Here is a 91,811-nt window from a genome sequence, read left to right on the forward strand (position 1 = left end):
CAAGTCCAGCTTATGGACCATCCCGCCGGCCTGGTGGGTGGGCTTTGCACTGGTGGTCGGCGTGATGGGTGCGGCGCTGATCAGCCCGCTATATGCCTTATACCGGGAGGCTTGGCAGCTGCGGGCCAGTGATGTCTCGGCCATTTATGTGCTGTATATGACGGGCGGCCTGTGCAGCCTGCTGTTTCTGGGGCACTTATCCGATCGCGTGGGCTTCAAGCGCGTGCTGCTGGTGTTTTTGGCGCTGAGCTTGCTGGGCACGCTGGTGTCCATGCTGGCCTGGGACAAAAGCAGCCTGATTGTCGGGCGTTTCATGGTGGGTGTGTCCTCCAGCCTTATCACCATCAGCGGCACGCTGGGGCTTACCGCCTTGCTCAGCCGTGACGGGCTGTCCTCGCCGCAGCGCGTGGCCATGTTGGCCAGTTTTCTCAATGTGTTCGGTTTTGGCCTGGGGCCGCTGATTGGCGGGGTGCTGGGCCAGTGGAGCCCTCAGCCCTTGCTGACAGCCTATATTCCCACGCTGATTCTGGGCCTGGTGGGCATGGCGGCCATCTACAGGTTGGAGTTGCCCGGGCATGCGCACCGCGCCGCCCACGGTCAGGGTGTATTGCGCTGGCAGGACTGCATGCCGCGCCTGACCTGGCCGGCGCGTGCAGAGTCCGTCGCTTTCATGTTGACCTGCGGCTTTCCGTTTCTGGCCTTTGGCGTTTTCGGCTTGTATGCCTCCATGGCGCCGCTGTTCCTCAAGCAGATGGTGAGCTGGCACGGCCCGTTTGTCAGCGGCACGGCGATTGCCGTGATCTTGCTGGCCTCGGCGGCCATCCAGATGCTGGTGTCGCGCATGCGCGTGCACCGCTGTGGACGGCTGGGCATGCTGGCGCTGGTGGTCAGCAATGCCTTGCTGATCGCCAATCTGCATGCGTCCTCCACCCTGATTTTCGTGGCCGGCGTGGCCTTGACGGCCATAGGTCATGGCATGTCCATGCTGGCGGGCATGTCCATGGTCAGCCGCATCGCCGGGCCGGACAACCGCGCAGGCCTTTTGTCCACCTATCAGCTGATTGGATTGATAGGTTCGATGCTGCCCATGATGGCCGTGGGCTGGATTGCCGATCATTGGGGCATCGACTGGGCGGTGACCCTGTTTGCCCTGATGGTCATGGTGTTGGGAACGGTGCTGGGATGGGCGTTTGCGCGGCATCCGCGCATGCGGGCCATGGCACAGGAGTAAGTGATGAATGAGGATGGAAAAGACAGGGCCGCACGCTCTTCGTTGGAAGCGCTGCCGCAGTCTGTAGTCGGCGCGGCCCCGTTTGCAGACCGGGTGCGCGCGCCCTTGTGGCTGCTGGTGCTGGTGACCCTGAGTGGCACCATGGCCATGCATATTTTCGTGCCGGCCTTGCCGGTGGCTGGTTCCGCCCTGCATGCCTCGCCCGCCAGCATGCAGCAGACCATCACGCTGTATGTGGTGGGTCTGGCGGTGGGCCAGCTGATCTACGGCCCGATTTCGGATGCCTGGGGGCGCCGACCTGCCTTGCTGATGGGGTTGGGCCTGTATCTGGGTGCCGGTTTGCTGGCCTTGTTCGCTCCCAGCCTTGAGTGGCTGCTGGCTGCGCGCCTGTTGCAGGCCCTGGGTGGTGCGGCCGGCATCACGCTGGGGCGGGCGATTGTGCGCGATACTTCCACGCCGGCCCGCATGACCAAGGATCTGGCCTTGCTCAATCTGCTGACCCTGGTGGGGCCGGGCTTGTCGCCCATCATCGGCTCCTATCTGGCAGAGCATTTTGGCTGGCGCGCCATCTATGTGTTTCTGGTCTGCATGGGCTGCGCCATGGTGATCTGCAGCTACAAGCTGCTGCCCGAGACCAGCAAACAGCGCAGCCCGCTGGCGGTCGCCGGTATCGCCAGTGATTACCGCCGCCTGCTGGGCAATCCCGTTTTTGTCGGCTTCATGCTGGGCGGCTCCTGCTCGACCACGGCGCTCTACCCTTATCTGGCCACCGTGCCCTATATCGTGCATGAGCAACTGGGCTACCCCATCAGCCAGGTGGGCTGGTTTGCTGCGGTGACGATTGTGGGGGCCAGCGTGGGAACCCTGATCACGCGGCGGCTGACCGGCAGCGTCAAACCCGAGATTTTTCTGTATGCGGGTGCTGCCCTGAGCTGCTCCATGGCCGTGCTGTTGCTGCTGGTCTATCAATGGGGCGCGCTCAACGCCACGGCTTTGGTGCTCATCAGCTTCACCATGACCATGGGGGCCGGGCTGGCCAGCCCGGCGGCCCTGTCGCGCTCGCTGAGCTCGGCGCCGGGGCTGGTGGGCTCGGCCGCCGGCTTTTATGGCTTTGGCCAGATGGCCATGGGCGCCATAGGCACCAAGCTGGTGGGCTATGGGGACGATCCCACGGTGGCCTGCGCCGTAACCCAGATCGCCATCACGGCGCTGGCGCTGGCGAGCTACCGTTTTGCCCAGCGGCGCTCTCCAGTCTGATGCCCGCTCAGCGCAGTGCCCGGCGCAGCCAGGCACTGCTCCAGTCCACGGCCATGCTGAGTGCCAGCATGGCAATGATGACGGTGCTGGCCTGGGCATAGTGAAACAGCGACAGCTCAAAGTACAGCAGCTGGCCCAGTCCACCGGCCCCCACAAAGCCCAGAATGGCGGCCATGCGGATGTTCATCTCCCAGCGATACAGCGTATAGGCCAGCAGTTGCGGCGCAGCCCCGGGAAAAGTGCCGTAGCAAAACGCCAGCAAGCGGTTGCTGCCAGCCAGTTGTAGCGCGCGGGCCGGGGCGGCGGGCGTGTTCTGCAAGGCCTCGGCATACAGCCGCCCCAGCACGCCCGAGGTATGCAAAGCCAGGGCCAGGGCCCCGGCAAACGGCCCCAGACCCACGGCCAGCGCCGTGATAGTGGCCCAGACCAGCTCGGGCACGGAGCACAGCACATTGAGCACCAGATTCCATGGCGCCCGCCAGCGCGGCAAGGCCAGCAGCAGGCCGGCCATGGCCGCCAGCAAGGTGCCGACGATGGAAATGGCCAGCGTCTCCCAAACGCCTTGCAGCACCTTGAGCAGCCAGGGCTGGCTCAGATCCGGCGGGAAAAAGCCCTGCACGAACTCGCCCATGCTGCTAGCCGCTTCCTGGGTGAACAGGGCCGGTAAATCCATGTCCAGCAGGCGCAGACTGCCCCACAGTCCTGCGATAGCTGCTATCAAAAATAGTGTGCTGCGCCAGCCAAAAGGCAGGGCGTGCGCGGCGGGCACCGCATCGAGTGCGCTGCGCAGCCAGGTCGAGAGCAGATCGGCGGCCGCTACCAGCAGCATGAAGGCCAGCAGAATGCTGGCGGCTTCGCCGCCGTTGAGCATCTTCATGGCCTGATCCATGAGCTGGCCCAGACCGCCGGCGCCGACAAAACCCATGACCACCGAAGCGCGGATGGCGCATTCCCAGCGGTAGACGGTGTAGGAGGTCAGTTCCTTGGCTGCCTGCGGCAGCAGCCCGTAGAGCAGGGCCTGCAGGCGGCCCGCGCCGCTGGCGCGCAAGGCCTTGGCGGGGGTGGGGTCGGTGGATTCCAGAATTTCGGCATAGACTTTTGCCAGCATGCCGCCATAGGTCAGGCCCAGGGCCAGCACGCCGGCGGCAGGGCCCAGGCCGAAGACACGCACGAATACCAGTGCCCAGACCAGCTCGGGAATGCCGCGCAAGATGGTGAGCACGCCACGTGCCACCGGGTTGAGGGTGACCCGTTCGCGTGCCGCACCGCTAGCCAGATAGGCCATGGGCACGGCAATCACCAAGGCCAGCGCCATGCCGGCCGTGGCAATGGCCAGGGTCTCCAGCGTTGCCAGGCCTAGATAAGCCAGGAACTCGGCACCGGTTTCCGGCGGCAGAAAGCTGGCCAGAAAGTTGCCTATCACCTTGAGGTTGTTGGCGTCGAAAAATGGCTGCAGCGAAAAACCCGAGGTCTGCAGCATGGGCCACAGCAAGACCAAGGCCAGCACCAGCCAGGTCAGCCGTGCGCGTGCGGCGGGGTCCCGCTTCGCGAATCGGGCGCTTGAACCCGACACTGTGTTTACCGGCATATCATCGCCGAGGCAGCAGAGTCCGCCAGGGCTTGAGCGGCTGCCGGGATGGCTGCATGGGCCGCGCCGCCTGTGCTGTTGTGCATGGTGGGCAGAGGCTGGGTCTGGCCGTCAGCCGTGGCATACAGCGCTTGCAGCTGTGCCTGCGTCACCTGGGCTGCAGGCAGGTCGAAGGCAATGCGGCCGTCGCGTATGCCGACAATGCGCTCAAAGCAGCTCAGCGCCAGATCCACGGCATGCAGACTGGCCACCAGCGTGGCCTGGCGTGCAGCGGCTTCCTGCACCAGCAATTGCACGATAGCCAGAGACAGGGCCGGGTCAAGTGCGGACACCGGCTCGTCGGCCAGGATCAGGCCGGGTTGTTGGTAGAGCACGCGGGCAATGCCCACACGCTGCAGCTGCCCGCCCGAGAGCTGATCGCAGCGGGCAAACAATTTGTCTTCCAACTGCAAGCGGGCCAGGGCCTCGCGCGCGCCGGGAATGTCTTGCGGATAGGCCAGCGAGGCCAGGGCTTTCCACAGCGGCCACTGGCCCAGCTTGCCCGCCAGCACGGCGGTGACCACGCGCTGGCGCAATGGTATGGGCGCAGCCTGGTGCACCGTGCCAATGCGGCTGCGCAGAGCTTTGAGCTGCGCTGCCGAAGTGTGGGCGGATACGGTTTGCTGCAGCACCGTCATGCGGCCGGCCGTGGGCAGGTAGCTGCTGCCTAGGGTGTTGAGCAGCGAGGTCTTGCCTGCGCCCGAAGGGCCGATCAACGCCATGTTTTCGCCTTGCGCGGCAGACAGGGAGATGCCCGAGAGGGCCACAAAGCCGTTGGCGTGGGTCAGACCTGCGTCCTCAAGAAGAAAGCTCATGAGACGGTTCTTTGAAAAAGATAGCGGCTGGCGCATATCAGGTAAGCGCTAGCGGGCTAAAAGGCATGAAGATGCCTTGTGAGAGAAATTAGAGCCGCATCACGGCATCGCGCGCCGTGATGCTCTGGAGTGCTTACTTCAGCAAGCCGGCCGACTTGGCCGCCGCTTCGATGCCCACATAGTTCTCGGGCTTGGTGGCGATGAACTTGCTGGCGCGTTGCAAGTCCATGATGGCCTTGTGTTCGGGCTTGGCTGGGTCCAGCGCCAGGAAGGCGTCGGTCAGCTTCTTGATGATGGCCGGGTCCAGATCGCCGCGCACCGTCCAGTTGTAGTCAAAGTAGGTAGGGGTGGTGGCGAACACGCGCACCTTGGAGGTGTCAACCTTCTTGGATTCCACCAGCTTGTCCCACACCGAGGTGTTGAGCACGCCGGCATCGGCCTTGCCGGCTGCCACAAAGGCCACGGTGGCGTCATGCGCGCCCGAGTAAGCCACGGTCTTGAAGTCTTTTTCGGGGTTCAGGCTGGCTTGCTGCAGGAAAAAGCGCGGCATCAGGCTGCCCGAGGTGGACGAGGGTGCGCCAAAGGCAAAAGTCTTGCCCTTGAGGTCGGCCAGGGTCTTGATGTTGGGATCGGCCGTTACGAACTTGCTGGTGAAAACCGCATCTTCGGCGCGCTGCACGATAGGGATGGCCGTGCCGTTGGTGCGGATCTTGGCTTGCACAAAGGTAAAGCCGCCCAGCCAGGCCATATCCAGCTTCTTGGTGGCCAGCGACTCGACCACGGCGGCGTAGTCGGAGACGGGGGTGAACACCACTTTCATGCCGGTGGCTTGCGACAGGTACTCGCCCAGAGGCTTGAACTTGCGCTGCAGCTCGGTGGGCGCTTCGTCGGGGATGGCCGATACGCGCAACACGGCCGGGGTATCGGCATGGGCGCTGATGGTCACCAGAGAAGATGCGGCAAAGGCTGCAACAGCCAGACCGCGCAGCGCCGTGCGGCGAGCGGCCATGCGGCAAGCGAAAGTGTGCTTCATTAAGTGCTCCGTTCAAAAAGCCACCGCCGTCCGGATACACGGCGGTTTAACAGGTCGCAAGCGGGTGGCTTGCGGCGAATGAGAACCCATAGGCGGTACACCGACCGCTGGCGGCGATTGTTACGTATTTGCGAAGACCCCGACCCGAGGCTCGGTTACAGCCGGCCGAAAAGAAGCCCCGTAGCAACGGGGCGTAATGACGAGCTGCCTGGGGTGCGTCAGTACTGCAGGTCGAGCTGATAGATGGCCGTGGTGCCGCTGACCTCGTTGCCCACCATCAGCAAAGGCTTGCCATTGGGTGATTTGGCGGCGGCTATGAAGTGCAGACCTTCGGGACCTAGGTCGCCCAGAGCCTCCAGCGCTGCACCGCTGGGCGCGGTCTTGCTGTCAAAGCTGGTCGCCCAGTTCTCGCGGGTGTTCAGATAGTCGATCTGCTTGGGGGCCTTGGGGTTGGTGATGTCAAACACCAGAATGCCGCCCATGCGCTCCAGGCCCACGAACACAAAGGTTTTGTCACCGATGCTGCCCACGGTCAGGCCTTCGGGTTCGGGGCCTTTGGCGCTGCTGCGAGCGTCCAGTTGGGCGGTTGCATCATGGCCGGTGTTGAAGTAGGTCGCACAGGCAATATCGCGCTTGGCACCCAGCTTGCACTCGGGGCTGGCGATGAATTTTTCAATCGCCGCGCCAGAGTCCCAGACCTGTTTGCCCTTGGCATCCCAGATGGAAATGGAGCGTCCGCCATAGGCGTAAAGCTTGTCGTAGGTCAGATAGCCCTTACCGTCCTTGACAGGGCTGCCGTCGGGGTTGGTCTGGTAGCCCATGGTCCAGCTGACCTTGAGGCGGCCGAGCTTGTCGTCATCGCGGCAGGTCTTGGGGTCGCCGCTGACGGCACCGCACCAGCTGAAGTTGGCGGCATTCAGATAGGCCCCATTGCCTAGTTGGGCCAGGTGGGCCGGCAGATCGTCGCCTGCCCGGCGCAAGAAGCCATCTTTGTGCACCAGATGCTTGATGCGCCACTCTTCCACAAAGCCCTTGGTCACATCGCCAGCGGTCTGAGGCGACTTGGTGCCAAAGTAGGCGGCATTTCCTTCGCCCCAGGCGCGCGCATCGCCTTCGTTGGCGGTGACCAGATAGGTATTGCCGTCAGCAGCCTTGTAGGCCGCAATCGAGTCCGGCTGGTACATGCCGTAGACATTGGGCGCAGCGCTGATGTTGATCACGGGGTTCTTGCCATCGCTGTCCGCAAAGTCCAGCTCGTTGCCCGTAGCGCCATGGTCCTTGTAGCCCAGCGCCACCACATCGGTGACGGTGGCGGTGGCAATGTCCACGATGGCCAGCGCATTGTTTTCCTGAAGCGTCACCCAGGCGGTCTTGCCGTCGGGGGCCACGGCAATGTATTCGGGCTCCAGGTCATTGGCCACATTGGCCGTGCCCTGGCCGTCGGCCGTGGGGCCGAAGATGCGCACGCCCTTGGCCAGCAGCGCGGCCTTCTGGCTGTTGAAAGCTTTGAAATCTGCCACGCGCGCCACAGGCTTGGCAGGCGTGTTCAGGTCAATCACGCTGATCGAGCCTTCGGGATCGATCTGGTAGTCGTCGCTGGGCTCGCCTTCATTGGCCACCAGCAGAGTCTTGCCATCGGGAGTGAAGGTCAGCATATCGGGCAGTGCGCCCACGCCTACCTCGGCGATCAGCGAGAGCGTGTCGGCACTGAACAGTGCCACCATGCCCTTGTCGGTCTTGTTCGCGGCCTGCACGGCGGCGGCTACCAGCCCGCCCTGGACGGCCACGCTGTTGATGGAGGCACCTGCGCCCAGCGAGAGCTTGGTGGCATCCAGGCTGGCCACTAGCCGCGGCGCGGCGGGGTTGCTCATGTCCAGCACATCGAGCGCACCCTTTTGGGCGTTGACGACAAAGCCGCGCTTGGTGGCGGGATCGAAGGCCGTAATCTCGGCCGCGCTTTGCAAAAAGATGCCGGACTGGTAGCTGCCAATTTTGACCAGCGACAGAGATAGCGGGGTCTTCTCTGGCTCGGGTGTTGGCTCTGGCGCAGGGACCACCGGGACTTCGGGCTCGGGTGCCGTCGCTTGGATGTCATCGCCACCGCAGGCCGTCAACGCGGCGGCGGCAATCACGGAGATCAGAAGGTGCTGGCTCAGGGCTTTTGCAGATGTCATTGGGGGTGTGGCAGGTGCATGAAAACCCGCATTTGTATCGACTCCATGTTTCAGTACCGTGAAACCAGCACCGTGTAGGGAAAAGGCCAGCGTGCGGTTCGCGCCACAGTGCGTGCATCGAGGCTTGGCAAATGCCGACAGAAGCCTCTACACTCGCCAGCCTTTACTCCACCTGCGTTACTCGCTCTCTTTTTCGAGGTGCACCATGTCCCGCCGCATTCGTTTCTGCTAAACGACGACGTCACACGCTGATTTCCCAGGCGTGTGCGCTGCGGTGCGCGTGGATTCCTTTTCTTCCCCCTGAGGCGCTTTGCGCCTTCCTCCACCCAGGAGGGCGACGTCGTCGCTGTGGGCGGCCCTTGCTTGGCGTTCTCTATCCGGGTTGCACCCGGATTCCAAGCGACTCCACTTCCTGAGGCTCTGACCCGCTCTTTGCCAGCCGCTCAGAGGCCATTGCTCTCGCCCCACCGCGGCGCTGCCGTTGTCGTTGCTTTGTCTGCCATGTCTTTCGCGCATGGCTTATTCCCTCTTTGGAAAGCACAACATGACTTCACAACATCTATTCAATCTGGACATTCTCAAATACCCGCGCACACCGCATCTGCGTGGTTCGCGCCTGCAAGTCGGTGACCAGGCCGATGCCGTGGCGTACGAGGCCTTGGCCGGTCGGCATATCGTGGTCGAGGAAAAGCTAGACGGCGCCAATGCCGCGCTGAGCTTCGGCGGCGATGGCAGCTTGCTGTTGCAGTCGCGTGGCCACTATCTGCAGGCCGATCAAATGGGCGGGCGCGAGCGCCAGTTCAATGCCTACAAACAGTGGGCCAGGGCGCACGAGGCCGCGCTGATGGCGCTGCTGGATGACCGCTATGTGATGTACGGCGAGTGGTTGCATGCCAAACATTCGCTGTACTACGACGCGTTGCCGCACTGGTTCTGCGAGTTCGATATCTGGGATCGTTCAACCGGGCAGTTTCTGGACACGTCACGCCGTCATGCGTTGCTGGTCGCTGTGCCCGTGGTCTCGGTGCCCGTGCTCTATAGCGGCATCGCTCCTAGGCGCGTGCAGGACTTGCTGGCGCTGCTGGCCCCATCGCTGGCACGCAGTCAAGGCTGGAAGGCAGTGTTCGAGGCGCAGCTGCAGCGCCAGCAGCTGGATTTGCCACTGGCCTGGCAGCAGACCGATGCCTCGGATCTGGCCGAAGGTCTGTACATCAAGGTCGAGGAAAACGGCCAGACGGTGGAGCGCTACAAGTTTGTGCGCGCGGACTTTGTGCAGGTGATTCTCGAATCTGGTTCACACCACAGCGAGCGGCCCATCGTCGCCAACGGTCTGCGCACCGGCGTCGATATTTTCGCCAATACGATTCAAAAAAGCTGGTAGAGCTTGTCTATAAAGCGCTAACAGCTATCAAAAAGATATCAAAACCATGGTCAATGAACTGTGGAAGGAGTTTTATATGTGGAGCTGGAAACAGATCGCGGACCTTGTGCCGCATTGCTTGCCGCATTCCGCTCATGCCGATGTGGACTGGGCAGCCTGTCTGCAGGCCTTCCCGCAACTGGAGCGGGCCAAGACCACGCCGCAAGACCCGGTCTTTCACGCCGAAGGCGATGTCTGGACGCACACGCAAATGGTGGTGGCTGAGCTGCTGGCTGACGCCGACTATGCCTTGCTCACCCATGAGGAACGCGAGACCGTTTTCCTGGCAGCGCTGCTGCACGATGTGGCCAAGTGCTCGACCACGCAGGTCAGTGAGGACGGCCGCATCTCGCAGCCCGGCCATTCGCGCCGAGGCGCGATGGATGCGCGACTCATGCTGTGGGAGGCCGGCGCGCCGGTTGCGCAGCGTGAGGCCATCTGTCGTCTGATTGCCGTGCACCAGGTGCCGTTTTTTGCGTTCGCTGACTCGCGCCGGGGTGTCTCGCCCGAGTTCATCGTTCGCGAGCTGTCTTGGCAGGTCGATCTGCAACTGTTGGTGCTGTTGGCGCGTGCCGATATACGCGGGCGCATCTGCCCGGATGTAGGCAATGTGCTGCTCAATATCGAGCTGTTCAGAGAGCTGGCGCTGGAGGAGGACTGCCTGCGCAAGCCGCGTGCGTTTGCGTCGGCAGAGACGGCGGTGCGCTATTTCCGTGGGGCCGAGTTGCATCCCGACTATGCGCTGCATGAGGAGCCTGGCTCGCGCGTCATCATCATGTGCGGCCTGCCTGCAGCGGGCAAGAACCGCTGGGTGGCCCAGCACCATGGGGCTTTGCCCGTGGTGTCGTTTGACGACGCGCGCACTGAGCTGGGTCTGCGCCATGGCGACAACGAGGGCGCAGCCGCCCACCGTGCCGTGGACAAGGCCAAAAGCCTGCTACGGGCCAAGGCAGCGTTTGTCTGGAACGCCACGCATCTGTCCAAACAGATGCGCGGCAAGTCGCTGGACCTGTGCCTGGCCTATGGCGCGCAGGTGGAGTTGGTGCATGTGGAAGCCGCCAAAGCCACCTTGCTGGCCCGCAACAGCCAGCGCAACACCAGCTTGAGCAACGCCGCCTTGCTGGGCATGTTGTACAAATGGGAGGTGCCGCTGCCCACCGAGGCGCATGGCCTGCAATTGCTGGTCAATGAATGATGGACAGCTGACCGAAAACCGAAAGGGCCTGGATATTTCCAGGCCCTTTTTTTGCGAATGCTGGCGGCCGTCAGGGTTGGCGCATCTCCCGCGCATAGTGTTTCGGGTTGAACTGCGCGACCATCAGGCACACCAGTGCGGCCACGCCAGCCTGGTAAAGCCATCCCACCGTCCAGCTGCCACTGAGCTGCTGCAACTGGGCCACGATCCAGGGCGCGAGAGCCGCCAGAATAAAGCCGCCGCCTTGCATCAGCGAATTGAGTGCGCCGGCCTGTGTGGGCGAGGGTAAGTGGTCTAGCGCTACCAGCATATAGAGCGAGAAGCAGCCGCCCAGACCGATGCCCAGAATCACGATGCTGAGCGTGGGAGCGGCCGTGGGCCACAGCGCCATCAGCGCAAAGCCGACCGCTTGCAGCAGCAAGGCCAGAATCAGCCAGAGGCGGCGATCCGCACTGCGTGCGGCCAGGGCGGGCATGGCCAGTGCCGATGCAGCCTGGGCGATAGAGAGGATGGCGACCAGCGAGCCGCTTTGTGTGGCCGTCCAGCCATGGGTTTGATAAAAGGGCGCCAGCCAGGCCACGGTGGAGGCATAGCCGCCATTCATCAGGCCGAAGCTCAGCACCAGCAGCCAGGTGCGGCGGCGGCGCATCAACCAGGCGGTGTCGCTGGAGGCCGGCGGGGTGTTTTTCGCCGAGGCTATGGTTGAGGGTATGGAGGAGGGCGTAGGCAGGCCGATGCGGCTCAGCGCATACCAGGCCAGCGGCAGGGCAATGGCCACGGGGACAGCCCACATGGCCAAAGAGGCTTGCCAGCTCAACCCCCATTGAATGGCCAGCGGCGAGAGCTGGGCGCCAAAGGCTCCGCCGCCCATCAGCGCTGCGGAGTACAGGCCCATCATGAATGGCACGTTGTGCGGCGACTGGCGCTTGATCAGGCCCGGCAAGATGCTTTGCACCAGGGCCACGCCTGCGCCGCACAGCCCGGCAGTCGCGATTAGCACCGCGCTGTTGGCTCCTGCAATGCGCAGTGCGCAGCCCAGAGCAACCAGAATCAGCGAACCGACGATGGCCTGGCGTGCGCCGAGGCGCTGCAGGGCCGAAGGCGCAAGCCAGCCGCCCAGCCCCATGAGCACCATGGGCAGCAGCGTGAGCCAGGAGAAAGCGCGCAAATCCATGCCCGTGGCGGCCTGTATGACCGGACCTAGTGGGCCTGGAGCCGAGAGAAACGGGCGCAAATTGATGGTGATGAGCACCACCACGGTCAGCCACAGCAGTGGCGAGACGCGTTGAGGATGTGAAGACGATGCGGTCATGAAAATTCTGGCCCAGGGCTGCGGTTTGGGTGATCACGGCTTGTGATCACGAGGCTGCACTTCAAGGGCTGGGTGGCTTGTTGTATTCGCTTGTATGCCGGGGGACTGCTTTGCACAGTACGACGCAGTGCGGTGCTTTGTTTGCCGCACCGCGTCGGTATTTTGGCCCGTCAGGGGGCTTCAGCTTTTTCAGGCGGCAGGCCAGGCGGCATCGCCGTACAGCTGTTCTGCGCGGATGCCGGTGTCGATGCGGGTGATGGGCAGCGGCGGAGGTGTCAGCGACAGGCGCAGCCGCTGGTACGTGCTTTCGCTGGACAGGCCGTAGGGCTCGGCATCCTGGCTGTCGAAGGCAAAGAAGACCTGCTGGGCGCCACCCATGACCAGGGCCGCCAGGCACATGGGGCAGGGGTGGCCGCTGGCGTAAATCGTCAAGCCGGCCAGGCTGGGGTTGGCGCGCTGGCGGGTGCCGGCGCGAATGGCTTCCATCTCGGCATGGGTGGAGGGATCGTGGCTGGCAATGATGTTGTTCACGCCGGTGGCAATCACTTCGCCATCCTGGGCCAGCACGGCCGCGAAAGGGCGACCGCCTTGCTGGCGGTTGGCATGGGCCAGATCCACGGCCTGGCGCATCAGTTGCAGGTGGGTGTTTGGGGATGGGGTCATAACTATGAAATCAATAGCTTTCAGCGCTTATATATAAAAGGCTGGCAGCCTAAAACAGCTGAATTTCGCGTGGTGAGTGCAAACTTTGCTCAGGGTACACCCATGTGACATAGCTTGTGCATGCGCAGGGCGCAAAGCTTATTTGCCCGCAGTGTTGTGTTGGCCAAGTGCCTGCAGCAAGGCGCAGCAGGCCAGTTCCACCTGCTGACGCGCGACGGGGCTGGCGGCCAGCATGCGGGCAAAGCCGTGAATCATGGCCGGCGCGCGCAGCAGGCGCAGGGGGGCACCGGCTGCAATGGCTTGCCGGGCAAAGGCCTCGGCTTCGTCACGCAGAATGTCGTGGCTGGCCGTCATCAACACCGTGGGCGGCAACTGGGCGATCTGGGCCGTGCAGAGGCTGGGCGTGCGCCACTGCGCAGCAGCGCCCTGAGGCTGGCCCAGGGCCTGCCAGTAGTAGCGCATGGCTTCGGGCGTGAGGCCAAAACCGCTGGCAAAGGCGCGCATGCTGGGCGTGTCCTGATCGGGCAGCAGCGGCGGGTAGAGCAGCAGCAGGCCGGCAATACGGGCTGTCGTTTCATCTTGCGCCGTGTCCTGCTCGGCCGCTTGCAGCTGGCGCACGGCTGCGGCCAGGGCCAGATGGGCGCCGGCGCTGTCGCCGCCCAGCAGTACCTGGCTTTGCACCAATGGCAACCGATTGGGCATGCGCTGCAGCCGGTGCAGCACGGCCATCACATCATCTAGCGCGGCGGGAAAAGGATTCTCCGGTGTGCGCCGGTAATGCACCGAGAGTACGCTGCAGCCGCTGAACTGTGCCAGGTGCTCGCACAAATCGTCATGGGTGTTGAGATCGCCCACCATCCAGCCGCCGCCATGCAGCCAGACCAGGGTCTTGTCGCCGGCCTGGCCCGGCTTGGCATAGCTGCGCACGCAGATTTCGCGCCCGCTGGCGGCCAGAAAATGATCCTGGCGGTCTATGCAGGGCAAGGGGCGGCGAATCTGACTGGCCTGCAGTTCGCTGAGCAGGCGTCGGCGCTGCACATAGCCCAGCTGCGGTGTGGCGGTTTCGGCGTCCAGGCGGGCAAAGCCTTGCAGGGCGCGGGCCAGGTCCGGGTCTATGCTGCTGTCTTCAAATTGCATATGGAATTATCAAAATCAATAGCTGAATGTGTATATCCAATATGGGTTTGGAGCTGGTTTGATATCAGCCAGCCTGATTCAGCAAGGGCTCGCGGTAGACCAGCACCTTGAGGCTGCGCTCCTCATCCACGTCGGCAAACTGGGGCGGGTTGGCGACACGCTCCACAAACTGCAGCGCGGGCGCGGATTCGGCCATTTGCGCTTTCAGAAAATCCGTGCCCAGCTCCGGCGCATTCAGGCACAACAGCGCATGGCCGCCGGGCAGCAGCAAGTCCGACAGGCGGCGCACCAGGCGCGCATAGTCCTTGGTGGCGACAAAGCTGCCCTTCTGGTAGCTGGGAGGATCGACCACGATCAGGTCATACGGCCCGCCGCGACCAATCTTGCCCCAGCTGCTGAAGATGTCGTGGGCCGCAAAGCTGGCCCCGGCTTTCACGCCGTTGAGCTGGTGGTTTTGCTGGCCCACGGTGAGCGCGCCCTTGCTCATGTCCATATTGAGCACCTGGCCCGCGCCCGCGCGCTTGGCCACCACCGAAAACGCGCAGGTATAGGCAAAGAGGTTGAGCACCCGCATGCGCTGGGGCTGAGGGTGGGCCTCCACCAGGCGGCGCACCCATTCGCGGCCGGCCGCCATGTCCAGAAACAGGCCGTGGTTTTGTCCGCGCGCAATATGCACCTGGTAGCGGGCGCCGTTTTCGGTCACCACATGCTGCTCGGGTATGGCGCCGGCCATGATGCGGGGCTCGACATTGGCGCCCACATTGCGGCTTTGAAACACCCAGTTCAGGCTTTCGCCGGCCGGTGCCACCTGCTGCCAGCGTGCCTCAAGGGCGGCGCCGATGGCAGCCAGTTGCGGCTCGTCCATGGGGGCAAAGCTGGTGAGCACGATGACGGGCGGGTAGGCATCGAGCGAGATCTGCTCGCAGCCCGGAAAACGTCCGCCCCGACCATGAAAGATGCGCGTGGCATCCGTGGGGTAGGGCATGGCGGCAATGGCGTCGAGCAGGGCTTGCATGGGCAAAGTGCCCGGGACATGCCGTCTAGCGTGACAGCACGCGGCACGACCCGGTAGAGAGTCAGAGGAAAGGGCGACAGTGTATGCAGTTCGCAAGGCCTGCGTGTGCTGCGGTGCGCTTTCCTGCTATCTGCAAGCCGGGTTCAGGCCCGGCGCACATCGAAAAAACAGCTTTCCGTGCCGCCTATTCCTTGCAAGGCGGCTTCGCCTGCGGCGCGGGCGGCTTTCATCCAGCGCTGAAACATCTGCTTGGCGTCTTCGGTGATTTCCTCGGGTGGCGTGTCCTCCAGCCCTTGCACCAGGCTGAGGGCTTCGGAGACCTGCTCTTCGCCGCCCAGTTGTTTGGCCAGCACGCGGGCGTAGCGGGCCTCGGCCTGAAGGCGCTTGTCTTCGGGCAGTTCGGGGTAGTCGCAGAGGGAAACGGTGAAAGTGGCTTCTTGCATGTCCGTAAGTTCACAGTGGTGACTGGGTAAATATACAGTAATAACCTGATTTTGTATCCAGTGGTTTGGAGAATTTTTGCTATGGCATATGCGGCTCTAAACTGCACCTCATGACTGATGCCCTCGCCCCCATGTCCCAGGCCCACGCCTTGTTTGCCACCCGCATCGGTGTCTGCGGCCTGGCCTGGAATCAAGCTGCCCTGGTGGCCGTGCAACTGCCCGAGCTGGAGCTGGCACAAACCCGCGAGCGCATGCTGCGCGGGCTGGAAAAGCGCCATGGCCAGCAACCCTCCCATGCGCATGCTGCTTACCCCATGGCCGCTGCTGTGGCTGAGCTACCCGGCTGGGTGTGCGAGGCGATTGGCGGCATGCAGCAATTGCTGGCCGGTGTCTTGCCCAGCGCTGACTGGGATGACTCAGTGCAGGCCGCGGCCCGATTGCAGGGCGTGATCGGCGATTTGCGCGCGATCTGGTTGAAGAGCCAGACACCGCACCAGACGCTGCCCGATCTGCGCAATCTGCCGCTGGACGAGTTTGGCGTTTCCGACTTTCACCGCCGTGTCTATGCTTTTACGCGTGCACTGGCGCCGGGTCAGACCTGCACCTATGGCGATGTGGCGCGTGCCCTGGGCGACATGGGCCTGGCGCGCGCCGTGGGTCAGGCGCTGGGGGCCAATCCGTTTGCGCCGGTCGTGCCCTGCCACCGCGTACTGGCTGCAGGGCGCCAGCCCGGAGGTTTTTCGGGCGGGCAGGGAGCCATCACCAAGCTGCGCATGTTGGAGCTGGAAGGCGGCGCCTGGGGCGGCACGCGTTCGCTGTTCGAGTAAGCGTCGGTTGCCGACACGCAGGTGACAAGCGGCGCTGCGCCGCACTTGCACAATGAATACAGCGATGAGGGGCAGTCAGCCTCTCGCCGACTGACTCTTCAAATTCATCACCAATCCAGGAGACATGCGGATGACACGCACGGTGCAGCAACTTTTTGACCTCTCGGGCAAGACCGCCCTGGTGACTGGCGGCTCGCGCGGCCTGGGCTTGCAGATGGCGCATGCGCTGGGCGAGGCCGGAGCCCGCGTGCTGCTGACTTCGCGCAAGGCCGCCGATCTGCAGGAGGCTGCAGCCGAACTCAAGGCTGCCGGTATCGAAGCGGACTGGATTGCGGCGGATTGTGCCGATGAAGCCGACATCGACCGACTGGCCAAGGAGGCGGTGCAGCGCCTGGGCCATGTGGACATTCTGATTAACAACGCCGGCGCCAGCTGGGGCGCACCCGCCGAAGACCATCCCACCGAAGCCTGGGACAAGGTGATGAACCTCAATGTGCGCGGCTACTTTTTGCTCAGCCAGCGCATTGCCCGTCTGTCCATGATCGAGCGCAAGGGCGGCCGCATCATCAATCTGGCCTCGATTGCCGGCCTCGGCGGCAACCCCACGGGTATGAAGACAGTGGCTTACAACACGTCCAAGGGCGCGGTGATCAATTTCACGCGGGCTCTTGCCGGTGAGTGGGGCGTGCACGGCATCACCGTCAACGCGATCTGCCCCGGGTTTTTCAAAACCAAGATGGCTGCCATCTTGATCGAGACGCTGGGCGAGGACGAAATGAAATCTCATGCGCCGCTGCGCCGTCTGGGTGACGACGAAGACCTGAAAGGCCTGACCCTGCTGTTCGCCAGCAATGCCGGCAAGCACATCACGGGGCAGTGGATGGCTGTCGATGGTGGCGTCAGCGCACTGGTGGGCGGCTGAAGCGGGGCGAAATAGCTCTACAGTCATAGGTTTCGCGGGCCAATGGCCCGCTTCCTAGTCCACAGAAAGATCCCTACCGTGTTGTCCTTTGGTCCCGAAATTCCCTTTGTGCATGAACTGGGCTTTGCTCTCCAGAAAATGGAGGGCGGCGAGTCGGAGCTGCACTACACGCCGCGACCCGAGCATCTGAATTCCTTTGGCGTCACGCATGGCGGTGCCTCCATGACGCTGCTGGATGTGACCATGGCCGTGGCGGCCCGCAGCGTGGATTTTCAGTCGGGTGTCGTCACCATCGAGATGAAGACCTCCTTCATGCAGGCCGCCAAAGGACCGCTGGTTGGCAAGGGCGCGCTGCTGCACCGCACGGGCACCATGGCGTTTACCGAAGGCCGCATCTACGACGCGGAAGGCCGTTTGTGCGCGCATGCCACGGGCACTTTCAAATACATGAAGCGCAAGCCCACGGACACAGCGCTGGCCACCGACTAGTTTTTTTAAACTAATTGATAGCTGCTTTCGCACAATACATATAGGTTTCAAGGCGATTTCTTTTTGAATATCCGTTTGGCTGTCCATACCCATCAGGAGACACATCATGACCGTGAACCAACAGATTCTTCTCGATAACCGCCCCACGGGAGAAGCCGTGGAGAGCAACTTCAAGCTGGTGCAGTCGCCGCTGCCCACGCTGGAAGATGGCCAGGTGCTGGTGCGCCACCATTTTCTGAGCCTGGACCCGTATATGCGCGGTCGCATGAATGAATCCAAGAGCTATGCGGTGCCCCAGCCCCTGGGCGAAGTCATGCTGGGCGGTACCGTGGGCGAGGTGGTGGAAAGCCGCCACCCCAAGTACCAGGCCGGTGACAAGGTGGTGGGCATGGGCGGCTGGCAGGAATATTCGGCGGTCGATGCCAATGTGCCCGGCGCGCTGCGCAAGGTCGATACCACCCATGTGCCGCTGTCGTATTACCTGGGCGCCGTGGGCATGCCCGGCGTGACGGCCTGGTATGGCCTGGTCAAGATCATCAACCCCAAGGCGGGCGAGACCGTGGTCATCAGCGCCGCGACCGGTGCGGTGGGCAGTGCCTTCGTGGCGCTGGCCAAGGCGCGTGGCTGCCGCGTGGTGGGCATTGCGGGCGGGCCGGAAAAATGCAGCTATGCGGTGAGCGAGCTGGGCTTTGATGCCTGCATTGACTACCGCGAGCACACCGACGTCAAGACCATGGCCAAGGCGCTCAAGGATGCCTGCCCTGATGGTATTGACGGCTATTTCGAGAACGTGGGCGGCTACATCTTTGATGCCGTGCTGCTGCGCACCAATGCGTTTGCCCGCATTGCCCTGTGCGGCATGATTGCCGGCTACGACGGTCAGCCGATGCCGCTGGCCAATCCGGCGCTGATTCTGGTCAACCGTTTGAAGCTGGAAGGTTTTATCGTCAGCGAGCACATGGAAGTCTGGGCCGATGCCCTGACCGAGCTGGGCACGCTGGTGGCCACCGGCAAGCTGCGCCCGCGCGAGTCCATCTCGCAAGGCATTGCTTCGGCGCCTGCGGCTTTCCTGGGCCTGCTCAAAGGCAAGAATTTCGGCAAGCAGTTGGTGAAACTGATTTAACCCCCTGAGGCACTGCGTGCCTTCCCCCTTTCTCTACGCGCTGCGCGCTAGGGAAGGGGGACGACAGCCTCGCTGCGGGGCGGCGCGGCCGGCATAGGCCCTTGCTTGCCGTCTCTTGGTTGTGCCGCGCCGGTTTCGGGCGAGGCGACGCATTTGAGCTGCGTCCAAATAAATACGGAGACAAGAATGATCACGAATTTCGCGGGAAAGACGGCGGTTCTGACGGGTGCGGGCTCGGGCTTTGGCCTGGAGTGCGCACGCATTGCCGCCCAGCGCGGCATGAACCTGGTGCTGGTGGATGTGCAGCAAGAGGCGCTGGACAAGGCCGAAGCCGAAATGAAGGCCGCCGGTGCCCAGGTGCTGGCCCGCAAGGTGGACGTGTCGGATGCCGCGCAGATGGAAGCGCTGGCGGCCGCGGTGAAGACCCGGTTTGGCGCGCCGCACTTTGTGTTCAACAACGCCGGCGTGGGTGCGGGCGGTCTGGTGTGGGAAAACACCGTGGCCGACTGGCAGTGGGTGCTGGGCGTCAACGTCTGGGGCGTGATTCATGGTGTGCGCCTGTTCACCCCCATGATGCTGGAGGCCGCCAAGGCCGACCCCAGCTTCGAGGGCCATATCGTCAACACCGCCAGCATGGCCGGTTTGCTGGCGCCGCCCAATATGGGCATTTACAACGTCAGCAAGCATGCAGTGGTGAGCCTGACCGAGACGCTGTACCAGGATCTGGCCCTGGTCAGCGATCAGGTCAGTGCCAGCCTGCTATGCCCGTTTTTTGTGGCCACGGGCATCAGCCACAGCGAACGCAACCGGCCTGCGGGCATGGCCGATCAGCCGCTGACGGCCAGCCAGAAGATTGGCCAGGCCATGACGGACAAGGCGGTCAGCTCCGGCAAGGTCACGGCGGCCGAGGTGGCGCAGAAAGTGTTTGATGCGGTTGCCAGCGGTCAGTTCTATATCTACAGCCACCCGCAAGCCCTGGGCTCGGTGCAGACACGGCTGGAAGATGTGGTGCAGGCGCGCAACCCCACCGACCCGTTTGCCCACAAACCCGAGCTGGGTGTGAGCCTGAAAGCGGCACTGCGCGCTGGTTGAGTAACTGGTGCCAGTGGTCAAGGCCTTGCTGTAGCGGCAAGGCCTTTTTTATTGCTGGAGTGGTTGGGCTGCTGTGGCCAGTTCCTCTGCCGTGGCCGGGCGCACCAGGCGCAGCAGCAAGGCATTGCCCTTGCCCATGTCGGGCACGGCTTGCAGGGTCTCGGTGTTCACCGCCCAGGCCTGCTGGGCCGACAGGCTGGAGAGACTTTCCGATCGATTGATCTGGCTGTAGTTGTACTGATTGAGGCGCTGGGTGTTGACGGCGGCTGTCGCCGTCCAGTGCCAGTCGCGCGGCGCATCGGGAAAGAGGGTGGGGTTCAGGCCTTGGGGCTGGCTGCTCCGGTCCAGCAATCGCTTGAACTCATTGACGCGCGGCAGCCGCCAACGCAGGCCCTCGGCCTGGCTGCGCTGTGCGGCGTGGGCCTGCGCCTGTTTGTAGGTGAACAGCCGGGCCGTGCCGCCGCAGCTCTTGCCATCCCAGACCATGCCCTCGGCGCAGCGCGGCCAGGCCAGACGGGCACGGGTATCAATCATCCAGGGACCTTGTGCCAGCTGCCCGTTCGCCAATGAAGGACCGACTGCCTGCTCTTTGGCTGGAGGTTGGGCCGACGTGCTGTTCTGGCTTGCCTGCGCCTGTACCAGACAGGGGGCCAGCGCCGCCGCGGCACAGCACAGCGTGGTGGTGAAGGGGAAACGAAAGCTGGGCAAGGGCAAGGCGTTCATCAGGGGTGGGGCGGATCAAGGTGAAGGGCAGAGCAAACCTAGACCAACGCAGGCTAAGCCAAACGCAGGCTAAGGCGCTGGCGCTTAGCAGCTCTGCCAGGGTATGTGAAATCAGTCGCTTTAAAAAGCATAGCTGTACACGCAGGTTGTGTAAAGGCTGGAGGGCTGTTTGATATCAAGCCAGCAGATAAATCCACTTCACATGACAATTGAGTATCTATGCAAGCTACTGTTTCCCTGCGCCTGGTTTTGATACTGGGCTTGTTATCGGCCATAGGCCCTTTCGCCATCGATATGTATTTGCCCGCGCTGCCGCAGATTGGCAGCCATCTGGGCGCGGACGTGGGTGCGGTGCAAGCCAGCCTCACGGCGTTTTTCCTGTCCATAGGCGTGGGGCAACTGCTCTACGGCCCGGTGTCGGACATGGTGGGCCGCAAGCCGCCGCTGTACTTCGGCCTGATCCTGTTTGCTGCGGCCAGTGTGGGCTGCGCTCTGGCCACCAATATCGAGACGTTGGTGGTGTTTCGCTTCATTCAAGGTCTGGGCGCAGCCGCCGGCATGGCTGTGCCGCGCGCTGTGGTGCGTGATCTGCATACCGGCCACGCGGCGGCGCGAATGATGTCGCTGCTGATGCTGGTGTTCAGCGTCTCGCCGATTCTGGCGCCGCTGGCAGGCAGTGCCGTGATTGGTCTGACCAGCTGGCGCGGCGTGTTCTGGGTGGTGGCCGTGGCCGCAGTCCTGGGGCTGGTTGCCACCTGGCGCGGCGTGCAGGAAACCCGCACGCCCGAGGCGCGGTTGGACAGCAGCTTGCGCGGTGCGCTGCAGGCCTATGGCGTGCTGCTGCGCGACTGGCATTACCTGGGTCTGGTCTTTATCGGCGGCAGCGCCATGGCGGGCTTTTTCGTCTATCTGGCCGGCTCGCCCTTTGTGCTGATCAACCACTACGGCCTGAGCTCCACGCAGTACAGCCTGGCGTTTGCGCTCAATGCCATTGCCTTTATCGGCTCGGCCCAGTTCACGGCCAGACTGGGCCAGCGCTTTGGGCTGGTGCCGGTGGTCAAGGCGGCGGCCACGGGCTCGGGCGTGGTCATGGTGTCCCTGCTCAGTTACTACCTGCTCGGTGGTGAGGAGCTGGCCGTGCTCATCGTGCTGTATTTCATTGCCAGTGCCTTGATGGGCCTGGTGATCCCCACCACATCGGTGCTGGCGCTGGAAGAGCACGGCGCGATTGCCGGCACGGCTTCGGCCCTGCTGGGTACTTTGCAAATGTTGTCGGGCGCGGCCGCCATGCAGATCGTGGGCCATTTCTCCAACGGCAAGCCCCTGCCCATGGTGGTGGGCATGGCTGCTGGCGCGCTGGTCGGCGTGGCCCTGACCTGGATCACCCTGGGCGGCGCCCGCGGCCACCGTGTGGCGGCAGCACAGGACGCCCAGCCGTGAGCGCAGTGCCGCAGCACGCTGCCATTGCAGATGGTCTGCCCGAAGGGCGGCGTGGCCTGGCCATGCTGGTCATCATCGTGGGGCTGGCGCTGTCGGTGCTGGACAGCAGCATCGTCAATCTGGCCCTGCCGGCGATTGCCCGCGAGTTGCAGGCCGGCTCGGCCCAGACTTTGTGGGTGGTCAGCGCCTACCAGCTGGCCAGTCTGGTGCTGCTGCTGCCGCTGGCGGCCCTGGGCGAACGCCTGGGCTACCGCCGCGTGTATCTGGTGGGAACAGCTGTTTTTGTAGCAGCTTCCGCAGCCGCCATGATGGCTGACTCGCTATCGAGCCTGATTGCTGCGCGTGTGCTGCAAGGCATGGGCGCGGCGGGGGTGATGAGCGTGAATGCCGCGCTGGTACGGCTGATCTACCCCAGCAACCGGCTGGGCCGGGGCATGGCCATCAACTCCTTGGTGGTGGCAACGGCTTCCATGGCCGGGCCTTCGGTGGCCGCGGCCATTTTGTCGGTGGCCCATTGGTCCTGGCTGTTTGCCATGAATGTGCCGCTGGGCATTGCCACCCTCTGGCTGGGCCGCCAGGCCTTGCCCATGAATCCGGTGGCCAGCAGCGCGAAGGAAAAGATCTCGCCGCTGGATGTGCTGCTCAATATTCTGATGTTCACGCTGCTGTTTCTGGGCGGCGAGCAGCTGGGCGCGCGCATTGGCGGACATGATGCGGCGGCTGGGCCGCCATGGCTGCCTTCGGGCTGGTGGTTGCTGGCGGCAGGCGTGCTGGTGGGCGCTGTCTATCTGCGCCGCCAGTGGTACAAGAGCGCGCCGCTGTTTCCCGTGGATTTGCTGCGCATACCGGTGTTTGCGCTGTCCATGTGTGGCTCGGTCAGCGCCTTCTGTGCGCAGATGCTCTCCTACCTGGCGCTGCCATTTCTGCTGCTGGATGCCAAAGGCCTTACGCCCATAGAAGCGGGCATGCTGATCACGGCCTGGCCGTTGGCCACCATGGCCACGGCTCCGGTGGCAGGCCGCCTGATAGGCAAGGTGTCCGACGGACTGCTGGGCGGTATTGGCATGAGCATGTTTGCCTGCGGCCTGTGGCTGCTGGCCGTGATGCCTGACGATGTGGCCCATTGGGACATGGTCTGGCGCATGGTGCTGGCGGGCAGCGGTTTTGCGCTCTACCAGTCGCCCAACAATCACACCATCGTCAGCTCGGCCCCGCTGGCCCGCAGCGGTGCCGCCGGCGGCATGCTCAGCTCGGCCCGTTTGACGGGGCAGACCCTGGGCGTTGTGGTGCTGGCCACCATCTTTACCTTCTCGGGCGGACATGGCGGTCATGCCGAGGCACTGGCCCTGGCGGTGGCCGGCGGCTTTGCGGCGCTGGCCGGTGTGTTCAGCATCTTGCGCGTGCGCCCAGCCGTGCCTAGTGCCTCTCATTGAGGCGGCTGAAGTGGACGATCTGGAGCAAGTACAAGGTGTGAATTGCCCTTAGTCCTTGTGAACCATGCGCAGCAAGCTATTGAATTGATAGTATTTCAGGACGGCTGGGGCGCAGCAAGCGCTCCAGCGCGCCAGGCGTGGCTCCACGGTCTGGCTTGAAACAGGCCGGCCAACGCAAAAAATGCAGCGCTCATGCTGCAGTTCGTGCGTTGGCTTGTTTCAGATGGACACATGTCGCTGGCATGATGGAGAGCTGGCCGTCATGCCGGCTTGGCCGACGGCAATGTCAGAAAAATTGCACTTTACAAATAAGAAATATTGGCAAAGCACAATGTGCAGGCCTCAGATTTCCACACTGTTTCACACTATGAAGTTCGCACTGCCCCCTTCGCTGCCCCCGCGCCAGACGGCCCATTTTTCTCATGCCGGCAGCGTTGGAGAGCAGTCACGTGCAGCACGCTGGAGCCTGACGCTGGGCTCCGTGCTGGTGGCCTGTGCACTGGCGGCCTGCTCCAAGCAGGATGCCGGCAAGACCGAGGCGCCCAAGTCCCTGCCCCAGGTCGGCGTGGTGACGCTGCAAAAGCAGAGCCAACAACTCGATGTCAGCCTGCCAGGGCGCACGCGCGCCTTTCTGACGGCCGAGGTACGACCCCAGGTCTCGGGCATTATTCAAAAGCGCCTGTTCACCGAAGGGGCGGCGGTCAAGCAGGGCCAGCAGCTCTATCAGATCGATGCTGCGTCGCTGCAGGCCTTGGAGAGCAGCGCCGCGGCCGCCGTGGCCAAGGCCGAAGCCAGCCAGCGCACTTTGGCGGCCACTGCGCGCCGCAATGCGGAGCTGGTGAAGATCGACGCCATCAGCAAGCAGGCCTATGACGAAAGCCAGGCGGCCGCCGTCCAGGCCCAATCCGATGTGGCCGTGGCCAAGGCCAATCTGGAGACGGCACGCATCAACCTCAAATACAGCCGCATCGAAGCGCCTATCGGCGGGCGCATTGCCCTTTCTGCCGTGACGCCTGGCGCGCTGGTGACGGCCAATCAGGCCACGGCGCTGACCACCATCGTGCAACTGGACCCCATGTATGTGGATTTCACCCAGTCCAGCACCGACATGCTGACCTTGAAGCGTGAGCTGGAGTCAGGTCGCTTTCAGAAGGTGGAGGGCGACAAGATTCCCGTGAGCATCCGTTTCGATGACGGTAGTGCCTACCCACACCAGGGCAAGCTGGCTTTTGCCGGTGTGATCGTCAACGACACCACGGGCACGCTGACACTGCGCGCCGTGGTGCCCAATCCCGACGGGCTGCTGATGCCCGGCATGTATGTGCAGGCCCTGCTGCCCACGGCGCTGGCGCCCGATGCTTTGATGGTGCCGCAGCAGTCCATCACACGTGATCTGACGGGACGCGCCAATGTGCTGGTGGTCAAGGCCGACGATGTGCTGGAAAAACGAGAGGTGGAACTGGATCGTGCCATGGGCGCCTCCTGGCTGTTGCAGTCGGGCCTTGCGGCCGGCGAGCGCGTGGTGGTCGATGGCTTTCAACGCGCCAAGCCCGGTGACAAGGTCAAGGCCGTGGAGGTCGATCTGAAAGCCCAGGCCGAACGCAAGAGCAAGCCCGGCCTGCCGCCGGTGCAAAGCGGTGCCGCCGCTTCGGCACCCGCAGCCACTGCTCCCGCCAAGTAAGCAGGGGCAGCACATATGGCTCAGTTCTTTATCAATCGGCCCATTTTTGCTTGGGTCATCGCCATCATCATCATGCTTGCCGGGGCTTTGTCGATCTCGACCTTGCCGCTGGAGCAGTATCCGGACATTGCCCCACCACGGGTGACGATTTCCTCGCAATACACGGGTGCATCGGCTGAGACCGTGGAAAACTCGGTCACGCAGATCATCGAGCAGCAAATCAAGGGCATAGACAACATGCTCTATATGAACTCGACCAGCGATGCCTCGGGTCGCTCGCGCACCACGCTCACTTTTGCCCCGGGCACCAATATCGACGTAGCCCAGGTACAGGTGCAAAACAAGCTGCAGTCGGCGTTGAACCGCCTGCCCGATGCCGTCAAAAGCCGCGGTGTGTTCGTGAATAAGGGCGGCCAGGATTTTCTGGTCACCTACAGCTTTTACTCGCTAGACCCGGAAATCACCGACGTCGATATTGGCGACTACATCAACAGCAATCTGATCGATGTGATCGGCCGTCTGGAAGGGGTGGGCGACATCAACGTCTTCGGCACGCCGTATGCCATGCGTATCTGGATGGACCCGGCCAAGATGGAGAAGTACGCGCTGATTCCGTCCGATCTGGCCAACGCGCTCAATTCGCAAAATGCCCAGGTTTCTGCGGGTCAGCTCGGTGCCTTGCCGGCGGCCAGGAACCAGCAACTCAACGCCACCATCACGGCGCGCACCAAGCTCAAGACCCCGGAAGAGTTTGAAGCCATCGTGCTCAAGTCCTCCACGGACGGCTCCGTGGTCACCATCAAGGATGTGGCCAGAGTAGAGCTGGGTGCAGACAACCTGTCCATACAGACCAAGCTCAACGGCATGCTGGGCGCGGGCATGGGGATCATCCTGGCCGACGGTGCCAACGCCATGGCCGTGGCCGATGCGGTGGCCGCCAAGCTGGCCGAGTTGAAGCCGTATTTCCCCAACCAGATCGAATACTTCGTGAGCTCGGACTCCACGCCTTTTGTGCGTGCCTCGATTCACGAAGTGGTCAGTGCCCTGGCCGAGGCCATGGTGCTGGTGGTGATCGTGATGTTCATCTTCCTGCAGAACTTCCGGGCCACGCTGATTCCGGCGATTGCCGTGCCCGTGGTGCTGCTGGGCACCTTCGGCGTGCTGTCGGTGGCCGGCTACTCCATCAACACGCTGACCATGTTTGCCATGGTGCTGGCTATTGGCCTGCTGGTGGACGATGCCATCGTGGTGGTGGAGAACGTCGAGCGGGTGATGCACGAGACGGGAAAATCGCCCAAGGAGGCGACTCGCCAGTCCATGCGCGAGATCACGCCGGCGCTGGTGGGTATCGGGGTGACGCTGTCTGCCGTGTTCGTGCCCATGGCGTTTTTTGGCGGCTCCACCGGCGTGATCTATCGCCAGTTCTCCATCACCATCGTGGCTGCCATGGCACTGTCGGTGTTTGTGGCGCTGACGCTCACCCCCGCGCTGTGCGCCACGATTCTCAAAGCGCCTCAGACAGCTGGGCATGACGGCCACGACAGGCCGGTGCGCAGCAGCCTGCTGGGCTTGAATGACCGATTCTTCAACTGGTTCAACCGCAACTTCGATCTGACGGCCAACCGCTATCAGGGCTCGGTGGCTTATCTGCTGCGCCGCTCCAAGCGCATGATGCTGGTGTTTCTGGCGATCTGCGCGGCGGTTGCCGTGCTGATGCATCGCCTGCCTACCTCGTTTTTGCCGGATGAAGACCAGGGCTTTGTCTATGTCAACGTGAACCTGCCTTCTGGCGCGGCCGATGCCAGACTGCAGCAGGTGCTGGACGAGGTGCGTGAATATTTGCTCAAGCAGCCTGAGGTCATCAGCTTCAACCAGGTGTCCGGCCTCAATGGCGACCAAAGCTCGGCGCGCGGTTTTGTGCGCTTGAAGCCCTGGGCCGAGCGCAAGCTGGCTTCGCAGGGCTCGGCGGCCGTGGCGCACCGTGCAACCAAGGATTTGTCTTCCATTCGCGACGCCCGCGTCTTTGTGATGAATCCGCCCGCCGTGCGCGGCCTGGGGGCGAACGCCGGCTTCAACTTCATGCTCAAGGACATCAACGGCATGGGCCACCAGGCTTTGCTGGCAGCCAGCAAGCAGGTGGAAGAGGCGGCGCGCAAGAACCCGGCGCTGACGGCTGTGCGCTCCACCAATCTGGAAGATGCGACCGAGCTGCGCCTGGATATCGACGATCGCAAGGCCGCTGCGCTCAATTTGTCCTATACCGATATCAACAGCGTGCTCTCCAGCGCCATGGGCGGCACTTATGTGAACGACTTTCTGAACAACGGTCGCGTCAAGCGGGTCTACATCCAGGGCGATGCGCCGTATCGCATGCTGCCCCAGGACATCGCCAAATGGACGGTACGCAACAAGAGCGGCGAGATGGTGCCTTTCGGCGCTTTCTCGCGTACCTACTGGGCTTATGGCTCGCCCCAGCTCATGCGCTATAACGGCGCGCCGGCTTATGAGTTCATAGGCAGCGCCTCGCCGGGCGTCAGCTCCGGCGTGGCCATGGCTGCGGTGGAAGACATTTTGAAGACCTTGCCCGCCGGCATTGGCTATGAGTGGACCGGCGCCTCGCTGCAAGAGCGCCAATCGGGTGCGCAGGCGCCCATGCTGTATGCCATCTCCATTCTGTTCGTGTTCCTGTGTCTGGCTGCACTCTATGAGAGCTGGACCGTGCCTTTGTCGGTGATGCTGGCCGTGCCCCTGGGCGTGGTGGGCGCGCTGCTGGCCACCTATACGCGCGGGCTGACGAACGATGTGTATTTTCAAGTCGGTCTGCTCACCACGGTGGGTCTGGCCTCCAAGAACGCCATCTTGATTGTGGAATTTGCCGTGCAGCTGCAAGAGCAGGGCAAGAGCGTGTTTGATGCCACGGTGCAAGCGGTACGCCTGCGTCTGCGCCCGATCTTGATGACTTCGCTGGCCTTCGGTTTTGGAGTGATTCCTCTGGCCATAGGCACGGGTGCCGGCGCCGGTGGCCGCAATGCCATCGGTACGGCCGTGCTGGGCGGCATGATGGCGTCGACCATGTTGGGCATCTTCCTGGTGCCGGTGTTCTTTCTGTTGATTCGCAGCTGGTTCAAGAGCCATGGACGCCATGACGATGAACCCCAGGCCAGCTCGCCAGCCACTGCCCACAAGGAGAGCGCAGCATGAGGCGCCTGACATTCAAGATGCGTGCCGTAGCCGTGGCGGCCACCATGACCGTGCTGCTGACGGGTTGCAATCTGGCGCCTGCTTACAAGACGCCGGACTTGCCAGTGCCCGAGACGATCTCGGCCCAGGCCCATCCTGTGCTGGCCAGCGATGCCGCCTTGCAGCAGGCGCAAGCCCTGCAGTGGCTGCAGGCGCCCCAGCTGCGCGAGGTGGTGGCCCTGGCGCTGACGCACAACCGCGATTTGCGCATCGCCATTGAAAACATTGAAAAAGCCAGAGCCCAGTACGGCATTACCCGTGCGGATCTGCTGCCGGGCATCAATGCCCAGGCCCAGGGCAACCGAACGCGCACGGCGGGCGATCTGACCACGGCCGGCCGCTCCAGCGTGACGGAGCAGTATTCGGTGCAGCTGGGTTTTGCCAGCTATGAGCTGGATTTGTGGGGACGGGTGCGCAATCTGGGTGAAGCGTCGCTGCAGCAGTTTCTGCAAAGCCAGGACAACCAGCGCAATGTGCAGATCAGCCTGGTGGCCGATGTGGCCAATGCCTGGCTGACATTGGCCGCCGATCTGGCGCGGCTGCAGCTGGCGCAGGACACGCTGGCCAGCCGCGAGAAAGCATTCGAGCTGACCCGGCGCATGCATGAGCTGGGTTCCACATCGGGTCTGGTGCTAGCCCAGAACCAGACCACGGTGGACACCGCGCGCGGCGATGTGGCCAGCTATACGGCGACGGTGGACAGGGATCGCAATGCGTTGCAACTGCTGGTGGGTGGCGCGATCACCCCGAACTTGTTGCCCACGGCTGCAAGTTTGAGCGCCATGAATGATGTGGCTGCGCTCATGCCCGTGCCTGCCGTTCTGCCTTCTGCGGTCTTGCTGCAGCGACCCGATATCCGGGCCGCCGAGCACAATCTGCAGAGCATGAACGCCAATATCGGCGCGGCACGGGCGGCCATGTTCCCGTCCATCAGTCTCACGGCCAGTGTGGGCACGGGCAGCAGCGAGCTCGACCGCCTGTTTGGTGGCAATAACGGCACCTGGAGCTTTATTCCGCTGGTCAAGCTGCCCATCTTCGATGGCGGCCGCAATCGGGCTGGCGTGCGGGTGGCCGAGAGCAATCAGCGCCTGGCGGTGAGCCAGTACGAAAAGTCCGTGCAAACGGCTTTCAAGGAAGTTTCGGATGTGCTGGCAGATCGTGCGCAGTGGAGCAATCGTCTGTCGGCCCAGACCAGCATGGTGGCCAATACCCAAAAGGCGTTTGATCTGTCCAATGCCCGCTTCAAGGCCGGGGTGGACAACTATCTGACGGTGCTGGATGCGCAGCGCAGCCTCTATACCGCGCAGCAGACCTTGATAGGGCTTCGTCTGTCGGAGCAACAAAACCGCGTCACGCTCTGGAAAGCCTTAGGTGGTGCGGAAGTGGTGCAGGAGCAAGCTGCAGCCAGTTAGGCGAAAGAGTTGCCGCTAGAGCAAGCGCGCTGAGAGCTGAGAAGTTCCAGCGCGCTCTTGCTTTAGGAGCGGCATCCGCATGATGCGATAAGAAATTCGAGAGGTTTAATGTCGAAATCTAGAGATGGAAATCGCTAGATGCTATGGTTTTTGCGCACTATGCGGTGCCGCCAGCCTGTCGCGGCTTGAAGGTGTGGGATCTCAAATGGGCGGCACTTGCGGGCCATACAGCAATCTGCTGCAGCTAGGCAGCGGGGTGCGAGGCATGAAGCTATTGAGGCTCGAAATGACGCGAGGGCTGCGTTCTCGAAAGAAGCGCAGCCCTCGCGGGTGAATGGCGGTGAGTCGAAGCGGGTCCCTACATGAGAAGACTCCGACACACCTCCTCGTTCACCAACCTACTTGGGGTCCTCGGTAGGAATAAAGAACAGGTATTCCCCGGGTCCCATTTCTGGAGTGATCAAATAACCGTCGCAGCGCTGGCTTTTGCAGCGTACATAAACCGCTCGGGGCCAGATGGTGGCTGCGGTGGGGTATCCAGGCAGATACTGCGGCACATGAAAAGCGCCGGTATCTCCAACCTGTGTTGCTTCTTCCTGGCCTGAAGCTCCCGGTGTGCCGCTGCCGAAGACTTGGCGCTCAATGGTGATGGGCGCATTGGCCAAGCCGCCAGGGGGTGGCTCCGCTGCCCACCCACCGAGGGGTGCGGCAGCCATCAAAATAATCAAAGTCCTGAACATAGTGACCTCCATGAACAGTGCCAGTCCAAGAACTTAGTTGCTATAGAGGTTCGCTGTTTGTGGCGCTTCGGTGACGGGTGTGATCTGCTGTCCTTCGGACGCTACCGGGCTGCTTACAGCCAGACTGGCAGGTGCGGCTACTGCGGTAGCACCTTCGGAGGAGGCCAGGGGGCCATAGTTGTTGCGACGCTCGTCAGCCGTCATGGTCTGAGGGCATCTGGTGCCTGTGATCTCCAGTGCCAGGCGGGCGGCCGGGTCCATGCAGTCCACAGCAAGAGAGGCGGCTTTCATGCCCTTGTTCCAGAGTTCACGACTCATTTTCAGGCGCTTGCAGTGATCGTCAGACCATGTGGTGCCAAAGCTCACACCAAAGCCTGGGCCGTTGGCACTGCCGCTGCTGCTACCCATACAAGTGTCGTTACTGGTGGTCAGGGGAGGTCCGCTCACACTGGGCACGTTCTTCATGGTGTAGGAGCCGGTGTACTCCACAATGTTCTTGGTCGTTCCGCTGCTGACGATGTTCTGGTCGGAACGGCTGTCTATGGTTTGCGCCGAACGGCTATCCACGGATTGTGTCGAACGGCTGTCGACCGACTGGGCGGATCGGCTTTCGGGCGGGGTCTGCGTGACGAAGGTAATGGATTGCTGATTTCCCACTGCAGACGTGCTGGCAGAACTTTGCGAATTGCTGTCAGAGGCAGATGTCTGCGCAAAGCTGCTCAAAGTAACGCAAAGGCCTAATAAAGCGAATGAGGCTTTCATGTGTTTCTCCTATGTCCCTGGGTCTTGCCTAGAGGACCAGACTCAGGGACAAGCACGACTACGATGGAGGACTTGATATCAATGATTGGCGACGGAGCCACTCCAGGCACCAGCGCCACCGGAAGTGCCGCCACCGTTGGAGAAGCCGCCAGCATTGCCAAAGGCGCCGCCAGTGGTATGAACATTACCGACCGAGGAAGCACCGGAGGTATTGTTGGTAGCAGTTCCGAGAGGGCCGGCGACGGCTCCCGAGGTGGCACCGTAGTTGGATTGGGTACCTGCCGTGCTGTGGATTGCTGCGATACCGCCGCCAGGGCCTGCATAGGTGCCGGCTGCGTTGGCGGTGTGCGAATTTGCCGTACCGGCTGCGCCGCCAGCCACGGATGCGCCGCCAGGGGCCGTAGCGCCGTAACCGGCAACTGCGCCTGAGTTCGCATTGGCATTGGTGGCACCGCCGCCTGCAGCCACGCCGTTGCCGGAGGTGGCGGCCAGGCTGTTCACCGTACCAGTGGTGGTGGCGCTACCGCCAACAGCCGCAGCACCGCCAGCGGTATGGCCGATGTTGCCTGATCCAGCACCTGCAGCTGCGGTTGCATTGGCACCCGAAGAAGCACTGTTGAGGCTAAAAGCACTTCCAGTGCCGGCACTCGCAGCTGTTGATGCCGTGCCCGAAGCTGCATTGGACGAGGTATTCGTTGCAGCACCGCTATTGCTGTTGACGGCGGCAGATGCAACACCAGCCAAGGCCACGACAGCGATTGCGACCAGAGTTTTTTTCATGATGAAACCTTTGGAAAGCCAGTTTTAGATTTTTTCTGTCCCTGAGTCTTGCCTCAAAGGCCAGACTCGGGGACAGACACAACTACGAAGGCAGACTTGACATCAATGAGCGACGGAGCCGCTCCAGGCACCAGCACCACCCGAGGTGCCGCCACCGTTGGAGAAGCCGCCAGCATTGCCAAAGGCGCCGCCAGTGGTGTGAACATTACCGACCGAGGAAGCGCCGGAGGTATTGTTGGTTGCAGTACCGCCAGGGCCGGAGATGGCTCCCGAGGTGGCACCGTAGTTGGATTGGGTACCGGCGGTGCTATGGATTGCGGCGATACCGCCGCCAGGGCCTGCATAGGTGCCGGCTGCATTGGCGGTGTGCGAATTTGCTGCACCTGCTGCGCCGCCAGCCACGGATGCGCCGCCAGGGGCGGTAGCGCCGTAACCGGCAGCTGCGCCTGAGTTCGCATTGGCATTGGTGGCACCGCCGCCGGCAGCGACGCCGTTGCCGGAGGTTGCGGCCAGGCTGTTCACCGTACCTGTAGTGGTTGCGCTGCCACCCACAGCTGCGCCGCCGATAGCGGTATGGCCGATGTGACCTGCTCCACCACCTGCAGCTGCGGTTGCATTGGCACCCGAAGAAGCACTGTTGAGGCTCAAAGCACTTCCGTTACCAGCACTCGCAGCAGTAGAAACAGTGCCTGAAGAGGCATTGGACGACGTGTTCGTTGCAGCAGATGCGACACCAGCCAGGGCCACGATGGCCAGTGCAATCAGAGATTTTTTCATGATGGAACCTTTGGAAAGCCAGTTTTCAGATTTTTTCTGTCCCTGAGTCTTGCCTCAAAGGCCAGACTCGGGGACAGACACAACTACGAAGGCAGACTTGACATCAATGAGCGACGGAGCCGCTCCAGGCACCAGCACCACCCGAGGTGCCGCCGCCGTTAGAGAAGCCGCCAGCATTGCCAAAGGCGCCGCCAGTGGTGTGAACATTACCGACCGAGGAAGCGCCGGAGGTATTGTTGGTTGCAGTACCGCCAGGGCCGGAGATGGCTCCCGAGGTGGCACCGTAGTTGGATTGGGTACCGGCGGTGCTATGGATTGCGGCGATACCGCCGCCAGGGCCTGCATAGGTGCCGGCTGCATTGGCGGTGTGCGAATTTGCTGCACCTGCTGCGCCGCCAGCCACGGATGCGCCGCCAGGGGCAGTAGCGCCGTAACCGGCAGCTGCGCCTGAGTTCGCATTGGCATTGGTGGCACCGCCGCCGGCAGCGACGCCGTTGCCGGAGGTTGCGGCCAGGCTGTTCACCGTACCTGTGGTGGTTGCGCTGCCACCCACAGCTGCGCCGCCGATAGCGGTATGGCCGATGTGACCTGCTCCACCACCTGCAGCTGCGGTTGCATTGGCACCCGAAGAAGCACTGTTGAGGCTCAAAGCACTTCCGTTACCAGCACTCGCAGCCGTAGAAACAGTGCCTGAAGAGGCATTGGACGACGTGTTCGTTGCAGCAGATGCGACACCAGCCAAGGCCATGATGGCCAGTGCAATCAGAGATTTTTTCATGATGGACCCTTTGAAAAGCCAGTTCCCAGAACACTGAGAGGTTGAGGCAGAAGGCTGTTTGCACTTGCCGTGCAAAGCGAGCCCGACATAAACCGGATGCAGTGCTGAAACATTTCCAGAGAAAGTTTCAAATTTGCTTTCGGTCGGAGCTAGTTTCAGCAGCAGCCATGAAAATCGAAATACCGAGATTGTTTTTGCGTCGTCCGCAGTTTGTTGGCTGCAGCAGATGGCGTTGAAGTCCTTTGTTTTTGCGCTTGTTGTGCTATCGATTTTTCAATGTTTGACAATTGAAAACCTCGGGAAACGAAACGTAATCTGAGTTTATTATTGTGTTATGTTGCAGTTTTCTTATTATTTCTGCTCTGAGTTTGATGAGTTAATCTACGTATCGACTATTGATTTATTTGTTTTAATAAATAATAGCTATTTTATTTCTATTTAGACCATTATTTTTTAAAAAGCACTTAAAGCTATTGATCACCTCATGGTAGTAATTACATAGAAATGGCGAAACTAATTGTAAATATAGTAATTCGAAAGATGTATTTCACAATTTTTATAGATTTTTTATGGTTTTCCTTTTAGCTTGAGCCCCAGAGAAGTAAGAACTTTTTGTAACGCTGTGTTTTTTTTGGGGGAGACGATATGTCTGCTGTCCAAGGGTTCACCGAAGTCCTCGCTGCTTCAGAGCACCACAAATCTGCAGCGCAAAGCTATATGTGGCCGCAAAGCATGGTTGGTCAGGAAGGCAAGCCCGTGCGGGTGTATGTCGTCGATGACGACAATCACATCCGGCGTGTGATTGCCCAGGAGTTGATGTCTGACCCGCGTACCTTGCTGGTGGGGCAGGCTGCCTCTTTGAGGGAGGCACGCAAGCATTTGAACCAACAGCCATTTGACGTATTGCTGGTGGACCTGAACCTTGGCGATGGTGAAGGTTTAGAGCTCATAGGCCTTGCGCAAACTCTCAATCCTGACGCCCTGATCGTGGTGGTTTCAGTCACGGAGCGTGATGACAAAGTGCTTCAGGCATTCGAGCTGGGAGCCATGGGCTACCTGCTCAAAAACTCCTTGTTTGGCGACTATGTACAGGCCGTGCTCCAGGTTGCCAACGGAGGGGCTTCAATTACGCCCAGCTTGGCAAGAAAATTGCTCTCGCATCTTGATAAGTCCCATGCCAGACCTTTTGCTTCCGTCGGAACTTTACAGGAAGAGCGCCTGTCTGCGCGTGAGTCTGAAGTCCTCAAACTGGTGGCTGGCGGCTATACCAGTTCCGAGATTGGTACCCAACTAGGTATCAGTACCTTAACGGTGAATACGCATATCAAAAGCATCTACCGTAAGTTACAGGCGCGTACAAGAGCGCAGGCGGTGCGTGCAGCCTCTTTGCGAGGCTTGTTTAGTTGATGCATTCTGGTAATGAGAAATATTTATATTTAAAAATATGAAAGTCGCACGACATATATGCCGTTTTATGTCTAGAGGTTATTATGGAATCGCTGCGCAGCTTGAGCTGGAGAATCACTGCTCATATTTTCCAGGTGCTGGTTCTTTTGGCGTGGAGCGTTGGGGGTTCATGGCACGATAAAACCTGGCTTTGGATTGCAACATTAATCGCCGTGGTGGCTGGTCTGGCAATGGCAGTGCGTTATGTCCCACGTATATATCGGCGATTAATGTGCAAATGGCGACAAAATGCCCATCCCTCCAAGGAAATACTGGAGGAAAGAAAGCGTATTGCGTCGGACTTGCATGACACCCTGGGTAGTCAATTGGTGCAGGCCTTGGTTTTAATGGAAGAAACGGGGGGGGCTGGCTCCAGTGCCGCAAAAGAGGTGCTGGAGCAGTCTTTGCTGGATTTGAGACTGATTGTCGACTCCATGGATGCTCAGAACGATGGCCTGGGAATGCGTATGGCGCGCTTGCGCCATCGACTGGAGCCCGTCATGCGTCGCAAAGGCATCGTTTTGCATTGGACGCTTTGTGACCCTGAGCTGGACATAGGGCGCCCCACCGACGCTGTTCTGCCTGTAGGCAAGGTGGCACACCAGATACTGGCGGTAGTGCAGGAAAGCATCAGCAATGCAATTGAGCACGCATATGCCTCTGAAGTCTGGGTGGCGCTGGAGCCCTTTGAGAAGGACGATCCCGAGCGTTTCGGCTGGAGCTGGCATCTGTGCGTGGAAGACAACGGCGTGGGTTTCAATCCCAGGGCGATGCTGAGCGACGGCTCGAAATCGGGTCATGGTGTTTCCAACATGTATAGGCGCATGAACGAAATTGCTGGAGATCTGCACATCCAGCCGAGGCAGGGCGGAGGAACCCAGGTTTCATTGAGGTGGCGAGCGGAAAGTATCTGAGGGGCGCCAAGCCCCCTAAGAGCTCGACATTCTGATTTCCTAGTGGCAGAACATGATCACCAGCTCCGCCATGCGCCAGGCCTTGCCGCCAGCCATGGGTGCAGATCGGGGCCAGCCGGGGTTCTATGGCGCGGGCCTGAGCAGAGCCCAAGCATGGGTGGCGCACTTTGCCAAACCTTGAACGCGATAGGGCAAATGATTTGTCCCGGATCTGTCTACATTGAATTGGTTTTCGATTTCGACGGGCTGGAGTCCGGTCGCTGACAAGGCTTTGCCTGCAATGATTGCCTGGTGGCTTTGCATGCTGCATCCACGCCTGACCTGCCCGCCGAAGTCTGCATTCAACTGGAGACATGTTATGAATTTCCTCGACGGCCATCTGTTCCCCGAAAACCAGCAACCTCTGATCATTACCGCCGCGCCTTACGCGCCCGGTTGGTTGCCTTCCGACTTTCCGGAAGATATTCCCGTGACCATGGAAGCACAGATCCAGAAGGCCGTGGACTGCTATAACGCCGGAGCCACCGTGTTGCACCTGCATGTGCGCGAACTCGATGGCAAGGGTAGCAAGCGCCTGTCTAAGTTCAATGAGCTGGTTGCCGGTGTGCGCAAGGCTGTGCCCGAAATGATCATTCAGGTGGGCGGCTCGATCAGCTTTGCCCCCGAGGATGAAGGCCAGGCTGCCAAGTGGTTGTCCGATGACACCCGCCACATGCTGGCAGATCTGGACCCCGTGCCCGATCAGGTGACGGTGACGGTCAACACATCGCAGATGAACGTGACCGATCAGGCCGAAGATGCAGACTTTGCCGGTACCTCGCGCCAGAACCCTGTCCTGTTCAACGCTTACAAGGAAATGACCGTTCCGGCTCAGCCGGGCTGGGTCGAAGAGCATGTACGTCGTCTGACCAAGGCTGGTATTCAGAGCGCTTTCCAGTGCTACAACCTCAATAGCTTTGAATCGGTCGAGCGCCTGATGCGCCGTGGCTTCTACATGGGCCCGCTGGTGATGAACTGGGTGGCGATTGCGGGCGGCATGGACACCCCCAGCCTGTACAGCCTGGCCAACTTTGTGCGCTCCGTGCCCGATGGCGCCGTGCTGACGGTGGAGAGCAATGTGCGCAACGTATTGCCCGTGAATATGTGGGGCATTGCCGCCGGTCTGCATGTGCGCTGCGGCACCGAAGACTGCCTGTGGAATCAGACACGTACCGAAAAAGCCAGCACCGTCTCGCAGATCGAGCAACTGGTGCGCATCTCGCGCGAATTCGGTCGTCCGATCGCCACGGCCAAGGAAGCACGCGAAATCAGCAAGATCGGCGTGTTCTACGACACGGTGGAGGAAAGCCTGGCCGCCAACGGCTTTGCACCGAATCGCAATGGCGGCAACCAAGGGTTTCTGCGCAAGACGGCCTGATAAGGCGAGTGCGCAATGTGGGCAGCCAGGCATTGCGCGTCTCCGGGAAATTACTGGTATGACATGCGCAAAAAAGGTCTCCCGAAAGGGAGACCTTTTTTATTGGGTTGACGACTGTTTTATCGCGCAGCCCGATAGGGGGCTGGATGAAAAGGAGGAGCCAAGGCACAACCACCTTGGCTCCTTCACATGCCCACTATTGCGAGTCGGGTCCTTGGTGCTTGATCACAGAATGGCTTCAATCAGGCTGGGGCCGGCGGTGTTGTAAGAGCGGGAGAGCGCCAGGGCCAGGGATTCCAGATTGTCTACCTTGACGGCGCTTACACCCATGCCCTTGGCAAGGTCCGACCAGTCAATGATGGGCCTGTCCAGCGAGAGCATGTCTGTGGCGCGTTTGCCGGGGGTGCCTGCACCTACGGCCGCCAGTTCGCCGCGCAGGATGCTGTAGGCGCGGTTCACAAAGATCACCACGGTGACGTTGAGATTTTCCCGCGCCATGGTCCACAGCGATTGCAGGGTGTACATGCCGCTGCCGTCGCCTTCCAGGGCCAGAACCCGGCGCTCGGGCGCGGCCATGGCGGCGCCCACGGCTGCAGGCAGGGCAAAGCCGATGGAGCCGCCGCAGCTGGTCAGCCAGTCGTGCGGAGCGGCATGTGCCGTCAATGCATCAAAGCCCCGGCCGGTGGTCATGGCTTCTTCCACCACGATGGCGTGGGCAGGCAGGGTCGAAGCCAGGGTTTTGCCAATGCCTTCGGGCGTCAAGGGGCCGGACAGGGCGACGGGCTCCTCCTGCTCAACCAGATTGGCGGGAGCCAGGCGCTGGGCGTTCAGGGCTTCACACAGGGCGGACAGTGCTTGCTCCGGGCAGTCCTCCGGTGTGGACAGGGTGAGGAATTCGCAACCTGGCGCCGTCAGGCGGCCAGGCTTGCCGGGGTAGGCGAAAAATGCCACGGGTGGCTTGGCGCCCACCAAAATGATGCGCTTGAACGGGGCCAGGGCGGCCAGGCCCAGATCCACTGCATAGGGCAGGCGGGGCACGCGCACCCGTCCGGCGCCGCGTTCCATGCGGGCGGTATAGAACTCGGCGCGCACCGCGCATTGCGTGGCAGCGGCAATCTTGCCGGCCAGGGTGGTGCATTTTTCGCGCAGGGCGCGGTCGCCCAGCAAAATCAGCGTGGATTGCGGCTCTTGGCGCAGAGCTTCAATGATCCTGGCCCAATCTTGCGGCTCGGTCATTCTGGCGGGGGCCGGCTTATGGCTCATCGCATGGACGTTGATCTGGTTTTGTGCGTCGGCTACTTCGGACCAGGCCACATTGGCCGGCAACACCAGGGTGGCGATGCCGCCGGGGCGGGCGTTGGCGCGGCGCACGGCCTGGGTACCGTCGGCGGCAATGGCGTCCGCGCTGGCGGTGGTGTGCACCCAGTCGCTCATGGGGGCAGCGACACCGTGAATGTCCGAAGTCAGCGGCGCATCCAGCTCCAGATGACTGATGGCGTGATCCCCGACAATGTTGACAATGCCGGAGCGGGCTTTTTTTGCGTTGTGCAGATTGGCCAGGCCATTGGCAAGACCGGGGCCCAGGTGCAGCAGCGTGGCTGCGGGGCGGTCGGCCATGCGGTAGTAACCGTCGGCCGCACCGGTGACCACGGTCTCATGCAGGCCCAGCACGCAGCGCATGCCCTCGATCTTGTCGAGCGCTGCCACGAAGTGCATCTCGGAGGTGCCGGGGTTGGTAAAACACACATCCAGCTGGTTGGCGATGAGTGTGTGGACTAGTGTTTCTGCACCATTCATGGGAGAGCTTTCCTGGGGTTGGGGTCGTATGCATGAGCGCAAGGGCCGTGTCGCTGCATTGAATAAAGACCATAGCGGCTTGCGCTTGTATTGCAAGAATTTGCGACGGCCTCTATATGTTTTCTAGCGCAGCAATTGCGTTGCGTGCTCTGGTTTTTTAAGCGGGGAAGGCCCGAATCAAAGCCGGCAGCCAGACCGTAGCCCAGGGCTTGGCGATCTTTGACGCGATGCGTTGAGTCAGCTTGCTGCCGCTGACCGAAAACGCCAAGAGGCCGCCGCAAAGCACAAACGGCGCCAGGCAGTGGGTACTGAACCTGGCGCCGCCGTGAGTCCAGAGGCTGGATTGGCGTTTGGCGCGGCTTATTCCGGTTTGTAATTGATGGACTTGAGCAGCGCGGCCTGTTGCTGGCTGGCCTGTTTGAGGTCGGCCATCAGCTCTTCGCTGGTCGCTGCTGTGGGTTCATCCATGCCCATTTCACGCACGCGCTTTTGCACGGCGGCCTTGCGGAAATGCGCCAAGGTGATTTCGCGCACTTTTTGCTGAATCGCAGGCGGGACATCGGGGCGAGACCAGACGCCGAACCAGCCGGCCTGTGCCAGTTGTGGGTAACCCAGCTCCTTGAAGGTCGGGGTGTCCGGCAGTTCGGCAATGCGCGTGGGGTAGTTCACGGCAATCGGCTTGATCTTGCCGGTCTTGATCAGGGGCAGGGAGGTAGTCAGGCCGTCAAACATCAAAGGAACATGGCCGCCCATCAAGTCGGTCAAGGCAGGAGGAGAGCCTTTGTAGCCCACATGCTTGAGCTGAATATTCGTCAGCTGCCCCAGCAACATGCCTGAGGTGTGACCCTTCATGCCGGTGGCATAGGACGCAAAGTCCAGGCCACCCTTTTGGGTCTTGGTATAGCTGATGAGCTGCTGCAGGTTGGAGACGGGAAGCTCCTTGTTGGCTACCAGAATCAGGCCGGTACGGCTGATCTGGGCCAGGGGCTTCAAGTCCTTGAACGGCTGGTAGTTGACTTTGTAGGCCAGAGGCGTCTCGGCAACGATACCGCCCTGGATCACCAACAAGGTGTGGCCGTCCTTGCCGTTGGCCATCAAGTCATTCACCGCCAGCACACCACCCGCACCTGGCTTGGATTCGACGATGACGGACTTGCCCAGCTCCTGCTGCAGACCCTCGGCCAGCAAGCGGGCCAGGGAGTCGGCACTGCCGCCGGCCGGCGCACCAACCACCAGGCGCAAGGGCTTGCTGGGCCAGTCGGTCTGGGCCTGAACCTGGGCGCTCAAGGCCGTGCCCAGCACGACCATACCCAGTACCAATGTGTTGCGGCGTAGCTTGAAGTTCTGCATGTCTTGTCTCCTTGATGGGTTTTTTTGTGACTTAGAACGGCTTGTCGCCGATGATGGCGGCGCGCTCCATCTTGCGAGGGGCGGGCCAGTAGTCCTGCACGGCGTAGTGCTGGGTGCAACGGTTGTCCCACATGGCAACGCTGCCGGGTTTCCAGCGGAAGCGCACCTGGTACTCAGGGATGGCGGCCTGGCTGATCAGGTAGTTCAGCAGCATGCTGGAGCCGGGCGTCTTGTCCTGACCGTAGCGCACGTTCTCGGGCGTGTGATAGTTGGCAAAGTGGGTGGTGAAGCTGCAAACGTACAGAATCTTCTCGCCGGTTTCGGGGTGAGTGCGCACCACGGGATGCTCGACCGGAGGATTCATGCGACCTAGTTCCAGACGCTTTTCTTCGGGCATGACAGCGCCGAAGCCGTGCTCGATGCTGGACTTGGCCTTCAGACCGTCAATCTTCTTCTTGATGTCGTCAGGCAGGTTTTTATAGGCCTCCACCATATTCACCCAGATGGTGTCGCCACCCACGGCAGGGCCGTCAACGCAGCGCAGCACACAGCCCATGGTGGGCGTCTCGCGCCACTGACCATCGGTGTGGTAGGTGTTTTCGTAGTTTTCGCGCTTTTCGCTGCGATAGATCTGGACCAGGCCGGGGTGATCCGGATCGCTGCCGGCCACGGGGTGGTCTTCCAGATCGCCGAAGTGGCGGGCAAAAGCCACGTGCTCGCCGCGCGTGATGTCCTGGTCACGGAAGAACAGCACCTTGTGTTGCAGCAGCAAGGCCTTGATTTCGTTGGCCAGGCCCGTGTCGCGGGATGCATCTCCCAGGCTCACGCCAGAAACTTCAGCACCAATGCTGCAGGTCAGTTGTTCGACTTTCATAGCCTTCTCCTAGATTGTGAAAACGGATGCGCCCAGGATTTGCCGGGACTTCAGGTCGCTGTGCGCCCGGGCTGCATCAGTCAGCGTGTAGCGTTTGTGAATGTCGATGCGGATGCTGCTGGCCGCCTCATGGTCAAACAGATCGGTCAGCAGGGCCTGCTTCAAACACTCTGTGGCAGCAAGGCTTTAATGAACCTGATTGCCACTCAGGGAAAATTTTCGGATTAGCAGGCGCCGGAAGGCTTGACCGATTGCGACAGCTTGTTGCCCTCTTTGACAGAACTGGGAAAACCCTAGCGATCTTTGGCCCGGAAAGCGCGCCCTGGACTGCAGATCACCCTCTGTCCTTGCTCTGTTTGTTCGATGCGGAGGGAGATTAGGGAACTACTCGATTGACCGGCATCGTGGCTATTGATATAAATCAAAAACGCACGCTTATAAAAAAGCTTGCGTTTCATAATTTTTATGGAGCCCAAACGCAGGGCTCAGAGCAATGGATTTGCATTGGTCACGATGACGCCCCGTATTCGCAGTGTCAGCCTCGGCAAATATGCCAAGGTGGCAAATGAGCTTGGTATCGACCCGCTGCGCATGTTTCGCCAGGTGGGACTGGATCACAGCTGCCTGAATTCTCCCGATCTTCTGGTTCCCGAAGCGGCGTTTGCCCGCTTGCTGGAGACTTCGTCGGCTCAGGCTGGGCAGGCCTCGCTAGGCCTGCTCATGGGATCGTATTGGCGTTTGTCGGATTTTGGCCCCCTTAGCCTGCTGCTGCAGCACCAGGCCAGTCTGTCTTCCATGTTGCAGACGCTCAAGGACTACAACCACCTGATCAGCAGCACGGTAGCCACCGAGATCGTGACGCAGGGGCGCTACTCCATCATTCAGCTGCATCTGGATACCGAACGCGACAGCCCAGGCCGTCACCCCATGGAATTGGGCATTACCGCCTTGCTGAGTCTTTGCCGCCACCAGTTGGGCAGAGGCTGGAATCCGGCAAGCATTCATTTCTCCCATAACTCGCCTGGCAGCACCATGAACCACCGCCGGGTGCTGGGCAGCGATATTGTGTTTGCCTCGGACTTTGACGGCATTGTGGTGAGCAACGAGGACATGAAGCTGCTCAATGCCGAGCACGACAGCCTGATGGAAAGCCACGCTCGCAGCCTGATGGACATGCATGCGCCACGACCGGCCTCCAAATCGTTGGAGCAGCAGGTGCGCAGCACCTTGCAGTCCTTGCTGCCGCATGGTCGCCACAGCATCGCCCATGTGGCCAGCGCGCTCGGCTACACGGCCCGCTCATTGCAGCGCCATCTGGAAACTCATGACACCAGCTTTCAGGAAGCCCTGGATACGGTGCGCAGACAGGCGGCCTTGCGGGCGCTGAAAAACCCTCAGCTATCGATCAGCGAGGCTGCATCCCTGGCTGGTTTTGCCGAGAACAGCTCCTTCACACGCTGGTTCAGCAAGCATTTCCAGCAAAGCCCTAGCAACTGGCGCCAGCAAAATTCAAGCAGCACTCTCTCCTGACGAAGTCTGTTGACGCCCCAGAACGCCAGCCCTCTAAGCTGGCGTTTTTCATCCGGGCTAGCTGGGCTTATGGCGGCGGTAGCTTCGCGGCCTGGCTTGCCTCCTCGGGCTGGGCCTTGGCCAGCAAAAAATCGATGCAGGTGCGCACGGACTTGGTCTGATGGCGGTTGGGCAGGTAGAGCAGATACATATGGGTGCCGAAAATGCTCAGCCGATATTCATCCAGCGTAGTCAGCACCTCGCCGGTGGCCAGCTTGTCCTGCACCACATAGTCGGGCACCAGACCCACGCCCAGGCCGGCCAGAATGCCGTCCCTGAGGAAGGGGAAATGCTCGGAGATCATGGTGGGCTCCAGCATCACCTCATGGCGCTCGGCACCCAGATAGGCGGCCAGGCGCAGCTGTCGCCCGGTCACGCCGGCGGTAATCAGCGGGCTGGCACGCAAGGCATGCAGGGTTTGGGGCAGGCCATGGGTCTGGGCGTATTCACGTGAGGCACAGGCCAGGTAGCGCACCGTACCCAGGCTGCGCGCCACCAGAGACAGGGGCGGCTCCTGGATCACGCGGATCATGATGTCCATATCGTCACGCAGATTGTCGGCCCGGTTCTCGAACAGCACGTCCAGCACGATGCCAGGGTACAGACGCTTGAACTCGATCAACCACTCGCTCATCACGATCTGGCCGTAGCCGCTGGGCACGCTGATGCCCACGCGGCCTTGCAGACTTTGGCCCAGGGCGGTAATGGCCTCTCGCGCGGCCAGCATTTCGTTGTGGATATTGCGCCCGTGCTCGTACAGGCGCAGGCCGATTTCTGTGGGCTCCACGCGGCGCGTGGTGCGCTTGACCAGTTGCACCCCTGCGGATTTCTCCAGCTGGGTCAGGTGGTAGCTCACGTTGGCGCGTGTCATCTTGAGCTTGCGCGCAGCCTGGCTGAGGTTGCCGCTATCGATGATTTCAACCAGCAGAGTCAGTGATTGGGAGTCCATGGCTTGATTGTCTTAATTTATTTGACAGTCTGTCAATGATTCATGGGATTGTTAGAAAACATTGTCGCCGTAAGAATGTGGGCAGTTAATCCAAGCCATAACGGAGACATGTATGACCTCTGAAGCATCCACTTCTGTCGTTGAACTCAAGCTGGACGGTGATGTCCTGCTGGTCAGCATCAACAATCCACCCGTCAACGCCTTGGGTGCAGCCGTGCGCCAGGGCCTGGTGGCTGCTATGGAGCAGGCCGATGCCAACGACGCGGTCAAGGCTGTGCTGATCGTGGGCCAGGGCAAGGCCTTTATCGCCGGTGCCGACATCCGCGAATTCGGCAAGCCTCCGGTGGCACCTTTTCTGCCCGATGTCTGCAACCGCATCGAAGCCTGCAGCAAGCCTGTGGTGGCTGTGATTCATGGCGCGGCCCTGGGGGGCGGCCTGGAGATCGCCATGGCTGCCCATTACCGTCTGGCATTGCCTGCGGCGAAGCTGGGCCTGCCCGAAGTCTCGCTGGGTCTGATTCCCGGTGCCGGCGGTACACAGCGTGCACCGCGCCTGATGGGCGTGAAGGCTGCCACCGAACTGATGCTCAGCGGCAAGCCCATGAGCGCCAAGGCCGCTCTGGCTGCTGGTCTGGTGGACAAGCTGGAAGAGGGCAACGACCCCGTGGCCGCCGGTCTGGCCTACGCCCGTGAACTGCTGGCCCAAGGTGCACCGCTGCGCCCCACCAGCGCAGATCAAAGCCTGCTGGCCGACAAGGCTGCGGCCCATGCAGATCTCGAGGCCCTGCGCGCCGAGACCGCCAAGAAATCGCGCGGCCTGTTCTCGCCACTGAAGATCATCGACTGCGTGCAAGCCGCCGTGGACCTGCCTTTTGACCAAGGCCTGAAGTTCGAGCGTGCCCAGTTTCTGGCCTGTATCGACAGCCCGCAGCGTCAAGGCTTGATTCACGCCTTCTTTGCGGAAAAGGAAACCGCCAAGATTCCCGAAGCCAAGGCGGCGGCCCCGCGCCACTTTGCCAAGATTGCCATCATCGGCGGCGGCACCATGGGCGCGGGCATTACTGTCTCGGCTCTGGACGCGGGTCTGGCTGTGACCATGATCGAGCGCGATGCCGAATCCATCGCTCGTGGTCGGGCCAATGTGGAAAAGGTCTACAACGGCCTGATCGCCAAGGGACGCATGAGCGAAGAAGCCAAGGCGGCCGTGATGGCGCGTTACACGCCATCGACGAGCTACGACGACATTGCCGACGTGGATCTGGTCATTGAAGCCGTGTTCGAAGACCTGGAAGTCAAGAAGGCCGTGTTCAAGGAGCTGGACCGCGTCTGCAAGAGCGGCGCCGTGCTGGCCACCAACACCTCGTATCTGGACATTGACGCCATTGCCGCCGTCACCAGCCGCCCCCAGGATGTGATTGGCCTGCATTTCTTCAGCCCCGCCAACATCATGAAGCTGCTGGAAATCGTAGTGCCCTCCAAGGTCGCACCCGATGTGGTGACCACGGCTTTCGAGCTGGCCAAGAAAATGAAGAAGGTGCCGGTGCGCGCCGGCGTCTGCGACGGCTTTATCGGCAACCGCATTCTGGCTACCTACAAGCAGGCCGCTGACTATTTGATGGAAGACGGTGCTTCGCCCTACGAGATCGACGAAGCCGTGCGCGGCTTTGGCTTTGCCATGGGCCCGTTCCAGGTCACCGATCTGGCAGGTGGCGACATTGGCTGGGCCACGCGCAAGCGCCGCGCCGCCACGCGTGACCCCAAGGCACGTTACGTGGAGATCGCCGACCGCATCTGCGAAAACGGCTGGTTTGGCCAGAAGACGCAGCGCGGCTTCTACCTCTATCCGCAAGGCGCTCGCGTCGGTCAGCATGATCCTGAAGTGCTGGCCATCGTGGATGCCGAGCGCGCCAAAAAAGGCGTGACGGCACGCCCGTTCAGCGCTGAGGAAATCATGCGCCGCTACATGGCCGCCATGGTCAACGAAGGCGCCAAGGTGGTGGAAGAGGGCATTGCCCTGCGCCCGCTGGATGTGGATGTGACCTTTATCTCGGGCTACGGCTTCCCCCGCCATCGCGGCGGCCCCATGAAGTGGGCCGATATGCAGGGCCTGGACAAGGTGCTGGCCGATATCGAAGCCTTTGCCAAGGAAGACGCAATGTTCTGGCAGCCCGCGCCCCTGCTGCAAAAGCTGGTGGCCGAGGGACGGACTTTCGAGAGCCTGAATCAGGCCGCCTGAAGCCCGTCGGCTCCAACAGCACTATTCAAAAAAGTGAGCTGCTAGCGATTGATTGATAAAAATCTCAATTAGAAAACCTATTGAGATCCATCAGAAACAAGCGCTGGAAGCTATCAAAAAATTCAAGTATCAAGAGACTCATCATCATGCGTGAAGCCGTTATCGTTTCCACCGCTCGTACTCCGCTGACCAAGTCGCACCGCGGCGAATTCAATGTGACGCCTGCCGCCCAGTTGGCAGCCTTCTCCGTCAAGGCGGCCGTAGAGAGCTCGGGCATCGACCCGGCCATGATCGAAGACTTGGTCCTGGGCTGCGGCAACCCCGATGGCTTTCAGGGGCGCAACCTGGGCCGTCAGGCCGTGCTGCGCGCCGAGCTGCCGCTGAGCATTGCTGGCACGACGATTGCGCGCTACTGCGCCTCGGGTCTGCAGTCGATTGCCATGGCCAGCAGCCGCATCGTGGCCGAGGGCGTGGACGCCATGATTGCCGGCGGCGTGGAAACCATCTCCGGCATCCGCGCCGGCAACAATCTGCCCACCGACATGGACCCCTGGCTGGTTGAGCACAAGCCCGAGTTGTACATGGCCATGATCGACACCGCCGATGTGGTGGCCAAGCGCTACGGCATCAGCCGCGAGGATCAGGATGCCTTCTCGCTGCAAAGCCAGCAGCGCACGGCCGCAGCCCAGGCTGCCGATTTGTTCAAGGGCGAAATCATTGCCTGCGCCACGCGCATGGCCGAGAAGAACAAGGAAACCGGCGAAGTCACCTACCGCGACGTGGTTGCCACCAAGGACAACTGCAACCGTCCTTCGACCACGCTGGAAGGTCTGCTCAAGCTCGAACCCGTCAAGGGCGCAGGCAACTTCATTACGGCCGGCAATGCATCCCAGCTGTCCGACGGCTCCAGCGCCTGCGTGCTGATGGAAGCCAAGCAGGCCGAGCGCCTGGGTCTTGAGCCGCTGGGCGCCTTGCGCGGTTTTGCCGTGGCCGGCTGCGAGCCCGATGAAATGGGCATCGGCCCGGTGTTTGCCGTGCCCAAGCTGCTCAAGCGCCACGGACTCACCGTTCAGGATATCGACCTGTGGGAGCTCAACGAAGCCTTTGCCTCGCAAGCCCTGTACTGCCAGCGTCAGCTGGGCATTCCCGGCGAGCGTCTGAACGTCAACGGCGGTGCGATCTCCATCGGCCACCCCTTCGGCATGACGGGAGCGCGTCTGGCCGGCCACATTTTGCTGGAAGGCCGCCGCCGCAAGGCCCTGAACCCTTCGGTGAAGTGGGGCGTGGTGAGCATGTGCATCGCCGGTGGCATGGGCGCTGCCGGTCTCTTCGAAATTTTTTGATAACCCCCTGAGGCGCTTTGCGCCTTCCCCCAAGGGGGACGACACCAGCGCGGCGGGGCGGCCCTTGCGCGGTGTCTCCAGCTTGGGGCGTGCTCGTGCCCGCGACGCACAGCGATTGAATTACTGAGGACCCCGCAATGGATTTGCAATTCACCCCACAAGAAGAGGCGTTCCGCGCCGAAGTACAGAGCTTCCTCAAGGAAAAGCTGCCCAAGCATATTGCGCAAAAGGTCAAAGCCGGTCAGCGTCTGAGCAAGGCCGATCAGGACGAATGGCATGCCATCCTCAACGAGCGCGGCTGGTACGCCAACCACTGGCCCATGGAAAACGGCGGTCCCGGCTGGGGTGCGGTGGAAAAGTTCATTTTCGACACCGAGTGCGCGCTGGCAGGCGGCCCCCGTGTCGTGCCTTTTGGCGTGAACATGCTGGGCCCGGTGCTGATCAAGTACGGCAACGAGCAGCAAAAGAATTACTGGCTGCCGCGCATGCTGAAAGGCGAAGACTGGTGGTGCCAGGGCTATTCGGAACCCGGTGCGGGCTCCGATCTGGCCTCGGTCAAGACCACGGCCGTGCGAGAAGGCGATTTCTACATCGTCAACGGCCAGAAGACCTGGACCACGCAGGGCCAGCACGCCAACATGATCTTCTGCCTGGTGCGCACCAATCGCGAAGTCAAGGCCCAGGCCGGCATCAGCTTTCTGCTGGTGGATATGAACACGCCCGGCGTGGAAGTGCGCCCCATCCGCACGCTGGATGGCGACAAGGATGTCAACGAAGTCTTCTTCACCGATGTGAAGGTGCCCGTGGAAAACCTGGTGGGCGAAGAGAACAAGGGCTGGACTTACGCCAAGTACCTGCTGACCTATGAGCGCACCGGTATTGCAGGCGTGGGCTTTTGCATTTCGGCCCTGGCCAAGCTCAAGGTCGTGGCTGCCAAGGCGCACAGGAACGGCAAGCCTTTGAATCAGGATCCGCTGTTTGCGGCCCGCATGGCCAAGGTCGAGATCGACCTGGAAAACATGAAGACCACCAATCTGCGCGTGATTGCTGCCGTGGCCGGTGGCGGCGTGCCCGGTGCGGAAAGCTCCATGCTCAAGATTCGCGGCACGGAAATTCGCCAGGAAATCCTGTCGCTGATCCGCCGCGCCATGGGCGTCTATGCCGTGCCTTATATCGACGAAGCACAGTACGAAGGCTATGAGGATGCGCCCGTCGGTCTGATTGACGAAGCCGCCACCGCAGCTGCCAACTACTTCAACTACCGCAAGCTGTCGATCTTCGGTGGCTCCAACGAAATCCAGAAAAACATCATCTCCAAGATGATCCTGGGGCTGTAAAGAACACCCCCTGAGTCGCTCCCGCGCCTTCCCCCTCAAGGGGGACGACACCCTCGCGTCGGGGCGGCCCTAGCTCGGTGTCTCCCGCGAAAGGGGGCTCCAAGCGAAATGGATGTACTTGAATAGGTCGAAAGAATTTGTCATGAACTTCACACACACCGAAGACCGCCGCATGCTGGTGGACAGCCTGAACCGCTTTGTTGCCGAGCAGTACGGTATCGAGCATCGCAACCAGCTGGCTTATGGCGCGCAAGGACATAGCCCCGAGCTGTATGCGCAATTTGCCGAGCTGGGCACGATTGGTGCATTGTTTCCCGAAGAAGCGGGCGGCTTTGGCGGCTCTGGCTTTGATATCAGCGTGGTGTTTGAAGCCCTGGGCCGCGGCCTGGTGGCCGAACCCCTGCTGGGCGCACTGGTCGTGGGCCAGGCCCTGATTGCTGCAGGTACGGAATCGCAAAAGCAAAAGCTTGATGACATCATTGCCGGCGGCGTGATGGCCGCGCTGGCGCACGATGAGCCGGGCAGCCACTATGAGCTGAACAATGTCAAAGCCACTGCGGCCAAGACGGCCGCTGGCTGGGTGCTCAACGGTGCCAAGAGCGTGGTGGCCTTTGGCGAAAAGGCCGATCTGCTGCTGGTTTCGGCCCGCACCGCAGGCGCTCAGTTTGACGAAGCCGGTATCAGCCTGTTCCTGGTGGACGGCAATGCCGCCGGTCTGGCCAAGCGCGGCTACAGCCGCATGGAAGGCGGCCGTGCCGCCGAACTGACTTTTGATAACGTGCAGCTGAGCGGCGATGCCTTGCTGGGCGCCGAAGGCCATGGCTACGCCGTGCTGGAGCAGGTGCAAGGCTTTGCGCTGCTGGCGTTGGCTGCCGAGGCACTGGGTGCCATGGATGTGGCCAAACAGCACACGCTGGAGTATCTGCAGACCCGCAAGCAGTTTGGCGTAGCCATCGGCACCTTCCAGGCGCTGCAGCATCGCATGGCCGACCTGTTGCTGGAAGTGGAGCAGGTGCGTTCCACCGTGGTCAACGCTGCGGACGCCATCGACAACGCCGAAGGCGTGGAGCGCGCCAAGATGCTGTCTGCCGCCAAGTACACCGTGGGCTATGTGGGCGCGATGGTGGCCGAGGAGTGCATTCAGATGCATGGCGGTATCGGCATGACCTGGGAGCTGCCACTGGCGCATTACGCCAAGCGTCTGGTCATGATCGATCACCAGTTTGGTGACGAGGACCATCATCTGGCCCGCTTCATCGCCCTGGGTCAGAGCGCCTGATCGACCCGGAACCCGCCTTGTATTGGGCGTAGGCTTGAGGATGACCGGAGCCTTGCCTGTTGCCAGGCTCCGGTGTTCCAGAGACAGAGATTGGAGAACAGCAAAATGAGCAGCCAACAAGAATCGCCGGACGACATGGACTTCCCGCTGGAAGGCGTGCGTGTACTGGATTTGTCGCGCGTGTTTGCCGGCCCTTTGTGCGGCCAGGTGTTGGCCGACTTTGGTGCCGAAGTGATCAAGGTGGAGCACCCCAAGCGCGGCGATGACACCCGCGACTGGGGCAACCGCGTCGGCAAGACCGAAACCACGTACTACAACAGCATGAACCGCAACAAGCGGTCCATCACGCTGGATCTGCAAAGCGCAGAGGCTATCCAGATCATCTATGACCTGCTGCCCCAGTTTGATGTGGTGATTCACAACTTCAAGCACGGCGGCGCGGACAAGCTGGGCCTGGGCTATGACAAGCTCCAATCCATCAAGCCCGATCTGATTTATTGCAGCGTGGCCGGCTACAGCAGCGAGACCCCCGAAGCCAAGCGTCCCGGTTACGACCTGGTGATTCAGGCCGAAGCCGGCCTGATGGCCATCAACGGCGAAGAAGGTGCTCCGCCGCTGAAGTTCGGTATGGCCGTGGTGGACATGATGACCGGCATGTATGCTGCACAAGCCGTGCTGGCTGCGCTCTATCGCAAAAGTCGCACCGGTCGCGGCCGCAAGATCGAGATGGCGCTGTATGACTGCGGTCTGACCATCAACGGCTACCATGCGCTCGATGCCATGCTGCTGGGCCGTGATACCCGTCGCTATGGCAACGGCCATCCTTCCATCGTGCCTTACGGTCTGTTTGATGCTGCCGACGGTGCGCTGATCATTGCCGTGGGCAATAACAGCCAGTTCGATGCCTTCTGTCGTACCGTCATCGAGCGTCCCGATATTGTGGAAGACCCCCGTTTCGCCACCAATGTCGAACGTGCCAAGCACCGCGATCTGATCTTGCCGATCTTGACGCAAATCATTGGCTCCAAGCCACGAAAGCAATTGCTGGAGCGCATGCACGCTGCCGGCATTCCCTGCGGCGAAGCGGCCGGCCTGCATGAGGCCTTGACCAGCGAACGCACCCGCCAGTCCGGTATGTTGCACCCCATGCCTCACCCCGTGGCCGGGCAGACCTGGGTGTTCTCGCCGCCTTACCGTCTGGACGGTCAGTTGCTGCCCATTCGCCACACACCGCCCGTCCTGGGTGAAGCCACGCGTGAAGTGTTGCAGCAGTTGCTGGCCATGAGTGACGAGCAACTGCAGGATTTGCAGCAGCGCGGCGTGCTGAGCATGCCCGAGATTTCTGCTGCAACCGCCTGATTCGGCTTTCTTTCGTCAGGCAACAGGTACCCGAGAGTGTCTGCTGCCTGCCTCTCGCCCCTTTCAAATAAACAGAGCTTGTTATGAAAATTCTGGTTCCAGTCAAGCGCGTGGTGGACTACAACGTCAAGGTCCGCGTCAAATCGGACGGCACGGGTGTAGACATCGCCAACGTCAAGATGAGCATGAACCCCTTTGACGAAATCGCCGTCGAAGAAGCCGTGCGCCTCAAAGAAAAAGGCGTGGTGACGGAAGTCATCGCCGTCTCCTGTGGTGTGACCCAGTGCCAGGAAACCCTGCGCACGGCCCTGGCCATCGGTGCCGACCGTGCCATCCTGGTGGAAACCGATGTCGAACTGCAGCCCCTGGCCGTGGCCAAGCTGCTCAAGGCGCTGGTGGACAAGGAGCAGCCCGGTCTGGTGATCCTGGGCAAGCAAGCCATTGATGGCGACAACAACCAGACCGGCCAGATGCTGGCAGCACTGGCTGACCTGCCCCAGGCCACTTTCGCCTCCAAGGTGGAAGTTGCTGGCGACAAGGTCAGCGTCAGCCGTGAAGTCGACGGTGGTCTGGAGACTCTGTCTCTGTCCACTCCCGCCGTCATCACCACCGACCTGCGCCTGAACGAGCCCCGCTACGTCACCTTGCCCAACATCATGAAGGCCAAGAAAAAGCAGCTCGACACCTTCAAGCCTGAAGACCTGGGTGTGGACGTGGCTCCTCGCCTCAAGACCCTGAAGGTGGCCGAGCCCGCCAAGCGCGGTGCCGGTGTCAAGGTGGCCGATGTGGCCGCTCTGGTCGACAAGTTGAAGAACGAAGCGAAGGTCATTTGAACCCCCTGAGCCGCTTCGCGTCTTCCCCCGAGGGGGACGACACCTTCGGGTCGGGGCGGCCCTTCCTCGGTGTCCCGCACCTTGCCCGCGCCAGACGCATCGGTCACAGCTGATGTGGGCACCCTGAAACATTCAAGAGAAAGACGACTGAAATGACTGCTCTCGTTATTGCAGAACACGACAACGCTTCGATCAAGCCAGCGACCCTGAACACCGTGACTGCCGCCGCAGCCTGCGGCGGTGATGTGCACGTGTTGGTCGCCGGTGACAACGCCGCCGCGGCAGCAGCTGCTGCTGCCCAGATCGCCGGTGTCTCCAAGGTCATCCACGCCGATGGCGCCAGCCTCAAGGACGGCCTGGCAGAGAACGTGGCCGCCCAGGTGCTGGCCATCGCATCGAGCTACAGCCACATCCTGTTCCCCTCGACAGCTGCCGGCAAGAACGTGGCCCCCCGCGTGGCCGCCAAGCTGGACGTAGCCCAGATCAGCGACATCACCAAGGTCGATGCGCCCGACACCTTCGAGCGTCCCATCTACGCCGGCAACGCCATTGCCACCGTGCAGTCCAGCGATGCCGTCAAGGTCATCACCGTGCGCACCACCGGCTTTGACGCTGCTGCGGCCACCGGTGGTTCTGCTGCTGTGGAAACCGTGGCTGCTGCAGCTGACTCCGGCAAGAGCGCTTTTGTGGGCCGCGAAGTCACCAAGAGCGAACGTCCAGAACTGACGGCTGCCAAGATCATCGTCTCCGGCGGTCGCGCTCTGGGCTCGGCCGAGAAGTTCACCGAAGTCATGTCGCCCCTGGCCGACAAGCTCGGCGCCGCCATCGGTGCCAGCCGTGCTGCCGTCGATGCGGGCTATGCCCCCAATGACCTGCAAGTGGGCCAGACCGGCAAGATCGTCGCGCCTCAGCTGTATATCGCCTGCGGCATCTCGGGCGCCATCCAGCACTTGGCCGGCATGAAGGACTCCAAGGTGATCGTGGCGATCAACAAGGACCCCGAAGCCCCGATCTTCTCGGTGGCCGACTACGGCCTGGAGGCCGATCTGTTCACGGCAGTGCCGGAACTGGTCAACGCCAAGTAAGGTATTTTTGCGGGCAAGAGCCAGTGTCTTGAAAAAAGATGGGGCGGACCAGATCGGTCGCACCCGTGCCATTGCCCCGATCTCTGCAAGTTTCTGGCGCAGCCTACCCACGGCATGCTCCGGGAGCTTGTTACACACCCAAGGAGACATATGTCCAACGCATTTTCAAGACGCGCGTTTCTGCAGGCCACCACGGCCGGCACGGCAGCTGCAGCGCTTGCCAGCCCGACCTGGGCTGGCGGCGCCTGGCCGAACAAGCCGATTCGCATCATCGTGCCCTATACCGCCGGCGGCTTTACCGACCAGATGGCGCGCCTGCTGCAAGTGGGCCTGCAAAAGGCTCTGGGTCAGCCCATCATTGTGGAAAATAAGCCAGGTGCCAACAGCATCATCGGTGTTGACCAGCTGGCCAAGGCTGCGCCCGATGGCTATACCTTCGGCGTCGTCATTGCCGCCTATTCGGCCAATCCATCGCTTTATGCCAAGCTGCCTTACAGCCCCAAAGATTTGACGGGCGTGTCGCTGATGGGCATATCGCCGCTGGTGGCGGCTGTGGCTGCCAATGCGCCATTCAAGACGACGGCCGAGTTGATTTCCTATGCCAAGACTCATCCCGGTAAGGTCAGTTTTGGTTCGTCGGGTGCGGGCTCTGCCGCACACCTGACTTCGGAGTTGATGCGCCTATTGACCAAGACCGACATGGTGCATGTGCCTTACAAGGGCGCATCGCCAGCGCTGGCCGATCTCATGGGCGGACAGATTCCGCTGTTTCTCGATCCGCCTCCCAATCTGATCCAGCCAGCCAAGGCCGGTCGCATCCGGCTGATTGGCGTGGCCAGCGAAAAACGCTTGCCGATATTGCCGGATGTGCCCACGTTTGCCGAGCAGGGCATTCCCGGTCTGGTGGGCAGTACCTGGGCCGCCATGCTGGCACCTGCTGGCGTGCCCAAGGACATCATTCAGCGTATGTCCAAGGAAGTGGCGCGTATCGTGCGCAGCGAGGAAATCCGCACCCGTATGGAAGCCAGTATGGGGACCTTTGCCGAAGGCGGAACGCCAGAAGAGTGCAATGCCTTTATTGCGGCGGAAACCAGCAAATGGGGCAAGGTCGTGCGCGAGGCCAAGGTCAGCCTGGACTGATTGAGTTTGGCGGTAGCGCCAAGCGGTTTCTTGTGCGCTACCAAGGGCCTGCTTGCCGCCGCTAGGCCGGGCGCATCGTTTCAGACGCGTCTGGCTGGCGGCCGGTCGGGCCATATTCGGCGATTGAAGAAATGAACTCGAAACACATCGAGGACACTTCTATAATTGATAACTTGCGATCAGGAGACTTGGCCTTGCTTGAGGCCAGTTGAAACGGGAAGTCCGGTGCGTTGAAGTTGCCTTCGACCATTCCGGCGCAGCCCCCGCTGCTGTAAACCTGACAGCCACACGTTGATACCACTGGGTCTTGGAACCCGGGAAGGTGTGTGTGCTGGATGACGGTGAGCCAGAATACCGACCTGTTCGTTCTCGGTCTTGTTCCACGGGGTGTGGTTGTTAGCGGGTCATGGTGTGTCTGCAGCATTGCTGCGCGGCATCGCTTTTCCCGGCTGTCGTTCTCCCTTGGGAATGGGTTTTATCGCCATTTCGCTCGGGGAGAGCATGGACGAACAGTTCATTCACGCACATGCGCAAAGCATGCTGCAGAAAAAAGCCAGCGTGCACGCTGCCATTGCCCGCTCGTCTGATGAGCGCGGCATTGTGCTGCTTGTGACTGGGCCTGGCAAAGGCAAGTCAACCTCCGCTTTCGGCATGTTGTACCGCGCCCTGGGTCACGGCATGCGTACCGGCCTGGTGCAGTTCATCACCGGCACCCATACCTCGGGCGAGATCACTTTTTTGCATCAGCTAGGCTGGATGGGACAGGGCGCACCGGCGCCTGTGGACTATCACGCCATGGCAACGGGCTGCACCTGGAACAGCACGGACTGGAGCCGTGACAAACAGGCTGCAGACCTGGCCTGGCAGCAAGCTCTGCGCATGCTTGGAGATGACCAGTTGAGCCTGGTGGTACTCGATGAGCTGAGCTTCATGCTCAAGTACCGTTACCTGAAGGTCGAGCAGGTGGTCGCGGCCATTGCCGCGCGCCCTGCAGGCATGAGCGTGGTGATCACCGGACGCGATGCGCCGCAGGAGCTTTATGCGCTGGCCGACACGGTCAGCGAGATCGCCGATGTCAAACATGCGTTCCGCCAAGGTGTCAAGGCACAGCCCGGGGTGGATTACTGATGCGCAGTCTGCTGCTTGCTGCGCTGATGGCTGCGACCTGCATGGCGCCCGCCTGGGCTCAATTGGCCCGGGCTCAGTTGGCCGGGCCGCGTCTGATGTCCACCAATATCTGTGCCGATGTTCTGGCCCTGAGTCTGGCCGATCCTGCGCAAATCATTTCCCTGTCGCGTCAGAGCCAGGATGCGAAGCGCTTTTCCATGGTCGCCAAGGCGCGTCAGTTTGCCGCCAATGAGGCTTCTGCCGAAGATGTTCTACACCTCAAGCCTGATGTGGTGCTGGCTTCGCGGCGCTGGAATGCCAGGCACCAGCAGGAGCTGCTCAAGCAGTATGGCGTGCGCATCGTCACGGTGCCGTTTCCTACGGACTGGCAGGCGATCCTGGACAGCACGCTCAAGATGGGCAAGGCCATAGGGCGCGACGCCGCGGCCAAGGAACTGGTGCAGAACGTGCAGGCGCGCCTGGCAAAGCTGCAGGCCAGCTCACGCCCGTTGAACGCTCTGTATCTGCGCCCCAATGGCGGAAGTGCCGGCACGCAAACCCATGTCGATGCGGTGCTGACGGCAGCCGGCTTGCGCAACCACGCCACGGTCTTGGGCCTCAAAGGCTGGGGGCGCCTTGATATGGAGCGCATCTTGATGAACCCGCCCGATGTGTTCATCACGCCCTCAATGGTCAACGACACCGCATATGCCAAATCTGCCTTGAGCCGTCATCCGCAAATGAAGGCTCTGCTGTCGCGCATCCCCGTGGTCACGCTTACCGAAAACGATTGGGGCTGCAGCAACTGGCAGCTGATTGAAGCCGCTGAAGCCGTTGCAGCCCAGCTGGATGCTTTGGGCCTGAGCGCCGCAGCCGCCAAAGGTGCTCCGGTATGAGCGCCAAGCAGCAAGATTTTCGCCAGCAGGCCTGGGCGCTGAATCTGGTCTTGCTTTTGGCTTTGACGGCTTTGGCTGCCGTGTCGCTGGGCATAGGTTCGGTCTCCGTCGGTGTTGCAGATTGGTGGAGTGCCGTGTCGCAGCCGCAAGAAGCCACGGAGCTGGCGCTGCGTCACCGCGCCATTCTGGAGCAGGTGCGGCTGCCGCGTGTGTTGCTGGCCATCGTGGTCGGCATGTCGCTGGGCACGGCGGGCGCGGCACTGCAAGGTCTGTTGCGCAACCCTTTGGCCGAGCCCGGTTTGCTGGGGGTCAGCTCCAGCGCCGGCCTGGGCGCTGTTTTGTGCATTTATTTCGGTCTATGGCACTGGAATGCTTGGTTGCTGCCCGTGGTCGCCATGGGAGCTGCCGGTCTGTCTACCCTGGTGCTCTACCGTATTGCCAGCCAGGGGGCCAGCAATCTGACCTTGATTCTGGCCGGCGTTGCGCTCTCTTCGCTGACGGCTGCGCTGACATCGCTGGCCATCAATCTGGCGCCTACGCCCACCGACATGCAGGACATCGTGCTGTGGTTGATGGGCTCGCTGGCCGATCGCAGCTTTGACGAGTTGCGCCTGTGCCTGCCTTTCATCGCGCTGGGCCTGGCTTTGTTGGCCTTCAGTGCCCGCCAGCTGGATGCCTTGACGCTGGGCGAGGACGAAGCGCGCAGCGTGGGAGTGAATCTGCCCCGGCTGCGGGCCCAGATCATCGTGGGTACGGCGCTTTGCGTGGGGGCCAGCGTGGCCGTCACGGGCACGATTGGTTTTATTGGCCTGGTCGTGCCGCATCTGTTTCGCTCTGCCGTGGGCTACAAGCCTTCGCGCCTGATGCTGCCCAGCGCCTTGGGCGGCGCCGCCTTGCTGCTGGCTGCCGACATTGCGCTGCGCCTGCTCAGCGGTCGTGTTGAGCTGATGCTGGGCGTGGTGACGGCCTTGATGGGCGCGCCCTTTTTTCTGTATCTGGTGCTGCGCGAGCGCTGGAGGACACGCTGATGCAAGTGTTATCCGTGGATTCTTTGCGCGTGGGTCTTGCCGGCAGGGATTGCGTGCATGGACTCTCGTTTGAGGTTCGCGCCGGTGAGCTGTTTGCGCTGATAGGCCCCAATGGCGCGGGCAAGAGCACGGCTTTGCGGGCCATGGCCCAGCTCTTGCCCCACCAGGGAACGGTACGTCTGGACGGCGAGGACTTGGAGCGGCTTTCCGCCGCCCAGCGAGCCAGGCGCATTGCCTATCTGGCGCAAGGTGACCAAGTGGTCTGGCCGCTCAAGGTGCGCGATTTTGTGGCACTGGGGCGTTTGCCGCACCAGCGCGGCTGGGCCAGAAACTCTCAGACGCAAGAGGATGCTCAGGCGGTTGACGGAGCGCTGGATGCCATGCACCTGAGCGGCATGCAGCAGCGCAATCTGGATCAGCTCTCGGGCGGAGAGCGCGCCCGGGCGCGTCTGGCCCGGGCATTGGCCGTGCAGGCGCCTCTGTTGCTGGCCGACGAACCCGTGGCGGCGCTGGATCCCTATCACCAGCTCAGTGTGATGGAGCTGCTGCGCGCCCAGTGCAATGCCGGTAGCGCCGTGGTGGTGGTCTTGCACGACCTGACCTTGGCCAGCCGCTTTTGCAACCGTGTGCTTTTGCTCAATCAAGGCCGGATCACGGCCTGCGGCGAGCCGCGCAAAGTCTTGACGCCCGCACATCTGCAACAGGTCTACCAGGTACAGGCCATGCATGGCGAGCACGAGAGCCAGGGCTATGTCGTGCCCTGGAGCTGCAGGCCCAGCACCTGAGCGCCGCTGCGCAACAGCGGCATTTGTGAGAACTTAGTTTTTTGGAGTAGAGCTATGAACAGCAGCAAGAAAATCCCCGCCACCATCGTGACCGGCTTTTTGGGCAGCGGCAAAACCACGTTGCTGCGCCATATTCTGGAGAATGCCAACGGCCGCCGCATTGCCGTGATCGTCAATGAATTTGGCGAGCTGGGCATTGACGGCGATATTTTGCGCAGCTGCGGCATTGGCTGCGACGACGATGGTGTCGAGCAGGGTGGCCAGCTGTATGAACTGGCCAATGGCTGCCTGTGCTGCACGGTGCAGGAAGAGTTCTACCCCGTGATGCGCCAGCTGATAGAGCGCCGTGACGAGATTGATCACATCCTGATCGAGACCAGCGGTCTGGCCTTGCCCAAGCCCCTGGTCCAGGCCTTCAACTGGCCCGAGATCAAGAATGCCTGCACCGTCGATGCCGTGATCACCGTGGTGGATGTGCCCGCCACTGCGGCCGGCCAGTTTGCTGCCAATCCGGCGGCCGTGGATGCGCAGCGCAAGCTGGACCCCAATCTGGACCACGAGTCGCCACTGCACGAACTGTTTGAAGATCAACTCATTTCCGCCGATCTGGTGGTGCTGAGCAAGCTGGATCAAGCCAGTGCGCAGGACCGCGTCAGGGTGGAAGCCATTGTGCGTGAAGAGATTCCTGCCCAGGTCAAGATCGTGGCGGCCGACCATGGCCGCATCGATCTGGGCGTGGTGCTGGGCCTGTCCAGCGCTTCGGAAGAGACCATCGAACAACGCAAGGGCCACCACGATCATGAGGACGCGCATGACCATGATGAACACGATCACGATGAGTTTGACTCCATCGTCATCAAGCTGCCCGAAGTCGAGCGCGAGGCCTTGCTCGAAGCCATGGAGCAAATCGTAGCCAAGCACACGGTGTATCGCATCAAGGGTTTTGTGGCTCTGCCCGGCAAACCCATGCGCCTGGTGGTGCACGGCGTGGGCAAGCGCTTCGACAGCTATTTCGATCGCCTGTGGCGTGCCGATGAAGAGCGTCAGACCTATCTGGTTTTCATAGGCCACGACCTGGATGAAAACGACATCCGCACCGAGCTGAACGCTCAGATGGCCGGAGTGCTCTGATGCACCTGCTTGCCGTTCAACCCGGTGGCTTTGTGGATGACGAAGCCTTTGTTGCCAGCATGGAGCAGACGCCCGGCCAGATCGTGATTCTGAGTGCGGCCGACACCACCTTGGCGCTGTTGGCCGACGCCTATGCGCAGCTGCAATCGGGCGTGGACGGCGAGCAGATGCCCAGTGTTCGCCTTGCCAATCTGATGCATTTGCGCCAGCCGGCTTCGGTGGATCTTTATGTGGACGAGGTCTTGCAGCACGCCAGGGTGATCGTGATCGATCACCTGGGAGGCGAGAGCTACTGGCCTTATGGCACGGACCGCATCCGCGACATCTGCCGCCGCCATCGCATTGCGCTGGTCATGTTCTCCGGCGACACCACCGAAGATCTGAATCTGCTGCAAAAAAGCACGGCCAGCATGGAGCAGTGCCGCACGCTGTGGCGCTATCTGCGCGAAGGCGGTGCGGCCAATGCGCGCGAGCTGTTTGGCTATCTGTGGCACGCGTTTCTGGAGGGCCCGCAGCAGGCGCTGCCGCCCAGGCCTTTGCCGCCGGTGTCGGTGTATCACCCCGAGCTGACCAGCGCTTCGGCTGAGGCCTGGCAGCAAGCCGGGAAGATGCAATGGCATGCAGGCGCTCCCGTGGTGCTGGTGGTGTTCTACCGCGCCCATCTGCAGTCCGGCAATACGCGCGTGTTCGATGCCTTGTGCGAGCAACTGCTCAAGCAAGGCCTGAACCCGCTGCCGCTGGCCCTGCTGTCGCTCAAGGATGCGGACTGCTTGCGCATGCTGCACGCCTTGTGCGCCGAGCACCAGGTGGCGCTGATTCTCAACACCACGGCATTTTCCCAGTCATCGCTGGAGACGCCTGGCGATCATGCGCTGGCCGGCGACATTCCGGTGCTGCAGCTGATCCTGTCTGGCGGCAACGAACAAAGCTGGCTCAACGATGCGCACGGCTTGCAGCCCCGCGATATCGCCATGCATGTGGCCATGCCAGAGGTGGACGGGCGCATCATCACGCGCGCCATCAGCTTCAAAGGCCTATCGCACCGCAGCGAGCTGACGCAGTCGGACGTGGTGCAGTACCAGGCGCATGCGGAGCGCATGGCTTTTGTGGTTGAGCTGGCCAGGCGCTGGTGCGCTTTGCGGTCCAAGCCCAATGCGGACAAGCGGCTGGCGCTGATCCTGGCCAACTACCCGACCAAGGAAGGGCGCATTGGCAACGGTGTGGGGCTGGATACGCCGGCTTCCGTCATACAGATATTGCAGGAGCTAGAGCGCCAGGGCTATACGCTGGATGGCTTGCCCCCCGATGGGGATGCACTGATGCAGACGCTGCAGCACGGCATCACCAACGACCCCGACTCCTGGCAGCTGCGGCCCGCCTGGCAAAGCCTGGACCTGGCGAGCTACCAGCAATTCTTTGATACCTTGCCCGAGGCGAACCGGCAAGCCATTGAGCAGCGCTGGGGCGAGCCCAGCCAAGACCCCATGCTGCGCAACGGCCGCTTCATGATTGCCGGACTGCGTCTGGGCCAGGTGTTTGTAGGCATACAGCCGGCCCGTGGCTACCAGCTCGATGCCATGGCCAGCTACCACGATCCCGATCTGGTGCCGCCGCATTACTACCTGGCTTTCTACCATTGGCTGCGCACGGCCTGGGCTGCCGATGCCATGGTCCATGTGGGCAAGCACGGCAATCTGGAATGGCTGCCGGGCAAGAGCGTGGCTCTGGCCCAGACCTGCTGGCCGGATCTGGTGTTCGGTCCCATGCCGCATCTGTATCCCTTCATCGTCAACGATCCCGGCGAAGGCACGCAGGCCAAACGCCGGGCACAGGCCGTCATCATCGACCACCTGATGCCGCCGCTGACGCGCGCCGAAAGCTATGGGCCCACCCGTGATCTGGAGCGCATGGTTGACGAGTACTACGAAGCCATCACCCTGGACGCGCGCCGCGCCAAGCTGTTGCGCAAGCAGATTCTGGCGCACATCGTGGCCCATGATCTGCATCAGGATCTGGGTTTGGCAGCGCCGCGTTCGCTAGAGGATGAGCAGCAGCTGCTCAACAAGACCGATGCCTATCTGTGCGAGCTCAAGGAAAGTCAGATCCGCGACGGCTTGCATATCTTTGGCTGCTCGCCGCAGGACAGGCTGGAGCGAGACACTCTGCTGGCGCTGGCCCGCCACCCCGTGGGCAATGGCAAGGGCGGGCAGAACAGCCTGATTCGGGCGCTGGCCCAGGACTTGAAGCTGGGTGCAGATTTCAACCCGCTGGATGCCGACTGGGCGAAGCCATGGAATGGGCCGCGTCCCGAGTTGCTGGCCCAGGTGGATGCCCAGCTGTGGCGCAGCACCGGCGACACTCGCGAACGCCTAGAACTGCTTTCGCTATCAATACTAGAGCGCGATGCGCTTGTATATAAAGCGCTGAAGGCCGATTTTCCTCAAGCCCAGGCCGTGCTGCAGCGGGTAGAGCAGGATTTGCGCCCGCGCCTCAATCAATGCGGCCCGCAGGAGTTGCTGCAGCTGATGCGCGGTCTGCAAGGGCGTTTTGTGCCCGCCGGCCCCAGCGGTGCGCCCACACGCGGCAGGCCCGATGTGCTGCCCACGGGGCGCAATTTCTTTTCCATCGATACGCGTGCCGTGCCAACGCCTACCAGCTGGACCCTGGGCCTGAAGTCTGCCAATTTGCTAGTGGAAAAATACGCGCAAGAGCATGGCGAGTATCCGCAGTCGCTGGGCCTGTCGGTCTGGGGCACGGCCACCATGCGCACCGGCGGTGACGATATTGCTCAGGCGCTGGCCTTGCTGGGGGTGCGCCCGACCTGGGCGGACGGCAGCTGGCGGGTCAGTGATTTTGAAGTGCTGCCCATGTCGGTGCTGGGCCGCCCCCGGGTTGATGTCACGCTGCGGGTGTCGGGCTTTTTCCGCGATGCATTCACCAATGTGATCCGCCTGTTTGATGCCGCCGTGCAAAAAGTGGTGGCGCTGGAGGACGAGGATGCTTTCACCAACCCCATACGGGCCCGGGTGCTGCGCGAGGCCGAGCAACTGCAGTCGCAGGGCATGGCGCCCACGGATGCCCGCCATCAGGCCGGAATGCGCGTTTTTGGCGCCAAGCCCGGCAGCTATGGTGCGGGCTTACAGGGCCTGATTGACGGCCGCAACTGGGATAGCGATGAAGACCTGGCCACGGCTTATCGCAACTGGGGCGCCTATGCCTATGGGCAAAAGGACAATGGCACGGCCGTGCCCGAGACCTTTGTGCGTCGGCTGTCTGACATGCAACTGGTGGTGCACAACCAGGACAACCGCGAGCACGATGTGCTGGATTCGGACGACTACTACCAGTTCCAGGGCGGCATGGCGGCCGCCGTGCGCCACTTCAGCGGCCAGCAGCCGGCGCTGTATTTCGGCGATCACAGCAACCCCGAATCGCCGCGCATGCGCACCTTGCAGGAAGAGATCAGCCGCGTCGTGCGCTCCCGGGTCACCAATCCCAAATGGATTGAAGGCGTCAAGCGCCATGGTTACAAGGGCGCTTTCGAGATTGCGGCTACGGTGGACTATCTGTTCGCCTTCGATGCCACGGCGCGCGTGGTGCGCGACGACCAATATGCGCGCGTCACCGAGGCTTTCGTCAGCGATGCGGACACGCGCGCCTTTATGCAAAAGCACAATCCTCAGGCCTTTCATGGCATGTGCGAGCGCCTGCTGGAAGCCATACAGCGTGGGCTGTGGCAGGAAAGTGCCGACTATCAACCCCTGCTGGAGCAGCATCTGCTGCAGACAGAACAAATGCTGGAGGAGCGATGAGCACCGTACCAAGAAGCGAGCCCCTGAGTTTTCCGTTTACGGCGCTTGAGGGCCAGCAGCCGCTGCAACTGGCCTTGCTGCTGCTGGCCGTGGACCCGCTATTGGGCGGCGTGCTGGTCGAAGGGCCGCGGGGTACGGCCAAATCCACCAGCGCCCGCGCACTGGCCGAGCTGCTGCCCGCCGGGCGATTTGTGAATCTGCCGCTGGGCACTACCGAGGAACAACTGCAAGGCTCTTTGGACCTGCAGGCCGCGCTCAAGCACTCCGAAGTGCAGTTCAAGCCCGGCCTGTTGGCGCAAGCCCATCAGGGCTTGCTGTATGTGGACGAGGTCAATCTGCTGCCCGACGGCCTGGTGGATCTACTGCTGGATGTGAGCGCCAGCGGCATCAACCGCGTGGAGCGCGATGGGGTGTCCCATCAGCATGCTGCGCGCATGGCTCTGGTAGGCACCATGAACCCGGAAGAGGGGCAGTTGCGTCCGCAACTGCTGGATCGCTTCGGGCTGTTTGTGCGTCTTGCCAACGTGCCCGATGTGGCCACGCGCAAACGCATTGTGCTGACGCGCATGGCGTTCGACACCGATCCTGTGGGTTTTGTGGCCAGGTATGCCGAGGCTCAGAGCCAGTTGCTGGCCCAGATCACGGCTGCCAGGGACAGAGTGGACGCCATCACCTGGCCTGAGGCCGTATTCGACAAGGTTGCGAGGCTGTGCCAGCTGGCGCAGGTGGATGGCGTGCGCGCCGACCTCGTCATGCTTCGCGCTGCCCGCGCCCATGCCGCCTTGCAAGGGCGCCTGGAAGTGAGCAGCGCCGATGTGGACATCGTGGCGGAGCTGGCTCTGACCCATCGCCGCAACCCGCAGGCGCCGCAGGAAACAACGCCGCCGCCAGCTTCGGATGCAGCGTCCGAAAGCCAGTCGGAGCAGCCGCCTCAGTCGAAATCTCAGCCACAGCCGCAATCCCAGCCTCAGTCCCAGACCGAGCCGTCAGCAGAAAATCCATCCGACGGCGGCTCTTCGGCGGCCGAAGGCTGGGGCGGCATGGCCGCACCCCAGCCGGTGGAGATTCAGACCGTCAAGGAGTTGAGGCCTTTCAACACAAAAAAAGCCTGATGCGTCCTGTTCTTCCCGGCAAAGCCAGAACAGGGCGCGGATTGAATCTCGCTCGAAAAGGGAGTGCGCAAGCAAGCCACAGCCGGCGGCTGGACTGGGTGAAGACTTTGACTCGCAAAGGCTCGCAAGCGCTGGCGGTTGACCATTTTCGCCATCGCAAGCTGCCTGCCGGAGCGTCCGTGCTGCATCTGGTGCTGCTGGATATGTCCTCATCCATGTTGCGTGCCGGCAAGCTGGCCAGAGCCAAGGGCTATCTGCTGGCCTTGATGCAGCAGGCCTACCGCGACCGCGAGCATGTGGGCGTGATCGGCTTTGGCGGGCAGGGTGCCCATTGGGTGCAGCAGCCGGCCAAGGCCCAGACCTTCAACGAAAGCTGGATTGCGCCTTTGAGCGGGGGAGGCGGCACGCCGCTGGAGTCCGGCCTGCGTTTGCTGTCGTCTGCGCTGCATGGCTCAAAGCGTCTGATCCATGTCTGGGTTATGACGGATGGCCGCCTGGCGCAGATTCCAGAGCGCCCGCAAGGCATGGACCTGTGCACGATTGTGGACTTTGAGCTTGATGGCCTGAGGCTGCGCCGCTGCGAGGCTTTGGCCGAGCAATGGGCGGCGCAATGGATTGCCCCCGGTAGCATCCCGTGAAGGACTGTATGCAGGAGAACCTTGCCGGGCGTAGTACCGCCGCAGTCCAAGGCTGGTGCCCTACGGGCTGGAGGCCCATGCAGGCGCAAGACGGCTGGATTGTGCGCATACGCCCCCATTGCGCCTCGGTTAGCGCACAGCAATGGCTGGTGCTGGCCGAGTTGGCGCTGTCGCATGCCCATCCCGAAATCGAGCTGACCCGCCTGGGCAATGTGCAGCTGCGCGGCGTCAGCGAAGCGCATCTGTCCACTGTGCACTCTGCATTGTTGCAGGCGCATCTGCTGCCCGCAGACGCCGATGTCGATCAGGCGCCTGCCGTGCATTGCACGCCGTTTTATCGTCTTGGCGACCCTACGCATGCGCTGGCCGTCTTGCTGACGCAGACGGTTCAAACCCAGCTAAGCCCCAAAGCCTTGCACGGCAGGGGCCTGGAGGCACTGCCAAGCAAATTTGGTTTGGTGGTGGACGACTCGCGCCGCCGCCTGAGTGGTATGGGGACAGACCTTTGCCTGTGGGTGGGCGACGACGGCCGCTATGGGCTTGGCCTGGGCGATAGCGGCAATGGGTATGGCTTCGATAACGTCGACGATGCGGTCGCCGCTGCTGTTGATGTTGCCCTGTGGTTTGCGCAGAAACGCATGGCTTTTACGCCTGCCCCTACGCGTCTGAAGAAGCTGCGGATGCCGGATGGGCTGGACCTCCCCTGTCTCAACCAAGCGGAGCGCTTCAGCGATGGACCCGGCTTGGCTGAGGCTGAAGAGCGTACCGGCCCGGTTCTTCCCGGGTTGCTGCAGGACGGCCGCCGGGTGATGGGCGCTCCTCTGGGGCGAATCGATGCCGCGGCAATGTACAGAGTCGTGCGTCATATGCCTTCGCAAGCCGAGATCCGCGTCACGCCATGGCGCTCGCTGCTGTTTGATGCTGAATCGCCGGCTTGTCAAATTGCCGCTGCCGAGCCCGCGTACTGGATTGCGCAAGCCGACGATGCTCGCCTGCGCGTATCGGCCTGTACCGGTGCGCCGCGCTGTACTCAGGCGCTTGTGCCGGTTCAAGAGCTGGCGCTTTGGCTGGCGCCGCAAGTGCCAGAGAAGGCGCATCTGCATCTCAGTGCTTGTGCCAAGTGCTGTGCGCTTCCGCCAGAGGCCACGGCTGCACTGCTGGCCGTAACGGGGGCAGACCACCAGATCACCGAAAGCGCGGACCCGGCTGCCAGCCAGGCCGTGTTCCATGTATGCAGTCCGGACCGGATAGCCAATCCTGTTGCGCAAATTTCGCCTCAGGCCTTGAGCAACAAGCCAAGCCAAATTTCCAAGCTGATTTATGACCTACACATATGAAACCCAGGGCGAAGAGATTTACAGACAATCCTTCGCCATCATTCGCCGCGAGGCTGACCTGGCGCGCTTTACGGCGTTGGAAGAGCGGGTCGCCTGCCGCATGATCCACGCCGCCGGCATGGTGGAGCTGGCGGCGCATATTCGCTTCTCCCCGGACTTTGCCGTTGCCGCCGAGGCCGCCTTGCAGCGCGGAGCGCCCATTCTTTGCGATGCACGCATGGTCAGCGAAGGCATCACGCGCAAGCGCCTGCCGGCCGGCAATCCCATCATCTGCACTTTGAACGATGTCGAGGTTCCGGAGCTGGCGCGGGAAATGGGCAATACCCGCAGTGCTGCCGCGCTGGAGCTGTGGCGCCCGCATCTGGACGGGGCCGTGGTGGCTATTGGCAACGCTCCGACGGCGCTGTTTCATCTGCTCAATATGCTGCAAGACCCGGAGTGCCCGCGGCCCGCAGCCATCATCGGCTGCCCGGTGGGCTTTGTCGGTGCGGCGGAATCCAAGGATGCGTTGAGCGCATGGGGGCGGATTCCCTTTGCTGTGGTGCAAGGGCGCCTGGGCGGCTCGGCCATTACGGTGGCGGCAGTCAATGCGCTGGCCAGCGTTGTTGAGTGAGGTTGCAACCATGAATCGTGGAAAGATTGTGTGTGTGGGTCTTGGCCCTGGCGACCCGGAGTTCATGAGCGTCAAGGCTGATCGCTTGTTGCGCAATGCACGGCATGTGGCTTACTTTCGCAAGCGGGGCCATCCGGGAAAAGCCAGGCAACTGGTCAATGGCATGCTGCATGCGGAGGTGACGGAGTATCCGATGGAGTACCCGGTCACCACCGAGATTCCGCATGATGATCCGCGCTATATCGCCCAGCTCTCGGAGTTCTACCTGGGCTGGCAGTCAAGACTGACGGAACTCACGCGCAGCGAAGATGTGGTGGTGCTGTGTGAAGGCGATCCGTTTTTCTACGGCTCCTTCATGCACCTGTATGTGCGATTGCGCCAAGAGGGCGTGGTGGCTGTCGACGTGCTGCCCGGAATTCCGGGGATGGTGGGCTGTTGGCATGCCACCGGTATTCCCATGACATGGGGCGATGATGTGATGAGCGTTTTGCCGGCCACCTTGCCCGATCAGCAGTTGCGTCAGCACATGGAGCGCTCCGATGCCCTGGTCATCATGAAGGTGGGGCGGCATCTGAGTCGCATTCGAGCGCTGCTCACCGACCTCGGCAAGCTGGAGCAAGGCTGGCTGGTCATCAACGGCACCATGGCGGATCAGCAAGCCATGCCATTGCGCGATGCGCCTGAGCGCTGCCCGTACTTTGCCATCGTGATTGTGCACGGCCAAGGTCGGCGTCCGGCCAATGACATGTGAGGCGGCAGCCATGCAAAACCAGAAGCTACAACGTGGAAGCCTTTGTGTGGTCGGCCTGGGGCCGGGGGCAGACGGTCTGCTGACGGATCAGGTGCGTGCCAGCCTTGCGGGCGCGACCGACGCCTTTGGCTATTTTCCCTATGTCGAACGTTTGTCGGGCATGGAGCATCTGCAGCTGCATGCCAGCGACAACCGCGAGGAGCTTGAGCGTGCACGCAATGCGCTGAATCTGGCCTCTCAAGGTCGGCAGGTGCTCATGCTGTCTTCCGGCGACCCCGGCGTGTTTGCCATGGCCAGCGCGGTGTTCGAAGTGCTGGACAGTGCAACGCCGCAGGAGCTTGAGTGCTGGAGCACGGTCGATATCGATGTTCAGCCCGGCATTACCGCCATGCTGGCGGCTGCTGCACGGCTGGGAGCGCCCTTGGGTCACGATTTCTGCGCCATCAATCTTTCAGACAATCTGAAGCCGGCTTCGGTCATTGAGCACCGTATCCGCCTGGCGGCGCAGGCCGACTTTGCCATGGCGTTCTACAACCCTTGCTCGAAGTCGCGGCCCGAAGGTTTTGAGCGTGCACTGAAGGTGTTGCGCAGCGAGTGCGAACCGCAGCGCCTGATCTGCTTTGCGCGCAATGTCAGCCGGGAGGATGAAACACTTCTGGTGCTGCCGCTGGAGTCCGTGAGCGCCGACATGGCCGATATGCGCACCGTGGTGATTGTGGGCAATAGCCAGACGCGTCAGGTCGGACGGCATGTCTATACGCCGCGCAGCTATGGCAAGCCCGCAAAGCAGTGAGATAGCGATGGGGCTTGGCAAATCTATTGCCGGCTGCGGCGCGCGCGCAATCGGGCAAAAGAGCGGACAAAAAAGCGCGCGAAAGGTTAGGCAGGCATTCGCGCTTTCAGCGAAAGCTGTTCAGCCATTGCATGGCCTCTTGCGCTGTCTCGCACTGGGCCCGAAGGGGCAGGCGAGGCCTGTCGACCATGATGACGGGGATCTGCAGCAGTCTTGCCGCTTCGATCTTGGCGTAAGTGTCCGTGCCGCCCGCATTTTTGCTGACCACACAGTCAATGCTGTGCTGTTTCAACAGCGCCAACTCGGCGTCCAGCTGAAACGGACCGCGTGCAAGCAGCAGTTCATAGCTGGCAGCGGGCAGAGGCAAGTCGCTATCGCCGGCGTCAATCACCCGCAGCAGAAAGTGGTGGAGCGCAGCCTTGCCGGCAAAAGCCGCAAGCTGCTTGCGACCGATCGCCAGAAAGACACGCTTGCAATGCGGCGAAAGTGCGGCGGCGGCCGCGCTCATGTCGGGCACATGGGTCCATTGGTCGCCGGGTGCGGCTTGCCACGGCCGGCGCTCCAAAGACAGCAGAGGAATGCCAAGTGCGGCGCAGGCGGCAATGGCATGGCTGCTCATCTGCGCGGCAAAAGGATGGGTGGCATCGATCACATGGCTGATGCCTTGCTCTTGCAGGTAGCGCATCAATCCATCGATACCTCCAAAGCCGCCGACTCGACTGGGCAGTACGGGCGTGCGACGGGTTTGGGTGGCGCCTGCATACGAATAAATGGCTTGAACACCGGCCTCATGAAGGCAGGTGGACATGAGATGGGCATCAAACGTGCCACCTAACAGGAGAACTTGGGTCATGGCCAATCCGTGGCTTTCTATTATCGGAATACATCCCTCCGGGTGGGATGGCTTGAGTGCGGCTGCCCAGCGGGACCTGGATGATGCCAGTGTCGTCTTCGGCAGTCCACGGCATCTGGCGCTGGGGCAGGTCGGGGAGAAAGGTCGCCCATGGCCGGTGCCCTTCAGCGTGGATCCCGTGCTGCAGCTGCGCTGGAAAGCAAAGGTCGCCGTCCTGGTTTCGGGCGATCCTTTTCATTTTGGCGCCGGTGCATCGCTGGCAAAGCATCTGGAGTGTGGTGAGTGGCGCAACCATCCTCAACCTTCCACATTTTCCTGGATTGCCGGGGAGTTGGGATGGTCTCAGGAGCATAGCCATTGCCTTGGTTTGCACGCCAGACCTATGGAGACACTGAGACCGCTGCTGACCGACGGCGAGCGCTTCATCTGCCTGCTGCGCGATGGGCCGGCTGCGCACCGTCTGGCATCTTGGTTGTGTGAACAGGGCTGGGGCCGCAGCCCCATGTGGCTGGTGTCAAATGCTGGCAGCGCGGAGCAAAGCATTCGCAGTGCATCGGCTGAGCAATTGCTTGGGCAGCTGCGCGACGAACCGGCCAGCGCCCCTGTGGCGGCCGCCTTTGAAGCACGCGGCGGTCAGGGACTGGTGCAGGTTCCAGGCCGCAGCGTGGACATGTTTGTGCATGACGGGCAGATCACCAAGAGTCCTGTGCGGGCCATGACCCTGGCTGCGCTTGCACCGCGCAAGGGCGAGTGTCTGTGGGATTTAGGGGCGGGATCCGGCTCGGTGTCGATTGAATGGTGTCTGGCCGGTGGAGAGGCCGTCTGCGTGGAGCAACATGCCGCGCGGGTTGTCGGCATTGCGCAGAACGCTCAGCGATATGCGGTTGGGCTGAAGGTGATTCATGGCGCCTCTCTGACCTCGCTGGATGCATTGAGTCCGCAGCCGCAGGCCGTGTTTGTCGGTGGGGGTTTTGATATGGACTTGTTCAACGCTTTGCGCAGCCGTTTGCGTGGGCCCTGGCGACTGGTGGTGAATGCCGTGGCGCTGCAGACGCAGGCACTTCTGATGGAATTGCATCGCGAGCATGGAGGGCAGCTGCTGCAGCTGCAGTGGAGCGAAGCCCAGCCTCTGGGACGCATGCAGTCGTGGAACATTTCCAGACCTCTGGTCCAGTGGGTGTGGAGCGCATGATGGCGCTGATCGCTGGCTGGGGGTTTCGGGCCGGTGCGCTGCAGCAGTCTTTCAGCGATTGCTGGGAGCAGGCATGTCAAGCGCTGGCGGCATCCGAGCTGACGGACAGCAACTGGACCCATGCCGTATTGGCGTCCAGGCTGCATACCCCTGCCTGGCCTGAATTGAAGCGCTGGGCCGCGTCGGCAACACCACATGCAGATTTTTGGATGTGCGAGGAAGCCAGCATTCGACAGGTCAATACCGACTCTGTCTCTTTGCGCATTGAGCAGCGTTTTGGCGTCGGCAGCGTGTCCGAGGCCTTGGCCATCTGCGGCGCCGAGCAGTTGGCAGGCAGCGCCGCAAAGCATGCAGAGCTTTTGGCAGATCACAGTCCTAAGCGTAGGCATATGCATGAAGCCGTCCACCTGGTCTTGCCGCGCATGGTGTCGGCCGACCGGCATGCAACGCTGGCGATTGCCCACTGCATGCCGGCTTCTTATTCAATGAAAACAGGAGTTCTTTCTTGACAGTTCACTTTATAGGCGCCGGCCCGGGCGCTGCAGATCTGATCACGGTGCGTGGGCGTGATCTTTTGGCCTCCTGCCCTGTGTGTCTGTATGCGGGCTCGCTGGTCCCCGCGGAGTTGCTGGCGCATTGCCCCGAGGGCGTGCGCCTGGTCAACACGGCACCCATGTCGCTTCAGGACATCGTCGCGGAAATGCAGAAAGCCCATGAGCAGGGTCTGGATGTGGCCCGCTTGCACTCGGGCGACCTCAGCATCTGGTCGGCCATGGGCGAGCAGCTGCGTAGCCTGCGCGAGCATCAGATTCCTTATACGGTGACGCCTGGTGTGCCGTCCTTTAGCGCAGCGGCTGCAGCGCTTGGCGCGGAGTTGACGCTGCCGGGCTCCTGCCAGTCCGTCGTACTGACCCGGACCTCGGGGCGAGCCTCCAGCATGCCTAGCGGAGAGGCGCTGGCAGCTTTTGCCGCCACAGGGGCGGTGCTGGCCATTCATCTTTCGGTGCATGTGGCAGAGCAAGTGCAGCAGGAACTGCTGGAGCATTACGGCGCCGATTGCCCGGCAGCCATTGTCTGGCGAGCCTCCTGGCCGGATGAGGTCATTGTGCGTACCTGTGTGGGGGAGATTGCTGCAGCGGCGCAGACCAATGCCTTGCAGCGCAGTGCCTTGATTCTGGTGGGACGGACCTTGAGCCAGGAAGGTTTCGGGCTCAGCCGTCTTTATGCCGACGACTATGACCGGCGTTACCGTCCTCGCGGCGAGGAGCCCCGTTTTCCCGCTGGCGCTGAGGGGATCTGATGCTGGAGCTGTTTCTGATCGGAATCGGCACCGGCAACCCCGACCACATAACGCGCGAGGCAGAGAAGGCGATACGCCAGGCCGATCTGATCCTGCTGCCGCACAAGGAGGACAACAAGGCCGAACTGGCGCAAGTGCGGATGACGCTTTTGCAACATCTGTGCATGGACTCGAGTCGTATTGCGCACTTCGATATGCCTGTGCGCCGCCAGCAAGGGGACGACTACGATCAGCAGGTCAATGAATGGCATGACGCCATCGCTGAGCGCTGGAGGGCGTGTTTATCTACCCACCTGCCTGCGGGCCATGGGCATGAGTCTGGGCATGAGCGAGGTCGTGTGGCCTTGCTGGTTTGGGGCGATCCCGCCTTGTATGACAGCACTTTGCGCATTGCTTCGCGTCTGGGCTTGGCCAAGTCGCAGGTAAAGGTGGTGCCCGGCATCACATCGATGCAGGTCTTGTGCAGCGCGCATGGTATAGCGCTCAACGATATCGGAGCGCCGTTTTTGGTGACCACCGGCCGCCAGCTGCGCGAGGCAGCCTGGCCGGCAGGCGTTGATACGCTTGTTGTCATGCTGGACGGCCAATGCTCTTACGAACAGGTGGCCGAGCCCGATGTCGATATTTTCTGGGGCGCCTATCTGGGCATGCCGCAGCAAATCCTGATGCAGGGGCGGCTGGTGCAGGTCAAGGCTGACATCAGTGCCAGGCGGCAGCAAGCTCGTCAGCAGCACGGCTGGATCATGGATATTTATTTGCTGCGCAGGCGTAGTTGACGCGATTCATCAAGGGCAGGCCCGTGCTCTCACATGGAGGCTGCTAGCATCGCCAAAAAATGATGGGTTCATAAAACTGGCTGCTGACGTGGCACAGGCTCTATGGAGTGGCGTTCTCTTACCTTGAAAAATATGAATGTCGAGCGTGCAATCGGGAATCTTTCGCCTGACACGGATAGAATCCGCAACGCTAATCAATTAGCAAACCAACTTCAGGTGCTTGCATGAAGATGCGAGTGAAACGGGAACAAGGTAAGGGCCGAAAAGCCTGAGTCCTTGGCTGCCCCCGCAACGGTAGACAGAAAAAATCTGAAGAAGTCCGGATATCTCCAGACTTCAGCCACTGAGCGCTGCTGATCCAACTTTGTTTGGATTGGCTGCTTGGGAAGGTCAGATCTGCTTTATTTGAACCATAAAGAATTCTGTGAGCCCGGAGACCGGCCTGGAGCTGATGGCGGTGCGCTTTGCGCATCTTTCTCACAACTGTCTGCGGGGTGTGGACGGCAGCCTTATTGCGCTTGTCGTCCTGCGGCGACTGGTTGTTATGTGTGCGGCCTTCACATCAGGCGGTATGAGCTTCCGAAGCTATGCCTCACACAACAATGCGCTCGAATGCGCGTGCTCTTCATTCCTACTCCACCCGTTTTGCGTTGACTGCCAGCTGCGCGGCAGTGCAATTGCTGGCCGCGATGCCTAGCTTGGCCATTGCCGACGCGACTTTGCCGGAAGTCACCGTCAAAGACGATAGAGAACTGCCCCAGCTGCAGCTCAATCAGACAACGCGCTCCGGCTCCTATGTGGCCGTTCCCGTCAAGGACTTGCCTGCCAGCCTGGATTCTGTTTCTTCCGAGCAAATCACAGAACGTGCCGATGCCGCCGTGGTGGATGCTGTCAGTCGTACCGTGGGACTGACGGCCACCAGCTCCCCTGGCAATGGCGGTCTGTCTTTCGCCAGCCGTGGTTTCAACGGCGTCAATTCGGTGGGTGTGGCCGAAGATGGAATCATGCTGGGCGTTGCTGCCGGCACGACGACCTATCCGCATGACAGCTGGGGCTATGAGCGCTTTGATGTGCTGCGCGGCCCGGGGTCGTTGATGTATGGCAGCGGCACCATGGGCGCAACAGTGAACGCCGTGCGCAAGCAGCCAAGCCGCGAGCGCTCTGTGGAAGCCATGGTCGGCGCCGGTTCGAATGGCAGCGCGCGCGCCGGCATAGGCGCAACAGGCTCCATAGGCCAGGAATGGAGCTACCGTGTTGATCTGTATGGCGAACGTAGCGATGGCGAACGCGACCTTGGCAGGAGCGACAGCAAGAAAATCATGAGTGCGCTGCGCTGGCAGCCCAGCGCAGATTTGCGCGTGGACTTGACGGCAGATATCAGCGATCAAAAACCTGAACGCTATTTCGGCACGCCGGTGGTGGATGGCCGTCTGGCCACCGAATTGCGCGACAAGAATTTCAACTTTCTCGATAGCGATATCCGTCTCAAGGACAAGCGCTTCAAGGCCAAGGTGGAGTGGCAGCCTAGTGAAGCGGTGACGCTGCGCAACGAGCTCTATCACTTCAAGGCCGATCGGCACTGGAAAAATATAGAGGGCTATGACTACGACCGCGCAGCGGGCACGATTGCACGCTATGACTATCTGGAAATCGGTCACGATCTGGAGCAGACGGGCAACCGCCTGGGGGTGGTCTTCAAACCCGGCCGTCACCAGATAGCCGCGGGTTGGGATATTTCCGAGGCCCGGTTTATCGCTCTCAACAACTCGCCTTATAGCGGCGATTCGGTGGTCTCTGCCTGGAATACCTCCAATGGTTATTGGGACAGCCCGGATGTGTACAAGGCACGGGTCGAGTCCAAGATTCGGCAGAACGCTTTCTACGTGGAGGATGTCTGGAAACTCAGCGAGCAATGGCAGCTGATGGCTGGTCTGCGCAGAGATATGTATGACTTTGACCGCAAGGATCTGATCAGCAGCGCCACTCTGGATAAATCTCTGGGCGGCACTTCCTGGCGCCTGGGCGCAAGCTATCGCATCAATGAAAGCACCAATGTTTATGCGCAGATGAGTACCGGGCATGATCCGGTGACCAGTCTGCTGTCCCTGAATAAATCCAACTCGGGCTTCAGCCTGACCAAGGGGCGGCAGATCGAGCTGGGTCTCAAACAGCAACTGGGCAATGGCCGTGGGGAGTGGACGGTGGCGGTGTTTGATATCGCCAAGAAAGACATCATCACCCGTGACCCGAGTCGCCCAGCAGAGTCTGTTCAAGGCGGCAAGCAGTCATCCAAGGGCGTGGAGTTCACTACGGCACTCAATGCCACAAAATCTTTGCGCTTTGAAGGCAATCTGGCCTACGTGGACGCGCAGTTTGATGAGTTGCGCGAAGGAGGCTCCGGCATCAGCCGTGCAGGTAATCGTCCGGCGAACATTCCTCAATATTCCGCCAATCTATGGGCTCACTACAGCGTGAGCGACTGGCGCGCATCGTTGGGCCTGCGTCATGTGGGCAGCCGCTTCAATGACAATGCCAACACCTCGGTTTTGCCTGGCTATACGGTGGCGGATGCTGTGCTGAGCTGGCAGCTCAACCCCAAAACCCGTTTGAGTCTCGTGGGGCGTAATCTGACCAACAAGACCTATGCCGCATCTGCTTATGGCAGCACGCAATGGCTGCTGGGCAATCGCCGCAGTTTCGAGATCACTGCGCATATGCGCTTCTAAGCGGTGAGGGCAGACAGAAACATGCCATCTATCAATGCAGCGCTCTGTCTGCTTTGGCTCCCGGTTGCAGCGCTGCTTGCAGGCTGTGATCGGGCTCCAGTGTCGGATCAGGTCCACGCAGCGCAATTGACTGAAAACTCCAACGCAGTTGCTGCGTTGCAGCCGAAGCGTCATGACCCGCCGTTGGTGCTCGATGTGTGCGGCAAGCCGCAGACCTATATCCAGGTGCCGCAGCGTGTGGTAACCCACGATGTGAACATCACGGAGATGTTTCTCTTTCTGGGGCTTGGGGACCGTCTGGTGGGCTACTCGGGCATTCCATCGCGCAAGGAGATTGCGCCGGAGATCAAACCGGTGCTGGATCTTTTGCCGAATCTTTCATCGCATGACATGAGTCTTGAAGCCATGGTCGACGCCCGTACGGACTTTGTCTTTGCTGGCTGGAGTTATGGGTTTCGGGCGGGTGGTGTCACTCCCGAGCTGCTTGCCGAGCATGGCATTGCTTCCTATGTGCTGGCGGAGTCTTGCATTCGGGTGAATTCCCGGCAGCGAGTGGCCCTGGAAGATGTGGAGCTGGATCTGGGAAATCTGGCCCGCATCTTTGACGTCGAAGCACAGGCCGGTCCACGGATCTCGCAGCTGAAGACGGCCCGTGAACGTCTGGCCGGACAGATGGCGGCTAACGCCGGCAAACCGCGTGTTTTTGTGTTCGACAGCGGGGAAAAAATTCCGGTGACGGCAGGACGCTATGGCATGCCTCAGGCGATTCTGGATGCTGCCGGAGCCAGCAATATTTTTGACGATATTCCCAGCAACTGGCCGCGCGGTAACTGGGAAGACGTGATTGAGCGAGACCCGGAGTGGATTGTCATCGTTGACTATGGCGTGCCCAGCGCGCAGGGCAAGATGGACTTTCTTCTCGCCAAACCGGAATTGGCCCAAGTCAGTGCGATTCGCAAGCGCCAGTTTTTTGTAATGAGCTATGCCCAGGCCACTCCCGGACCTCGCAGCGTACAGGTGGCACAGCGCTTGGCTGCAGCCTTGCACCCCGATCTGGAGGTGACCACAGATGCGCTGACCTGGCCCACGCTCAAACAGAGTCAGGCACAGCCATGAATGACAACATAAGCACATTGGCCGCTGGATGCATGCCTATGACCGAGACGGTTTCCATGATTTTGCTGGGGCGCGGCGGTCTTGGCAGTGCGGCCAAGCAGGAGTTGCAAGCTCTGGCCGAGCAACTCAAACGGGCAGCGCTGAAAAAGGGGAACGCACTGCTTGTCTGCGTCGCGTTTATCGACAGGACGGAGCCTTCTCTGCCCGAAGCGCTGGATGCGCTGCTGGCGAGTGCGTCACCGCCATTGAAAAGCATTGCCATCGTGCCGGTGTTCGGTCCGGATGAACCTGCCTTGCGCCGCTGGATGCACAAGGTCGTAATGCGCTGGCGTGTCCGGTTTTCGGCTGCCGAAACACTGCCGAGAATTGTTTTCACCACGCCGTTGCTGCAAACGGCCGGGATTGAGGACTTGTTGATTGACAAGGTGTATCACGCCGAGCAGCACGAAGATGTCGTGACTGTGGTTGGTGATGAAGATTGGCAGACCGACCCCAAAGGCTGGTCGCTGGTGCCAGAACACCAGCATCACGTTCTGTGGTGTACGGGGCCAAGATGCGCGGCAAAGGGCGCTTTGTCGCTGTGGCCCAAGTTGGGGCAGATGGTGAGGGAGGATCCTGCGCTGAAAAAGAAATTCATGCTGCTTCAGACCAGCTGCCAGTACCCATGCAATCACGGCCCACTGATGATTGTTTATCCGCAAGGGCGCTGGTACGGCAATCTGGATGAGACAGAGATTCAAGACATACTGCGTCAGCAAACATCTGATGGCTTACGTGGGACGGTTGAGGTGATCAAGAAGAGCTGACCGATTCTTCAGAGCAGAGTACTGGGGAAGACTCTTACAAGAGCAGCCATGGAGCTTGTGCACCAGGCACGCGTAGTGGAATCAATGGTCTGTTCAAAGCCGGAACAAGGTGCTACAAAGGTTCCATACGGTAGCGAAAGCCTTGCAACTTTGCGGCACTGTTCGCCCTCGGGTGCCGCCATGGGAGGTCGTATGGATGTCATCAACAACTCAGCTGCTCGTTACGTTCGGCTGCGCGAAGAAGAGATGTCTTTGGACGAGTATCTCGTCTTGTGCCAACGTGATCCCATGGCCTATGAAAGTGCCGCCCGGCGCATGCTGGCAGCCATTGGTGAGCCCGAGATGGTGGATACGCGCAACGAGCCGCGGCTGTCGCGCCTGTTCGCCAACAAGGTCATCCGTCGTTATCCGGCCTTTGCCGAGTTCTACGGCATGGAAGATTCCATCGAGCAGGTAGTGAGTTTCTTTCGCCACGCTGCGCAAGGGCTGGAAGAGCGCAAGCAGATCCTGTATCTGCTGGGCCCTGTAGGCGGCGGCAAGAGCTCCATCGCCGAGCGATTGAAATACCTGATGCAGAAAGTGCCGTTCTATGCACTCAAGGGCTCCCCGGTGAACGAGTCGCCGCTGGGTCTTTTCGATGCGGTGGAAGACGGCCCGGTGCTGGAGGAACAGTTCGGTATTCCCAGGCGCTGCCTGCAACATGTGCTCTCGCCCTGGGCCGTGAAGCGGCTGGAGGAGCTGGGAGGCGATATCCGCCAGTTCCGCGTTGTCAAGCGCTACCCCAGCATCCTCAAACAGATCGCCATCGCCAAGACCGAGCCAGGCGACGAGAACAACCAGGACATCTCCAGCCTGGTGGGCAAGGTGGACATCCGCAAGCTGGAGAATTTTGCCCAGGATGACACCGACGCCTACAGCTACTCTGGCGGCCTGTGCCTGGCCAATCAAGGGCTGCTGGAATTCGTCGAAATGTTCAAGGCACCCATCAAGGTGCTGCACCCCTTGCTGACGGCTACGCAGGAGAGCAACTACAAGGGTACGGAGGGCTTTGGCGCCATTCCCTTTGACGGCATGGTGCTGGCGCACAGCAACGAGAGCGAGTGGAAAGCTTTTCGCAACAATCGCAACAACGAGGCTTTTCTGGACCGCATTTACATCGTCAAGGTACCTTACTGCCTGCGCGTCTCGGAAGAGGCCAGGATTTACGAGAAGCTGATTCGCGAATCGTCACTGGCCAGCGCCGTGTGTGCGCCTGGCACGCTCAAGATGATGGCCCAGTTCGCGGTGCTGACGCGCCTGATGGAGCCGGAGAACTCCAGCATCTTCAGCAAGATGCAGGTTTATGACGGCGAAAGCCTCAAGGACACGGATCCGCGTGCCAAGAGCTACCAGGAGTACCGTGATTACGCGGGGGTGGATGAAGGCATGTCGGGCATCTCCACACGCTTTGCCTTCAAGATTCTGTCCAAGGTGTTCAATTACGACAGCACCGAGGTGGCGGCCAACCCGGTTCACTTGATGTATGTGCTGGAGCAGCAGATAGAGCGCGAGCAGTTTCCGGCCGAGCTGGAGACCAAGTACACCGGCTACATCAAGGAATACCTGTCGCCGCATTACGCCGAATTCATAGGCAAGGAAATCCAGACGGCCTACCTGGAGAGCTACAGCGAGTACGGGCAGAATATTTTTGACCGTTACGTGACCTACGCCGATTACTGGATCCAGGACAACGAGTACCGTGACAACGACACCGGCGAGTCCTTTGACCGTGCTGCACTCAATGCCGAGTTGGAGAAAATTGAAAAGCCCGCTGGGGTTGCCAATCCCAAGGACTTCCGCAATGAAATCGTCAACTTCGTACTGCGAGCGCGAGCCAATAACCAGGGCAAGAACCCGGCTTGGACCAGCTACGAAAAGCTGCGTCTGGTGATAGAGAAGAAAATGTTCTCCAACACCGAGGAGCTGCTGCCGGTCATCAGCTTCAACGCCAAGGCCAGTGCCGAGGACGCCCGCAAGCACGAGGACTTTGTCGTCCGTATGGAGGCCAAAGGCTACACGCCCAAGCAGGTTCGCCTGCTGTGCGAGTGGTATCTGCGCGTGCGCAAGAGCAGCTGACCGGCCCGCCGGCTTTCAACACGCCGGGCCATGCATGGGGGCACAGATGGCATTGCAAATCATCGACCGTAGGCTCGCAGGCAAGAACAAGTCGGTGGGCAACCGCGAGCGCTTTGTGCGTCGCTACAAGAAACAGATTGCCGAGGCGGTGCGTCGTGCGGTGGAAAAGCGCGGTATCCGTCACATTGAGGAGGCCGAAAACATCACCATCCCGCGCAAGGACATCCGAGAGCCGGTGTTCCGACACGGGCAGGGGGGCATATCGGATACGGTGCATCCGGGCAATAGCGAGCATGTGCGCGGCGACCGTATCGCCCGTCCCCAGGGCGGTGCGGGCGGATCAGGCTCTCAGGCCAGCGACAGTGGAGAGGGGGAAGACGACTTCACTTTCACCCTGTCCAAGGAAGAGTTCATGGAGTTGTTCTTTGAAGATCTTGCCTTGCCGCGCCTGTTGCGCACCCATATAGGCAACACGCTGCAGTACAAGACGCGCCGCGCAGGCTACAGCCACGACGGCACGCCGCACAATCTGGCATTGCTGCGCACCATGGGCGGCGCCTTGGGGCGGCGTATCGCCCTGACCAAAGCGCCGCAGCGTGAGTTGAAGGCTTTGCAGGTCCAGTTGGAAGCCTTGCTGGAGCAGGATGACGGCACCAGCGAGGTGGTAGCAGAGCTGCAGCAGCGTATTGACGCACTGCAGGCGCGCATAGACAAAGTGGCTTTTCTCGATCCCATAGACCTGCGTTTTCGCAATCGCACCCGGGTACCTGTGCCCAGCAGTCAGGCGGTGATGTTTTGCGTGATGGATGTATCAGGCTCCATGGATCAGGCGCGCAAGGATCTGGCCAAGCGTTTCTTCATCCTGCTGTATCTGTTTCTTACGCGTCACTACGAGAAGATCGATATCGTCTTCATCCGTCACCACACCCAGGCGGCTGAGGTTAACGAGGACGAGTTCTTTCACTCCCAGGAAAGCGGTGGCACGGTGGTCAGCAGTGCGCTGGTACTGCTCGACCAGATCATTCGAGCACGCTATGCCGCAGGCGACTGGAATATCTATGTGGCTCAGGCCAGCGATGGCGACAACTTCAATGACGACGGCGCCAACTGCCGCAATCTGCTGGCTGAGAAAATTCTGCCGCTGGTGCGCTACTTTGCCTATGTGCAGGTCGTTCAGGAGGAGCAAAACCTGTGGGAGGAATACAGTCAGCTGGCAGCCCAGTTCTCGCACTTCGCCATGCGCAAGGTGTCCGAGCCGGGGGAAATTTATCCTGTGTTTCGTGATCTGTTCAAGAAAGAGGGAGTATCGGTATGAACCTCTCTCAGTATCCGGTGCTTGATCCTCGCCAAGGCAGCCATGCCTGGAAGCCGGCCGCTGGGGGTGAGCGTGTACAGCGCGGCGTGCCTTCCGCTCCTTTGCCCGCCGGCAAGCGTCCCGAGCATCCTTTGCCAGACCCTAGCGACTGGACCTTCGAGCTGATCGATCGTTACCACGCGGCCATTGCCGCCACGGCCGAGCGCTTCGGACTGGACACCTATCCCAATCAGCTGGAGGTGATTTCGGCCGAACAGATGATGGATGCCTATGCCAGCGCAGGCATGCCGGTGGGTTATCGCCACTGGAGTTATGGCAAGGACTATCTGGCGACCGAGCGGCGCTATAGACGCGGCCACATGGGCCTGGCCTACGAGATCGTCATCAACTCCAATCCCTGCATTAGCTACCTGATGGAGGAAAACACCACGGCCATGCAGGCCCTGGTGATAGCCCATGCAGCCTATGGGCACAACAGCTTCTTCAAAAACAACTACCTGTTTGGCATGTGGACGGATGCGGGCGGCATCATCGACTATCTGATCTATGCCCGGGATTTCGTTGCCCAATGCGAGGAGCGGCATGGGCTGGAGACCGTGGAGCAGTGGCTGGACTCCTGTCACGCTCTATCCAACCTGGGGGTTGACCGCTACCGCCGTCCGACCAAAAAAAGTCTGGCTCGCGAGCGTGCCGAGCGTGAGCAGCGTGAAACCTACGCCCAGCAACAGGTGAACGTGCTGTGGCGCACCCTGCCGAGTCGCCCGGGCAAGGGTAGTACAGCGCAGAGCAACGAACGTTTTCCCAAGGAGCCGGAAGAGAACCTGCTGTACTTCATCGAAAAAAATGCGCCCCTGCTGGAGCCCTGGCAACGCGAGATCGTGCGTATTGTTCGCAAGATCGCTCAGTATTTCTATCCGCAGCGTCAGACCCAGGTGATGAACGAGGGCTGGGCCACGTTCTGGCACTACACCTTGCTCAACACCATGTATGACGAGGGCTGGCTTACGGATGGCGTGATGATCGAATGGCTGGCCTCGCATACCAATGTGATCTATCAGCCGCCGGCCGGGCACCGTGCATACAGCGGCATCAATCCTTATGCGCTGGGCTTTGCCATGTACCGCGACATTCGCCGCATCTGCCAGAACCCCACCGAGGAGGACCGGCGCTGGTTCCCCGACATGGCGGGCACACCCTGGCTGCCGGCGCTGCATCACGCCATGCAGAACTTCAAGGACGAGAGCTTCATCGGCCAGTACCTGAGCCCGCAGCTGATGCGAGACATGCGCCTGTTTTCCATCCATGACGATGCCAGCGAGCGCGAACTGCTGGTCAGTGCCATTCACAATGAGGACGGTTACCGCGACCTGCGCCAGACCCTGTCACATCAATACGATTTGGGTGCGCGCGAACCCAATATCCAGGTCTGGAATGTCAATCTGCGCGGCGATCGCTGTCTCACCTTGCGCCATACCCGTCACCGGGGTCGTCCGCTGGCAGATGATGTGCTGGAGGTGCTCAAGCACGCGGCGCGTCTGTGGGGTTTTGGCGTGCAGCTAGAAGGCGTCAATGGCGATGGCGAGACACCGGTATTGCTGCATTCCGTGCCACCGCCATCCACCTGAGTTCTGCATGGGCAGCACGCGTGCCGGCTTCTCTGGCCGACGCGATTGGCATGCAAGGCTGCGACAGGTCTGCCATTGCCGCACCCTGCCAGCCAATCCTCAGAAGCTGTGGCGCAGACCCACCATCCAGGCCCGAGCATCTTTGCCGGCTGCGACCGGGCTGCCGTACACCGGGCTGAGCGCCATATTGCTGCCGTCATTGCTGACATAAGCCCCTTGCACATAAGCCAAGGTGCGCTTGGAGAACAAGTATTCCATGCCCAGCACAAACTGCGTGGACTTGCTGCCTGCGTTCTTGTTGTCCTTGGTGTGATAGAAGGCCGTGGTGATGTTGAGATAGGGCGCGGGGCGCCAGCCGGCACCGATATTCCACATATCGAGACTGTCGGAGCCGCCAGGCATGATTGCATGGTCGGGGTTGCGCGCCGCATAGTACTGGCCGCTCACGGTATAGGGGCCAGTGTTGTAGAGCGCGCCTATAGAGTACAGACGGTTGGTGTTGGCTGTCGGTGAAAAACCTGCGGCGCTTGCTGCAGCTGCACCGGCGCTGGCACTGCCCAGAGCCGCGGTATAGAGAGCGGTGGCGTTGGGCAGGTTGTTGCCATAGCCGTTGTAGTAAAGAGCCGAGAGCTTGAGGCCGCCGCTGTGATAGAAAGCGGCGACGGATTGCTGGGAGTTGGCCTTGCCACCCCCCTCGCCGAACGTATAGGCAAAATCAAGCTTCAGCTGATTCCAGGTCGGCGTGGTGTAGACGATGGTGTTGTCGTTGTAAATCGTGCCGAAGGCGACATTGGAGTTGTTGCCAATCCAGGAGCGGCTGGCGCTGTTCATGCCGACCAGTGCGGTGAGTGCCGAGCCAAAATAGCGAAAGCCACGGGCATCGGTGTATTGCATGGCCCAGGCGGAGGGCGAGAACTGACGGCCTAGTTTGATTTCACCGAATCCGCCCGAGAGTCCGACCACCGAGAGTTGATTGAAGAAGGAGGTGGTGCTGCTGGAGTTGGCTCCCCCCGTCGTGCCATTGGTGGTGTTGAAAAGGCCTTGCAGCTGAAAGTTGGCGCGCAGTCCGCCGCCCAGGTCTTCGCTGCCCTTGATGCCCCAGTTACTGGCGCCCAGACCGCCGTCCTTGGCCTTGAAGGCCGAGCCGCTGTGCGCCGTGGTGGGCACATAGCCCACGCCTGCACTGTAGTTGGACATGCTGAGCAGACCCGAATCCACCGTGCCGTAAATGGTGACGCTGGCCTGAGCCGCCACAGGCAAGGCGGCTGCGGCGCAGCTGAGTGTTGCCAGTGCGGCGAGTACATAGCGGCCGGGTTTTGTTGCGAAGCTTGAGCGAGAGGGCATGGGTGTTGTCTCCGGAAGTGCGTTTTTGATGGTTTTTGCCTGCACGGCATCGGCTTTGGTGGGGTGAAAAGCTTGTCTGTGACCGCAGCCATGCAGTGTCCGGAACGGTGAATTCGAGGTTTCTCTTTCCATGTCATTAAATTCACCAACCATGCCAGATTGGGGATTTCGATAAGAGGGAAATCAAGCTGTTACGTAGGTGCTAATTACGGTAATTGCTCCTAAATAAATAGTATTTTTGATGCTTTAAATGAAAAAAAAGCCTCTGCAAAAGCTGCAGAGGCATGGAAAAAGACGCTGCAGGCAGCGTCTTGCGCATTCAAAAAAGGTGATGTTTGGCGGTCGCTGATTTTTATGCGGCCTTGCGCAAAAAGCCTTGCTGGGCGCCGTTGCGGTTGGGGGCAAAGCCGTTCTTCTCCAGCGTCTCTTCCACGCTGTCGTAGAACACGCCGATCTGGCAGATCTCACGTGCCTGCGCCGGCGTGGCGATGGGGCGGCTGAACTCCTTGGCCATGCGTACCAGTTGCTCGATCTGTGCCACCGTGCCCATTTTTTCGGTGCGGGTCTGATTCCACAGGTTGTCCTCGGTGCCGCAGCGCACATGCAAGCCCATGGCAATGCCCATGGCGTTGATGGGCAGCACGTTGAGCACCGAGCTTTCCACGGTCAGCACCGCGCCATCGGGCACGGCGCGCACAAAGTGGGCCAGGCTGTAGATGTTGGGGGCGTCCATGCCGCCGCCAATTGCCACCCAGTTCATCACCAGCGGGCCTTTGTAGATGCCGCGGCGCATCAGGCGCTCCACTGACTCGAAGCTGTTGATGTTGTAGCACTGGAAGGCGCTCTGGATGCCGGCCTCGGACAGGCGACGGATGTGCTCCTCGGCCCAGCCGGGCTGGGCGGGCACGGTCATTTCCTTGTAGGCGTTGAACACGGCCGGGTCTTCCATGGAAGTGCCCTGGATATCGCGGGCATCGAACTGCTCCAGGATGTTCATCTGCGAGGTGTTGATGGTCACCGTCACCTGATCGGGCTTGGGGTCCAGCTCGGCCAGCATATGGCGGGTGTCGTCGGACAGCCACTTGGCGGCGGCGCCATCGTTTTCGGGGGCAAAGCTGATGGAGCCGCCGACCTGGATGATCATCTCGGGCACGCGGGCACGCACGCCGGCGATCAGCTCGTTGAACTTCGAGAGGCGCTTGCTGCCGCGACCGTCGAGTTCGCGCACATGCAGGTGCAGCACCTGGGCACCTGCGTTGTAGCAGTCCACGGCTTTCTGGATCTGCTCTTCCATGGTGACGGCGATTTCGCCAGGAAAGTCACCGGGCATCCACGAGGGAGCATAGGGTGCAGCGGTGATGATCAGCGGCTGCTGGTTTTCGGGGAAGAGGTGGCCGTCGAGGAAGTTCATGGTGGACCTTTCAAAGCATGTGTTCTGAGTGCGGGCTCAGCGCAGGAATGTAGAAGGTCAATCGCTTTAATGTTTGACAATATGGGATGTCAATTTGTCTTTATGGGACATCAAGGGAAAACCTTTAGGGCTGTATTGCTGTCTGACAGCGTGCCTGCCTCAAGCCATTGTCAGTCCAGCGGCCCAGACATCCAGATGTCATCTTGTCCGGTGTAATTCACGCAAAGCAAAGGCCCGGAAGCAAAAACTGAGCTTCTGGGCCTTTGAGAGTCAATTGTTCAGCTAAGCCTTTTGTAAAAAGCGCTTGCTGCTTCTAAAAAGTGAGTGTTAGAAGCTGTGGCGCAGACCCACATCAAAGCCTGAGGCATTGCCGCCGGCCGTGGGGATGGGGCCGTTGACCGCGCCGGAAGCCACGGGGAGGTTGAGGCTGCCGCGATTGTCCACGTAAGCGTAAGTGCCGTAGATGGCCGTGCGCTTGGAGAGGTTGTGCACATAGCCCACGGCGTACTTTTGCGAAGAGCTGCTGGCGCCGTCGTTGCGTGTCAGGCGCATAAAGCTCATGGGAATGGAGTCATTGCCCACCTTCCACTCTGCGCCCAACTGCCAGTAACGCACGCGGTTGGCGTTGCCGACTGCGGCGAGACGGTTGCCGGTGCGGTTTTCAGCCGCCAAGGCCATGAATCTATGACCGTTCCACAGATAGGCGGCTGCAATATTGATGGAGGTGTAGTCGTCTGCGATGCGGTTGCGGGTCGTGGTGATCGCGGCTGCAGCATTCCACTGCGTGCCGCCATAGCCTACGCGCAGACCGTAAAGATTGCCGTCCTGGCGCTCGGGACCTGCGCCGTTCTCACCGAAGGCGACCATGCCCTGATAGAACAGTCCTTGGCAGGCTGGGCCCGAGCAGCCGGGGGAGAAGTAGCCAACGCTGTTGGAAGCGCGAAAGCCCGTGACCGTCGTGCCGTGCAGCACATGGGTGCTGGCGCCCACGCCCACGCGGAAGGGGTCAAAGATAAACGTGTTCCAGAACGAGGGCGTGTAGTCACGACCCAGGCGCAGCTCGCCCCATTGCTTGCTTTGCAGATAGACGAAGGACTTGCGGTTGAAGGTCAGACCGCCGCCGCCGCTATTGCCCGAGGCCTGGTTGTTGCTGTTGGTCAGCTGGCCGGTGCCGGAGTCGGCATTGAGGCCCGACTCCATATCGAAACCGGCAAACAGGCCGTCGCCCAGATCTTCACGTCCTCTAAAACCCAGGCGGCTGGCTTGACTGCCACCGGATGTCAGCATCTGGCGCGAGCCCGCACCATCTCCCCGATAGGACGAGACGCCCAAATCCACTACGCCATACATTTGTACCGAGGACTGTGCCCATGCGCCCAGCGGGGCGAGGGCACATGCCAGAGTGCCGATAACCAGTTTTTTAGAACCCATTGCAATCTCCTTTAATTTATTTGAACTGCAGAAACGTCGACGAACCAAAAAGGGAAAACACACCAAAACTGCAGCCGTGAAAGCACGGATGCCGGGAAAAGAAGGCTGCAGGCCAGAAAACAAACTGGCGCAGCTCAATCGAGGAATGAAGTGGCGCAGCGGGGGCAGCCTGTTGATCAGGTTGCGCAGCTATGGCCATTGGCGGTGCGGGACCGGTAGCGGGGCTGGTGCGGGTTCAGTTTTCCGGCTGGTAGCCTATGGACTTGAGCAGCGCGGCCTGCTTTTGACTGGCATCTTTCAGGTCGACCATCATTTCTGCCTTGGTGACAGGCTGGCCTGGCTCCATGCCAATGGTGGCAATCTGCTTGAGCACGGACTCTTTGCGAAAGTGCGCCAGCGTGACCTCGCGCAGCTTTTGCTGAATGGCCGCCGGGGTCTGGGGGTGAGCCCAGACGGCAAACCAGCCGGGCTTGGACAGTTGCGGGTAGCCCAGCTCCTTGAAGGTGGGCACCTCCGGCAAAGCCTGCAAGCGTGTGGGGTAGCTGGCCGCCAGTGCCCGGATCTTGCCGCCGCGAATCAGGGGGAGCGAAGTGGTGACGCCATCAAACATCACTGGGACATGGCCGCCCATGAGGTCCACCAAGGCCGGAGGCGAGCCTTTGTAGCCCACATGGCGCATATTGATCTTGGCCAGCTGGCCGAACAACATGCCTGAGGTATGCCCCTTGAAGCCCGTGGCATAGGACGCAAAATCCACGCCGTCCGATTGCTTTTTGGCATAGGCAATGAATTCCTGCAGGTTCTGGAAAGGCAGGTTTTTGTTGGCCACCAGTACCAGGCCGGTGCGCGTCAGCTGTGCCACCGGTGTCAGGTCATTGAAGGGGTCATAGCTGACTTTTTGCGCCACGGGAGCTTCGCTCAGCGCGCCGTCCTGGATCACGAGGAAGGTGTAGCCGCTTTTGCCGCTGGCCTTGAGTTCGTGAATTCCCAGTGCGCCGGAGGCGCCGGCTTTGGATTCGACGATCACCGGCTGCTTCAGATCCTGTTGCAGGCCTTCTGCCAACAGGCGGGCCAGGGTGTCGGCGGTCCCGCCGGCCGGGCCCGTCACGATCAGGCGTATGGGCTTGCTGGGCCAGCCCTGCGTTTGCGCTTGTGCAGTGACCGCGCTGCCAGCTGCCAGAGCAAAGACGGCCAAGCCCAGGCGGCGGCGCAATGCATCGATGGGGGAGGCGGATCTCGTGGTTTTCATTTTTTGTCTCCTGGAGGAGGTGCGCCAGGCACACCCCCTTGGCTCACACTCAATGCTTATTGTTGAGGTGTGTGCTTGCGCATTGCTGCGATCGTCAGTCTTGCGTCGCAAGCTCCGTCTCTTGGGCTTCGATCATGCGCAGCAAGTCACTGATGAGCTGTTTGGCCTCGGGCCAGGGACCGTGGCCCGAGGCCGGATTCAGATGGCCTACCGGGCCAAGCTCCACCAGGCGGCTGCCCCAGTCGCGGGCAAATCTGCGCGCGCGCGTCAGCTCGGTCAAGGGATCGTTGCTGCTGGCAGCCAGGATGCTGGGGAAGGGCAGCTGTGTTGTAGGTATGGGCAACCAGTCATTGGCGGCCAGCACATCCCGGGACGGGTAGCCCGCCGGCATGGGCGTCTCCACATCGGCTGGTGCAGCCAGAACGGCGCCAGCAATCGGCCGGGCGCGGCGCAGCGCCCAGTGGGCGACCATCATGCAGCCCGCACTGTGGGCAACAATGATGACCGGGCCTTGGATTGTTTCCAGCGCACGGTCAATGGCGTCCAGGCGGGCCTGGCAGCTCAGCTTGTCCTGCTCTAGCGGAGGGACGGTGACGCAGTTGGGCAGCTCCTGTGCCAGCAGGGTTTGCCAGTGTTCCTGTACATGGTCGCGCAGACCGGGAACGATGAGTATGGTGGGCTTCAAGGACATGGCCGCTGCTTTGCTTACTCGGTGGGGCCGCCAATGATGGCCGTGCGCTCCATCTTGCGGTGGCAGGGCTGATAGTCCATGACCGCGTAGTGCTGCGTGGATCGGTTGTCCCAGAAGGCCACGCTGTTTTTCTTCCAGCGAAAGCGCACCTGATACTCGGGGATCATGGCCTGGCTGGTCAGGTAGTTGAGCAGCTGTGCAGCGCCGGGAGACTTGTCCAGACCAAAGCGCACATTGGCCGGCGTGTTGTAGTTGGTGAAGTGGGTGGTGAAGCTGCTGTTGACGAACAGGATCTTCTCGCCGGTTTCGGGGTGGATGCGCACCACGGGATGCTCCGCATCGGGGTACTTGGCTTTGAGGGCCAGGCGGGCTTCGATGGGCATGACGGCGCCAAAGCTGGACTCGATGCTGTGGCGGGCGCGCAGGGGCTCGATCTTGGCCTTGATGTCTTCGGGCAGGTTCTCGTAGGCCATGACCATGTTCACCCACATGGTGTCGCCGCCTACGGGCGGGCATTCCACACAGCGCAGCACGCAGCCCATGGGGGGCTGCTCGCGCCATGTGGCGTCGGTGTGCCAGGAGTTCTCATTGCGCTCCAGCGGGCTGTCGGGTGTCTTGTAGATCTGCACCAGGCCGGGGTGATCCGGATGGCTGCCCACCACAGGGTGGTCTTCCAGGTTGCCGAATCTGCGCGCAAAGGCCACATGGTCGGCGCGGCTGATGTCCTGATCGCGGAAGAAGATCACGCGGTGCTTGAGTAGCGCCTGGCGGATTTCTGCCAGCAAATCGTCGTCCTGGGCTGCTGCGCCCAGGTGCACATTGGCCAGTTCCGCACCAATGGAGCAGGTCAAGGGGTTGACTTCCATGGAGCGTGTCAGGGAGCTGCTGCGGATAACCGCTGGTGCGGCGCCGTTGTCGGTTTTCATAGGTTGCTCTCCTTATAGAATTGATGCTTCACAGTGTGAAAAATCCTCTCCGACGGCGCTTGTCATTTCATGACTGGTGCTTTGCAATTAGTGCCACCTAGGTGAAACCATGGCGTCTCTTGTCCGCGCAGCCTGTTTGACCAATTACGACCAAGTCGCTCGCGCTTGCGGCTTGAACAGCACGCGCATGTTGTTTGATGCCGGCCTGAGTCCCAATGTACTCAATGAGCCGGATGTGATGATTCCGGTTGATAAGGTGGGGCGCTTGTTGCAGGCTTCGGCCGCCGAATCGGGCAATGAAAGTTTTGCGCTGTGCATGGCCCGCTCGCGGCTGCTGTCCAATATGGGGCCTGTCGGTCTGCTGATTCGCGATCAGGAGACGCTGCGCGACTCGCTGCAACTGCTGGTGCGCTACCTGGACTTGCTCAACGGGGCCATGACGCTGGAGGTGGACGAGCAGGTCGATACGGTGGTGATCCACGAGCTCTTGCTGGCAGGGCGTGCCCATGAGCCCACGCGCCAGCGTGTGGAGCTGGCGCTAGGGGTGATGGTGCGTGCGATCCGACAGCTGATTGGCCGCGACTGGCAGCCCCGCAGGGTGTGCTTCGAGCATGCTCCCCCCAAGGACTTGAGCATCCACCACCAGTTGTTTGGCTTGCGTGTCGAGTTCAACCAGGAAATCAATTGCATCGTCTGTGCCAAATCCGATCTGGATACGCGCAACGAGTTTGCGGATCCGGCCATGGTGCGTTATGCGCAGAAATTGCTGGAGTCTGTTGCGCCCAATAACGATGCAACGGTTCTGGACGATGTGCGCCGCACGATCTTGCTGCTGCTGCCCAGTGGGCGCTGCAGCATAGAAAAGGTCAGCGAGCATTTGGGCGTGGTGCCGCGCACCGTTCAGCGGCGTTTGACGGAAAAAGGGCATAGCTTTTCCTCGCTGATGAACGATATCCGCAAGGAACTGGCGGCACGCTATGTTTTTGAAAGTAGCCGTTCGTTGACTGAAGTAGCTGAGTTGCTGGGCTTTACCGCGCCCAGCAGTTTCTCGCGCTGGTACCAGGGGCAGTTTGGTTGCAGTGCCAAGGACAGTCGCAATAAGGCGCACAGCGGGCACGAATAAAAAAAGCGGGCCATAGGCCCGCGAAACACACTACCAAGAAAACGGACATTCAGCGTAAGGCCGAATGTATTGGGTTTACCAAATCAATTGCCTGCGACTTTGAGCTTGCTCAGGATCTTTCGGTTCTGCTCCACGGTGGCCAGCATTTTGGTTTGAAGTTCCTGCTGGGTGCTTTGCTGCGGCGCATCAAAGCCCTGGCCCTTCAACTGGGCCTGAAATTTTGGGGAACGGGTGATTTTTTCCATTTCCTGCCTCACCTTTTGCATCACGGCAGGCGGTGTGGCGCTGAGTGCAAACAGGCCCACGCTGGCATCGGGCAAGACGAAGTCAGGCATGTTCTGCTCGGAGAAACTGGGAACGTCGGGCAGCAGACGCGAACGTGTGGGAGAGACCACGCCAATGGCCTTGATCTTGCCGGCCTTGATCAGCGGTGCGGCATTGGTGACCACTTCGAATGTCATCTGCACCTGATTGCCCATCAGATCAACGATGGCCGGTGCAGAGCCCTTGTAGGGTACCGGCGTGATCTTGCGTCCACTTTTTTCACTCAGAAGTTCACCCAGCATGTCCGAGCGAGTGCCTGGGCTCAAGTTGGCAATATTGACGGGCTCCTTGCTCTGGCGGGAGTAATCCAGAACTTCCTGCAGCTTGTTGGGCGGAAAGCTGGGGTTGGCCACCAGCAGATGCACCATGCTGGCGACATCGGAAACATAGGTGAAGGTCTTTTGAACGTCAAACGGCGTTTTCACTGTCAGCGGGAAGTCCGTCCAGATGCTGGACGGAGCCACCATCAGCGTGTGCCAGTCCGCCGGGGCATTCATGACCGCACGTTCCGCAATGACGGCGGAGCCACCGGGCTTGTTGTCGACGATGACGGGTTGCTTCAGATCGTTTTGCAGGTGCTCCGCCAGCAGACGGGCGACGGCATCCGAGATGCCGCCGGGAGGGGCGGGCACGACGATGCGGATCGGCTTGGTTGGCCATTCCTGGGCATAGGTTGCGGTCGCTGTCACCAAGCCAATGCACAAAGCGGTGGCGCAGGTGCGCAAATTTTTAATCATTTTTTGCATGGGGTACTCTTGAGCTGGTGATTGGGTTACAGGACGAAAATGGCCGAGCCCACAATCTTTCGCGCTTCCAGATCGCGGTGGGCCTGAACTGCATCAGCCAGCTCGTAGCGCTTGCTGATGTCCACCTTGATGCGGCCTTCGGCCACATAGCTGAACAGCTCGTTGGCCAGCTCTGCACGCTCGACAGGGTCGGCAATGTAGTGCGCCGAGGCGGGACGGGTCAGGAACAGCGAGCCCTTGCCGGCCAGGATCTGCGGATTGAACGGAGGG

General features: G+C 61.2%; 79 protein-coding genes and 2 riboswitches (1 of these 81 cut by a window edge). Of the genes, 50 read left to right on the forward strand and 29 right to left on the reverse strand.

What is annotated here, in order from left to right; translation table 11 throughout:
• Positions 1-1,231, forward strand: the 3' portion of a protein-coding gene (locus tag ACNAZA_RS09250) for an MFS transporter (RefSeq protein ID WP_415796271.1). The gene continues 5 nt to the left of window position 1, outside the view; only the last 1,231 of its 1,236 coding nucleotides appear in the window; its start codon lies beyond the left edge, outside the window; the stop codon is at positions 1,229-1,231.
• Positions 1,232-1,234: 3 nt separating this feature from the next.
• Positions 1,235-2,488 (forward strand): multidrug effflux MFS transporter, encoded by a 1,254-nt coding sequence (locus ACNAZA_RS09255; protein WP_415796273.1) that lies wholly within the window; start codon positions 1,235-1,237, stop codon positions 2,486-2,488.
• Between the two features lie 7 nt (positions 2,489-2,495).
• Here the strand turns inward: ACNAZA_RS09255 and phnE are convergent, their stop codons facing one another.
• From phnE to ACNAZA_RS09275, 4 genes are all read right to left on the reverse strand, one after another.
• Positions 2,496-4,076 (reverse strand): phosphonate ABC transporter, permease protein PhnE, encoded by a 1,581-nt coding sequence (gene phnE, locus ACNAZA_RS09260; RefSeq protein ID WP_415796275.1) that lies wholly within the window; start codon positions 4,074-4,076, stop codon positions 2,496-2,498.
• Positions 4,067-4,930 carry a phosphonate ABC transporter ATP-binding protein gene (locus tag ACNAZA_RS09265; RefSeq protein WP_415796277.1) on the reverse strand — a complete coding sequence of 288 codons (864 nt, stop codon included), beginning with the start codon at positions 4,928-4,930 and terminating at the stop codon, positions 4,067-4,069. Before ACNAZA_RS09265 ends, phnE begins: the two co-directional genes overlap by 10 nt.
• Before the next feature lie 133 nt (positions 4,931-5,063).
• Positions 5,064-5,963 (reverse strand): putative selenate ABC transporter substrate-binding protein, encoded by a 900-nt coding sequence (locus ACNAZA_RS09270; protein WP_415796279.1) that lies wholly within the window; start codon positions 5,961-5,963, stop codon positions 5,064-5,066.
• A 218-nt stretch (positions 5,964-6,181) separates the two neighbouring features.
• Complete coding sequence (locus tag ACNAZA_RS09275) at positions 6,182-8,137, reverse strand: choice-of-anchor I family protein (protein WP_415796280.1); 1,956 nt, start codon at positions 8,135-8,137, stop codon at positions 6,182-6,184.
• Between the two features lie 544 nt (positions 8,138-8,681).
• Here ACNAZA_RS09275 and ACNAZA_RS09280 point away from each other — a divergent pair.
• Positions 8,682-9,518, forward strand: a complete 837-nt coding sequence (locus ACNAZA_RS09280; protein ID WP_415796282.1) for an RNA ligase family protein — start codon at positions 8,682-8,684, stop codon at positions 9,516-9,518.
• 76 nt (positions 9,519-9,594) lie between these two features.
• Positions 9,595-10,752: an AAA family ATPase gene (locus ACNAZA_RS09285; RefSeq protein ID WP_415796283.1), complete on the forward strand. Its 1,158-nt coding sequence runs from the start codon at positions 9,595-9,597 to the stop codon at positions 10,750-10,752.
• A 70-nt stretch (positions 10,753-10,822) separates the two neighbouring features.
• Here the strand turns inward: ACNAZA_RS09285 and ACNAZA_RS09290 are convergent, their stop codons facing one another.
• The 5 genes from ACNAZA_RS09290 to ACNAZA_RS09310 all read right to left on the reverse strand — a co-directional run bounded on the left by ACNAZA_RS09290 (position 10,823) and on the right by ACNAZA_RS09310 (position 15,322).
• Positions 10,823-12,064, reverse strand: coding sequence for a cyanate transporter (locus tag ACNAZA_RS09290; protein ID WP_415796285.1), 1,242 nt, complete (start codon positions 12,062-12,064; stop codon positions 10,823-10,825).
• A gap of 189 nt (positions 12,065-12,253) precedes the next feature.
• Complete coding sequence (locus tag ACNAZA_RS09295; RefSeq protein WP_415796286.1) at positions 12,254-12,727, reverse strand: nucleoside deaminase; 474 nt, start codon at positions 12,725-12,727, stop codon at positions 12,254-12,256.
• A 138-nt stretch (positions 12,728-12,865) separates the two neighbouring features.
• Complete coding sequence (locus tag ACNAZA_RS09300; RefSeq protein WP_415796288.1) at positions 12,866-13,864, reverse strand: alpha/beta hydrolase fold domain-containing protein; 999 nt, start codon at positions 13,862-13,864, stop codon at positions 12,866-12,868.
• A gap of 64 nt (positions 13,865-13,928) precedes the next feature.
• Positions 13,929-14,879 (reverse strand): class I SAM-dependent methyltransferase, encoded by a 951-nt coding sequence (locus ACNAZA_RS09305; protein WP_415796290.1) that lies wholly within the window; start codon positions 14,877-14,879, stop codon positions 13,929-13,931.
• A 143-nt stretch (positions 14,880-15,022) separates the two neighbouring features.
• Positions 15,023-15,322, reverse strand: coding sequence for a hypothetical protein (locus tag ACNAZA_RS09310; protein ID WP_415796291.1), 300 nt, complete (start codon positions 15,320-15,322; stop codon positions 15,023-15,025).
• A gap of 110 nt (positions 15,323-15,432) precedes the next feature.
• Here ACNAZA_RS09310 and ACNAZA_RS09315 point away from each other — a divergent pair, with 110 nt between their 5' ends.
• From ACNAZA_RS09315 to ACNAZA_RS09335, 5 genes are all read left to right on the forward strand, one after another.
• Positions 15,433-16,149 carry a methylated-DNA--[protein]-cysteine S-methyltransferase gene (locus ACNAZA_RS09315; RefSeq protein ID WP_415796293.1) on the forward strand — a complete coding sequence of 239 codons (717 nt, stop codon included), beginning with the start codon at positions 15,433-15,435 and terminating at the stop codon, positions 16,147-16,149.
• Between the two features lie 130 nt (positions 16,150-16,279).
• Entirely contained in the window at positions 16,280-17,071 is a 792-nt protein-coding gene (locus ACNAZA_RS09320; RefSeq protein ID WP_415796399.1) for an SDR family oxidoreductase, read from the forward strand.
• A 78-nt stretch (positions 17,072-17,149) separates the two neighbouring features.
• The gene (locus ACNAZA_RS09325; protein ID WP_415796295.1) at positions 17,150-17,560 is read left to right on the forward strand and encodes a PaaI family thioesterase; all 411 of its coding nucleotides are present in this window, start codon (positions 17,150-17,152) and stop codon (positions 17,558-17,560) included.
• Between the two features lie 106 nt (positions 17,561-17,666).
• Positions 17,667-18,683: an NADP-dependent oxidoreductase gene (locus tag ACNAZA_RS09330; protein WP_415796297.1), complete on the forward strand. Its 1,017-nt coding sequence runs from the start codon at positions 17,667-17,669 to the stop codon at positions 18,681-18,683.
• A gap of 186 nt (positions 18,684-18,869) precedes the next feature.
• Entirely contained in the window at positions 18,870-19,775 is a 906-nt protein-coding gene (locus ACNAZA_RS09335) for an SDR family oxidoreductase (RefSeq protein ID WP_415796299.1), read from the forward strand.
• Positions 19,776-19,823: 48 nt separating this feature from the next.
• Here the strand turns inward: ACNAZA_RS09335 and ACNAZA_RS09340 are convergent, their stop codons facing one another.
• On the reverse strand, positions 19,824-20,498 hold the full coding sequence (locus tag ACNAZA_RS09340; protein ID WP_415796301.1) for an Lcl C-terminal domain-containing protein: 675 nt from the start codon (positions 20,496-20,498) through the stop codon (positions 19,824-19,826).
• 219 nt (positions 20,499-20,717) lie between these two features.
• On the opposite strand from ACNAZA_RS09340, the gene ACNAZA_RS09345 reads away from it, so the two are divergent.
• The 5 genes from ACNAZA_RS09345 (at position 20,718) to ACNAZA_RS09365 (ending at position 29,704) form a co-directional block, all read left to right on the forward strand.
• The gene (locus ACNAZA_RS09345) at positions 20,718-21,938 is read left to right on the forward strand and encodes a multidrug effflux MFS transporter (protein ID WP_415796303.1); all 1,221 of its coding nucleotides are present in this window, start codon (positions 20,718-20,720) and stop codon (positions 21,936-21,938) included.
• A 62-nt stretch (positions 21,939-22,000) separates the two neighbouring features.
• On the forward strand, positions 22,001-23,371 hold the full coding sequence (locus tag ACNAZA_RS09350; RefSeq protein WP_415796400.1) for an MFS transporter: 1,371 nt from the start codon (positions 22,001-22,003) through the stop codon (positions 23,369-23,371).
• Between the two features lie 367 nt (positions 23,372-23,738).
• On the forward strand, positions 23,739-25,052 hold the full coding sequence (locus tag ACNAZA_RS09355) for an efflux RND transporter periplasmic adaptor subunit (protein ID WP_415796305.1): 1,314 nt from the start codon (positions 23,739-23,741) through the stop codon (positions 25,050-25,052).
• A 15-nt stretch (positions 25,053-25,067) separates the two neighbouring features.
• Complete coding sequence (locus tag ACNAZA_RS09360) at positions 25,068-28,253, forward strand: efflux RND transporter permease subunit (RefSeq protein ID WP_415796307.1); 3,186 nt, start codon at positions 25,068-25,070, stop codon at positions 28,251-28,253.
• Positions 28,250-29,704 carry an efflux transporter outer membrane subunit gene (locus ACNAZA_RS09365; protein WP_415796309.1) on the forward strand — a complete coding sequence of 485 codons (1,455 nt, stop codon included), beginning with the start codon at positions 28,250-28,252 and terminating at the stop codon, positions 29,702-29,704. Before ACNAZA_RS09360 ends, ACNAZA_RS09365 begins: the two co-directional genes overlap by 4 nt.
• A 398-nt stretch (positions 29,705-30,102) precedes the next feature.
• Here ACNAZA_RS09365 and ACNAZA_RS09370 read toward each other — a convergent pair whose 3' ends face one another.
• The 5 genes from ACNAZA_RS09370 to ACNAZA_RS09390 form a co-directional block, all read right to left on the reverse strand.
• A complete protein-coding gene (locus ACNAZA_RS09370; RefSeq protein ID WP_415796311.1) occupies positions 30,103-30,420 on the reverse strand; it encodes a hypothetical protein in 318 nt (105 codons plus the stop codon).
• 57 nt (positions 30,421-30,477) lie between these two features.
• Complete coding sequence (locus ACNAZA_RS09375) at positions 30,478-31,101, reverse strand: hypothetical protein (RefSeq protein ID WP_415796313.1); 624 nt, start codon at positions 31,099-31,101, stop codon at positions 30,478-30,480.
• A 183-nt stretch (positions 31,102-31,284) separates the two neighbouring features.
• Positions 31,285-31,986, reverse strand: coding sequence for a hypothetical protein (locus ACNAZA_RS09380; RefSeq protein WP_415796314.1), 702 nt, complete (start codon positions 31,984-31,986; stop codon positions 31,285-31,287).
• Positions 31,987-32,088: 102 nt separating this feature from the next.
• Positions 32,089-32,763 carry a hypothetical protein gene (locus ACNAZA_RS09385; RefSeq protein WP_415796316.1) on the reverse strand — a complete coding sequence of 225 codons (675 nt, stop codon included), beginning with the start codon at positions 32,761-32,763 and terminating at the stop codon, positions 32,089-32,091.
• 103 nt (positions 32,764-32,866) lie between these two features.
• Entirely contained in the window at positions 32,867-33,541 is a 675-nt protein-coding gene (locus ACNAZA_RS09390; RefSeq protein ID WP_415796318.1) for a hypothetical protein, read from the reverse strand.
• 717 nt (positions 33,542-34,258) lie between these two features.
• Between ACNAZA_RS09390 and ACNAZA_RS09395 the strand changes: the two genes are divergently transcribed.
• From ACNAZA_RS09395 to ACNAZA_RS09410, 4 genes are all read left to right on the forward strand, one after another.
• Positions 34,259-34,948 carry a response regulator gene (locus ACNAZA_RS09395; protein ID WP_415796401.1) on the forward strand — a complete coding sequence of 230 codons (690 nt, stop codon included), beginning with the start codon at positions 34,259-34,261 and terminating at the stop codon, positions 34,946-34,948.
• An 83-nt stretch (positions 34,949-35,031) separates the two neighbouring features.
• A complete protein-coding gene (locus ACNAZA_RS09400) occupies positions 35,032-35,901 on the forward strand; it encodes a sensor histidine kinase (RefSeq protein WP_415796320.1) in 870 nt (289 codons plus the stop codon).
• A 52-nt stretch (positions 35,902-35,953) separates the two neighbouring features.
• The gene (locus ACNAZA_RS09405) at positions 35,954-36,082 is read left to right on the forward strand and encodes a hypothetical protein (RefSeq protein WP_415796322.1); all 129 of its coding nucleotides are present in this window, start codon (positions 35,954-35,956) and stop codon (positions 36,080-36,082) included.
• 177 nt (positions 36,083-36,259) lie between these two features.
• The gene (locus tag ACNAZA_RS09410; protein WP_415796324.1) at positions 36,260-37,318 is read left to right on the forward strand and encodes a beta-keto acid cleavage family enzyme; all 1,059 of its coding nucleotides are present in this window, start codon (positions 36,260-36,262) and stop codon (positions 37,316-37,318) included.
• Between the two features lie 225 nt (positions 37,319-37,543).
• Here the strand turns inward: ACNAZA_RS09410 and ACNAZA_RS09415 are convergent, their stop codons facing one another.
• The 4 genes from ACNAZA_RS09415 to ACNAZA_RS09430 form a co-directional block, all read right to left on the reverse strand.
• The gene (locus ACNAZA_RS09415) at positions 37,544-39,115 is read right to left on the reverse strand and encodes an acetolactate synthase large subunit (RefSeq protein ID WP_415796326.1); all 1,572 of its coding nucleotides are present in this window, start codon (positions 39,113-39,115) and stop codon (positions 37,544-37,546) included.
• 360 nt (positions 39,116-39,475) lie between these two features.
• Positions 39,476-40,423: a Bug family tripartite tricarboxylate transporter substrate binding protein gene (locus tag ACNAZA_RS09420; RefSeq protein ID WP_415796402.1), complete on the reverse strand. Its 948-nt coding sequence runs from the start codon at positions 40,421-40,423 to the stop codon at positions 39,476-39,478.
• Between the two features lie 73 nt (positions 40,424-40,496).
• Positions 40,497-41,339: a TauD/TfdA dioxygenase family protein gene (locus ACNAZA_RS09425; RefSeq protein WP_415796328.1), complete on the reverse strand. Its 843-nt coding sequence runs from the start codon at positions 41,337-41,339 to the stop codon at positions 40,497-40,499.
• A gap of 9 nt (positions 41,340-41,348) precedes the next feature.
• Complete coding sequence (locus tag ACNAZA_RS09430) at positions 41,349-41,504, reverse strand: hypothetical protein (RefSeq protein ID WP_415796330.1); 156 nt, start codon at positions 41,502-41,504, stop codon at positions 41,349-41,351.
• A 348-nt stretch (positions 41,505-41,852) separates the two neighbouring features.
• Here ACNAZA_RS09430 and ACNAZA_RS09435 point away from each other — a divergent pair, with 348 nt between their 5' ends.
• Entirely contained in the window at positions 41,853-42,869 is a 1,017-nt protein-coding gene (locus tag ACNAZA_RS09435) for an AraC family transcriptional regulator (RefSeq protein ID WP_415796332.1), read from the forward strand.
• 67 nt (positions 42,870-42,936) lie between these two features.
• On the opposite strand, the gene ACNAZA_RS09440 is transcribed toward ACNAZA_RS09435, so the two are convergent.
• Positions 42,937-43,857: a LysR family transcriptional regulator gene (locus ACNAZA_RS09440; RefSeq protein WP_415796334.1), complete on the reverse strand. Its 921-nt coding sequence runs from the start codon at positions 43,855-43,857 to the stop codon at positions 42,937-42,939.
• Between the two features lie 112 nt (positions 43,858-43,969).
• Here ACNAZA_RS09440 and ACNAZA_RS09445 point away from each other — a divergent pair, with 112 nt between their 5' ends.
• The 20 genes from ACNAZA_RS09445 to cobJ all read left to right on the forward strand — a co-directional run bounded on the left by ACNAZA_RS09445 (position 43,970) and on the right by cobJ (position 68,472).
• Complete coding sequence (locus ACNAZA_RS09445; protein ID WP_415796336.1) at positions 43,970-46,093, forward strand: 3-hydroxyacyl-CoA dehydrogenase NAD-binding domain-containing protein; 2,124 nt, start codon at positions 43,970-43,972, stop codon at positions 46,091-46,093.
• A gap of 146 nt (positions 46,094-46,239) precedes the next feature.
• The gene (locus tag ACNAZA_RS09450; protein WP_415796338.1) at positions 46,240-47,436 is read left to right on the forward strand and encodes an acetyl-CoA C-acyltransferase; all 1,197 of its coding nucleotides are present in this window, start codon (positions 46,240-46,242) and stop codon (positions 47,434-47,436) included.
• A gap of 137 nt (positions 47,437-47,573) precedes the next feature.
• On the forward strand, positions 47,574-48,773 hold the full coding sequence (locus tag ACNAZA_RS09455) for an acyl-CoA dehydrogenase family protein (RefSeq protein ID WP_415796340.1): 1,200 nt from the start codon (positions 47,574-47,576) through the stop codon (positions 48,771-48,773).
• A gap of 142 nt (positions 48,774-48,915) precedes the next feature.
• Complete coding sequence (locus ACNAZA_RS09460) at positions 48,916-50,052, forward strand: acyl-CoA dehydrogenase family protein (protein WP_415796342.1); 1,137 nt, start codon at positions 48,916-48,918, stop codon at positions 50,050-50,052.
• Between the two features lie 105 nt (positions 50,053-50,157).
• Positions 50,158-51,411 carry a CaiB/BaiF CoA transferase family protein gene (locus ACNAZA_RS09465; protein WP_415796344.1) on the forward strand — a complete coding sequence of 418 codons (1,254 nt, stop codon included), beginning with the start codon at positions 50,158-50,160 and terminating at the stop codon, positions 51,409-51,411.
• 83 nt (positions 51,412-51,494) lie between these two features.
• On the forward strand, positions 51,495-52,244 hold the full coding sequence (locus tag ACNAZA_RS09470; protein ID WP_415796346.1) for an electron transfer flavoprotein subunit beta/FixA family protein: 750 nt from the start codon (positions 51,495-51,497) through the stop codon (positions 52,242-52,244).
• Positions 52,245-52,396: 152 nt separating this feature from the next.
• Entirely contained in the window at positions 52,397-53,329 is a 933-nt protein-coding gene (locus ACNAZA_RS09475) for an electron transfer flavoprotein subunit alpha/FixB family protein (protein WP_415796348.1), read from the forward strand.
• Positions 53,330-53,479: 150 nt separating this feature from the next.
• Positions 53,480-54,469, forward strand: coding sequence for a tripartite tricarboxylate transporter substrate binding protein (locus ACNAZA_RS09480; RefSeq protein WP_415796350.1), 990 nt, complete (start codon positions 53,480-53,482; stop codon positions 54,467-54,469).
• 164 nt (positions 54,470-54,633) lie between these two features.
• Positions 54,634-54,846: riboswitch (cobalamin riboswitch) on the forward strand.
• Between the two features lie 124 nt (positions 54,847-54,970).
• Positions 54,971-55,597 carry a cob(I)yrinic acid a,c-diamide adenosyltransferase gene (cobO, locus tag ACNAZA_RS09485; RefSeq protein WP_415796352.1) on the forward strand — a complete coding sequence of 209 codons (627 nt, stop codon included), beginning with the start codon at positions 54,971-54,973 and terminating at the stop codon, positions 55,595-55,597.
• Entirely contained in the window at positions 55,597-56,472 is an 876-nt protein-coding gene (locus tag ACNAZA_RS09490) for an ABC transporter substrate-binding protein (RefSeq protein ID WP_415796354.1), read from the forward strand. The genes cobO and ACNAZA_RS09490 overlap by 1 nt, the downstream gene beginning before the upstream one ends.
• Positions 56,469-57,500 (forward strand): FecCD family ABC transporter permease, encoded by a 1,032-nt coding sequence (locus tag ACNAZA_RS09495; RefSeq protein ID WP_415796356.1) that lies wholly within the window; start codon positions 56,469-56,471, stop codon positions 57,498-57,500. Before ACNAZA_RS09490 ends, ACNAZA_RS09495 begins: the two co-directional genes overlap by 4 nt.
• Positions 57,500-58,285 carry an ABC transporter ATP-binding protein gene (locus ACNAZA_RS09500; protein WP_415796358.1) on the forward strand — a complete coding sequence of 262 codons (786 nt, stop codon included), beginning with the start codon at positions 57,500-57,502 and terminating at the stop codon, positions 58,283-58,285. The genes ACNAZA_RS09495 and ACNAZA_RS09500 overlap by 1 nt, the downstream gene beginning before the upstream one ends.
• A 54-nt stretch (positions 58,286-58,339) precedes the next feature.
• Complete coding sequence (gene cobW, locus ACNAZA_RS09505) at positions 58,340-59,416, forward strand: cobalamin biosynthesis protein CobW (protein WP_415796360.1); 1,077 nt, start codon at positions 58,340-58,342, stop codon at positions 59,414-59,416.
• The gene (cobN, locus tag ACNAZA_RS09510) at positions 59,416-63,228 is read left to right on the forward strand and encodes a cobaltochelatase subunit CobN (protein WP_415796362.1); all 3,813 of its coding nucleotides are present in this window, start codon (positions 59,416-59,418) and stop codon (positions 63,226-63,228) included. Before cobW ends, cobN begins: the two co-directional genes overlap by 1 nt.
• Positions 63,225-64,340: an ATP-binding protein gene (locus tag ACNAZA_RS09515; protein WP_415796363.1), complete on the forward strand. Its 1,116-nt coding sequence runs from the start codon at positions 63,225-63,227 to the stop codon at positions 64,338-64,340. The genes cobN and ACNAZA_RS09515 overlap by 4 nt, the downstream gene beginning before the upstream one ends.
• A 98-nt stretch (positions 64,341-64,438) precedes the next feature.
• Complete coding sequence (locus tag ACNAZA_RS09520; RefSeq protein WP_415796364.1) at positions 64,439-64,978, forward strand: vWA domain-containing protein; 540 nt, start codon at positions 64,439-64,441, stop codon at positions 64,976-64,978.
• 8 nt (positions 64,979-64,986) lie between these two features.
• Positions 64,987-66,315, forward strand: coding sequence for a nitrite reductase (locus ACNAZA_RS09525; RefSeq protein ID WP_415796365.1), 1,329 nt, complete (start codon positions 64,987-64,989; stop codon positions 66,313-66,315).
• The gene (locus tag ACNAZA_RS09530) at positions 66,299-66,928 is read left to right on the forward strand and encodes a precorrin-8X methylmutase (protein ID WP_415796366.1); all 630 of its coding nucleotides are present in this window, start codon (positions 66,299-66,301) and stop codon (positions 66,926-66,928) included. Before ACNAZA_RS09525 ends, ACNAZA_RS09530 begins: the two co-directional genes overlap by 17 nt.
• A 10-nt stretch (positions 66,929-66,938) precedes the next feature.
• A complete protein-coding gene (gene cobI, locus ACNAZA_RS09535) occupies positions 66,939-67,679 on the forward strand; it encodes a precorrin-2 C(20)-methyltransferase (protein ID WP_415796367.1) in 741 nt (246 codons plus the stop codon).
• 10 nt (positions 67,680-67,689) lie between these two features.
• The gene (gene cobJ / locus ACNAZA_RS09540) at positions 67,690-68,472 is read left to right on the forward strand and encodes a precorrin-3B C(17)-methyltransferase (RefSeq protein ID WP_415796368.1); all 783 of its coding nucleotides are present in this window, start codon (positions 67,690-67,692) and stop codon (positions 68,470-68,472) included.
• Positions 68,473-68,578: 106 nt separating this feature from the next.
• Here the strand turns inward: cobJ and ACNAZA_RS09545 are convergent, their stop codons facing one another.
• Positions 68,579-69,325 (reverse strand): cobalt-precorrin-6A reductase, encoded by a 747-nt coding sequence (locus ACNAZA_RS09545; RefSeq protein WP_415796369.1) that lies wholly within the window; start codon positions 69,323-69,325, stop codon positions 68,579-68,581.
• Here ACNAZA_RS09545 and cbiT point away from each other — a divergent pair.
• The 10 genes from cbiT (at position 69,324) to ACNAZA_RS09595 (ending at position 82,296) form a co-directional block, all read left to right on the forward strand.
• Positions 69,324-70,517, forward strand: a complete 1,194-nt coding sequence (gene cbiT, locus ACNAZA_RS09550; protein WP_415796370.1) for a precorrin-6Y C5,15-methyltransferase (decarboxylating) subunit CbiT — start codon at positions 69,324-69,326, stop codon at positions 70,515-70,517. The two genes, ACNAZA_RS09545 and cbiT, sit on opposite strands and share 2 nt — an antisense overlap.
• Entirely contained in the window at positions 70,514-71,026 is a 513-nt protein-coding gene (locus tag ACNAZA_RS09555) for a cobalamin biosynthesis protein (protein ID WP_415796371.1), read from the forward strand. Before cbiT ends, ACNAZA_RS09555 begins: the two co-directional genes overlap by 4 nt.
• A complete protein-coding gene (gene cobM, locus ACNAZA_RS09560; protein ID WP_415796372.1) occupies positions 71,023-71,817 on the forward strand; it encodes a precorrin-4 C(11)-methyltransferase in 795 nt (264 codons plus the stop codon). Before ACNAZA_RS09555 ends, cobM begins: the two co-directional genes overlap by 4 nt.
• Positions 71,817-72,593, forward strand: a complete 777-nt coding sequence (cobF, locus tag ACNAZA_RS09565) for a precorrin-6A synthase (deacetylating) (RefSeq protein WP_415796373.1) — start codon at positions 71,817-71,819, stop codon at positions 72,591-72,593. The genes cobM and cobF overlap by 1 nt, the downstream gene beginning before the upstream one ends.
• 197 nt (positions 72,594-72,790) lie before the next feature.
• Positions 72,791-73,053, forward strand: a riboswitch (cobalamin riboswitch).
• Positions 73,054-73,180: 127 nt separating this feature from the next.
• On the forward strand, positions 73,181-75,319 hold the full coding sequence (locus ACNAZA_RS09570; protein ID WP_415796374.1) for a TonB-dependent receptor: 2,139 nt from the start codon (positions 73,181-73,183) through the stop codon (positions 75,317-75,319).
• A gap of 126 nt (positions 75,320-75,445) precedes the next feature.
• Entirely contained in the window at positions 75,446-76,435 is a 990-nt protein-coding gene (locus ACNAZA_RS09575) for an ABC transporter substrate-binding protein (protein ID WP_415796375.1), read from the forward strand.
• Between the two features lie 38 nt (positions 76,436-76,473).
• The gene (locus ACNAZA_RS09580; protein ID WP_415796376.1) at positions 76,474-77,241 is read left to right on the forward strand and encodes a (2Fe-2S) ferredoxin domain-containing protein; all 768 of its coding nucleotides are present in this window, start codon (positions 76,474-76,476) and stop codon (positions 77,239-77,241) included.
• A gap of 192 nt (positions 77,242-77,433) precedes the next feature.
• The gene (locus ACNAZA_RS09585) at positions 77,434-79,356 is read left to right on the forward strand and encodes a PrkA family serine protein kinase (RefSeq protein WP_415796377.1); all 1,923 of its coding nucleotides are present in this window, start codon (positions 77,434-77,436) and stop codon (positions 79,354-79,356) included.
• A gap of 46 nt (positions 79,357-79,402) precedes the next feature.
• On the forward strand, positions 79,403-80,671 hold the full coding sequence (locus ACNAZA_RS09590) for a YeaH/YhbH family protein (protein ID WP_415796378.1): 1,269 nt from the start codon (positions 79,403-79,405) through the stop codon (positions 80,669-80,671).
• A complete protein-coding gene (locus tag ACNAZA_RS09595) occupies positions 80,668-82,296 on the forward strand; it encodes a SpoVR family protein (RefSeq protein ID WP_415796379.1) in 1,629 nt (542 codons plus the stop codon). The genes ACNAZA_RS09590 and ACNAZA_RS09595 overlap by 4 nt, the downstream gene beginning before the upstream one ends.
• Before the next feature lie 99 nt (positions 82,297-82,395).
• Here the strand turns inward: ACNAZA_RS09595 and ACNAZA_RS09600 are convergent, their stop codons facing one another.
• From ACNAZA_RS09600 to ACNAZA_RS09625, 6 genes are all read right to left on the reverse strand, one after another.
• Positions 82,396-83,640 carry a porin gene (locus ACNAZA_RS09600; RefSeq protein ID WP_415796380.1) on the reverse strand — a complete coding sequence of 415 codons (1,245 nt, stop codon included), beginning with the start codon at positions 83,638-83,640 and terminating at the stop codon, positions 82,396-82,398.
• A 352-nt stretch (positions 83,641-83,992) separates the two neighbouring features.
• Positions 83,993-85,051 (reverse strand): beta-keto acid cleavage family enzyme, encoded by a 1,059-nt coding sequence (locus ACNAZA_RS09605; protein ID WP_415796381.1) that lies wholly within the window; start codon positions 85,049-85,051, stop codon positions 83,993-83,995.
• 327 nt (positions 85,052-85,378) lie between these two features.
• A complete protein-coding gene (locus ACNAZA_RS09610; protein WP_415796382.1) occupies positions 85,379-86,482 on the reverse strand; it encodes a porin in 1,104 nt (367 codons plus the stop codon).
• Positions 86,483-86,717: 235 nt separating this feature from the next.
• Positions 86,718-87,731: a Bug family tripartite tricarboxylate transporter substrate binding protein gene (locus tag ACNAZA_RS09615; RefSeq protein WP_415796383.1), complete on the reverse strand. Its 1,014-nt coding sequence runs from the start codon at positions 87,729-87,731 to the stop codon at positions 86,718-86,720.
• Between the two features lie 94 nt (positions 87,732-87,825).
• Positions 87,826-88,422 carry an RBBP9/YdeN family alpha/beta hydrolase gene (locus ACNAZA_RS09620; RefSeq protein ID WP_415796384.1) on the reverse strand — a complete coding sequence of 199 codons (597 nt, stop codon included), beginning with the start codon at positions 88,420-88,422 and terminating at the stop codon, positions 87,826-87,828.
• 14 nt (positions 88,423-88,436) lie between these two features.
• Positions 88,437-89,288 carry a TauD/TfdA dioxygenase family protein gene (locus tag ACNAZA_RS09625; RefSeq protein WP_415796403.1) on the reverse strand — a complete coding sequence of 284 codons (852 nt, stop codon included), beginning with the start codon at positions 89,286-89,288 and terminating at the stop codon, positions 88,437-88,439.
• A 169-nt stretch (positions 89,289-89,457) separates the two neighbouring features.
• Between ACNAZA_RS09625 and ACNAZA_RS09630 the strand changes: the two genes are divergently transcribed.
• Complete coding sequence (locus ACNAZA_RS09630; RefSeq protein WP_415796385.1) at positions 89,458-90,471, forward strand: AraC family transcriptional regulator; 1,014 nt, start codon at positions 89,458-89,460, stop codon at positions 90,469-90,471.
• 83 nt (positions 90,472-90,554) lie between these two features.
• On the opposite strand, the gene ACNAZA_RS09635 is transcribed toward ACNAZA_RS09630, so the two are convergent.
• Both ACNAZA_RS09635 and ACNAZA_RS09640 read right to left on the reverse strand, forming a co-directional pair.
• The gene (locus tag ACNAZA_RS09635; RefSeq protein ID WP_415796386.1) at positions 90,555-91,541 is read right to left on the reverse strand and encodes a Bug family tripartite tricarboxylate transporter substrate binding protein; all 987 of its coding nucleotides are present in this window, start codon (positions 91,539-91,541) and stop codon (positions 90,555-90,557) included.
• A gap of 26 nt (positions 91,542-91,567) precedes the next feature.
• Positions 91,568-91,811: zinc-binding dehydrogenase (locus tag ACNAZA_RS09640; protein WP_415796387.1), on the reverse strand; the 244-nt coding region annotated here is incomplete at its 5' end.

The sequence above is a fragment of the Comamonas aquatilis genome (assembly GCF_965139575.1).
Classification (GTDB): domain Bacteria; phylum Pseudomonadota; class Gammaproteobacteria; order Burkholderiales; family Burkholderiaceae_C; genus Comamonas; species Comamonas aquatilis.

Coding starts and splice junctions, on each gene's coding strand:
- ACNAZA_RS09255 (WP_415796273.1), top strand. CDS start 1,235: ATGAATGAGGATGGAAAAGACAGGGCCGCACGCTCTTCGTTGGAAGCG.
- phnE (WP_415796275.1), bottom strand. CDS start 4,076: ATGCCGGTAAACACAGTGTCGGGTTCAAGCGCCCGATTCGCGAAGCGG.
- ACNAZA_RS09265 (WP_415796277.1), bottom strand. CDS start 4,930: ATGAGCTTTCTTCTTGAGGACGCAGGTCTGACCCACGCCAACGGCTTT.
- ACNAZA_RS09270 (WP_415796279.1), bottom strand. CDS start 5,963: ATGAAGCACACTTTCGCTTGCCGCATGGCCGCTCGCCGCACGGCGCTG.
- ACNAZA_RS09275 (WP_415796280.1), bottom strand. CDS start 8,137: ATGACATCTGCAAAAGCCCTGAGCCAGCACCTTCTGATCTCCGTGATT.
- ACNAZA_RS09280 (WP_415796282.1), top strand. CDS start 8,682: ATGACTTCACAACATCTATTCAATCTGGACATTCTCAAATACCCGCGC.
- ACNAZA_RS09285 (WP_415796283.1), top strand. CDS start 9,595: ATGTGGAGCTGGAAACAGATCGCGGACCTTGTGCCGCATTGCTTGCCG.
- ACNAZA_RS09290 (WP_415796285.1), bottom strand. CDS start 12,064: ATGACCGCATCGTCTTCACATCCTCAACGCGTCTCGCCACTGCTGTGG.
- ACNAZA_RS09295 (WP_415796286.1), bottom strand. CDS start 12,727: ATGACCCCATCCCCAAACACCCACCTGCAACTGATGCGCCAGGCCGTG.
- ACNAZA_RS09300 (WP_415796288.1), bottom strand. CDS start 13,864: ATGCAATTTGAAGACAGCAGCATAGACCCGGACCTGGCCCGCGCCCTG.
- ACNAZA_RS09305 (WP_415796290.1), bottom strand. CDS start 14,879: ATGCAAGCCCTGCTCGACGCCATTGCCGCCATGCCCTACCCCACGGAT.
- ACNAZA_RS09310 (WP_415796291.1), bottom strand. CDS start 15,322: ATGCAAGAAGCCACTTTCACCGTTTCCCTCTGCGACTACCCCGAACTG.
- ACNAZA_RS09315 (WP_415796293.1), top strand. CDS start 15,433: ATGACTGATGCCCTCGCCCCCATGTCCCAGGCCCACGCCTTGTTTGCC.
- ACNAZA_RS09320 (WP_415796399.1), top strand. CDS start 16,280: ATGACACGCACGGTGCAGCAACTTTTTGACCTCTCGGGCAAGACCGCC.
- ACNAZA_RS09330 (WP_415796297.1), top strand. CDS start 17,667: ATGACCGTGAACCAACAGATTCTTCTCGATAACCGCCCCACGGGAGAA.
- ACNAZA_RS09335 (WP_415796299.1), top strand. CDS start 18,870: ATGATCACGAATTTCGCGGGAAAGACGGCGGTTCTGACGGGTGCGGGC.
- ACNAZA_RS09340 (WP_415796301.1), bottom strand. CDS start 20,498: ATGAACGCCTTGCCCTTGCCCAGCTTTCGTTTCCCCTTCACCACCACG.
- ACNAZA_RS09345 (WP_415796303.1), top strand. CDS start 20,718: ATGCAAGCTACTGTTTCCCTGCGCCTGGTTTTGATACTGGGCTTGTTA.
- ACNAZA_RS09350 (WP_415796400.1), top strand. CDS start 22,001: ATGCTGGTCATCATCGTGGGGCTGGCGCTGTCGGTGCTGGACAGCAGC.
- ACNAZA_RS09355 (WP_415796305.1), top strand. CDS start 23,739: ATGAAGTTCGCACTGCCCCCTTCGCTGCCCCCGCGCCAGACGGCCCAT.
- ACNAZA_RS09360 (WP_415796307.1), top strand. CDS start 25,068: ATGGCTCAGTTCTTTATCAATCGGCCCATTTTTGCTTGGGTCATCGCC.
- ACNAZA_RS09365 (WP_415796309.1), top strand. CDS start 28,250: ATGAGGCGCCTGACATTCAAGATGCGTGCCGTAGCCGTGGCGGCCACC.
- ACNAZA_RS09370 (WP_415796311.1), bottom strand. CDS start 30,420: ATGGCTGCCGCACCCCTCGGTGGGTGGGCAGCGGAGCCACCCCCTGGC.
- ACNAZA_RS09380 (WP_415796314.1), bottom strand. CDS start 31,986: ATGAAAAAAACTCTGGTCGCAATCGCTGTCGTGGCCTTGGCTGGTGTT.
- ACNAZA_RS09385 (WP_415796316.1), bottom strand. CDS start 32,763: ATGAAAAAATCTCTGATTGCACTGGCCATCGTGGCCCTGGCTGGTGTC.
- ACNAZA_RS09390 (WP_415796318.1), bottom strand. CDS start 33,541: ATGAAAAAATCTCTGATTGCACTGGCCATCATGGCCTTGGCTGGTGTC.
- ACNAZA_RS09395 (WP_415796401.1), top strand. CDS start 34,259: ATGTGGCCGCAAAGCATGGTTGGTCAGGAAGGCAAGCCCGTGCGGGTG.
- ACNAZA_RS09400 (WP_415796320.1), top strand. CDS start 35,032: ATGGAATCGCTGCGCAGCTTGAGCTGGAGAATCACTGCTCATATTTTC.
- ACNAZA_RS09405 (WP_415796322.1), top strand. CDS start 35,954: ATGATCACCAGCTCCGCCATGCGCCAGGCCTTGCCGCCAGCCATGGGT.
- ACNAZA_RS09410 (WP_415796324.1), top strand. CDS start 36,260: ATGAATTTCCTCGACGGCCATCTGTTCCCCGAAAACCAGCAACCTCTG.
- ACNAZA_RS09415 (WP_415796326.1), bottom strand. CDS start 39,115: ATGAATGGTGCAGAAACACTAGTCCACACACTCATCGCCAACCAGCTG.
- ACNAZA_RS09420 (WP_415796402.1), bottom strand. CDS start 40,423: ATGGTCGTGCTGGGCACGGCCTTGAGCGCCCAGGTTCAGGCCCAGACC.
- ACNAZA_RS09425 (WP_415796328.1), bottom strand. CDS start 41,339: ATGAAAGTCGAACAACTGACCTGCAGCATTGGTGCTGAAGTTTCTGGC.
- ACNAZA_RS09435 (WP_415796332.1), top strand. CDS start 41,853: ATGACGCCCCGTATTCGCAGTGTCAGCCTCGGCAAATATGCCAAGGTG.
- ACNAZA_RS09440 (WP_415796334.1), bottom strand. CDS start 43,857: ATGGACTCCCAATCACTGACTCTGCTGGTTGAAATCATCGATAGCGGC.
- ACNAZA_RS09445 (WP_415796336.1), top strand. CDS start 43,970: ATGACCTCTGAAGCATCCACTTCTGTCGTTGAACTCAAGCTGGACGGT.
- ACNAZA_RS09450 (WP_415796338.1), top strand. CDS start 46,240: ATGCGTGAAGCCGTTATCGTTTCCACCGCTCGTACTCCGCTGACCAAG.
- ACNAZA_RS09455 (WP_415796340.1), top strand. CDS start 47,574: ATGGATTTGCAATTCACCCCACAAGAAGAGGCGTTCCGCGCCGAAGTA.
- ACNAZA_RS09460 (WP_415796342.1), top strand. CDS start 48,916: ATGAACTTCACACACACCGAAGACCGCCGCATGCTGGTGGACAGCCTG.
- ACNAZA_RS09465 (WP_415796344.1), top strand. CDS start 50,158: ATGAGCAGCCAACAAGAATCGCCGGACGACATGGACTTCCCGCTGGAA.
- ACNAZA_RS09470 (WP_415796346.1), top strand. CDS start 51,495: ATGAAAATTCTGGTTCCAGTCAAGCGCGTGGTGGACTACAACGTCAAG.
- ACNAZA_RS09475 (WP_415796348.1), top strand. CDS start 52,397: ATGACTGCTCTCGTTATTGCAGAACACGACAACGCTTCGATCAAGCCA.
- ACNAZA_RS09480 (WP_415796350.1), top strand. CDS start 53,480: ATGTCCAACGCATTTTCAAGACGCGCGTTTCTGCAGGCCACCACGGCC.
- cobO (WP_415796352.1), top strand. CDS start 54,971: ATGGACGAACAGTTCATTCACGCACATGCGCAAAGCATGCTGCAGAAA.
- ACNAZA_RS09490 (WP_415796354.1), top strand. CDS start 55,597: ATGCGCAGTCTGCTGCTTGCTGCGCTGATGGCTGCGACCTGCATGGCG.
- ACNAZA_RS09495 (WP_415796356.1), top strand. CDS start 56,469: ATGAGCGCCAAGCAGCAAGATTTTCGCCAGCAGGCCTGGGCGCTGAAT.
- ACNAZA_RS09500 (WP_415796358.1), top strand. CDS start 57,500: ATGCAAGTGTTATCCGTGGATTCTTTGCGCGTGGGTCTTGCCGGCAGG.
- cobW (WP_415796360.1), top strand. CDS start 58,340: ATGAACAGCAGCAAGAAAATCCCCGCCACCATCGTGACCGGCTTTTTG.
- cobN (WP_415796362.1), top strand. CDS start 59,416: ATGCACCTGCTTGCCGTTCAACCCGGTGGCTTTGTGGATGACGAAGCC.
- ACNAZA_RS09515 (WP_415796363.1), top strand. CDS start 63,225: ATGAGCACCGTACCAAGAAGCGAGCCCCTGAGTTTTCCGTTTACGGCG.
- ACNAZA_RS09525 (WP_415796365.1), top strand. CDS start 64,987: ATGCAGGAGAACCTTGCCGGGCGTAGTACCGCCGCAGTCCAAGGCTGG.
- ACNAZA_RS09530 (WP_415796366.1), top strand. CDS start 66,299: ATGACCTACACATATGAAACCCAGGGCGAAGAGATTTACAGACAATCC.
- cobI (WP_415796367.1), top strand. CDS start 66,939: ATGAATCGTGGAAAGATTGTGTGTGTGGGTCTTGGCCCTGGCGACCCG.
- cobJ (WP_415796368.1), top strand. CDS start 67,690: ATGCAAAACCAGAAGCTACAACGTGGAAGCCTTTGTGTGGTCGGCCTG.
- cbiT (WP_415796370.1), top strand. CDS start 69,324: ATGGCCAATCCGTGGCTTTCTATTATCGGAATACATCCCTCCGGGTGG.
- ACNAZA_RS09545 (WP_415796369.1), bottom strand. CDS start 69,325: ATGACCCAAGTTCTCCTGTTAGGTGGCACGTTTGATGCCCATCTCATG.
- ACNAZA_RS09555 (WP_415796371.1), top strand. CDS start 70,514: ATGATGGCGCTGATCGCTGGCTGGGGGTTTCGGGCCGGTGCGCTGCAG.
- cobF (WP_415796373.1), top strand. CDS start 71,817: ATGCTGGAGCTGTTTCTGATCGGAATCGGCACCGGCAACCCCGACCAC.
- ACNAZA_RS09570 (WP_415796374.1), top strand. CDS start 73,181: ATGCCTCACACAACAATGCGCTCGAATGCGCGTGCTCTTCATTCCTAC.
- ACNAZA_RS09580 (WP_415796376.1), top strand. CDS start 76,474: ATGACCGAGACGGTTTCCATGATTTTGCTGGGGCGCGGCGGTCTTGGC.
- ACNAZA_RS09585 (WP_415796377.1), top strand. CDS start 77,434: ATGGATGTCATCAACAACTCAGCTGCTCGTTACGTTCGGCTGCGCGAA.
- ACNAZA_RS09590 (WP_415796378.1), top strand. CDS start 79,403: ATGGCATTGCAAATCATCGACCGTAGGCTCGCAGGCAAGAACAAGTCG.
- ACNAZA_RS09595 (WP_415796379.1), top strand. CDS start 80,668: ATGAACCTCTCTCAGTATCCGGTGCTTGATCCTCGCCAAGGCAGCCAT.
- ACNAZA_RS09600 (WP_415796380.1), bottom strand. CDS start 83,640: ATGCCCTCTCGCTCAAGCTTCGCAACAAAACCCGGCCGCTATGTACTC.
- ACNAZA_RS09605 (WP_415796381.1), bottom strand. CDS start 85,051: ATGAACTTCCTCGACGGCCACCTCTTCCCCGAAAACCAGCAGCCGCTG.
- ACNAZA_RS09610 (WP_415796382.1), bottom strand. CDS start 86,482: ATGGGTTCTAAAAAACTGGTTATCGGCACTCTGGCATGTGCCCTCGCC.
- ACNAZA_RS09615 (WP_415796383.1), bottom strand. CDS start 87,731: ATGAAAACCACGAGATCCGCCTCCCCCATCGATGCATTGCGCCGCCGC.
- ACNAZA_RS09620 (WP_415796384.1), bottom strand. CDS start 88,422: ATGTCCTTGAAGCCCACCATACTCATCGTTCCCGGTCTGCGCGACCAT.
- ACNAZA_RS09625 (WP_415796403.1), bottom strand. CDS start 89,288: ATGGAAGTCAACCCCTTGACCTGCTCCATTGGTGCGGAACTGGCCAAT.
- ACNAZA_RS09630 (WP_415796385.1), top strand. CDS start 89,458: ATGGCGTCTCTTGTCCGCGCAGCCTGTTTGACCAATTACGACCAAGTC.
- ACNAZA_RS09635 (WP_415796386.1), bottom strand. CDS start 91,541: ATGCAAAAAATGATTAAAAATTTGCGCACCTGCGCCACCGCTTTGTGC.